Annotated in this window: 92 protein-coding genes and 2 pseudogenes; 51 read left to right on the forward strand and 43 right to left on the reverse strand. The window is 72.3% G+C overall.

The genetic code is table 11. From position 1 onward, the window contains the following. Positions 1–85 precede the first annotated feature (85 nt). Positions 86–1,729 carry an ABC-F family ATP-binding cassette domain-containing protein gene (locus ABZT12_RS23770; RefSeq protein ID WP_356388029.1) on the reverse strand — a complete coding sequence of 548 codons (1,644 nt, stop codon included), beginning with the start codon at positions 1,727–1,729 and terminating at the stop codon, positions 86–88. Between the two features lie 88 nt (positions 1,730–1,817). On the opposite strand from ABZT12_RS23770, the gene ABZT12_RS23775 reads away from it, so the two are divergent. Continuing rightward, the gene (locus ABZT12_RS23775) at positions 1,818–2,753 is read left to right on the forward strand and encodes an FAD-dependent oxidoreductase (protein WP_356388222.1); all 936 of its coding nucleotides are present in this window, start codon (positions 1,818–1,820) and stop codon (positions 2,751–2,753) included. 54 nt (positions 2,754–2,807) lie between these two features. Here the strand turns inward: ABZT12_RS23775 and ABZT12_RS23780 are convergent, their stop codons facing one another. Both ABZT12_RS23780 and ABZT12_RS23785 read right to left on the reverse strand, forming a co-directional pair. Next, a complete protein-coding gene (locus ABZT12_RS23780) occupies positions 2,808–4,898 on the reverse strand; it encodes a LamG-like jellyroll fold domain-containing protein (RefSeq protein ID WP_356388031.1) in 2,091 nt (696 codons plus the stop codon). Positions 4,899–5,090: 192 nt separating this feature from the next. Then, a complete protein-coding gene (locus ABZT12_RS23785; RefSeq protein ID WP_356388033.1) occupies positions 5,091–7,043 on the reverse strand; it encodes a Xaa-Pro dipeptidyl-peptidase in 1,953 nt (650 codons plus the stop codon). Between the two features lie 206 nt (positions 7,044–7,249). Between ABZT12_RS23785 and ABZT12_RS23790 the strand changes: the two genes are divergently transcribed. Continuing rightward, the gene (locus ABZT12_RS23790) at positions 7,250–8,752 is read left to right on the forward strand and encodes a M1 family metallopeptidase (protein WP_356388035.1); all 1,503 of its coding nucleotides are present in this window, start codon (positions 7,250–7,252) and stop codon (positions 8,750–8,752) included. Positions 8,753–8,792: 40 nt separating this feature from the next. On the opposite strand, the gene ABZT12_RS23795 is transcribed toward ABZT12_RS23790, so the two are convergent. Then, positions 8,793–9,722, reverse strand: a complete 930-nt coding sequence (locus ABZT12_RS23795) for an adenosine kinase (RefSeq protein ID WP_356388037.1) — start codon at positions 9,720–9,722, stop codon at positions 8,793–8,795. A gap of 203 nt (positions 9,723–9,925) precedes the next feature. Here ABZT12_RS23795 and ABZT12_RS23800 point away from each other — a divergent pair, with 203 nt between their 5' ends. Continuing rightward, the gene (locus ABZT12_RS23800) at positions 9,926–10,630 is read left to right on the forward strand and encodes a MerR family transcriptional regulator (protein WP_356388039.1); all 705 of its coding nucleotides are present in this window, start codon (positions 9,926–9,928) and stop codon (positions 10,628–10,630) included. Between the two features lie 99 nt (positions 10,631–10,729). Here the strand turns inward: ABZT12_RS23800 and ABZT12_RS23805 are convergent, their stop codons facing one another. The 3 genes from ABZT12_RS23805 to ABZT12_RS23815 form a co-directional block, all read right to left on the reverse strand. Continuing rightward, positions 10,730–12,904, reverse strand: a complete 2,175-nt coding sequence (locus ABZT12_RS23805) for a 3-hydroxyacyl-CoA dehydrogenase NAD-binding domain-containing protein (RefSeq protein ID WP_356388041.1) — start codon at positions 12,902–12,904, stop codon at positions 10,730–10,732. Positions 12,905–13,058: 154 nt separating this feature from the next. Beyond that, positions 13,059–14,273, reverse strand: a complete 1,215-nt coding sequence (locus ABZT12_RS23810) for an acetyl-CoA C-acetyltransferase (RefSeq protein ID WP_356388043.1) — start codon at positions 14,271–14,273, stop codon at positions 13,059–13,061. A gap of 11 nt (positions 14,274–14,284) precedes the next feature. After that, positions 14,285–15,430 carry a CaiB/BaiF CoA-transferase family protein gene (locus ABZT12_RS23815; RefSeq protein WP_356388045.1) on the reverse strand — a complete coding sequence of 382 codons (1,146 nt, stop codon included), beginning with the start codon at positions 15,428–15,430 and terminating at the stop codon, positions 14,285–14,287. A 266-nt stretch (positions 15,431–15,696) separates the two neighbouring features. On the opposite strand from ABZT12_RS23815, the gene ABZT12_RS23820 reads away from it, so the two are divergent. Then, positions 15,697–16,875 carry a saccharopine dehydrogenase NADP-binding domain-containing protein gene (locus ABZT12_RS23820; protein ID WP_356388047.1) on the forward strand — a complete coding sequence of 393 codons (1,179 nt, stop codon included), beginning with the start codon at positions 15,697–15,699 and terminating at the stop codon, positions 16,873–16,875. Positions 16,876–17,206: 331 nt separating this feature from the next. Here the strand turns inward: ABZT12_RS23820 and ABZT12_RS23825 are convergent, their stop codons facing one another. Next, positions 17,207–17,905 (reverse strand): endonuclease V, encoded by a 699-nt coding sequence (locus ABZT12_RS23825; RefSeq protein WP_356388049.1) that lies wholly within the window; start codon positions 17,903–17,905, stop codon positions 17,207–17,209. Between the two features lie 348 nt (positions 17,906–18,253). Between ABZT12_RS23825 and ABZT12_RS23830 the strand changes: the two genes are divergently transcribed. From ABZT12_RS23830 to ABZT12_RS23845, 4 genes are all read left to right on the forward strand, one after another. Beyond that, positions 18,254–18,670, forward strand: coding sequence for an SsgA family sporulation/cell division regulator (locus ABZT12_RS23830; RefSeq protein ID WP_356388051.1), 417 nt, complete (start codon positions 18,254–18,256; stop codon positions 18,668–18,670). Between the two features lie 256 nt (positions 18,671–18,926). After that, on the forward strand, positions 18,927–20,549 hold the full coding sequence (locus ABZT12_RS23835; protein WP_356388224.1) for an ABC-F family ATP-binding cassette domain-containing protein: 1,623 nt from the start codon (positions 18,927–18,929) through the stop codon (positions 20,547–20,549). Between the two features lie 138 nt (positions 20,550–20,687). Beyond that, positions 20,688–21,464, forward strand: coding sequence for a dimethylargininase (gene ddaH / locus ABZT12_RS23840; RefSeq protein WP_356388053.1), 777 nt, complete (start codon positions 20,688–20,690; stop codon positions 21,462–21,464). Positions 21,465–21,678: 214 nt separating this feature from the next. Next, a complete protein-coding gene (locus ABZT12_RS23845; RefSeq protein WP_356388055.1) occupies positions 21,679–22,653 on the forward strand; it encodes an acyl-ACP desaturase in 975 nt (324 codons plus the stop codon). Positions 22,654–22,735: 82 nt separating this feature from the next. Here the strand turns inward: ABZT12_RS23845 and ABZT12_RS23850 are convergent, their stop codons facing one another. Beyond that, a complete protein-coding gene (locus tag ABZT12_RS23850) occupies positions 22,736–22,984 on the reverse strand; it encodes a WhiB family transcriptional regulator (RefSeq protein ID WP_356388057.1) in 249 nt (82 codons plus the stop codon). Between the two features lie 290 nt (positions 22,985–23,274). Here ABZT12_RS23850 and ABZT12_RS23855 point away from each other — a divergent pair, with 290 nt between their 5' ends. Next, complete coding sequence (locus tag ABZT12_RS23855) at positions 23,275–24,069, forward strand: VOC family protein (RefSeq protein WP_356388059.1); 795 nt, start codon at positions 23,275–23,277, stop codon at positions 24,067–24,069. 71 nt (positions 24,070–24,140) lie between these two features. Here the strand turns inward: ABZT12_RS23855 and ABZT12_RS23860 are convergent, their stop codons facing one another. Further along, positions 24,141–25,217, reverse strand: coding sequence for a LacI family DNA-binding transcriptional regulator (locus ABZT12_RS23860; RefSeq protein WP_356388061.1), 1,077 nt, complete (start codon positions 25,215–25,217; stop codon positions 24,141–24,143). A gap of 135 nt (positions 25,218–25,352) precedes the next feature. Next, a complete protein-coding gene (gene ligD, locus ABZT12_RS23865) occupies positions 25,353–26,378 on the reverse strand; it encodes a non-homologous end-joining DNA ligase (protein WP_356388063.1) in 1,026 nt (341 codons plus the stop codon). A gap of 95 nt (positions 26,379–26,473) precedes the next feature. Between ligD and ABZT12_RS23870 the strand changes: the two genes are divergently transcribed. Both ABZT12_RS23870 and ABZT12_RS23875 read left to right on the forward strand, forming a co-directional pair. After that, positions 26,474–27,544, forward strand: coding sequence for an ATP-dependent DNA ligase (locus ABZT12_RS23870; RefSeq protein WP_356388065.1), 1,071 nt, complete (start codon positions 26,474–26,476; stop codon positions 27,542–27,544). 129 nt (positions 27,545–27,673) lie between these two features. Then, the gene (locus ABZT12_RS23875) at positions 27,674–28,654 is read left to right on the forward strand and encodes a DUF3048 domain-containing protein (protein ID WP_356388067.1); all 981 of its coding nucleotides are present in this window, start codon (positions 27,674–27,676) and stop codon (positions 28,652–28,654) included. Positions 28,655–28,660: 6 nt separating this feature from the next. On the opposite strand, the gene ABZT12_RS23880 is transcribed toward ABZT12_RS23875, so the two are convergent. Beyond that, positions 28,661–29,125 carry a MarR family transcriptional regulator gene (locus tag ABZT12_RS23880; protein ID WP_356388069.1) on the reverse strand — a complete coding sequence of 155 codons (465 nt, stop codon included), beginning with the start codon at positions 29,123–29,125 and terminating at the stop codon, positions 28,661–28,663. 220 nt (positions 29,126–29,345) lie between these two features. Here ABZT12_RS23880 and ABZT12_RS23885 point away from each other — a divergent pair, with 220 nt between their 5' ends. The 8 genes from ABZT12_RS23885 to ABZT12_RS23920 all read left to right on the forward strand — a co-directional run bounded on the left by ABZT12_RS23885 (position 29,346) and on the right by ABZT12_RS23920 (position 36,750). Further along, positions 29,346–30,101, forward strand: a complete 756-nt coding sequence (locus tag ABZT12_RS23885) for a CoA transferase subunit A (protein ID WP_356388071.1) — start codon at positions 29,346–29,348, stop codon at positions 30,099–30,101. After that, positions 30,101–30,805: a CoA transferase subunit B gene (locus tag ABZT12_RS23890; RefSeq protein WP_356388073.1), complete on the forward strand. Its 705-nt coding sequence runs from the start codon at positions 30,101–30,103 to the stop codon at positions 30,803–30,805. Before ABZT12_RS23885 ends, ABZT12_RS23890 begins: the two co-directional genes overlap by 1 nt. Then, positions 30,802–32,025: a thiolase family protein gene (locus ABZT12_RS23895; RefSeq protein ID WP_356388075.1), complete on the forward strand. Its 1,224-nt coding sequence runs from the start codon at positions 30,802–30,804 to the stop codon at positions 32,023–32,025. Before ABZT12_RS23890 ends, ABZT12_RS23895 begins: the two co-directional genes overlap by 4 nt. Before the next feature lie 11 nt (positions 32,026–32,036). Then, on the forward strand, positions 32,037–32,810 hold the full coding sequence (gene pcaH, locus ABZT12_RS23900; RefSeq protein WP_356388077.1) for a protocatechuate 3,4-dioxygenase subunit beta: 774 nt from the start codon (positions 32,037–32,039) through the stop codon (positions 32,808–32,810). Between the two features lie 6 nt (positions 32,811–32,816). Beyond that, a complete protein-coding gene (gene pcaG / locus ABZT12_RS23905) occupies positions 32,817–33,422 on the forward strand; it encodes a protocatechuate 3,4-dioxygenase subunit alpha (RefSeq protein ID WP_356388079.1) in 606 nt (201 codons plus the stop codon). Beyond that, positions 33,419–34,756, forward strand: coding sequence for a 3-carboxy-cis,cis-muconate cycloisomerase (gene pcaB / locus ABZT12_RS23910; RefSeq protein ID WP_356388081.1), 1,338 nt, complete (start codon positions 33,419–33,421; stop codon positions 34,754–34,756). Before pcaG ends, pcaB begins: the two co-directional genes overlap by 4 nt. Next, entirely contained in the window at positions 34,753–35,868 is a 1,116-nt protein-coding gene (gene pcaD / locus ABZT12_RS23915) for a 3-oxoadipate enol-lactonase (protein WP_356388083.1), read from the forward strand. Before pcaB ends, pcaD begins: the two co-directional genes overlap by 4 nt. Before the next feature lie 90 nt (positions 35,869–35,958). Further along, positions 35,959–36,750 (forward strand): SDR family NAD(P)-dependent oxidoreductase, encoded by a 792-nt coding sequence (locus ABZT12_RS23920; protein ID WP_356388085.1) that lies wholly within the window; start codon positions 35,959–35,961, stop codon positions 36,748–36,750. 73 nt (positions 36,751–36,823) lie between these two features. On the opposite strand, the gene ABZT12_RS23925 is transcribed toward ABZT12_RS23920, so the two are convergent. Continuing rightward, positions 36,824–39,502 carry an AAA family ATPase gene (locus ABZT12_RS23925; protein ID WP_356388087.1) on the reverse strand — a complete coding sequence of 893 codons (2,679 nt, stop codon included), beginning with the start codon at positions 39,500–39,502 and terminating at the stop codon, positions 36,824–36,826. A gap of 427 nt (positions 39,503–39,929) precedes the next feature. On the opposite strand from ABZT12_RS23925, the gene ABZT12_RS23930 reads away from it, so the two are divergent. Then, positions 39,930–40,958 carry a DUF2510 domain-containing protein gene (locus ABZT12_RS23930; RefSeq protein ID WP_356388089.1) on the forward strand — a complete coding sequence of 343 codons (1,029 nt, stop codon included), beginning with the start codon at positions 39,930–39,932 and terminating at the stop codon, positions 40,956–40,958. A gap of 292 nt (positions 40,959–41,250) precedes the next feature. On the opposite strand, the gene ABZT12_RS23935 is transcribed toward ABZT12_RS23930, so the two are convergent. Beyond that, complete coding sequence (locus tag ABZT12_RS23935; RefSeq protein WP_356388091.1) at positions 41,251–41,910, reverse strand: TetR/AcrR family transcriptional regulator C-terminal ligand-binding domain-containing protein; 660 nt, start codon at positions 41,908–41,910, stop codon at positions 41,251–41,253. Between the two features lie 213 nt (positions 41,911–42,123). On the opposite strand from ABZT12_RS23935, the gene ABZT12_RS23940 reads away from it, so the two are divergent. Together ABZT12_RS23940 and ABZT12_RS23945 are read left to right on the forward strand one after the other, a co-directional pair. After that, positions 42,124–42,924, forward strand: coding sequence for a phosphatase PAP2 family protein (locus ABZT12_RS23940; RefSeq protein ID WP_356388093.1), 801 nt, complete (start codon positions 42,124–42,126; stop codon positions 42,922–42,924). After that, entirely contained in the window at positions 42,921–43,880 is a 960-nt protein-coding gene (locus ABZT12_RS23945; RefSeq protein WP_356388096.1) for a hypothetical protein, read from the forward strand. Before ABZT12_RS23940 ends, ABZT12_RS23945 begins: the two co-directional genes overlap by 4 nt. Positions 43,881–43,897: 17 nt before the next feature. Here ABZT12_RS23945 and ABZT12_RS23950 read toward each other — a convergent pair whose 3' ends face one another. Together ABZT12_RS23950 and ABZT12_RS23955 are read right to left on the reverse strand one after the other, a co-directional pair. Beyond that, positions 43,898–44,734 (reverse strand): phospholipid scramblase-related protein, encoded by an 837-nt coding sequence (locus ABZT12_RS23950; protein ID WP_356388098.1) that lies wholly within the window; start codon positions 44,732–44,734, stop codon positions 43,898–43,900. A 52-nt stretch (positions 44,735–44,786) separates the two neighbouring features. After that, on the reverse strand, positions 44,787–46,841 hold the full coding sequence (locus tag ABZT12_RS23955; protein ID WP_356388100.1) for a phosphocholine-specific phospholipase C: 2,055 nt from the start codon (positions 46,839–46,841) through the stop codon (positions 44,787–44,789). Positions 46,842–47,294: 453 nt separating this feature from the next. On the opposite strand from ABZT12_RS23955, the gene ABZT12_RS23960 reads away from it, so the two are divergent. The 11 genes from ABZT12_RS23960 (at position 47,295) to ABZT12_RS24010 (ending at position 58,632) form a co-directional block, all read left to right on the forward strand. Beyond that, complete coding sequence (locus ABZT12_RS23960) at positions 47,295–47,894, forward strand: acyltransferase (protein WP_356388103.1); 600 nt, start codon at positions 47,295–47,297, stop codon at positions 47,892–47,894. Between the two features lie 259 nt (positions 47,895–48,153). Beyond that, entirely contained in the window at positions 48,154–49,326 is a 1,173-nt protein-coding gene (locus tag ABZT12_RS23965; RefSeq protein ID WP_356388105.1) for a hypothetical protein, read from the forward strand. Then, positions 49,323–50,093 (forward strand): WecB/TagA/CpsF family glycosyltransferase, encoded by a 771-nt coding sequence (locus tag ABZT12_RS23970; RefSeq protein WP_356388107.1) that lies wholly within the window; start codon positions 49,323–49,325, stop codon positions 50,091–50,093. The genes ABZT12_RS23965 and ABZT12_RS23970 overlap by 4 nt, the downstream gene beginning before the upstream one ends. Continuing rightward, a complete protein-coding gene (locus tag ABZT12_RS23975; RefSeq protein WP_356388109.1) occupies positions 50,093–51,352 on the forward strand; it encodes a nucleotide sugar dehydrogenase in 1,260 nt (419 codons plus the stop codon). Before ABZT12_RS23970 ends, ABZT12_RS23975 begins: the two co-directional genes overlap by 1 nt. A gap of 4 nt (positions 51,353–51,356) precedes the next feature. Then, positions 51,357–52,472: a UDP-N-acetylglucosamine 2-epimerase (non-hydrolyzing) gene (gene wecB, locus ABZT12_RS23980; RefSeq protein WP_356388111.1), complete on the forward strand. Its 1,116-nt coding sequence runs from the start codon at positions 51,357–51,359 to the stop codon at positions 52,470–52,472. Between the two features lie 51 nt (positions 52,473–52,523). Continuing rightward, the gene (locus ABZT12_RS23985; protein WP_356388113.1) at positions 52,524–53,408 is read left to right on the forward strand and encodes a chain length determinant protein; all 885 of its coding nucleotides are present in this window, start codon (positions 52,524–52,526) and stop codon (positions 53,406–53,408) included. Next, entirely contained in the window at positions 53,371–54,939 is a 1,569-nt protein-coding gene (locus ABZT12_RS23990; protein WP_356388115.1) for an oligosaccharide flippase family protein, read from the forward strand. The genes ABZT12_RS23985 and ABZT12_RS23990 overlap by 38 nt, the downstream gene beginning before the upstream one ends. 5 nt (positions 54,940–54,944) lie before the next feature. Continuing rightward, positions 54,945–56,048 (forward strand): hypothetical protein, encoded by a 1,104-nt coding sequence (locus tag ABZT12_RS23995; protein WP_356388117.1) that lies wholly within the window; start codon positions 54,945–54,947, stop codon positions 56,046–56,048. A gap of 28 nt (positions 56,049–56,076) precedes the next feature. Then, entirely contained in the window at positions 56,077–56,865 is a 789-nt protein-coding gene (locus ABZT12_RS24000) for a glycosyltransferase family A protein (RefSeq protein WP_356388119.1), read from the forward strand. 109 nt (positions 56,866–56,974) lie between these two features. Beyond that, positions 56,975–57,655 carry a class I SAM-dependent methyltransferase gene (locus ABZT12_RS24005; RefSeq protein WP_356388121.1) on the forward strand — a complete coding sequence of 227 codons (681 nt, stop codon included), beginning with the start codon at positions 56,975–56,977 and terminating at the stop codon, positions 57,653–57,655. Next, a complete protein-coding gene (locus tag ABZT12_RS24010; protein WP_356388123.1) occupies positions 57,649–58,632 on the forward strand; it encodes a class I SAM-dependent methyltransferase in 984 nt (327 codons plus the stop codon). Before ABZT12_RS24005 ends, ABZT12_RS24010 begins: the two co-directional genes overlap by 7 nt. 29 nt (positions 58,633–58,661) lie before the next feature. Here the strand turns inward: ABZT12_RS24010 and ABZT12_RS24015 are convergent, their stop codons facing one another. After that, positions 58,662–59,561 carry a glycosyltransferase family 2 protein gene (locus ABZT12_RS24015; protein WP_356388125.1) on the reverse strand — a complete coding sequence of 300 codons (900 nt, stop codon included), beginning with the start codon at positions 59,559–59,561 and terminating at the stop codon, positions 58,662–58,664. Then, a complete protein-coding gene (locus ABZT12_RS24020) occupies positions 59,558–61,621 on the reverse strand; it encodes an O-antigen ligase family protein (RefSeq protein ID WP_356388127.1) in 2,064 nt (687 codons plus the stop codon). Before ABZT12_RS24020 ends, ABZT12_RS24015 begins: the two co-directional genes overlap by 4 nt. Before the next feature lie 68 nt (positions 61,622–61,689). Here ABZT12_RS24020 and ABZT12_RS24025 point away from each other — a divergent pair, with 68 nt between their 5' ends. Beyond that, positions 61,690–62,361: a hypothetical protein gene (locus ABZT12_RS24025; RefSeq protein ID WP_356388129.1), complete on the forward strand. Its 672-nt coding sequence runs from the start codon at positions 61,690–61,692 to the stop codon at positions 62,359–62,361. Positions 62,362–62,378: 17 nt separating this feature from the next. On the opposite strand, the gene ABZT12_RS24030 is transcribed toward ABZT12_RS24025, so the two are convergent. The 8 genes from ABZT12_RS24030 to ABZT12_RS24065 all read right to left on the reverse strand — a co-directional run bounded on the left by ABZT12_RS24030 (position 62,379) and on the right by ABZT12_RS24065 (position 73,641). Beyond that, a complete protein-coding gene (locus ABZT12_RS24030) occupies positions 62,379–63,425 on the reverse strand; it encodes a glycosyltransferase (protein ID WP_356388131.1) in 1,047 nt (348 codons plus the stop codon). Positions 63,426–63,483: 58 nt separating this feature from the next. Then, complete coding sequence (locus ABZT12_RS24035) at positions 63,484–67,035, reverse strand: DUF4082 domain-containing protein (RefSeq protein WP_356388133.1); 3,552 nt, start codon at positions 67,033–67,035, stop codon at positions 63,484–63,486. A gap of 117 nt (positions 67,036–67,152) precedes the next feature. Then, positions 67,153–68,271, reverse strand: a complete 1,119-nt coding sequence (locus tag ABZT12_RS24040) for a DegT/DnrJ/EryC1/StrS family aminotransferase (RefSeq protein WP_356388135.1) — start codon at positions 68,269–68,271, stop codon at positions 67,153–67,155. Beyond that, positions 68,268–68,957, reverse strand: a complete 690-nt coding sequence (locus ABZT12_RS24045; protein WP_356388137.1) for an acetyltransferase — start codon at positions 68,955–68,957, stop codon at positions 68,268–68,270. The genes ABZT12_RS24040 and ABZT12_RS24045 overlap by 4 nt, the downstream gene beginning before the upstream one ends. Then, a complete protein-coding gene (locus ABZT12_RS24050) occupies positions 68,954–70,105 on the reverse strand; it encodes a DegT/DnrJ/EryC1/StrS family aminotransferase (protein WP_356388139.1) in 1,152 nt (383 codons plus the stop codon). The genes ABZT12_RS24045 and ABZT12_RS24050 overlap by 4 nt, the downstream gene beginning before the upstream one ends. Next, positions 70,102–71,088, reverse strand: coding sequence for an NAD-dependent epimerase/dehydratase family protein (locus ABZT12_RS24055; protein ID WP_356388141.1), 987 nt, complete (start codon positions 71,086–71,088; stop codon positions 70,102–70,104). The genes ABZT12_RS24050 and ABZT12_RS24055 overlap by 4 nt, the downstream gene beginning before the upstream one ends. A gap of 31 nt (positions 71,089–71,119) precedes the next feature. Continuing rightward, positions 71,120–72,175 carry a Gfo/Idh/MocA family oxidoreductase gene (locus ABZT12_RS24060; RefSeq protein ID WP_356388143.1) on the reverse strand — a complete coding sequence of 352 codons (1,056 nt, stop codon included), beginning with the start codon at positions 72,173–72,175 and terminating at the stop codon, positions 71,120–71,122. A gap of 23 nt (positions 72,176–72,198) precedes the next feature. Continuing rightward, positions 72,199–73,641, reverse strand: a complete 1,443-nt coding sequence (locus tag ABZT12_RS24065; RefSeq protein WP_356388145.1) for an exopolysaccharide biosynthesis polyprenyl glycosylphosphotransferase — start codon at positions 73,639–73,641, stop codon at positions 72,199–72,201. A 280-nt stretch (positions 73,642–73,921) separates the two neighbouring features. On the opposite strand from ABZT12_RS24065, the gene ABZT12_RS24070 reads away from it, so the two are divergent. The 6 genes from ABZT12_RS24070 (at position 73,922) to ABZT12_RS24095 (ending at position 79,644) form a co-directional block, all read left to right on the forward strand. Then, the gene (locus ABZT12_RS24070) at positions 73,922–74,824 is read left to right on the forward strand and encodes a glycosyltransferase (RefSeq protein WP_356388148.1); all 903 of its coding nucleotides are present in this window, start codon (positions 73,922–73,924) and stop codon (positions 74,822–74,824) included. A gap of 26 nt (positions 74,825–74,850) precedes the next feature. Continuing rightward, a complete protein-coding gene (locus ABZT12_RS24075; RefSeq protein WP_356388150.1) occupies positions 74,851–76,284 on the forward strand; it encodes an MFS transporter in 1,434 nt (477 codons plus the stop codon). Between the two features lie 41 nt (positions 76,285–76,325). Continuing rightward, positions 76,326–77,348, forward strand: a complete 1,023-nt coding sequence (locus tag ABZT12_RS24080; RefSeq protein WP_356388152.1) for a TolB-like translocation protein — start codon at positions 76,326–76,328, stop codon at positions 77,346–77,348. A gap of 123 nt (positions 77,349–77,471) precedes the next feature. Continuing rightward, on the forward strand, positions 77,472–78,536 hold the full coding sequence (locus ABZT12_RS24085; RefSeq protein ID WP_356388154.1) for an aromatic ring-hydroxylating dioxygenase subunit alpha: 1,065 nt from the start codon (positions 77,472–77,474) through the stop codon (positions 78,534–78,536). Further along, positions 78,533–78,712, forward strand: coding sequence for a hypothetical protein (locus ABZT12_RS24090; protein ID WP_356388156.1), 180 nt, complete (start codon positions 78,533–78,535; stop codon positions 78,710–78,712). Before ABZT12_RS24085 ends, ABZT12_RS24090 begins: the two co-directional genes overlap by 4 nt. Then, a complete protein-coding gene (locus ABZT12_RS24095; protein WP_356388158.1) occupies positions 78,709–79,644 on the forward strand; it encodes a PDR/VanB family oxidoreductase in 936 nt (311 codons plus the stop codon). The genes ABZT12_RS24090 and ABZT12_RS24095 overlap by 4 nt, the downstream gene beginning before the upstream one ends. A 162-nt stretch (positions 79,645–79,806) precedes the next feature. Here the strand turns inward: ABZT12_RS24095 and ABZT12_RS24100 are convergent, their stop codons facing one another. From ABZT12_RS24100 to ABZT12_RS24130, 7 genes are all read right to left on the reverse strand, one after another. Then, positions 79,807–81,990: a discoidin domain-containing protein gene (locus ABZT12_RS24100; protein WP_356388160.1), complete on the reverse strand. Its 2,184-nt coding sequence runs from the start codon at positions 81,988–81,990 to the stop codon at positions 79,807–79,809. A 53-nt stretch (positions 81,991–82,043) separates the two neighbouring features. Continuing rightward, positions 82,044–83,645, reverse strand: a complete 1,602-nt coding sequence (locus ABZT12_RS24105; protein WP_356388162.1) for a glycoside hydrolase family 13 protein — start codon at positions 83,643–83,645, stop codon at positions 82,044–82,046. 39 nt (positions 83,646–83,684) lie between these two features. Beyond that, positions 83,685–84,560, reverse strand: coding sequence for a carbohydrate ABC transporter permease (locus ABZT12_RS24110; protein WP_356388164.1), 876 nt, complete (start codon positions 84,558–84,560; stop codon positions 83,685–83,687). Next, a complete protein-coding gene (locus ABZT12_RS24115) occupies positions 84,557–85,513 on the reverse strand; it encodes a sugar ABC transporter permease (RefSeq protein WP_356388166.1) in 957 nt (318 codons plus the stop codon). Before ABZT12_RS24115 ends, ABZT12_RS24110 begins: the two co-directional genes overlap by 4 nt. A 5-nt stretch (positions 85,514–85,518) precedes the next feature. Then, positions 85,519–86,865, reverse strand: a complete 1,347-nt coding sequence (locus tag ABZT12_RS24120) for an extracellular solute-binding protein (RefSeq protein ID WP_356388168.1) — start codon at positions 86,863–86,865, stop codon at positions 85,519–85,521. Positions 86,866–86,985: 120 nt separating this feature from the next. After that, on the reverse strand, positions 86,986–87,984 hold the full coding sequence (locus ABZT12_RS24125; RefSeq protein WP_356388170.1) for a LacI family DNA-binding transcriptional regulator: 999 nt from the start codon (positions 87,982–87,984) through the stop codon (positions 86,986–86,988). A gap of 322 nt (positions 87,985–88,306) precedes the next feature. After that, complete coding sequence (locus ABZT12_RS24130) at positions 88,307–88,966, reverse strand: hypothetical protein (RefSeq protein ID WP_356388172.1); 660 nt, start codon at positions 88,964–88,966, stop codon at positions 88,307–88,309. 223 nt (positions 88,967–89,189) lie between these two features. Between ABZT12_RS24130 and ABZT12_RS24135 the strand changes: the two genes are divergently transcribed. Together ABZT12_RS24135 and ABZT12_RS24140 are read left to right on the forward strand one after the other, a co-directional pair. Continuing rightward, positions 89,190–89,846, forward strand: a complete 657-nt coding sequence (locus tag ABZT12_RS24135; RefSeq protein WP_356388174.1) for a helix-turn-helix transcriptional regulator — start codon at positions 89,190–89,192, stop codon at positions 89,844–89,846. A 296-nt stretch (positions 89,847–90,142) separates the two neighbouring features. Then, positions 90,143–90,367, forward strand: coding sequence for a hypothetical protein (locus ABZT12_RS24140; protein ID WP_356388176.1), 225 nt, complete (start codon positions 90,143–90,145; stop codon positions 90,365–90,367). A gap of 7 nt (positions 90,368–90,374) precedes the next feature. Here ABZT12_RS24140 and ABZT12_RS24145 read toward each other — a convergent pair whose 3' ends face one another. Next, positions 90,375–91,085, reverse strand: coding sequence for a 4'-phosphopantetheinyl transferase superfamily protein (locus ABZT12_RS24145; RefSeq protein WP_356388178.1), 711 nt, complete (start codon positions 91,083–91,085; stop codon positions 90,375–90,377). Then, positions 91,033–91,941: a metallophosphoesterase gene (locus ABZT12_RS24150; RefSeq protein ID WP_356388180.1), complete on the reverse strand. Its 909-nt coding sequence runs from the start codon at positions 91,939–91,941 to the stop codon at positions 91,033–91,035. Before ABZT12_RS24150 ends, ABZT12_RS24145 begins: the two co-directional genes overlap by 53 nt. A 298-nt stretch (positions 91,942–92,239) precedes the next feature. Here ABZT12_RS24150 and ABZT12_RS24155 point away from each other — a divergent pair, with 298 nt between their 5' ends. Further along, positions 92,240–93,412 carry an ATP-grasp domain-containing protein gene (locus ABZT12_RS24155; protein WP_356388182.1) on the forward strand — a complete coding sequence of 391 codons (1,173 nt, stop codon included), beginning with the start codon at positions 92,240–92,242 and terminating at the stop codon, positions 93,410–93,412. Between the two features lie 289 nt (positions 93,413–93,701). Further along, positions 93,702–95,381, forward strand: a complete 1,680-nt coding sequence (locus ABZT12_RS24160; protein WP_356388184.1) for a carbohydrate binding domain-containing protein — start codon at positions 93,702–93,704, stop codon at positions 95,379–95,381. Between the two features lie 139 nt (positions 95,382–95,520). Here ABZT12_RS24160 and ABZT12_RS24165 read toward each other — a convergent pair whose 3' ends face one another. From ABZT12_RS24165 to ABZT12_RS24175, 3 genes and pseudogenes are all read right to left on the reverse strand, one after another. Beyond that, positions 95,521–98,574, reverse strand: coding sequence for a glycoside hydrolase family 38 C-terminal domain-containing protein (locus ABZT12_RS24165; RefSeq protein WP_356388186.1), 3,054 nt, complete (start codon positions 98,572–98,574; stop codon positions 95,521–95,523). 44 nt (positions 98,575–98,618) lie between these two features. Then, positions 98,619–99,956, reverse strand: a complete 1,338-nt coding sequence (locus tag ABZT12_RS24170) for a 6-phospho-beta-glucosidase (RefSeq protein WP_356388189.1) — start codon at positions 99,954–99,956, stop codon at positions 98,619–98,621. Next, a pseudogene (locus ABZT12_RS24175) lies at positions 99,953–100,773 on the reverse strand (DeoR family transcriptional regulator). The gene ABZT12_RS24170 and the pseudogene ABZT12_RS24175 overlap by 4 nt, the downstream one beginning before the upstream one ends. Before the next feature lie 147 nt (positions 100,774–100,920). On the opposite strand from ABZT12_RS24175, the pseudogene ABZT12_RS24180 reads away from it, so the two are divergent. The 3 genes and pseudogenes from ABZT12_RS24180 to ABZT12_RS24190 form a co-directional block, all read left to right on the forward strand. Then, positions 100,921–101,626: pseudogene (locus tag ABZT12_RS24180) on the forward strand (hypothetical protein); the annotation flags it as partial. Positions 101,627–101,878: 252 nt separating this feature from the next. Beyond that, on the forward strand, positions 101,879–103,552 hold the full coding sequence (locus tag ABZT12_RS24185; protein ID WP_356388191.1) for a histidinol-phosphatase: 1,674 nt from the start codon (positions 101,879–101,881) through the stop codon (positions 103,550–103,552). Beyond that, positions 103,552–104,391 carry a hypothetical protein gene (locus ABZT12_RS24190; protein ID WP_356388193.1) on the forward strand — a complete coding sequence of 280 codons (840 nt, stop codon included), beginning with the start codon at positions 103,552–103,554 and terminating at the stop codon, positions 104,389–104,391. The genes ABZT12_RS24185 and ABZT12_RS24190 overlap by 1 nt, the downstream gene beginning before the upstream one ends. Positions 104,392–104,398: 7 nt before the next feature. On the opposite strand, the gene ABZT12_RS24195 is transcribed toward ABZT12_RS24190, so the two are convergent. The 4 genes from ABZT12_RS24195 to ABZT12_RS24210 are packed head-to-tail and all read right to left on the reverse strand — an operon-like array spanning position 104,399 to position 108,183. Continuing rightward, the gene (locus ABZT12_RS24195) at positions 104,399–104,854 is read right to left on the reverse strand and encodes a MaoC family dehydratase (RefSeq protein ID WP_356388195.1); all 456 of its coding nucleotides are present in this window, start codon (positions 104,852–104,854) and stop codon (positions 104,399–104,401) included. 14 nt (positions 104,855–104,868) lie between these two features. After that, on the reverse strand, positions 104,869–106,380 hold the full coding sequence (locus tag ABZT12_RS24200; RefSeq protein ID WP_356388197.1) for a long-chain fatty acid--CoA ligase: 1,512 nt from the start codon (positions 106,378–106,380) through the stop codon (positions 104,869–104,871). A gap of 10 nt (positions 106,381–106,390) precedes the next feature. After that, positions 106,391–107,266: an amidohydrolase family protein gene (locus ABZT12_RS24205; protein ID WP_356388199.1), complete on the reverse strand. Its 876-nt coding sequence runs from the start codon at positions 107,264–107,266 to the stop codon at positions 106,391–106,393. Next, complete coding sequence (locus ABZT12_RS24210) at positions 107,266–108,183, reverse strand: SDR family oxidoreductase (RefSeq protein WP_356388201.1); 918 nt, start codon at positions 108,181–108,183, stop codon at positions 107,266–107,268. The genes ABZT12_RS24205 and ABZT12_RS24210 overlap by 1 nt, the downstream gene beginning before the upstream one ends. Positions 108,184–108,434: 251 nt before the next feature. Between ABZT12_RS24210 and ABZT12_RS24215 the strand changes: the two genes are divergently transcribed. Together ABZT12_RS24215 and ABZT12_RS24220 are read left to right on the forward strand one after the other, a co-directional pair. Next, positions 108,435–108,860: a MarR family transcriptional regulator gene (locus ABZT12_RS24215; RefSeq protein ID WP_356388203.1), complete on the forward strand. Its 426-nt coding sequence runs from the start codon at positions 108,435–108,437 to the stop codon at positions 108,858–108,860. Positions 108,861–108,897: 37 nt separating this feature from the next. Next, positions 108,898–109,641, forward strand: coding sequence for an IclR family transcriptional regulator (locus ABZT12_RS24220; RefSeq protein ID WP_356388206.1), 744 nt, complete (start codon positions 108,898–108,900; stop codon positions 109,639–109,641). A 33-nt stretch (positions 109,642–109,674) separates the two neighbouring features. On the opposite strand, the gene ABZT12_RS24225 is transcribed toward ABZT12_RS24220, so the two are convergent. After that, positions 109,675–112,065: an excinuclease ABC subunit UvrA gene (locus ABZT12_RS24225; RefSeq protein WP_356388208.1), complete on the reverse strand. Its 2,391-nt coding sequence runs from the start codon at positions 112,063–112,065 to the stop codon at positions 109,675–109,677. Between the two features lie 328 nt (positions 112,066–112,393). Between ABZT12_RS24225 and ABZT12_RS24230 the strand changes: the two genes are divergently transcribed. Then, positions 112,394–113,647, forward strand: coding sequence for an Ig-like domain-containing protein (locus ABZT12_RS24230; protein ID WP_356388210.1), 1,254 nt, complete (start codon positions 112,394–112,396; stop codon positions 113,645–113,647). Between the two features lie 288 nt (positions 113,648–113,935). Then, positions 113,936–115,333 (forward strand): glycoside hydrolase family 16 protein, encoded by a 1,398-nt coding sequence (locus ABZT12_RS24235; protein ID WP_356388212.1) that lies wholly within the window; start codon positions 113,936–113,938, stop codon positions 115,331–115,333. The last annotated feature ends 10 nt before the right edge of the window (positions 115,334–115,343 follow it).

Consider the following 115,343-nt stretch of genomic DNA (forward strand, 5'->3'; position numbering starts at 1 on the left):
TGGCCGGCGGACCCCTCCCGCCCCGGAACCAGCCACGCCACGGCTCCGCCACCAACCCCACGGCGGCCGGGGTGGGCGGCGGCCCCTACCGGTGCTCGGTCACCTTGCCGCCCGCGACCTCCAGGCGGCGGGTCACCTGGACCGCGTCGAGCATGCGGCGGTCGTGGGTGACCAGGAGCAGCGTGCCCTCGTAGGCGTCGAGGGCGGACTCCAACTGCTCGATCGCGGGCAGGTCGAGATGGTTCGTCGGCTCGTCGAGGACGAGGAGGTTGACGCCCCGGCCCTGAAGGAGGGCGAGGGCGGCGCGGGTGCGTTCGCCCGGCGAGAGGGTCGCCGCCGGACGCAGGACATGCTCCGCCTTCAGTCCGAACTTGGCGAGCAGCGTGCGGACTTCGGCCGGTTCGGTGTCCGGGACGGCCGCGCCGAACGCGTCCAGCAGCGCCTCCGGACCGTGGAACAGCTCACGCGCCTGGTCGACCTCGCCGACCAGCACCCCCGAGCCGAGCGCCGCGTGCCCGGCGTCGAGCGGGACCCGGCCGAGCAGCGCGCCGAGGAGGGTCGACTTGCCGGCGCCGTTCGCGCCGGTCACGGCGACCCGGTCGGCCCAGTCGATCTGGAGGGAGACCGGGCCGAAGGCGAAGTCGCCGAGCCGCACCTCCGCGTCCCGCAGCGTCGCGACGACCGCGCCCGAGCGGGGCGCCGACGCGATCTCCATGCGCAGGTCCCACTCCTTGCGCGGCTCGTCGACGACATCGAGCCGCTCGATCATGCGCTGGGTCTGCCGGGCCTTCGCGGCCTGCTTCTCGCTGGCCTCGCTGCGGAACTTGCGGCCGATCTTGTCGTTGTCGTTGTTCGCCTTGCGACGGGCGTTCTTGACGCCCTTGTCCATCCAGGAGCGCTGGGTCTGGGCGCGGTCCTGGAGGGCCGTCCGCTTGTCGGCGTACTCCTCGAAGTCGTCGCGCGCGTGCCGGCGCGCCACGTCCCGCTCCTCGAGATAGGCCGCGTAACCGCCGCCGTAGAGGTTGATCTGCCCCTGGGCCAGGTCGAGTTCGAGGACCTTGGTGACGGTGCGGGTGAGGAACTCGCGGTCGTGGCTGACGACGACCGTGCCCGCGCGCAGGCCGGAGACGAAGCGTTCGAGGCGCTCCAGGCCGTCGAGGTCGAGGTCGTTGGTGGGCTCGTCGAGGAGGAAGACGTCGTAGCGGGAGAGGAGGAGCGAGGCGAGGCCGGCCCGTGCCGCCTGGCCGCCGGAGAGGGAGGTCATCGGCTGGTCGAGGTCGACGGCGAGGCCGAGCGAGTCGGCGACCTCCTCGGCCCGCTCGTCGAGGTCGGCGCCGCCGAGGTCGAGCCAGCGTTCGAGGCTGTTGGCGTACGCGTCGTCGGCGCCGGGCGCGCCGTCCACCAGGGCCTGGGTCGCCTCGTCCATCGTCCGCTGGGCCTCGGCGACGCCGGTGCGGCGGGCCAGGAACGCGCGCACGCTCTCGTCCGGGCGCCGCTCCGGCTCCTGCGGGAGGTGCCCGACGGTCGCCGACGGCGGGGAGACGCGCAGCTCGCCCTCCTCCGGGGCGAGGAGCCCGGCAAGCATTCTGAGGAGGGTGGACTTGCCCGCGCCGTTGGCACCGACCAGACCGATCACGTCTCCGGGCGCGACGACGAGGTCGAGTCCGGAGAAGAGCGAGCGGTCGCCGTGCCCGGCGGCGAGATTCTTGGCGACGAGGGTGGCAGTCATCAGGTTGCCGATCCTAATCGGTCCCGGTGGGCCCCCTGCCGGCCACGTCGGCTACTGTCCCCGCGTGAGCAGCGACGTGTACGACGAGATCGTCGTGGTCGGCGGCGGGGTCATCGGGCTGACGACGGCCGTGGTGCTGGCCGAGCGCGGACGCCGGGTGCGGGTGTGGACGCGGGACCCCGTCGAGCGGACCACCTCGGCGGTCGCGGGCGCGCTGTGGTGGCCGTACCGGATCGAGCCGGAGGCGCTGGCCGGCGCGTGGGCGCTGGAGTCCCTCGCGGTCTACGAGGAGTTGGCGGCGCGGCCCGCGGAGACCGGTGTGCGCCTGGTCGGGGGCGTGCACGGCGGCACCCGGCTGGAGGAGCTGGGGCCGTGGGCGGCCCGGGTGCCGGGGCTGCGGGCGGCCCGCGCCGACGAGTACGCGGGCGGGGGTCTGTGGGCCCGGCTGCCGTTGATCGACATGGCGGCGCATCTGCCGTGGCTGCGGGAGCGGTTGCTGCGGGCGGGCGGGACGGTCGAGGACCGGTCGGTGACGGATCTCGCGGAGGTGCAGGCCGCCGTCACGGTCAACTGCACCGGCCTGGCCGCCCGGGAGCTGGTGCCCGATCCGGCGGTACGGCCGGTCCGCGGTCAGCTGGTCGTGGTGGAGAACCCCGGCATCACCACCTGGCTGACGTCGGTGGACCACACGGCCGAGGTCTCCACCTACTTCTTCCCGCAGCCGGGCGGCCTCATCCTGGGCGGCACCGCCGAGGAGGACGTCTGGTCCCTGACGCCCGACCCCGCGGCGGCCGAGGCGATCGTCGCCCGCTGTGCGGCGATCCGCCCGGAGATCGCCGGGGCGCGCGTCCGGGAGCACCGCGTGGGGCTGCGGCCGACCCGTCCGGCCGTGCGCCTGGAGCGCGAAGTACGGCCGGACGGGCGGGTGTTGGTGCACAACTACGGCCAGGGCGGGGCTGGGGTCACGGTGGCGTGGGGGTGTGCGCGGGAGGCGGCCGGGCTGGCGGAAGCGGCCGCTTCCTGACCGACCCAGACCGGCCCAGACCGACTGCGTCCGGCGGTGCCCGACTGCGACCGGCTAGGCGTTCATGAACTGGTCGGGGCGCAGCGCCCTGCCGGTGATCCGGACATCGCCGATGGTGCCGTGGAAGACCTGGTCGACCGCGCCGGCCCACTGGTAACCGCCCAGCAGGAACGGCAGGTCGAGGGTGGTCAGGCCGACGGCCCTGCTGGTGGGATTGCGGCCCTCCTCGCAGCCGTTGACGTAGAGCTTGCTGATCCGGCCGTCGTTGACGACGGCCACGTGCCACCACTCCTCCTGCTGGAGCAGGTGGCTCCAGGCGGTCGTGGCGCCGTCCTGGTTGAGCGGGTAGGCGTTCCACTGGAGCTCGACGGAGCTGGAGAGGCTGAGGGTGAGGACGGGTTCCTCGGCGGTGGCGGAGGGCCCGTTCTTGCCCGCCTGGGCCGCGGTGCCCGCGCGGCTGAGCAGCGCCGACCAGCCGTTGCGGCCGCCGTCCCAGTCGGCCGGCACCTTGAAGAAGGTCTCGAAGGTGTAGCCGTGGGCGAACGTCTCGCGGTTGAGCGGCGCCTTGTCGACCGTCCGCAGGTAGGCGCCGCTGACCGGGTTGCCCTCCCCGGCGAAGACCAGGCCCGCGTGTCCGGGCTGGTCGGGGTGGTGGTCGCCGGTCCAGGTGAGCGCGTGCGCGGGGGTGCCGGGGACGCTCTGGAGGACGAGGTCGTTGCCGTGGCCCGTCTGGTCCTTGACGACCGTGCCGGCGGCGACGTCGGCGCCGGGCGCTCCGCCCTCGTCGAAGCGCCAGTAGGCCAGCGTGCCGGGCAGCAGCATCCGCCGGGCGGGGCGGGCCTTGCGCGGCTCCACCGGGGCGAAGCCGGCGAAGCGCTCGTCGAAGTCGATCGGTATCGAGAAGGAGTCGGCCTTCGACGTCAGTTCGAGTTCCTGGGCGGCGAGGGAGTTCAGCTCGTTGTTCGCCGCCAGTTCGCGGATCCACGGCGAGAAGGTGGCGATGTCGATCGTCCCGCGGTCGAGGTCGAACCGGTAGGAACGGATCATGCCCGCGCCGCCGTAGTAGCGGTCCTGGTAGTTGGTGATGTGCAGGTGGACATCGTGGCCCGCGCCGTTCTTCAGCACCGTGCTGCCGGGCGGCCAGTAGTGGCCGTTCAGGGTGAGGAAGATCTGGTCGTTGTCCTTGATCAGGCCGTCCCACAACTGCTGTCCGTAGCCGGAGAGTCCGGCCGTGCCGTCGTCGTAGGAACCGACGAGTTCGTGGGTGGTGACGATCACCGGCAGGGTCGGGTTCGCGGCGATGACGGCGTTGGCCCAGGCGAACCCCTTCGCCGACAGGCGCCAGTCCAGGGAGAGCAGCAGCCACTCGCGGCCGCCCGCCTCGAAGACGTGGGCCGTGTTGTAGCCGTCGGGGCTGGAGGAGTGGTAGCCGGGCGTCTTCCTGGCCCGCGCCGGTCCGAAGGTGTCCAGGTAGGGTGTCGCGCCGCGCTGGTCGTCGGAGGAGACGTCGTGGTTGCCGGCCAGCACACCGTACGAGGCGCCCGCGCGGTCCAGCATGTCGAAGACCTTGGTGGCCGCCGCGTACTCCTCGGCGAGACCGTTCTGGGTGACGTCCCCGAGGTGCGCCAGGAAGACGATGTTCTCGTCGTTGCCGCCCGCGCGGCCCGCCGGGTCGAGGACGTACCGGAACGACGCCTCCATCGGGACGGGGTGGATGCGGTCCTGGTCGAACATGTACTGCGTGTCGGGCATGACGACGACCGTGAACCGGGGAGAGGCCGGGTCCGGGTCCCACTTCCCGCGCGGCGCGGGCGACATCGTTGTCCGGCCGTAGGGGTCGTCGTCCCCGCCGTCGCCGGCCGTGCGGTCGGCCGCGGCCGCGGGGGCCGCGCCCAGCAGTCCCGCGGCGGCCGTGCCCGCGCCGAGCGCGCCGGCCCGGTGCAGGAAGGTACGGCGGCTCGACGCCGCGACGCCGTCACCGTCGAGGTCGGCGGTGCGCGGGCACTCGCACCCCGTCGCCGCGTGCCCGTCGTGCGGGGCGGGGTCGTCGGGGCCGGCCGCCGTCGCCGTCCGGTCCGCGCCGCGGGCCGTCACCGGCGCCGGTCGGGTGCCACCGGTTCTGCCGTCCTCGGGTGAGCTGTTCATGTCCGCTCCCTTGCCTGGTGTCCGAACGGACTCACGCTAGGGAGGGCCGTGCTACGGCAGACTTGCGCGCCGGGTACCGGACGCCGAACACTCCCCCAACACCACCTCCGTCCCGCCCGGAACAGGGACATGGGCGGGGACCGGGCGGGGGCGGCGGCCGGTCGAGCGACCGCCGCCCCCGCGCGGAGCCGTTCAGCCGGCGTCGGGCATCCGCTGGACACCTCCCGGTGCGGCAACGCCCGTGCGCGTCGCGGGAGTTGACGCCGTGGCCGCCGTGCCCGAGGTGGCGCGGGCGAACGCCCCCGCGCCGCCGACCAGCGGGACGCGGGCCACGGTGCGGGACAGGTCCACGGTGAGGGTCGGGGTGGTGGACGGCGGATCGATGAGGTCCTTGTCCGTGCCCGCGACGATCAGGGCCAGCCGGTGGCCGGCCGGGACGACGTGGTCGGTCGCGGCCAGGTCGAGGGTGATGGTGTAGTCGGTGCCCGGGGTGAGCGGTACGCCCTTGCGGCCGGAGGCGTAGGTGCCGAGGTCGGCCCAGCCGCGGCTGAAGACCGTGGCGTCAACCGCCTTCGTACGGGCCTGGGTTGACAGGAAGCAGCCGGTGTCGCCGGCCGTGCCGGCGCCCCAGCAGGTGCGGTCGGTGAGAGTGGTGATGCCTTCGGCCGGGTCGGCGTAGTCCCGGATGGTGGCGGGGCCGAGGTCCACCAGGACCGCCGTGAGATGGGCCGTGGAGGTGGTGGGCGTCGCCGTGACCGTCACCTTCGAGGAGCCCGACAGACGCAGGTCCCGGCTGAGCGGCCGGGTCACGAAGCCCGCCTTGTCGGGGGTCGTCGTGTCGATCGTGGCCGCCCAGTCGGTCTCGCTCCGCCGGGGGTCGTCGGTGAACGTCTCGGTGCCCCGGCCCGCGGTGCGGCCGAGGGTGCCGACGCCCGGGACGGCGCCGGTGGCGGGGCGCAGGGTCGCGGCCGTCGTGGACCGCGGCGGCCAGACGGCGTCGGTGGTCCAGTGGTCCGGGGCGCGTTCGATGTCGGCCATGGGCTGCCGGTCGATGCCGTTGTCGTAGCCGAGGAGGGTGTGGTCGAACCAGCGGTGCAGGGTGTCGACCCACTGCGTGCGGCGGTAGTCGAAGGGGTCGACGTGCCCGGTCTGGGAGAGCCAGATCTTGCGCTCGACGCCGTGCGCGGCGAGGGCGTCCCACCACTGGCCGAAGTTCTTGGTGCGGACGTTGAGGTCCTGCGTTCCGTGGACGAGGAAGACGCTGGCCCTGACCTTGCCCGCGTCCTTGACGTAGTCGCGCGCGCTCCACAGGCCGGTCCAGTCGCCGGTGCGCGGGGCGCCGTCGACGAGCCGGCGCTGGACGGCGGCGCACCGGGACCGGGCGTCCGGGCTCTCGACGGCGTCGGAGAGCCAGTCGGGGCCGGAGTCGTAGAGGGGGGCGCCCTGGGCGAAGTAGTAGTCGTACCAGGAGGAGATCGCGCTGATGGGGACGATCGTCCTCAGGCCCGCTACGCCGGTCGCGGCGACGCCGTTGGCGATGGTGCCGTCCCAGCTCTTGCCGATCATGCCGGTGGCGCCGTTGGTCCAGGTGGCCCTGACCGCGGTCCCGCCGGTGCGGGTCGAGTACGCCTCGGCGCGGCCGTTGAGCCAGTCCACGACGGCCTTGGCGGACTGGATGTCGGAGCGTCCGCCGACGTCGACACAGCCGTCGGAACGGTTGGTGCCGGCCAGGTCGACGCCGACGAAGGCGTAGCCGCGGGGCACGAAGTAGTTGTCGTAGAAGAGCGGCATCCGGACCACGTCGCCCTGGGCGTCGTAGGTCTTCACCTGGCTCTCGTTGCCGCGCCCGCAGCAGGAGTAGTAGGGGCTGGCGTCCATGATGACGGGCACCTTGCGGCCCTGGGCGGCGGGTTCGCGGGGGCGGACGATGTCGGCGGCGACCCGGTCGCTCTTCCCGTCGCCGTCGCCGTCGAGGCCGGTGTCGACCCAGACGGCCTCGCGGACGGCGTGGGCGTAGGAGTAGACGGGCCTGCTCTCCCGCGGGGCGCCGTGGGCCGCCGCCGGGGTGAGGAAGGCCGCCATGAGGGCGGTGATGACCGTCGTCGCGAGCGGTCTCCAGATCGCGAAGCGCGTGCGTTTCGGCATGCGCGGACGCTACATCGGTCAACTCCCGCGCAGAAGAGGGCGATCGGATGACCGAGGGGGGCCGGTGACCGGCCGGGCGGGTGCGGCCGGTGGCCCGTGACGGCCGAATGGCGATCGTGTGACAGGCGGGGCCGTGGACACGCCCGCACGCACAGCGGCTGAATAGGCTCCCAACAGACTTGTCGTCCCTACGACTTGGAGTTCACGTGCACCGCAGAATCATCGCGCCGGGCGCACTCGCGGCGGCCTCCCTGTTGCTGGCGATCCCGGCATCGGCGGCGAGCTGCTCCCCCGGCGCGCCGGGCATCGGTGACCCCTACTACCCGGCCTACGGCAACGGCGGATACGACGTCTCCCACTACGACCTCGGACTGCGATACCAACCCGCCACCGACGAGTTGGCCGGTACGGCGACGATCCTCGCCAGGACGACGCAGGACCTGTCGCGGTTCGACCTGGACTTCCTGCTCGACGTGAGCGAGGTGCGGGTCAATGGCGCGCGGGCCACGTTCACCACCTCCGGCGAGCACGAGCTGGAGGTCACGCCGAAGACCCCGCTGGCGAAGAACACCCCCATCACCGTCGTCGTCCGCTACAGCGGGGTACCGTCGACGAAGAGCGCATACGGCTTCACCACCTGGCACCGCACCCCGGACGGCGCGGTCGCGGCCGACGAACCCGAGTCGGCCTGGTGGTGGTTCCCGAGCAACGACCACCCCAGCGACAAGGCGACCTACGACGTGTCGGTCACGGTGCCGGACGGCACCCAGGCCGTCTCCAACGGCACGCTCCAGTCGACGAGTTCACAGCTCGGCCGGACCCGTTACAGCTGGCGGCAGAACAAGCCGCAGGCCACCTACCTGGCCACGCTCGCCATCGGGAAGCTCGACCTGACGACCAGCACCTCGGACGGTGGTGTCCCGGTCCTCAACGCGTACAGCCGGAACCTCGGCGACAACGACGGGGCCGCACGGGCGAGCGTCGAGCGGACCGGCGAGATCGTCGACTGGCTGAGCGGCTACTTCGGGCCCTACCCGTTCGCCTCGGCGGGCGGTTACGTCCCCGACACCACCACCGGGTACGCGCTGGAGACGCAGACTCGCGTCTACTACAGCCCGAGGCAGTTCGCGAACGGCGCCAACACCTCCGTCGTCGTCCACGAGTTGGCGCACCAGTGGTACGGCGACGACGTGTCGCTCAAGGGCCGGAAGGACATCTGGCTCAACGAGGGGTTCGCGCGCTACGCCCAGTGGCTGTGGTCGGAGCACGAGGGCGAGGGCACCACACGGCAGCTCGCGCAGTACGTGTACGCCGCGCATCCGGCGGACGACGCGTTCTGGACCGTCGCGCCGGGCGACCCGGGGCCGGCGGACCAGTTCGACCTCGCGGTCTACGACCGGGGCGCGCTGGCGATCCAGGCGCTGCGCGACGAGGTCGGCGACGACGCGTTCTTCGCGATCCTGAAGGGCTGGCCGAAGGAGCACGCCTACGGGAACGCCTCCGTCGCCGACTTCCGCGGCTACGCCGAGCAGGTCTCCGGGAAGTCGCTCTCCGCGCTCTTCGACACCTGGCTCTTCCAGCCGTCGAAGCCGGCCGCCCCGGCGGCACGCACGGCGTCGATCGCGAGCGGCGCCGGCGCGGGGGCGGTCCCGGCGCGGCCCAGGTCCTGGCAGAAGATCGCCGCGACGAACGACGTGCACACGGGGTGACGCGGGGGCCGGCCCGGGGCTGCCCGTCTCCCCGGGCCGCCTACCGGGTTCCGGCCACCGGGGACTCCGGCCCGGCCGTGCGGAGCAGGAGTCCGGGCACGTCGATCGCGTCGACGTCCGTCGACGGCACCGTGCAGGCGTACGCCCCGGCGACGGCGCCGTAGCGGGCGCAGCGCAGCGGGGGCTCGCCGTTCAGCCGGCCGTAGAGGAAGGCGGCGGCGAAGGCGTCGCCCGCGCCGTTGGAGTCGATCACCGGGGCCGGGGGCGTGACGGCCGGGACGTGCGTGAACTCGCCGTCGGCCAGCAGGTACGCGCCCTCGGCGCCGGCGGTGGCGACGACCGATCCGGCGCGGCCCCGGGCGGCGATGGAGCGCAGGGTGTGTTCGATGTCGCCGGTCAGCGCGGTCGTGGAGAGGAAGACGAGGTCCGCCGCGCGGGCGAACGGCTCGTGGTAGGGGTTCACGCCGTCCCAGTCGTGCAGGTCGGTGGAGATGGTCACGCCGCACTCCAGCAGGGCGGGCAGGGCGTGGGCGCACGGCTGGGTGAGGGAGACGTGCACGTGCCGGCTCGCGCCGGCCAGCGCCCGGACCGTGGCCTCCGGCAGGCGGTCGTCGGGGTGGGTGCGGCTGGTGTCGTAGAGCGAGAGCCGGCGGCCGTCGGGGCCGACGAGGTTGACCGCGCGTCTGGTGCCGGCCGGCTGGGTCACGGCGGTCAGCGGGATGTTCCGGTCGCGGTGGAGTGCGCGCACCAGGTCGCCCTCGGGGTCGTCGCCGAGCAGGTCGAGATGGTGGGTGCGCAGCCCCAGGGCCGCCAGTCCCAGGGCGACGAAGTCTCCGGTCTGGCCCGCGCGGGTGCGGATGCCGGAGTCGATGGGGTAGCTGTCGGCGTACGGGAGCGGCAGTTCGGGGACGTGGACGATGGTGTCGGCGCCCGCGCCGCCGAGGACGAGGACGTCGATGTCGCGGCTCATGGCGCTCCCCCGGCGATGTCTGCGGTCGGCTACGGGCAGCGAGTCAAGCAGCGGCCGGAGTTCGCCGCAAGGGCTTGCGCAATGTTCTGCAATTCCTTGCAGCGGCCCGTTGGTCGACCGACCGGTCCCGGCCGCCGCTTCCCGGCGTCCGGCGGGTACGCACGAGGTGTCACACCGTCGGTGGCACAGCGATACTGCTGCGCATGACGACCCACACCGAGGAGCCGGCGCTCACCATCGACGAACTGGCCGCGCGGGCGGGGGTCACGGTGCGCACGGTCCGCTTCTACGGCACCCGGGGACTGCTGCCGCCCCCGGTGATCGGTCCGCGCCGGGTGGGGCACTACGGGCAGGCGCATCTCTCCCGGCTCGCGCTGATCGAGGAGTTGCGGCACCAGGGGATGACGCTGGCCGCCATCGAACGCTATCTGGCGCGGCTCCCGCCCGGCCTCAGCGCGCAGGACCTCGCGATCCACCGCGCGGTCGTCGCCTCCTGGGCGCCGGACACGGTGGAGACCCTGGACCGCGCGGAGCTGGAGCGGCGGGCGGGCCGGTCCCTGACCGAGGAGGACGTCGGACGGCTGGCCGCGATGAGCGTGCTCGTCCCCGACGACGGCGCCTACCGCGTGGACTCCGGTCTGCTCCGGCTCGGGGTACGGCTGCTGGACGTGCCGCTGTCGCAGGAGGTGATCCTGGCCGCGCGGAACGTGCTGACCGAGCACTCCCGTACGGCGGCCCGCGAGCTGTCGGGGCTGCTGCGCGACGCGGTGTCCGAACGGGCCGCGCAGGACGTCAGGTCACTCTCCGCGGAGATGCAACCCCTCGTCGTACAGGCCCTCCTGACGACCTTTCAGCGCTCGCTCCGGGAGGAACTGCGCGCCTGGGTGCGGGAGTCGGCGCAGGACTGAGCGGGCCGGGAGGCGGCACCGCGCGGGACTCCGCCCGCGGACCCGGTCCCCCGGTGCGGTGGGGGACCGGGAGTCGCGGGGCCCGGCGGTCTCGTGGGGTCAGCGCGTGGCGCCGAACCGCTCCCCCTTCTCCGCCTTCTCGACGAGCAGCGCGGGCGGCGTGAACCGCTCCCCGTAGCGGTCGGCGAGTTCACGCGCGCGTGCCACGAAGCCGGGCGGTCCCCCGTCGTAGCCGTCGATGTACTGCAGGACGCCACCCGTCCAGCCGGGGAAGCCGATGCCGAGGATCGATCCGATGTTGGCCTCGGCGACGGAGGTCAGGACGCCCTCTTCGAGGAGTCTGACGGTGTCGAGCGCCTCGGAGAAGAGCATGCGTTCCCGCATGTCCTCGAAGGGGATCTCGTGGCCGGGCCCGGTGAAGTGCTCGCGCAGTCCCGGCCAGAGCCGGGTGCGCCGGCCGTCCTCGTAGTCGTAGAAGCCCCCTCCGCCGCTGCGGCCGGTGCGGCCGAACTCGTCGACCATGCGGTCGATGACGGCCTCCGCGGGGTGGCCGGGCCAGGTGCCGCCCGCCTCCTCGACCGCCCGCCTCGACTCGTCGCGGATCCTGCGCGGGAGGGTGAGCGTCAACTCGTCCATCAGGGCGAGGACCTTGGCCGGGTAGCCCGCCTGGGCGGCGGCCTGCTCGACCGAGGCGGGCGCGATGCCCTCGCCGACCATGGCCACGCCCTCGTTGAGGAAGTGGCCGATGACGCGTGAGGTGAAGAAGCCGCGCGAGTCGTTGACGACGATGGGCGTCTTCCTGATCTGCCGGACCAGGTCGAAGGCGCGGGCGAGTGCCTCGTCGCCGGTCCGCTCGCCCTTGATGATCTCGACGAGGGGCATCTTGTCGACCGGCGAGAAGAAGTGCAGTCCGATGAAGTCGGCCTGGCGCTCGACGCCTTCGGCGAGGGCCGTGATCGGCAGGGTGGAGGTGTTGGAGCACAGCAGGGCGTCGGGCTCGACGACGTGCTGGATCTCCTGGAACACCTTGTGCTTGAGGGCGGTGTCCTCGAAGACGGCCTCGATGACGGCGTCGCAGCCCTTGAGGTCGGCCGGGTCGGCCGTCGGCGTGATGCGGGCGAGCAGCGCGTCGGCCTGCTCCTGGGTGCTGCGGCCCCGGGAGACCGCCTTGGCGCAGAGCTGCTCGGAGTAGGCCTTGCCCTTCCGCGCCGCCTCCGGGGACACGTCCTTGAGGACGACGTCGATGCCGGCCCGGGCGCACGCGTAGGCGATGCCCGCGCCCATCATCCCGGCGCCGAGGACCGCGGCCCGGCGGACCGGGCGGGGCTCGACGCCCCGCGGCCTGCCGGCACCGGAGTTGACGGCCTGGAGGTCGAAGAAGAAGGCCTGGATCATGTTCTTGGAGGTCTGGCCGGCGGCCAGTTCCACGAAGTAGCGGGCCTCGATGACCTGGGCGGTCTCGAAGTCCACCTGGGAGCCCTCGACGGCGGCGGCGAGGACGGCGCGCGGCGCCGGGTAGGGCGCTCCGTTGGTCTGCTTGCGCAGGTTCGCCGGGAACGCGGGCAGGTTCGCCGCGAACCCGGGGCTGGCCGGGGTGCCGCCCGGAATGCGGTACCCGGGGGTGTCCCAGGGCTGGCGCGACTCGGGGTGGGCGTCGATGAAGGCGCGCGCCTTGGCGGTCAACTCCTCGGGTGTGGCGGCCACTTCGTGGACCAGGCCGTTCTCCTGGGCGCGCCGCGCGTTGTACTGCGTGCCCTGGAGGAGGACCTTCAGCAGGGCGTCGGTGATGCCCAGCAGGCGTACGGTACGGACGACTCCGCCGCCGCCCGGGAGCAGCCCGAGCGTGACCTCGGGGCAGCCGATCTTCGTGCCGGGGGTGTCCAGGGCGACGCGGTGGTGGCAGGCCAGGGCGAGTTCGAAACCGCCGCCGAGGGCCGCGCCGTTGATCGCCGCGACGACCGGCTTGCCGAGGGTCTCGATGCGGCGCAGGTTCCGCTTGATCGCGAGACCGCCGTCGAAGAGGTCCTGGGCGGTGTCGGGGGTGACCCGGATCAGGTCCCGCAGGTCGCCGCCGGCGAAGAAGGTCTTCTTGGCGGAGGTGATGACGATGCCGCGGACGGAGTCCCGTTCGGCCTCCAGGCGGTCGGTGACGGCCGCGAGGGAGGCGCGGAAAGCCGCGTTCATCGTGTTCGCGGACTGGTCGGGGTCGTCGAGGACGAGGGTGACGACACCGGTGTCGTCCTGTTCCCAGCGGATGGTGGTGCTCTCGGTCATGTCGGGGGTCTCCGTCGAGGTCTGAAGTCTTCGCCGCCACCGGAGGGTCGGGGCTCTCCGGTGGCCGGGCCGGAGCGGGCCGGCGGCCGCACGTCGGCGCGGGCGGGCGGGGCGGGAGGCGTCCGGCGGCGGGTGCCGGGTGGCGGGCTCCGTACTAGAGGCGTTCGACGACGGTCGCGATGCCCATGCCGCCGCCGACGCACAGGGTGGCGAGTCCGTAGCGCTTGTCCTGGCGCTCCAGTTCGTCGACGAGGGTGCCGAGGATCATCGCGCCGGTGGCGCCGAGCGGATGGCCGAGCGCGATGGCGCCCCCGTTGACGTTGACCTTGTCCAGGGAGAGGCCCATGTCGCGTACGAAGCGCAGGACGACCGCCGCGAACGCCTCGTTGATCTCGACGAGGTCGATGTCCCCGATGGTCAGCCCGGCCTTGGCGAGGGCCTTGCGGGTGGCGGGCGCCGGGCCGGTGAGCATGATGGTCGGCTCCGAGCCGGAGACGGCGGCGGAGACGATCCTGGCGCGCGGGGTGAGGCCGTACCGCTCACCGGCCTCGCGGGAGCCGACCGCGACGAGCGAGGCTCCGTCGACGATGCCGGAGGAGTTGCCCGCGTGGTGGACGTGGTCGATCTTCTCCACCCAGTGGTACTTCTGGAGGGCCACGGCGTCGAAGCCGCCCAGTTCGCCGATGTCCGCGAAGGACGGCTTCAGCCCGGCGAGCGAGTCGGCGGTGGTACCGGGGCGGGGGTGCTCGTCGTGGTCGAGGACGAGCAGTCCCGCGCGGTCCCTGACCGGCACGACGGACCGCTCGAAGCGGCCCTCCTTGGCGGCGTGGGCGGCCCGTTCCTGGGAGAGGGCCGCGTACTCGTCGACGTCCCGCCGGGAGAATCCCTCGATGGTGGCGATCAGGTCGGCGCCGATGCCCTGCGGCACGAAGTCGACGGCGAGGTTGGTCATCGGGTCGTTGAACCAGGCGCCGCCGTCCGAGCCCATCGGCACCCGGGACATCGACTCGACCCCGCCCGCGAGGACCAGGTCCTCCCACCCCGAACGCACCTTCATCGCGGCCAGGTTGACGGCCTCCAGGCCCGAGGCACAGAAGCGGTTCTCCTGGACACCGGCCACCGTGTCCGGCAGTCCGGCGGCGAGCGCGGCGATCCGCGCGATGTCGGAGCCCTGGTCGCCGACCGGGCCGACGACGCCGAGCACAATGTCGTCGATCGCGGCCGGGTCGAGCCCCGGCAGGCGGTCGCGGAGTTCGCGGATCAGGCCCACGACGAGGTCGACGGGTTTCGTACCGTGCAGGGCCCCGGTGGCCTTGCCGCGCCCGCGCGGGGTGCGGATCGCGTCGTACACGTACGCTTCGGTGCTCACTGAGAAGCCTTTCAACGAGGGTTTTCGGAGCCTTCGAGGAGTCGGGGCACATCCCAGTCCCGGGCCACGCCCGCGGTGTCGGTGCCGGGCAGGGCCGGGCCGCCGCGCACGGAGGTGGCGGTCGCGGAGAAGCGGGGGGCGGGCGCGGGCTGGGTGATGCCGGCGTGGTCGGTGAAGGTGCCGCGGGCGGCGAGGTGCGGATGGTGCGGGGCCTCGCGCAGCGACAGGACGGGCGCCACACACGCGTCGGAGCCGTCGAAGACGGCCGTCCACTCCGCGCGGGTACGGCTTCGGAAGCGGGCCGTGACCGCGGCGCGCAGCTCCTCCCAGCGGCTGATGTCGGTGCGGGCCGAGGCGTGTTCGGGGAGGCCGAGCAGGTCGAGGAACTCGGCGTAGAACCGCGGCTCCAGGGCGCCCACCGCCATGTGTGCGCCGTCCGCGGTCTCGTACGTGCCGTAGTAGGGGCAGCCGCCGTCCAGCAGGTTGGCGCCGCGCCGGTCCTGCCAGCCGCCGGCCGAGAGCATGCCGTGGATCATCGCGGAGAGGTGGGCGGTGCCGTCCACGATCGCGGCGTCGACGACCTGGCCGGTGCCGGTGGCCCGCGCGTGGTGCAGGGCGGCGAGGACGCCGACGACGAGGTAGAGCGAGCCGCCGGCGTAGTCGCCGAGCAGGTTGGCGGGGAAGGCCGGGGGCCCGTCCGGGGGGCCGATCATGCCGAGGGTGCCGGTGACGGCGATGTACCCGATGTCGTGGCCGGCGCGCTGCGCGAGGGGCCCGTCCTGGCCCCATCCGGTCATCCGGCCGTAGACGAGGGCGGGGTTGCGGGCGAGCGACTCGCTGGGGCCGACGCCGAGGCGCTCGGCGACGCCGGGACGGTACCCCTCGACGAGGATGTCGGCACGCTCGGCCAGGTCGAGGACGCGGGCCGGTCCGTCCGGGGACTTCAGGTCGACGAGCACCGAGCGTTTGTTGCGGTTGGTGATGTCGTGGGCCGGGTCGATGCCGAGCCCGGGACCGCCCGGCCGGTCCACCCGTACGACGTCGGCGCCCAGGTCGGCGAGGAGCATGGCCGCGAACGGGCCGGGGCCGATCCCGGCCAGTTCCACCACGCGCACGCCGGTGAGCGGGCCGTGCCCCGGCGTCCCTGCCGCTGTCATCCAGCCCCCAGAGCTGTGACATCACCGATGTGACACCAGTGATGTTAAGAACACGTTCCACCCGGCACAAGACCGGAAGAGCAAGCGCTTAGCCAACATACCCGCCGGTCGGCCGACCGGCCCCTTCCCGTACGGCCACGAGTGGGCGCGCGGGCGTTCCGGTACCTTCTCCCCCGGTGCTCCGAGGTCCCCGACCGTCTGGTTCCGCGCCGCCCACGCTAGCCTCGGCCACCGACAGCTGCGCGGGCTGCGGGACCGGGAGTGTCATGAGCAGGCTGAACAGAGCGGACCGTCCCTACGACATCGTGCTCTTCGGGGCGACCGGCTTCGTCGGAACGCTGACCGCGGAGTACCTCGCCGCGCACGCGCCCCCGGAGCTGCGCTGGGCCGTCGCGGGCCGCGGCGTCGCGAAGCTGGAGGCGCTGCGCGAACGGCTGCCCGGCGGCGCGGAGATCGGCCTGCTGCGGGCCGACGTCTCCGACCCGGCCTCCCTGCGCCGGCTCGCCGAGCAGGCGCGCGTGGTGGCCACCACCGTGGGCCCCTACGTCCGGTACGGCGAGGAGCTGGTCGCGGCCTGCGCGGAGACCGGCACCGACTGCCTCGACCTGTGCGGCGAGCCGGAGTTCGTGGACCTGACGTACGTCCGGCACGACGCACGCGCGCGGGAGACCGGCGCCCGCCTGGTGCACGCCTGCGGTTTCGACTCGGTGCCGCACGACCTGGGCGCGTACTTCACCGTCGGTCAGCTGCCCGAGGGGGTGCCGTTGACGGTGGACGCCTTCGTGAGCGTCGACGCGGCCTTCTCGGGCGGCACCCTCGCGTCGGCGCTCGGCCAGTTCGGGCGCGGGCGACAGGTGCTGGCCGCCGCCCGGGACCGCCACCGGCACGAACCCCGGCTGGTGGGCCGCCGGGCCGCCGCCCCGGCCGGAGCACCCCGCTTCGCCGCCGAGATCGGCGCCTGGGCACTGCCGCTGCCCACCCTCGACCCGCGCATCGTCCGGCGCTCCGCCGCCACCTTGGACCGGTACGGGCCCGACTTCCGCTACCGCCACTACGCGGCCGTACGGCGTCTGCCGGTGGCGCTCGGCGGCGTCGCGGCCGTCGGCGCCCTGGCCGTCGCCGCCCAACTCCCGCCCGCCCGGCGCTGGTTGTCGGACCGGCTCAAGCCCGGGGAGGGACCGAGCGCCGCGAAGCGGGCGAAGAGCTGGTTCTCGGTGCGGTTCGTGGGCGAGGGCGGCGGCCGGCGCGTCTTCACGGAGGCCGCGGGCGGCGACCCGGGCTACGACGAGACCGCGAAGATGCTCGCCGAGTCGGCCCTCTGTCTCGCCCTCGACCAACTCCCGCCCACGGCAGGGCAGGTGACGACCGCGGTCGCCATGGGGGACGCCCTCACCGGCCGGCTCCGCGACGCGGGCATCACCTTCCGGGTGGCGGCCAACCGGTGAGGCGGCCCGGCCTCCCCCGGCACCCGCACGCGGGAGCCGGGCGACAACGGGGCGTGCCGACGGGTGAGTTCGGCGGGACCCCGGGGATGCGATACCCTCGATCTTGAGCGGGTCGCCGGTAACGTCCGGTGCCTGGTCTCGCGTTGGTGGTCCAAGGAAAGACGCCCCGCTTCCTGCGGGGAGATGCAGGTGCAAGGCCTGCCCAGCGCTCGCAGTCCGAGCCCCACGCCGCGTCACGCGGAGTGGGGCTCGTGTGTTCTCCGCCCACCACGGCGACGGACCGAACCCGACCGGCGGTCCGCGGTGCGCTGCCGGTCCGTCCCGCGGCGGCTCAGGCGGTCGCCTCCCGCAGCGCCCGGCGGCACAGCGCGTCCGCCCTGCGAGTCGTCTCCGGCAGGCGGTAGGCGGGGGTCAGGGCGAGGGTGTGCGCGCAGGCGTTGTCCAGGCCGACGCGGTGGCCCACCGAGACGAAGACCGGCTTGACCGCGTCCCTGGTGCGCAGCGCGCGGCCCACCTCCTCGGTGCCCGCCAGCAGCGGGGCGGACGAGCCGCGCGCGGTGCCCGGCTCGTCGTGGACGAAGGTGAAGGGGTTCTTGGCGACGCCGATGGTGGGCAGCCGGGTGAGGACGCCGAGGTGGGCGGCGAGGCCGAAGCGGCGCGGGTGCGCCAGGCCGTACCCGTCGCAGACCACCAGCCCCGGCGGCACGGGCAGGGCGTCCAACACGGCCAGGACGGCGGGGAGTTCACGGAAGGCGAGCAGACCGGGAACGTAGGGGAAGGAGACCCGGCCCACGGCGGTGGCCTCGGCCACGACGCCGAGGGTGGCCGCGTCCAGGACGACGGCGGCAGCGGCCACCACGTCCCGCTCGTCGTCGTAGGCGACATCCACGCCGGTGACGTGCCCCGACCCGGGCGGCGGCCCCGGCTCGTCGAGCACCACCCGCTCCCGCAGCTCGTCCTGGACGGCTCGGGCCTGCTCCTCGGTCGCGGGCCAGCCCGCGGGCACGCTCACGGTCGTCACGGTTGTCATGGTGACGTCGAGCGTACGGTCCCGCGCGGGCGCCCGACGCGAGGGGTGGCCGGCCCCCTCGGTTCTCCGGTCGGGCCACCTGCCCCGCGCCCCCGCCGCCCAGCAGCCGCCGTCGGGGGCGCGGTCCACGAGCGCCCCATGGCGGGCGAAACCAGCCCACCGACACCGGCTCGTCCGGACGGCCCACGATCAACATCGCCTTCCTGGGGTAGCGGTGACAGAGGTCACTCGATATTCATGTGCACGGACCCGCCGGTTCCGGCGTCTTCTGAAGTGCCGGACGCATGAACTCGGGAGTCCGTCAGCCGACACACAGGTGCGGTCCCGCCGTCACGAGGGAGCAAGGCGTTGTCCATCGTCATCGAGCAGCCCGTAGAGGTCCGACTCGTCGCCGCCGCGCCGCGGATGGCGCACATTCCCGCCACCCTGCACTACGACCGGCGCGACCCGTTCGCCGTGCGCATGACCTTCCCGGCACCGGCCACCCTGGAGGGCGTGGAGGTCTGCTGGACCTTCGCCCGCGATCTGCTCGCGGCCGGCCTGCACACCGCCGAGGGCCACGGCGACGTCCGGGTGCGGCCCTACGGCTACGACCGGACCGTCCTGGAGTTCCACGCCCCCGAGGGCACCGCCGTGGTGCACATCCGCTCGGGCGAGGTGCGCCGCTTCCTGGACGCGACGGGCGACCTGGTCCCGGTCGGCCTGGAACACCTCCAGCTCGACCTCGACCACGACCTGGCGCAGCTGATGGGGGACGCCCTTTAACGCGTTGACAGCCGTCCCGGCCGTTCGTAACGTTTCTCCCGGTCCTGTTGCCGCCGAACGGAGAAGGACGTTGCTCGTCTGAGGTCCTGAGACACCGCCCCACACCCCGCTGGGTGTGTGCGCCGTGCGCGACCTCGGCCGTCGAGCCGTCCTCCGGAACAGGGCTTCTTCCTTGCCCGCCGCAGGACCCGTCCTCGCCCCGCGGTGTCTCGACACGCGTTTGCCCCTCACCACCCCGAGCAACCGCGAGGCACCCATGCATCCCTCCCTCACCTGCACCTCCCTCACCTTCGCCTGGCCCGACGGCACCCCCGTCCTCGACGGCCTCGACCTCGCCTTCGGCCCCGGCCGGACCGGCCTCGTCGGCGCCAACGGGGCAGGGAAGTCCACCCTGTTGAAGCTGGTCGCCGGTGAACTCACCCCGGCCGGCGGCACCGTCCGCGTCACCGGCGAGATCGGACACCTGCCGCAGAACGTCACCCTCGACACCGCCCTGCGGGTCGACGAGACACTGGGCATCGCCGCCCGGCGCGCCGCGCTGCACGCCATCGAGGCGGGCGACGCGTCCGAGGAGCACTTCGAGACGATCGGCGACGACTGGGACGTGGAGGAGCGCGCGCTCGCCACCCTCGGCGAACTCGGGCTCGCCCACATCGCGTTGGACCGCACCGTCGGCGAGGTCTCCGGCGGCGAGTCGGTCCTGCTGCGGCTGGCCGCGCTGTTGCTGCGCCGGCCCGACGTCCTGCTCCTGGACGAGCCGACCAACAACCTCGACCTGTACGCGCGCCGACGGCTGTATGCGGCCGTCGCCTCTTGGCCGGGGGTGCTCGTCGTGGTCAGCCACGACCGTGAACTGCTCGATCTGGTCGACCGGATCGCGGAGCTGCGGGCCGGCGGCGTCACCTGGTACGGCGGCAACTTCTCGGCGTACGAGGAGTCGCTCGCCGCCGAACAGGAGGCCGCCGAGCGGACGGTGCGGGTCGCCGAAGCCGACCTGCGCAAACAGAAACGCGAACTGAGTGACGCCCGGGCCACGTTGGCCCGACGCAAACGGTACGGGCAGAAGATGAACGACCAGAAGCGCGAACCGAAGATCGTCATGGGGGCGCGCAGACGCGCGGCGCAGGAGTCCGCGGGCAAGCACCGCATCCTGCACGAGGAGCGGCTCGCCGAGGCGAAGGAGCGCCTCGACGACGCGGCGGAGGCCGTCCGGGACGACGACGAGATCCGCGTCGACCTGCCGTACACGGCGGTGCCGCCGGGCCGCGGAGTCCTGGTCCTGCGCGACCTGGAGACCGCCCACGGCGCGCGGGTGGCCGGCGGACTGGAGCTGCGCGGTCCCGAGCGGGTGGCGCTCGTCGGGCGCAACGGCTCGGGCAAGACGACCCTGCTGCGCACCATCGCCGGGGAGCTGGCGCCGGTGTCGGGCGAGGCGCGGGCGCTGGTTCCGCTGCGGTTCCTGCCACAGCGCCTCGACGTGCTCGACGGCGGGCTGACGGTCGCCGAGAACGTCGCGCGGTTCGCGCCGGGCGCCACCGACAACCGGATCCGGGCGCGGTTGGCCCGCTTCCTGTTCCGGGGCGCCCGGGCCGACCAGAAGGCGGCGACCCTCTCCGGCGGCGAACGCTTCCGGGCCACCCTGGCCGCGCTGATGCTGGCCGAGCCCGCCCCGCAACTGCTGCTCCTGGACGAGCCGACCAACAACCTCGACCTGGCGAGCGTCCGGCAGCTGACGAGCGCCCTGGCGTCGTACGAGGGGGCGCTGATCGTGGCCGGCCACGACGTGCCGTTCCTGGAGTCGCTCGGCATCACCCGCTGGCTGCTGCTGGACGGGGAGGTGCGGGAGGTCACCGCGGAGGAGGCGGGGTTCCCCCTCTAAACTACGTCGCCGTCCGGGTGTCGGCTCATCTCAAGAGGGCCACAGCCCGGCGGCGGGGCTTTTGCCGGGCGAGACCCGCCCTGCATGATGAGCCGACACCCGCAGCCGACACCCGCAGCCGACCACGGAGACCCGCTCGTGCCCAGCCAGAAGGCCCTCGTCCGCCGCCCCAGCCCGCGCCTGGCCGAGGGGCTGGTCACGCACATCGAGCGGGAGAAGGTCGACGTCGAGCTCGCCGTCGAGCAGTGGGAGGCGTACACGGGGGCCCTGCGCGACCACGGCTGGGAGACGATCGAGGTGGAGGCGGCCGACGACTGCCCCGACTCGGTGTTCGTCGAGGACACCGTCGTCATGTACCGCAACGTCGCGCTGATCGCCCGTCCCGGAGCCGAGTCCCGGCGCGCGGAGACCGCCGGGGTCGAGGAGGCGGTGGCCCGGCTCGGCTGCTCCGTCAACTGGATCTGGGAGCCCGGTACCCTGGAAGGGGGCGACGTCCTCAAGATCGGTGACACCCTGTACGTCGGCCGGGGCGGCCGGACCAACGCGGCCGGTGTGCAGCAGCTGCGGGCCGCGTTCGAACCCCTCGGGGCGCGGGTGGTGGCGGTGCCGGTGAGCAAGGTGCTGCACCTGAAGTCGGCGGTCACCGCGCTGCCCGACGGCACGGTTCTCGGGCGCATCCCGCAGTTGGACGCGCCCTCCATGTTCCCGCGGTTCCTGCCGGTGCCGGAGGAGTCCGGGGCGCACGTGGTGCTGCTGGGCGCCGGCCGGCTGCTGATCGCGGCGAGCGCGCCGAAGACCGCCGATCTGCTCGCCGGTCTCGGGCACGAGCCGGTCGTCGTGGACATCGGTGAGTTCGAGAAGCTGGAAGGGTGTGTGACATGCCTCTCGGTCCGACTGCGGGATCTGTACGCGTGACCGGGTACCCGGACCGTCCGCCGGTCCGGTACCTGCGGCGCCGTGGCAGGGCCATCCAGCCCCCGAACCCTGCCTGATCAGCGATCCTTACAGGCTTTTTAACCTACGGTAGCGTAACCTACGGTTTCGTAGCCTACGATTCCGTAAGTTTGCCAGACCCCGGCACCGCTCGCCGGTTTTGTTCCGTTCTGTACCGCGTCCCCCTGGAGTACCCGTGACGATCACTTCCCCTCATCTCGGCAGCCCCGCAGTCTGGACCGACGCCAAGCTGCTGTACGCGCTGGAGGAAGTCGTCGAGCAGGAACTCAACCGGCACCTCAAGGCGACCAAGGACTGGATGCCCCACGAGTACGTCCCGTGGAGCGACGCCCGTAACTTCCCCGGCTTCTTCGAGGACGGCGAAGCGTGGGACAAGGAGCAGTCCAAGGTCACCGAGATCGGCCGGATCGCCCTGGTGGTGAACCTGCTCACCGAGGACAACCTGCCCAGCTACCACCACGAGATCGCCAGCCTCTTCGGCCGGGACGGCGCCTGGGGCACCTGGGTGCACCGCTGGACGGCGGAGGAGGGGCGGCATGGCATCGTGATGCGTGACTACCTGCTCGCCTCCCGCGCCGTCGACCCGGACAAGCTGGAGCAGTTCCGGATGGCCCATATGAGCGAGGGCTTCGAGTCGGACAACCGCCACTCGATGCTCCACTCGGTCGCCTACGTGGCCTTCCAGGAGCTGGCGACCCGGATCTCGCACCGCAACACCGGTCACCAGTCGGGCGACCCGGTCTGCGACCGCATGCTCGCCCGGATCGCCACCGACGAGAACCTCCACATGGTCTTCTACCGCAACCTGGTGAAGGCCGCGTTCGAACTCGCCCCCGACCTCACCATGCAGGCCGTCCGGGACGTCGTGGTGAACTTCCGGATGCCCGGTCACGGCATGCCCGGCTTCGAGCGGGCCGCCGCGCAGATGGCGATCGGCGAGGTCTACAACATGCGCATCCACCACGACGACGTGATCCAGCCGGTGCTGCGCTACCTGAGGGTCCTGGAGATGGACGGCCTCGGTCCCGAGGGGCTGCGGGCCCAGGAGGAGCTCGGCCTGTACATGGGCGGCCTGGACGCCGAGGCCTCGAAGTTCGACGCGAAGCTCGCGGCCCGCAAGGCCCGCATGGCGGCCCGCGCCAACGCCTGACGCAACACCCCGCCACGCGCGCGTGCGGCCTTCGAGCCGCACGCACGCGTGGCGGTCGTGTGCCGGCACCCGTCCGCCCGGTTCAGTGCGTGGCCGTACGCCGGAGCTCCAGGCGCTCCTTCTCCGACAGTCCGCCCCAGACACCGAAGCGTTCGTCGTTGTCCAGCGCGTAGTCGAGGCAGGCGGAGCGGATCGGGCACATGCCGCAGATCCGCTTCGCGTCCCGTACGGAGCTGCCGGGCTCGGGGAAGAAGAAGTCGGCCCCGGTCTGTGCGCACAACGCCTCCTGCTGCCAGTCCAGGTCGGGCGAGGTGATCGTGTCGATGTGCATGGTCAGGATCGTGCCGCGCGGCGAAAAACGTTCGATCAACGTGCGATCAACGCGGCCACGACCGGGGCCCGCGGGCCGCCCCGATAGTGGCCCGCCGGCCCGCACCGGCGCACGGCGGCGCGCGGAGCCCGCGGAAACAAGGAGAGCCCGGCCGGTCACCGAGGGCGACCACGCCCCGCGCCGGACGGCCCGTCGGCACTCCGGCAGCGATTGTCAGTGGGCAGTGCCAGACTCGGCAGTGCAGAGAACGGGACCCGGCACCGCGGGCCCCTTCGCCAAGGAGGGCACTGATGCTCACCACCCGTTTCGTCAACGGCGCTCCGAACTGGCTCGACGTCGGTTCGTCCGACCTCGACGGCGCCATCTCCTTCTACAGCGGCCTCTTCGGCTGGCAGTTCCAGTCGGCGGGACCGGACGCCGGCGGTTACGGCTTCTTCCAACTGGACGGCCGGACGGTCGCCGGCGGGATGCAGGTCGGCGCGGACCAGGCGCCGCCGGCCTGGACCGTCTACTTCCAGAGCGCGGACGCGGAGGCCACCGCCAAGGCGGTCGAGCAGGCCCGCGGCACCGTCCTCTTCCAGCCCATGGACGTGATGGGCAAAGGTCATATGGCGGTCTTCGCCGATGCCGCGGGCTGTGTGTTCGGCGTCTGGCAGCCGGGCGAGACCAAGGGCGTGGACGTGGCCGGCGAGACCGGCTCACTGACCTGGGTCGAGCTGTACACCCCGGACGTCGCCGCGGCGGCGGCCTTCTACCACGCCGCGCTCGGCCTGGAGACCTCGGCCGCCCCCATGCCGGGCGGCGACTACACCTGCGTCAATCCGGGCGGCGCCGGAGACGACGCCATGTTCGGCGGTGTCGTCCCGCTCGACGCCCACCCGGCCACGACGCCGCCCCCACACGCCTTCTGGCTGCCCTACTTCGAGGTCGCGGACACGGACGCCACGGTGGCCAGGGCCCAGGAGCTGGGCGGCGCGGTCACCGTTCCCGCCACGAGCGTGCAGGGCGTCGGCACGATGGCCCACCTCACCGATCCCTACGGGGCACGCTTCGCGGTCATCAGGAGCGAGTCGCCGCAGGGCTGAGCGCGAGGGCGTTCGGCAGTGCCGGGGCGCCTGGGTGCTTGGGTGCCTGGGCATGGAAAGGACCGCCCGGTCTAGGCGGAGGCGCGGCGTACCAGCGTGGTCGGGAGGATCACGCCGGCCGGTGCGCCTCCGACCCCGTCGCCGAAGGGCCCGTCCGTGGGGGCGCCCTCGCCGGCTCCCCGCCGGTCCAGCTCGCGCAGCAGCAGCCGGGCCATCAACCGCCCCATCTCCTCGATGTCCTGCCGGACCGTCGTCAGGGGCGGGTCGGTCTGTTCGGCCACCGGCAGCATGTCGTCGAAGCCGATCACGGCGACGTCCTCAGGGACGCGTCGCCCGAGTTCGCGCAGGACGCGCAGCACGCCCGAGGCGGTGAGGTCGTTGGCGGCGAAGACGGCGTCCAACTCCGGGCACCGGTCGAGGAGTTCACGCGTCGCGTGTTCGCCGCCGCCCGCGGTGAAGTCGCTCTCCACGATCAGCCGCGGGTCGGCGTCGGCCATGACGTCCCGGAAGCCGTCGAGCCGGTCCACGGCGGACGTCTGGTCGAGGGCGCCGGTGATGTGCGCGATCCGGGTCCGGCCGAGGCCGACCAGATGCCGTACGGCCTCGCGGGCGCCGCCCCGGTTGTCGCAGTCGACGTACACCGTGGGCGCGGAGCCGGGGTTCTTGTCGCTCCACCCCGGGCGGCCACCGAAGACGGTCGCCACCCCGGCGCCCTGGATCAGTTGGGGCAGCGGGTCGTCGAGGTGCAGCGAGAAGACGAGCGCGCCGTCGACATGGCCGCCGGCGAGGTAGCGGCCGACGCGGGCATGGTCGTCGCGTCCTTCCGTGAGGAGCAGCACGAGTTGGGAGTCGTGGGCCGTCAACTCCTTGCTGATTCCTCTTAGTTGGCGGGCGAAGAAGGGGTCGGCGAAGACCCGGGTCTCCGGTTCGGCGATCACCACGGCGATCGCGTCGTGCCGCTTGGTCACCAGGCTGCGGGCCGCCTGGTTGGGGACGTAGCCGAGTTCGTCGACCGCCTGCCGTACCCGTTCGACGAGCGGTTCCCGTACGCCGTCGCCGCCGTTGACGACCCGCGACACGGTGGCCCGTGACACCCCCGCCCGCGCGGCCACGGCCTCCAGCGTGGGACGGGGCGCTGTCTCGGTCACGTCGCGGCTCCTCAACGGTGGGTGCGGATCAGGATAGCCATCCGCGTCGGCACCCGGGCGGGAGCGCCCTCGCGCAGGCGCCCGCCCCGCTCCCCCGGCGGGCGTTCCCGATCGGTGCGGCGGCCGGGGCTCCGCTCAGGGGGACGGCGGCTTCTCCTTCTTCGCCCGGCTCGGCTGGACCCGCCTCGGCTCGCCCGGCATCTTCGGGTACTCGGGCGGATAGGGCAGGTCGCCGAGTCCGTGGTCGTGTTCGTCGCGGCGGGCGAGTTCGAGGAGGGGGTCGAGGGAGAAACGGTGGTCGTCCATGCCGGCGTGCACGTCGCCGAGTTCGGCGAAGCGGACGGGCATGGTGGCGAGGTCGAAGTCGCGGGGGTGGGCGACACCGACCTCGTCCCAGCGCAGCGGCGCGGAGACGGGGGCGTGCGGGCGGGGCCGTACGGAGTAGGCGGAGGCGATGGTGCGGTCGCGGGCCGTCTGGTTGTAGTCGACGAAGATGCGCTCGCCGCGCTCCTCCTTCCACCACTTGATCGTCACCTGGTCCGGCATCCGGCGGGACAGCTCCCGGCCCACCGCGATGGCCGCGCGTCTGACCTGGGTGAAGGTCCAGCGCGGTGCGATGGGTACGAAGACGTGCAGGCCGCGCCCGCCGGAGGTCTTGGGCCAGCCGCGCAGTCCGCCGAACTCGTCGAGAACGGCGCGCAGTTCATGGGCGGCGCGGACCGCGTCGTCGTAGTCGGTGCCGGGCTGCGGATCGAGGTCGATGCGGAGTTCGTCGGGGCTGTCGACGTCGTCGCGCCGCACCGGCCAGGGGTGGAAGGTGAGCGTGCCGTACTGGGCGGCCCACAGCACGGCGGCCTCCTCGGTGGGGCACATCTCGTCGGCGCTGCGGCCGCTGGGGAAGGTGATGTGGGCGGTGGGGATCCAGTCGGGCATGTTCTTGGGCGCCCGCTTCTGGAAGAAGTTCTCGCCGGTGACGCCGTCGGGGTAGCGCTCCAGGGTGGTGGGGCGGTCGCGCAGGGCGCGCAGGATGCCGGGGCCGACCGCGATGTAGTAGCGGGCCAGGTCCAGCTTGGTGAAGCCGCGCTCCGGGAAGAAGATCTTGTCGGGACTGGACAGCCGTACCGTCCGGCCGCCCGCCTCCAGCTCCACCGCATCGCCCATACCGGCCACGCTAGGCCCGCGGCCCGGAGCCCGCACACCGGGCGGCGGGGCTCGCACACCGGGCGGCGGGCGGCGTACGGGGGCAGAATCGAGCCATGGATCTGCCGGTGATGCCGCCCGTGAAACCGATGCTCGCCAAGTCGGTGGCGCAGATCCCGCTGGGCATGCAGTACGAGGCGAAGTGGGACGGCTTCCGGGCGATCGCCTTCCGCGACGGCGCCGAGGTGGAGCTGGGCAGCCGGAACGGCAAGCCGTTGACCAGGTACTTCCCCGAGCTGGTGGTGGCGTTGCGGGAGCGGCTGCCGGAGCGCTGTGTGGTGGACGGCGAGATCGTCATCGCCCGCGAGGGACGGCTCGACTTCGACGCGCTGAGCGAGCGCATCCACCCGGCGGACTCCCGGGTGCGGACGCTGGCCGAGCGGACCCCGGCGTCGTTCGTCGCCTTCGACCTGCTGGCGCTGGCCGACGAGTCGCTGCTCGACGTCCCGCTCTCCGACCGGCGGGCGCTGCTGGCCCGGGCGCTGTCGGGTGTGACGCCGCCCGTCCATCTGGCCCCGGCGACGACCGACGCGGAGGTGGCGCGGCGGTGGTTCGAGCAGTACGAGGGGGCGGGCCTCGACGGGGTGGTCGCCAAACCGCTCGGGCTCTCCTACCGCCAGGACGAGCGCGCCATGTTCAAGATCAAGCACGAGCGTACGGCGGACGTCGTCGTGGCCGGCTACCGGCTGCACAAGAGCGGCCCGGTCGTCGGCTCCCTGCTGCTCGGTCTCTACGACGACCGGGGCACCCTCCAGCACGTGGGTGTCTCCGCCGCCTTCCCGATGAAGCGGCGGGCCGAACTCGTCGCCGAACTGGAGCCGTTGCGCCTGGCGGACGCCGCCGGGCACCCGTGGGCGGCCTGGTCGGAAGAGGCCGCCCACGAGTCGGCGAGGCTTCCCGGGGCGCCGAGCCGCTGGTCGGGCAAGAAGGACCTGTCCTGGGTGCCGCTGCGGCCGGACCGGGTGGCGGAGGTGGCGTACGACCACATGGAGAACGGCGCGCGCTTCCGGCACACGGCCCGCTTCCGCCGCTGGCGCCCGGACCGTACGCCCGGGAGCTGCACCTACGCGCAGTTGGAACAGCCGGTCCGCTACGACCTTTCGGAGATCCTCGGCACCGGCGGCTGAGCACCGCCCGCCCGGGCCGCTACGCCGATCGGCCGCGCCGGCGCACACCGGCGCGACCCAGCGGGTAGGGCCACCGGTGAACGGACAAGAGCACGATCGCCAACACGAGACGCGGTGGCAACGGTGGGCATGGGACGAAGGACGCGGACAAGACGGGCCGTGACGACGGCGGCGCTGCTGGCCGCCACGGTGACGACCGCTCTGGCGGCGGGCTGCACCGCCCAGCACGGCGACCGGACGGACGACGGGCGCGGCCGGAGTCCGGCCTCGACCCCGAGCACCGAGCGGAGCCCCGCCGGTCCGGTGCTCGCCGTGAAGATCGACAACGTCGGCGCGGCCCGCCCGCAGACCGGCCTGGACGCGGCCGATGTCATCTACGCCGAGCAGGTCGAGGGCGGCCTGAGCCGGCTGATGGCCGTCTTCGCGACCAGGCTGCCGAAGGCCGTCGGGCCGGTGCGCAGTGCCCGTGAGTCCGATCTGGAGCTGCTGCGCCAGTTCGACCGTCCGACGCTGGCCTTCTCCGGAGCGCAGGGCAAGCTGCTCCCGCTGATCGGCCGGGCGCCGCTGACGGCGCGCTCCCCCGACCAGGCGTCCGCGGCCTACTACCGGGGAACCTCCCACGCGGCGCCGCACAACCTCTATGTGCGCCCCGGCCGGCTGCTCGGCGCGGCCCCGGGCGCGGCGGCGCTGACGACCGGTTTCCGCTACGGCGCCGCACCGGCCGGCGGCACCGCGCTGACCCACCGCGCCGTGCGCTACCCGGCGGCGGCCTTCACCTTCGACTGGTCGGCGGAGAAGGGCCGTTGGCTGGTCGGTGAGGACGGCGGACCGGCGCTGACGAGCGACGGGAAACCGCTGGCGCCGGCGACGGTCGTCGTGCAGTACGTGAGGATCCGCTCCTCGCGCTACCACGACGTCCTCGGCAACAACACGCCGTACACCGAGTCGGTCGGCTCCGGAACGGCCCAGGTGCTGCGCGGCGGCCGGGCCTACGACGTCCGCTGGAAGCGGCCGACGGCGGCGGGCGGTACGCGGTTCACGACGGCGGACGGTACCCCGGTGAACTTCGCGAAGGGCCAGGTCTGGGTGGTGTTCGCCAAGGCCTCCTGACGGGCTTCAGGGGCGGGCGGCGTGGGGCTCCGCGGGACGGCGCAGCCCCTCGGCCGCGTCCGCGACCCGTTGGATGAGGTCGAAGAAGACGCTCTGTTCGGCGGCGGAGAGCGGCGCGAGGAACACCTGGTTCATCCGGGCGGTGCGCACGGTCAGCTTGCGGTGGGTGCGCACTCCGTCGTCGGTCAGGCGCAGCAGGAAGCGGCGGCCGTCCCGCGGATCGCGCGCCTTGTCCAGGAGTCCGCGACGGTCGAGCCGGCTGATCACCTCGGCGATCGTCGACCGGTCGAGGCCCACCCGCTCCCCCACCGTGCGCTGATCGAGCCCGGGTTCGGCGACGAGCGCGTTCATGACCGCGAACTGCGGCGAGGTGATCTCCTCCGAGACCATCGTGTTCCACAGCAGGTAGTGGGCCTGCTGAAGGCGCCGGGCGAGGTGCCCGGGATGGGTGGTGAGGTCCGCCGCGGCCATCCGCGCTCCCCCTGAGTGAGATCCGTCAGTTCGTCTGTGCACTGAACGATAGCGTGTGTCACCGCGCCACGCGTCCGCCCCTTCCGAGCGCTACGAAGCGGTTGTACTGGGGTCTTGACGGCCTGGCCCGCCGATGGCAGCGTGAGGGAGCCCTCGCGGAAATAGTCAGTGCGCTGAGCATTCGGGGGTCAGGACGCCGGAAAGAGATGGGGCTGCACGGATGGACAAGGTGGTCGCCACGGCCCAGGAGGCGGTGGCCGATGTACCGGACGGCGCGACCCTCGCGGTCGGCGGTTTCGGGCTGAGCGGGGTGCCGAACGTACTGATCCGGGCGCTGTACGAGCGCGGGGTCGGCGGCCTCGGCGTGGTCTCCAACAACTGCGGGGCGATGGAGTCCGGGCTCGCGGTGCTGCTCGCGGCGGGGCGGGTCGCGCGGGTGACCGGTTCCTACATCGGCGGGAACAAGGAGTTCGCCCGCCAGTACCTGGCCGGCGAACTGGAGGTGGAGATGATCCCGCAGGGCACCCTCGCCGAACGCCTGCGGGCCGGCGGCGCCGGCATCCCCGCCTTCTACACCCCGGCCGGCGTCGGCACCCAGGTCGCCGACGGCGGACTGCCCTGGCGCTACGACGGCTCCGGCGGCGTCGCGCTCGCCTCGCCGCCGAAGGAGGTGCGCGAGTTCGACGGCACCGAGTACGTGCTGGAGCGGGCCATCCGCACCGACTTCGCGCTGGTCCGGGCCGCCCGGGGCGACCGGCACGGGAACCTGGTCTTCAACAAGTCCACCCGCAACTTCAACCCCCTCGCGGCGATGGCGGGGCGGGTGACCATCGCCGAGGTGGAGGAGCTGGTCGAACCGGGCGCGATCGACCCGGACGCGGTGCACCTGCCGGGGATCTTCGTGCGGCGGGTGGTGCCCCTCACCCCGGAACAGGCCGCCGACAAGCGGATCGAGCGACGGACGGTGACCGGCTGATGGCATGGACACGGGAGGAGATGGCGGGCCGCGCGGCCCGCGAACTCCGGGACGGCCAGTACGTCAATCTCGGCATCGGCCTGCCGACCCTGATCCCCAACCACCTTCCCGCCGGGGTCGAGGTGATCCTCGAATCCGAGAACGGCATCCTCGGCACCGGCCCCTATCCGGCCGACGACCAGGTCGACCCGGATCTGATCAACGCCGGCAAGGAGACCGTGACGGTCCTGCCGGGCGCGTCCTTCTTCGACTCCGCGCTCTCCTTCTCGATGATCCGCGGCGGCCACATCGACGTCGCCGTACTGGGCGCCATGCAGGTGTCCGCCGGTGGCGACCTGGCGAACTGGGCGGTGCCGGGGAAGCTGATCACCGGTATCGGCGGGGCGATGGACCTGGTGCACGGCGCCCGCACGGTGATCGTCGTGATGACCCACACCGCCAAGGACGGCTCCCCGAAGATTCTTCAGGAGTGCTCGCTGCCGCTCACCGGCCGGGCGTGTGTGAACCGGATCATCACCGACCTCGGCGTGCTCGACGTCACCGCCGACGGCCTCGTACTGATCGAGACGGCGCCGGGTGTCGCCGCCGACGAGATCACCGCGAAGACCGCCGCGAAGGTCCTCGTACCGGCAGCGCTGACAGCACCCGCAGTCCCCGCCGCACCCGCCGCACCCGCCGCACCCGCCGAGGAGGTCCCGTCGTGAGCACCGCGCAGGGCACACTCAAGGACGTCTACGTCGTCGACGCCGTCCGCACCCCGTTCGGCAGGTACGGCGGCGGACTCGCCACCGTCCGCCCCGACGACCTGGCCGCCCACGTCATCCGTGAACTCCTCGCCCGTACGCCGGGGTTGGACCCCGCCCGGATCGGCGACGTCTACTTCGGGAACGCCAACGGCGCCGGCGAGGAGAACCGCGACGTCGCCCGGATGGCCGCCCTGCTCGCCGGGGTGCCCACCTCCGTGCCCGGCGTCACCGTCAACCGGCTCTGCGCCTCCGGGCTCGAAGCGGTCGTCCAGGCGGCCCGCGCCATCGCCGTCGGGGACGCCTCGATCGCCCTGGCCGGCGGGGTGGAGTCGATGACCCGCGCACCCTACGTACTGCCCAAGTCCGACCGGCCCTTCCCCGCCGGACACACCGAGCTGTACTCGACCACCCTCGGCTGGCGCATGGTCAACCCGAGGATGGAACCCCGCTGGACCGCCCCCCTCGGCGAGTCCGCCGAACTCATCGCCGACAAGCACGGGATCTGCCGGGAGCAGCAGGACGAGTTCGCCCTCGCCAGCCACCGGAAGGCGGCGGCGGCCTGGCGCGAGGGCCTCTTCGACGACGAGATCGTCCCGGTCCCGGTCCCGCGGCGCAAGGGCGACCCGGTCCCGTTCGCAGCCGACGAGTGCGTACGCGCCGACGCGTCCCTGTCCGCGATGGGCCGCCTGAAGCCGTCGTTCCGCACCGAGGACGGCACGGTGACCGCGGGCAACGCCTCGCCCTTGAACGACGGCGCCGCCGCCCTCCTCCTCACCGACGAGGCGGGCCTCGCCGCCACCGGCCGCGAACCGCTGGCCCGGATCTCCGCGACCGGCGTCTGCGGCATCGACCCGGACTACTTCGGCCTCGCCCCCGTCGAAGCCGTCCACCGCGCACTCGCCAAGACAGGCAGGGGATTTGACGACCTGTCAGTCCTGGAGCTGAACGAGGCGTTCGCCGCCCAGGTCCTGGGATGCGTCGCCGAGTGGCCCGAGTTCGACCCGGCGATCCTCAACCCGCGGGGCGGAGCGATCGCCCTCGGTCACCCGCTCGGCGCCTCCGGCGCCCGCCTGGCCGGCACCGTCGCCCACCAACTGGCCCGCCGCGGCACGGGAGTCGGTGTCGCCACCCTCTGCATCGGCGTGGGCCAGGGCCTCGCCCTCGTCCTCGAACGGTAGGAACCCCCGCCATGGCTCTCACCCAGCACGACATCGACCAGGAGATCGCGGCCGAGCACGCCGCCTACGAGAAGCGGCTCGCCGACGGCGCCCCCGTCGAACACCACCCGCGCCGCGACTACGCCCCCTACCGCTCCTCGCTGCTGCGCCACCCGAAACAGCCCCCGGTCACCATCGACGTGTCGAAGGACCCGGAGCTGGTGGAGCTGGCCTCCCCCGCCTTCGGCGAGCGGGACATCACCGAGATCGACAACGACCTGACCCGGCAGCACCACGGAGACCCGCTCGGCGAGCGCATCACCGTCTCCGGCCGGCTGCTGGACCGGTCCGGGCGGCCGGTGCGCGGTCAGCTCGTGGAGATCTGGCAGGCCAACTCGGCCGGCCGGTACGCCCACCAGCGCGAGCAGCACGACGCCCCGCTGGACCCCAACTTCACCGGTGTGGGGCGGACGTTGACGGACGGGGCGGGCCGTTACCGCTTCACCACCGTCCAGCCCGGCCCCTACCCCTGGCGCAACCACGTCAACGCCTGGCGCCCGGCGCACATCCACTTCTCGCTCTTCGGCTCGGCGTTCACCCAGCGCCTGGTGACGCAGATGTACTTCCCGAACGACCCGCTCTTCCCCTACGACCCGATCCTGCAGTCGGTGACCGACGACGCCGCCCGGCAGCGGCTGGTCGCGACCTACGACCACGGCCTGTCCGTGCCCGAGTTCTCCCTCGGCTACCACTGGGACATCGTGCTGGACGGACCGGCCGCCACCTGGATCGAAGAAGGACGCTGACCCGCCATGACGAAGATCGACACGAGCAGCCCGGAGTCCGTCCTGCCCACCCCGTCGCACACGGTCGGCCCTTTCTACGGATACGCGCTGCCCTTCCCCGGCGGCGGCGACATCGCCCCCGTGGGCCACCCCGACACGATCACCCTCCAGGGCTACGTGTACGACGGTGACGGCAGCCCGCTGCCCGACGCCTTCGTGGAGCTGTGGGGGCCCGGTCCGGACGGGAGGCTCTCCACCGTCGACGGTTCGCTGCGGCGCGACCCCGCCACCGGCGGCCATCTCGGGCGCAACGGCGTGGAGTTCACCGGCTGGGGACGGATCCAGACCGACGCCAACGGCCACTGGTACGCCCGTACGCTGCGGCCCGGCCCGCGCGGGAACAGCGCCCCCTGCCTGAGCGTCTGCCTCTTCGCGCGCGGTCTGCTGACCCACCTCTTCACCCGGATCTACCTGCCGGGCGACGAGCCGGCGCTCGCCGCCGACCCACTGCTCTCCGGGCTGCCGGAGGAGCGACGCGCCACGCTGGTCGCCGCCGATCAGGGCCGGGACACGTACCGTTTCGACATCCGCCTTCAGGGCGAGGGCGAGACGGTCTTCCTGGAGTTCCGGTGACAGCTGAGGTCGACCCCGCCGAGTCCGGCCTGCTCGCCCCCGGGTGGGCCGGTTCCCCGGCCGCGTCCGCCACGAGCGACACCGCCTATCTGCGGGCGCTGCTCGACGCGGAGGCCGCCCTGACCCGCGCGCAGGCCGCGCTGGGGCTGGCCCCGGCCGCGGCGGCGGCGGCGGTGACGGCCGCGGCCGACCCGGACCGCTACGACGTGGCCGCGCTCGCCGGACGGGCCCGGGCCGGCGGCAATCCGGTGATCCCGCTGGTCGCCGAGGTGACGAAGGCGGTCGGCGAGGAGCACGGCCCGTACGTGCACCGGGGAGCGACCAGCCAGGACATCATGGACACCGCGACGATGCTGGTCGCCTCGCGCGCCCTCGGCCCCCTCCTCGCCGATCTCGCCCGCACGGAACGGGCGTTGGCTCGCCTGGCCGCCGCCCACCGGGACACCCCGATGCCGGGCCGCACCCTCACCCAGCACGCCGTACCCACCACCTTCGGGCTGAAGGCGGCCGGCTGGCGGTCCCTGGTGCTCGACGCCCGCGACCGGGTGACGGCCGTACGGGACGGGCTGCCCGCGCAACTCGGCGGCGCGGCGGGGACGTTGGCGGCCTTCGGGGCGTACGGCGCCACCGACCCGCTCGCCCTGGCCGCCGCCTACGCGCGTGAACTGGGCCTGCGTGAACCGCTGTTGCCGTGGCACACCCTGCGGACGCCGGTCGCCGATCTCGCCGGGTGCCTGGCGTTCACGGCGGGGGCGCTCGGCAAGACGGCCGCCGATGTGCTCACCCTCTGCCGTACCGAGACCGCCGAACTGTCGGAAGGCAGCGGCGGCGGCTCCTCGGCCATGCCGCACAAGGCGAACCCCGTACGGTCCACGCTGATCGCGGCCGCCGCCCGGCGCGCCCCGCTCCTCGCGGCCACGCTGTACGGGTCGCTGGTGGCCGAGGACGAACGGCCGGCCGGGGCCTGGCACGCCGAGTGGGAACCGCTGCGGGACCTGCTGCGGCTGGTCGGCGGCGCCGCCCGGGACGCGGCCGAACTCACCGAGGGGCTGCGGGTGCACCCGGAGGTGATGCGCGAACACCTCGCCCTGACCCACGGGTTGATCGCCTCCGAGCGGCTCTCCGCCGAGCTGACGCCCGTCCTGGGCCGGGCCCGGGCCCGGGAGCTGCTCACCGAGGCCGCCGGGCGCGCCTACGCCGAGAACCGTCCTCTGGCCGAACTGCTCGCCGGATACCCGGAGTTGCGGGGTGTCGCATGGGACGAGCACGCCGACCCCGCCCGCTACACCGGCTCCGCCGGAGCCCTCACCGACCGTGCCCTGGAGCGACGTTGACCGAGACCCTGCTCAACCACCGTGCGGAAGGGGCGACTTCCGCTCCCCCGCTGCTGCTCGGACCCTCGCTGGGCACCTCGTACGCCCTCTGGGACAAGGTGGCGCCCGAACTGTCCGTCACCCATCGGGTGATCCGCTGGGACCTGCCCGGGCACGGCGGCTCGGCACCCGGTCTGATCGGCCCCGGCGCGACCGTCGGCGACCTGGCCGGCCTGGTGCTGGCGCTGGCCGACTCCCTCGGCATCGAGCGCTTCGGGTACGCGGGGGTCTCCCTGGGCGGTGCCGTCGGGCTGCATCTCGCCGTGCACCACCCCGAGCGGCTCGCCTCACTGGCGGTCATCTGTTCCTCGGCGCACTTCGGCGGCGCGCGGCCGTGGGCCGAACGGGCCGCGCTGGTACGGCGCGAGGGGCTGGCCTCGCTGGTGGCGAGCGCCGGCGCGCGCTGGTTCACCGAGGGCTTCACCGTGCCGGAGCTGGTCGCCGACCAGGGTGCGGCGGATCCGGCCGCGTACGCCGCGTGCTGTGACGCGCTGGCCGCGTTCGACCTGCGCGACCGGCTGCCCGAAATCTCCGCGCGCACCCTGCTCGTCGCCGGCCGCGAGGACGCGGCGACCCCGCCCGCGCAGCTGCGGGAGATCGCCGACGCCGTGCCGGGCGCGGCGCTGGTCGAGATCCCGGGCGCCGCGCACCTGGCGCCCGCCGAACGCCCCGAGGCGGTCCTCACCGCGCTGCGGGCGCACCTCGGCGGGGACGCGGGCCGTGGGACGGAGGTGCGGCGCGAGGTGCTCGGCGACGCGCACGTGGACCGGGCGCAGGCGCGGCAGACGCCCTTCACCGCGCGCTTCCAGGACTTCATCTCGCGTTACGCCTGGGGTGAGATCTGGACCGACCCCACGCTGACGCGCCGCGAGCGCAGCATGATCACCATGACGGCGCTGGTCGCGCACGGGCACTACGACGAGCTGGCCATGCACGTCCGGGCGGCCCGCCACAACGGGCTCACGCCGGAGGAGATCGGCGCCGTACTGCTGCAGAGCGCCGTGTACTGCGGGGTGCCGGCGGCCAACTCGGCGTTCGCGACGGCCCAGCGGGTGCTCGCGGAGGAGGACTAGCGGAGAGCGGCGGCGGCCCAGGGTGACCCTGCCGGTCGTACGTCCGCCGGCATCAGGTGCGGGCCGGGGTCGCGTGCCTAGGCTGAGTGCATGACCACTGTCCTGATCACCGGCGCCACCTCCGGGCTCGGCCGGTACGTCGCCTTCGCACTCGTCCGCTCCGGGCACCACGTCCTCGCGCACGGACGCGACCCGGACCGTACCCGGCGGCTCGTCGAGGAGCTGCGCGCCGAGGGCACCGCCGAGGGGTTCGTCGCCGACCTGGCCTCGCTGGCCCGGGTACGGGAGCTGGGCGAGCGGGTGGCCGCCGCGCATCCCCGGCTCGACGTGCTGGTCAACAACGCGGGTGTCGGCACCGGTTCGCCCGGAGCGGGGCGGGAGTCGAGCGCCGACGGGCACGAACTGCGGCTGGCGGTCAACTACTTGGCGCCGGTCGTGCTGACCCGGACGCTGTTGCCGGCGCTGCGTGCGGGCGCCCCGTCGCGGATCGTCAACGTCGGCTCCGCCGGGCAGGAGCCGCTCGACTTCGACGATCCCGAATTCACCCGCGGCTACGACGCGTTCGGCGCGTACCGCCGCAGCAAGTTCGCGCTCGCGGCCCATACGTTTGCCCTGGCGCGGGAGTTGGACGGCACCGGCGTCTCGGTCAACGTGCTGCATCCGGCGACCTTCATGGACACCGCGATGGTCCGCGAGGGCGGTGTCACGCCCCTGCACACGGTCGCCGACGGCGCCCCCGGCGTCCTCGCCCTCGCCACCCGGGAGTCGGGCACCGGCGGCTACTTCGACGGCACCCGTCCGGCCCGCGCCCACGAAGGCACCTACGACCCCGAGATCCTCAAACGCCTCGCGGCGGTCACCGAGCAACTGCTCGCGCTGTGACGGATGTTGGGGCCCGTCCGACAGCACGCGCGAAACGGCGCGGGGCGAAGCCCCCGGTGCGGTGCGGTGCGGCTCAGCGCAGGCCGCGCCCCGTGGCCAGCACCTCCCGTGCCTGAGCGGCCAGACCGTCCGCACCACACGAACGGGCCAGCGTCAGACCCCGGTTGAGCTCGGCCACGGACCGCGCGGCGATGCCGTACTCGACCCGGGCGGCGGCGTGTTCGTACTGGCAGGGCGACGCCTCCAGGTAGGCGACCGCCTGCGCGGCCAGGCGTACCGCGCGCTGGCCGGTCTCCAGGGCGGCGCCGCAGCGCAGGGCCTCGCCGATCGCGGTGTCGGTGCCGAAGCGCTCGGCCAGCCGGCGGGCGTCGGAGGCGAGCCGGGCGGCGCGGGCCGGGTCCTCCGAGGCGACGGCCCGCGCGAGGTCGACCGCCCACGGCCCCATCACCGGGTTGTGGTGGCCGCGCGCGGTCGCCGCCTTCTCGGCCTGCTCCAGTTCCTCGATGCCTTCCTCGGTGCGGCCGACGGCGAGCAGCAGCCGGCCGCGGACGCAGCGCGGGTCGGGCAGCACGATGGGAGACGGGTACGGCGGGGCGAAGCCGTACTGTTCGGCGATCGCCCAGGCCTCCTCCACGTGGCCGCGGGCGAGGAGGGTGTCGACGAGGTTGCACGTCGCCGACCAGTACAGGGGCAGCCCGCGGCCCACCCGTTCGGCCAGCCGCAGCGACTCCCGCAGGGAGCTCTCGGCCTCGCGGAGCCGGCCGCGCCTGCGGTGGCCGAGACCGACGTAGGCGTGGGCCAGGGCGAGGTGGCCGCCGCTCCAGCCGGCGGTCTCGTAGGTGCGCAGCCCCTCCGAGTAGAGGCTCTCCGCCCGGTCGAGCCGGTCGGTGTAGGCGTACGCGGTGGCCAGCATCAGCAGGAGTTCGAGGCCCCACTCGGTGTCGGTCCAGCCGAGCCCGGGCGCGAGCCGGCGGTTGACGAGCGCGCGGTCGCACAGCGCCACGACCTCCTCGGCGCTCTCGCCGTGGGTCATCGCGTCGAAGCCGCGCAGCATCAGCAGCGCCCGCTCGGAGTTGTCCCGGCCGGTGCAGGTGCGGGCGAGTTCGGCGAGCCGCTCGGAGCGGCCGGGCGAGCTGGACTCACCGGCGTAGATGCCCTCCCACATGTACTGCACGGCTTGGAGCCGCATCCGGGCGGGCCCCGGTTCGTGCCGGGCGGCCTCCGCCTCGACGGTGCGGACGGCCTCCTCCAACTGGTCGTTGTGGAGCAGCGCCTGGGAGAGACGGAAGACGGCGTCCACGCGCGCGTCGCCGTCGAGACCGGGCATGCCGAGCGCGGTCTGGAGATGGCCGATGGTGGTGGCGGGCGCGGTCAGCAGGGTGGCGCAGCCCAGTTCGTAGAGCACGCGCGCGTGGACCTCCGGCAGCGGCGGTTCCAGCAGGGCGCGTTCCAGGCAGCGGCGGGCCGCGTCGGGCGCGCCGACCGCGAGGTGTTCCCGGGCTGCCTCGCGCAGCTGCTCGACGAGTTCCTCGTCGTCGTCCGGGTGGACCTGGAGGAGGTGCCGGGAGGCCGCCGCGGCGCCGAGCCCGGAGTCGGTGACGACCTGGGCGGCGATGCCGTGCATGGCGGTGCAGAGCGCCTCGGGGATGGAGTTGTAGATGGCGGTGGCGATCAGCGGGTGGACGAACTCCAGCTCGGTGCCGGCCTCGGCGGAGCCCGCGGGCGCGGTGAGGATGCGGGCGGCGCACAGCAGTTCCGCGCAGCGGCCCGCTTCGTCGATGCCCATGGTGGCGAGCTTGGCGACCAGACCGACGTTGATGCCGGTGCCGAGGATGGCGGCCGCCCAGGCGAACCGGGTGGCCTCGATGCCGAGCCCCTCCAGCCGGGCGACGAGTCCGCCGCCGCGCGCGGAGCGGTTCAGTGCGCGCAGTTCGGCGGCGGAGGCCTCGACCGGGTCGAGTTCGCTGTCCTGGACCTTGGCGAGGAGTTCGACGGTCTCGTACGGGTTGCCGCCGGTGACCGCCCACACCTCGCGGCAGAACGGGGCGTCGGCGTGCGGGCCGACGGTGGCGCGGGTGAGTCCGGCGGTGGCGTCGGGGGTGAGGGCGCTGAGGTTGGTGATCGGGCGGCCCGCGGCGGCGGCGACCGCGTCGAGGTGGCGGGCGCCGTCGCCGCTGATCTCGCCGGGCCTGCGGGCGACCACCAGCAGTACGGACAGGTCGTCGAGGCGCTCGGCGAAGGCGGCGAGCCAGCGCAGGGTCTCCTGGTCGGCCCAGTGCGCGTCGTCGATCAGCAGGACGAGCGGCCATTCGCGCTTGGCGAGCCGGCGGACCGCGGCGACCAGTCCGTCGCAGACGCCCTGCGGGTCGGCCTGGCGCTCGCCGGGCTCGGTCACCCCGAGGGCGGGGCCCGCGATGTCGTACCAGTCGCCGAGGTACTCGCGCGCCTCCTCCGGCATCAGGGAGACGAGGGCCGGCTGGAGCAGCTGCCGTACGACGTTGAACGGGACGGAGCGGAGGGTCTCGCCGCCGCGGGCCGACCAGACCGCGCAGCCGCGGCGTTCGGCGATCCGGCGGGTCTCGGCCAGCAGCGCGGTCTTGCCGAGTCCGGCCTCGCCGCGGAAGACCAGCAGGCTGCCCGAGGACGACCGGTCGGCGCGGAGGGTGTCGATCGCCTCGGCCACCGCGGCGATCTCCGCGTCGCGCTCCCACAGAGAGGCCGAGGTGGCCTCCCCGGGCTCAGCCTCCGTCATCCCGTTACCTCCCCGAGTAGCCCGAACGACGTACGGAAGTCGAGCGTAGCCGTCCTGCCGCCGCAGTGGTGGACGGTCCGCGCACCTCTTGCCGGGACGGGTGACACCGGTTCCGGCAGGTCGACGCGCGCGGAGCGCCGGCGGCCTCCATGGCGCCGGAAACGGTCAACTGGCTCTGGATCGCGGATATTTCCGTACGGTCTCGATCCGCTTCGGTCATGCCGCAGGGAATGCGGGCCGTCGGGGAGGTTGGGGCGGGCGGCCCCGTCCAGCGGACCGGGCGGGCGCTGTCCGGACGGCGGACACGGGCGCGTCCGCCGGACCCGAGGGGTGCCGGAGGGTGCGGGGGCCGGCCGCCGGACCGGTGCGGCGGACCCGGGCCGGATCCTCTCATCCCGCTTTCACCGTCGCCTCATACGGTAGGGGCATGACGCAGGTGACTCCCCCCGGGTGGTACCCCGATCCCGGACAGACGAATGACGGTCCCGCCGCCGAGCGCTGGTGGGACGGCAAGGCATGGACGGACCAGACCCGCCCCACCGGGTCGGCCGGCGCATGGGGTCCCCCGACACAGCCCCCGGCCGCCGGGGCCTACCCCGCGTATCCCGCCGGACCCCCGGCCGCGCCCCGGCGCGGTCTGCGTACCGCAGCAGCCGTCGCGATCGCCGTCGTGGTGCTCGTGAGCATCGGTGTCGGCGTGTACGCGCTGGCGGGCCACGGCAGCAGCGGCAACAGCGCCGGCGGACAGGCCGGTTCGCAGCAGGGCCAGAACGCCCCCGGCGGACAGGGCGCCCCCGAGGGCCAGAACGGCACGGGCGGACAGGGCGGCCCCTTCGGTGGAAGCGGCGGAAGCGGTGGGACCGGCGGCTCCGGAGGCGGCGACGGCGCGACGCCCGCGCCGAGCGAGTCCTCGGGGCCGAAGATCAAGGCGGGCGGCACCGTCTCCGACTCGCTCGACGGCATCAGCCTGCCGGTGCCGGCCGACTGGTACGGGCAGGTGGTCGACGGCGTCACCCAGGTCACGTCGAACGACTCCTACAAGTGCCCCGGCGACACCTCCCAGTCGTGCACCAAGGGCGGCGCCTACTCGGCCCCCGCGGCCCTGCTGGGCGTCACGGGCACGACCGCCGAGGAGGTCGCGAAGGCGGACATCGCCGGCAACGCCAAGAGCTCCTACGGCGGCAAGACCTACGGCAGCCTCACCTCGCACCAGGTGCTCGCCTCCGAGGCCGTGACGGTGGCCGGACAGAAGGGCTACCTGGTCCGCTGGAAGGCGGTCACCAGCAAGGGCGCGGACGGCTATGTCGAGTCGCTCGCCTTCCCGGCGCCCGGCAGCGCGCAGCAGATCGTCGTCGTCCGCTTCGGCGTCGACGTCGGCCAGCGGCAGTCCGTCATCGACGAGATAACGAAGGGCATCGCGGTGTCCTCGGGCGACGGCAGCGGCCAGAAGATCTGACCCACCGCCCGAAAGAGCCGGCCGGGTGGGACTCCTCTCCGCTCAAGAGGAGTCCCACCCGGCCGGCGGGTCCGCGCCGCCCCCGTCCCCACGGTGCGGCGCGAGCAGGTCACCGTCCAGTCATCCCATGGACGGCGGCCTGGTTCTCAGCCGAGGGCCGCGCGGGCCCGGCGGACCGGACCCGGGACGCGTGCCCCGGCAAGCTTCTCGGTGCGTGCGGCTCCGGGGCGGCGCGGACGGCCGCCCGGGGCACGGGCCGCTCCGCCTCCCGGCGGCACGCGCGTGATCCCGGTCACGCCGGCCCGCCGGCCGGCGTCGCCCCGCCGCGGCCCGCCGAGCCGGACAGGCCCAGTGCCGGAAGGACGGCCGCCTCGACGAAGTCGACGAGGTAGTCGGGGTCCGCGTAGCACCCCTCCAGGACCGGCCGGGCGCGCAGGACGCCGAACATCTGGGCCGGTACGTACTCCAGGGCCGGGTGGTCGGCCGCCACCTCGCCGCGCTCGACACCGCGGCGCAGAATCTGCTCCAGGGCGGCGATCTCGGGGTGGACGAGCGCCTCGCGCAGCGCCTGGGAGAGCTCGCTGTCCTGGGTGACGGCGTGGCCGAGGGCCGCGACCAGCTTGGTGTCCTTCGCCGACCAGGCGCCCGCCGCCCGCGCGGCCTGCCGCAGGTCCTCGGCGAGCGAGCCGGTGTCGATCCCGCTGAAGTGCACGCGGCGGTTGGCGCGCAGGGCGGCCGCCACGAACTGGGGCTTGGTCCGCCACTGCCGGTAGAGCGTGGACTTGCTGCACCGCGTGGTGCTGGCGACGCCCTCCATGGTGACGGCCTCGTACCCGCACTCCCGGATCTGTTCGAGCACGGCGTCGAAGAACTCCTGCTCACGCTCGGGCGTGATCTTGGAGCGGCGCGAGCCGGCGACCGTCTCGGGTCCGTCCGCGGCCTGCGACGTCATCGTCTCGTCTCCTCGCTCGTCTCCGGCGGCCCGGCGGGGGCCCGCTTCCCAGTGTGTCGTATGTCAATCGATACGCCAGTGTACCGGTACCCGACCGTATCGGTACACTGGCGTATCGGAACGCATTCGTATCGATGAATTCCGGCCGCCTGACGGGTCAACCACCCGGCCGGCAGCACCCACACGCACCACCGTCAGTGAAGGGGCCGGGGGATGAATGCCCGCACCGAGCCTGCAGAAGGGGAGACCGGCGCTGTAGCGCGGCCTCCGCTCGTCCGTGAGCTCCTGCTCGTCGCAGGGCTCTTCCTCGTCTACAAGTTCGGCCGGCAGCTGGCCACGGGCCACACCGCCGAGGCCCTCCACAACGCACAGCGCGTGTGGGACCTGGAACGAGCCGTGCGTCTCCCCGGCGAGGGCGGCGTGCAGTCCCTGCTGCTGCACGGCGACACCCTCGCGCACCTCGCCAACACCTATTACGCGACCGTGCACTTCCCGGCCACCGTCGCCTTCCTGAGCTGGCTCTACCTGCGGCGCCCCGCCCACTACGTCTGGGCCCGCCGGGTCCTGGCGACGGTCACCGCCGCCGCCCTGGTGCTGCCCTTCACGTTCCCTCTCGCGCCCCCGCGCATGCTGGCCTCGACCGGCCTGGTGGACACCGCGCGGGTCTACGGCCCCTCCGTGTACGGGCCGCCGTCGAGCGACCATCTGTCCAACCAGTTCGCGGCGATGCCGTCACTGCACTTCGGCTGGGCCCTGATGGTGGCGATCGGTCTGATCGTCGCGACCCGGTCCCGGTGGCGCCCGCTGTGGCTGCTGCATCCGCTGGTCACCCTCGTGGTGATCGTCGGTACGGCGAACCACTACTGGCTCGACGCGATAGCGGCGGCCGCCCTGCTCGGTGTCACGCTCGCGGTGATCCGTCCCCCGCGCCGGACTTCGACCACCGCCCGGCATGACGGCCCCGTGATCGCCGCCGCCGAGCCCGAGCCCGTGCTCGTGGGAGCGGCCCGATGAACGCCACTCTCGTCGCCGTGGTCCTCTCCCTCTTCTCGGCCGTCGCCTACGCCGCCGCCGCCGTCGCCCAGGAACGGCTCGCCTCGGGCGACTCCGAGGCCGGCATGGCACGGCTGCTCGCCACCGGCGCCTGGTGGTGGACGGTCGTCCTCAACGCGGGCGCCGCCCTGCTGCACGTCGTGGCGCTCAAGTACGGGCCGCTGACGGTGGTGCAGCCGCTGGGCGCGCTGACCCTGGTCGCGGCGGTGCCCCTGGGGGCGCGGGTGGCCGGCCGGCGGGTCGACGGGGCGGAGTGGCGGGGCACCGCGCTCACCCTGCTGGGCCTCGCCGCGGTGCTCGTCGCGGCCTCCGGGCCCGCGCCCGACAAGGTGCTGAGCGTGCCGGAGGCGCTGGCGGTCGCGGGCACCACGGCGGTGGTGATCGGGGTGCTCGCACGGCGGGGTGCTCGGCCGGGGCTGCGGCACGCGAGCGCGTCCGGCTTCGCCTCGGGTGTGGCCTCCGCGCTCACGCAGACGGTGACGGTCGCGGCGACGGACCGCTCGGGACCGCTGCTGAGCGCGCAGGTGATCGGGGTGGCGCTGCTGGTGGCCGTGTTCGCGGCCGGCGGACTGCTGCTGTCGCAGACGGCCTACCGGGGCGGTCTCGGCGCGCCGCTCGCGGTGGTGACGCTGTCCAACCCGGTGGCCGCCGCGGCGATCGGCCTCGCGCTGCTCGGTGAACGTCTGCGGGGCGGCGCGGGCGGGATACTCCTCGCGCTGGCCGGCGCGGGCCTGGCGTCCTGGGGTGTGGTGCTGCTGACCCGGGTCCGCCCGGCCGTCGCCCTCGCCGCGCCGGACGACGACCATCCGGTGGCGGCGGTACTGGCCCTGGAGGCCCGATCCGCCTCCTCCGAACCGGCGTTGATGCCCCGGCAGCCGGGCCGGCGGTCCGAGCCGGGGCATCTCACGCCGCTGTGACCTGGGGTGGGGCTCGGTCAGCCGAAACCGCGTGAGTCCTGCTTGAGCGCGGTGTCGACGGTGAGGGCCGTCGCCACCACCAGGCTCAGCAGCGGCTCCGGCAGCTGGTAGTGGATCTGCAGGACGTAGTTGTCCGCGGTGGTGAACATCGTCTTGGCGAGGCCTTCCCAGGTCTTCGTGATCCGGGCGACCTCGTTGTCGGCGTGGTCGACGATCGCGAAGTTCCAGGCCCGCCAGTTCTCCGCCCTGATCGCGCCGACCTGCCGGCCGTCGGCGGTCATCGCGAAGTTGATCTTCCCGATCATGTTCTGCTGGACGATCTCGCCCACCGGCGAACCGTCCGGGCGGGTGACGAGCACCTTGGACTTGATGATCTTCGCCGGCCGGGTCAGCACCAGCTGCGGCTGCCCGTGCGCGTCCCGGATCTCCAGCCGGTGGGTCATGTACTGGTCGAGGCTGGAGACGAAACGCAGCGCCTTCTTCAGCGCGCTCTGGCCGATCTCGGTGACCGAGCCGATCGGATTGCCGTGCTGGTCCATGACCGTGTACTCGTTGGTCAGCTCGATCAGCTTGGCCTTCTGGTTGACCACCAGCACCGGCTCGCTGAACAGACCGCCGCCGCTGGGGCCGCCCGCGGCGACCCCGGCCTGCGCCTGGACCTGGCGCTGCACGCGCGGGTCCGGGCCGGCCGGCTGCTGGGGGACGGGCCGCGGTGCCTGCTGGGCGGCGGCCTGGCCCCCCTGGTCTGCGTTGGTGTGCTCGGTCCACCGGGAGCCGTCCCAGTAGCGAAGGGTCTGCGGCGCTCCGTGCGGGTCCGGGTACCAGCCCGCGGGAGTGTTCGATTGCGTGGTCACCGGGGCACACTACCGTGAGCCGAACGGATGACAACCGCTCGCGGTACGGCCCTCACGCGGCCCCGATCGCCGGGTCGCTGACGCCGGGACGGCCGTTCTCGACGTGTCCGGCGAACCGCCGCAGGAAGGTCTTGTCGGCGGCGGAGGTGACCGTCAGGTCGTACCACCGCCGGCTCGCGCCCAGGTCGAAGGTGTGCCGTACGGTGGCGCCGGCCCGCACCCGGACCGTGGTGGCCCGGCCGCCGTAGCCGCCGCTCACCTTCAACTGCGCTGTTCCGGAGCCCTTGTTGGTGAAGGTCAGCTCGATGTCGTCGCCGTGGTGGCGCGCGGTGACCTCGGGTCCGGCGCTCTTCCCCGGGCCCTTGAAGACGCGCAGGAAGCCGTTCGGGCCGTGCACGGTCAGGTCGTAGGAGCCGTTGGAGTACGCCGAGTTCCAGGTGTCCGAGACCGTCCTGCCGGCTTCGGTGGTGTAACTCCAGGGCCCGTCCGCGCGGTTGCCGGAGGTGACGAGGAAGGCGGCGCCGGCGTGCGCGCCGGAGGCGAAGGCGAGGGTGAACCTCCCGGCCCCCGGATCCGCCGAACCGTCCACGGCGGGCGCGTACTTGAGGGGCCGGGCCGGGCGCACTCCGCGTTCCTGCCTGGGCAGGACGGGGTGCGCGGGCGGGGTCGGCACGTAGTCGGGGTGGCGGCTGGTGTCCGGCGGCCGGTAGCCGTCGGTGTCCGGCAGGGCGACCCGCCCGGTGTCCCGCCGCGAGAAGTCGAACGCGGTGGTCAGGTCGCCGCAGACGGCACGCCGCCAGGGCGAGATGTTGGGCTCGTGGACGCCGAACCGGGTCTCCATGAACCGGATGACGGAGGTGTGGTCGAAGGTCTCCGAGCAGACGTAACCGCCCTTGCTCCAGGGCGAGACGACGAGCATCGGCACCCGCTGGCCCAGCCCGTAGGGGCCGGCGACGTGGCCGCTGTCGCCGGGGAGGACGTCCAGTCCGACGTCGACGGTGGAGCTGCCCTGCGCGGCCGAGCCGGGCGGGAACGGCGGGACGACGTGGTCGAAGAAGCCGTCGTTCTCGTCGTAGGTGATGAACAGCGCCGTCTTCGCCCACACCGCCGGGTCCGCGGTGAGCGCGTCGAGCACCTGGGACACGTACCAAGCGCCGTAGTTCGCGGGCCAGTTGGGGTGTTCGGTGAACGCCTCGGGGGCGACCACCCAGGAGATCTCGGGCAGCTTGCCGCCCTTGACCTCCGCCTTCAGCTGATCGAAGAAGCCCTCGCCCTTGCGCGCGTCGGTGCCGGTGCGGGCCTTGTCGTAGAGCGGGTCGCCGGGCTTGGCGTCACGGTACTGGTCGAAGTAGAGCAGCGAGTTGTCGCCGTAGTTGCCGCGGTAGGCGTCGGGGATCCAGCCCCAGCTGCCGTTCGCGTCCAGGCCGTCGCCGACGTCCTGGTAGACCTTCCAGGAGACACCGGCCGCTTCGAGGCGCTCGGGGTAGGTGGTCCAGCTGTAGCCGGCCTCGTCGTTGCCGAGGACGGGGCCGCCGCCCTTGCCGTCGTTGCCGGTGTGCCCCGTCCACAGGTAGTAGCGGTTGGGGTCGGTCGAGCCGATGAACGAGCAGTGGTAGGCGTCGCAGATGGTGAAGGCGTCGGCGAGCGCGTAGTGGAACGGGATGTCCTCGCGGTTCAGGTACGCCATGGTCGTGGTGCTCTTGGACGGCACCCACTTGTCGTACTTGCCGCCGTCGAAGGCGGCGTGTCCGTCGTTCCAGCCGTGCGGGAGGTCCTGGATGAACTGCATGCCCAGGTCGTCGGCGTCGGGGCGGAACGGCAGGATGTCCTTGGCGCCGTCCGACTGGTACCAGACCGGCTTGCCGTCCTGCCGGGTGACCACCGGGTGCGGGTCGCCGAAGCCGCGGACGCCCCGGAGCGAGCCGAAGTAGTGGTCGAAGGACCGGTTCTCCTGCATCAGGACGACGATGTGCTCGACGTCCTCGATCGAGCCCGTGCGGTGGCTGGCCGGGAGCGCGGCGGCGCGCTCGATGCTGTTCGACAGCGCGGTGAAGGCGGTGGTGGCGCCCGCGAGTTGGAGGAATCTGCGCCGGTTGACGTCGGGCATGGGTGGGGACCTCTCATCCTGGTACGGATGGCCGGATCATGCGGTACGTGTGCGCAGCGAGTGTTCCAAGAGCAGCGAACGTCCGGGAAGGGTGCGGTGGCGCCCACGTGAAAGTCGCGGGTACACGTGGGGCGAGTGCGCACAGCGGGAACGGCGCCGCGCCCTCGCGTCCCAGCTCACCGGGGTGAACTCGGTTCGCCGGCACGGAACTTGTCCGGAGAGGTCGCCCGCGGCCCCGCCCGGTGCGGGCGGCCCGGTGAACAGTGCCCGTCCGGTTACGGGATTCCCCCCACCGGCGAATGCGGCGAAAGTAGGGTGCCGGAGGCGATCACCGAGGCGGTGGTCACCGGCCGGACGCGGACCACGGCCGACCGCCGGGCACCGGGCACCGGGAACGGGATTCGGTCACGCCCCGCCTCCGCCCGGCATGACGACAACGAGAGGGTCCTCCACGTGAGTTCCAGAATCCAGCCGACCGCCCAGGTCGACGAGACGGCCGTGATCGGTGACGGGACGACGGTCTGGGATCTCGCCCAGGTCCGGGAGGACGCCCGGCTGGGCAGCGGCTGCATCCTCGGCCGCGGAGCCTATGTCGGCCCCGGAGTGCGGATCGGCGACAACGTGAAGCTCCAGAACTACGCGTTGGTCTACGAACCCGCGGTGCTCGGTGACGGCGTCTTCGTCGGCCCGGCGGCGGTGCTCACCAACGACTGCTTTCCCCGTTCGGTGGACCCGCGGGGGCGGTTGAAGCGCGGGGACGACTGGGAGCCGGTCGCGGTGGTGGTGGCCGAGGGGGCGTCCCTGGGGGCCCGTTCGGTGTGCGTGGCGCCGGTGCGGGTGGGCCGGTGGGCGCTGGTCGCGGCGGGCGCCGTGGTGACCCGGGACGTGCCCGACTTCGCGCTCGTGGCCGGTGTTCCCGCACGTCGGATCGGCTGGGTCGGCCGGGCCGGCGTCCGGCTGGCCGAGCGGGCGGACGAGCCCGGTGTGTGGGAGTGCCCCGAGACGGGCGGGCTGCACGACGAGAAGGACGGCGAACTCACCGAGCGCGCATGACGCCTGTATCGCGCAAAACGTGAATCCTCGAACATCTGGCGGCATAACATGTGTGCGATGTGTGCAGACCAGGCACAATGAGCACACAGACCAGTCGTGCCCAGGGGGGGTTACGGGGTGGGGGACACCTGTGCCTGAAACGAGGAGCGGTGACCGCTCCAGCGTCTGACATCTGCCGTGCTCCGCGCGGCCGTTGATGCCGTCGCTTCATCAGTCTGTCCGCAACACAGGACCACAGGGGGGTTGGTGTGTCCCAACGATGACCATCACACGTCTGGCGGCGCTCGGTCATGAGGAACCGCCGCTGCTCGCGCTGGCCCAACGGCTGCTCACCGTCGCGGAGTCGGGGCTCGCGTCCATGCTCCTGCCCGGTGGCGAGGCCTTCGTCTTCACCATGGCCGGACGCGGGAGACCCGACGGCTCCTGGACTCTGGAGCGGCGCGGGACCAGCACCCGGTACGCGGCCATCACCGCGCTGGGGGCGCGCTTCCTCCCCGAGGACCGCCAGCGCGCGGTGCTCGGCGGACGCACCGCCCAGGAGTTCACGGGTCTGCTCATCGAGTCGCTGCCGGCGGTGACCAACCTCGGTGACGCGGCGCTCATCGCCTGGGCCGCAGCGGAAACCGGCCATCCCAAACTGTCCGACGCCTTCGGCCGGGTCGACGCCCTCGACGAGGAGGGCCGCCCGCAGTACACCGTCGAGGCGGCGTGGGTCCTCTCCGCCCTCGCGGCGGCGCGACAGACGGTCGATGTGGAGAGACGTTTCGCCTCCGCCCGTGACCGGCTGCTACGGGCCCGGATCGGGGACAGTCCGCTCTTTCCGCACGCCACGGGTCCCGGCCTGGTCCCCTGGTACCGGTCGCACGTGAGCTGCTTCGCCGACCAGACCTACCCCCTCCAGGCACTGGCCCGCGCCCACGCCAGCGACGAGGGCGGCGGCGATCCGCAGGCGCTGGCCGCCTCCGAGGCGTGCGCGGCGCGCATCTGTGAGCTCCAGGGCGACGGCGGTCAGTGGTGGTGGCACTACGACGCGCGCACCGGTGGAGTCGTGGAGGGCTACCCGGTCTACAGCGTCCATCAGCACGCGATGGCGCCGACCGCCCTCTTCGATCTCGCCGACGCGGGCGGCGCCGACTTCGGCGCCTCGGTCCGCCGGGGCCTGCGCTGGATGACGGACGTACCGGAACTCGCCGCCCACCCGGAGCGACGTGAGCCGATGATCCTCGACGAGCTCGGCGCCACCTGGCGCAAGGTCTACCGGGGGGACCCGAGGAAGGCCGTACGGGCCGCCCGGGGCCTGGGCACCCGGGTCGTTCCCGGCCTGCGGCTGAAGGCTCTGGACCGGGTCTACCGGCCCGTCGCCGTGGACCGCGAATGCCGGCCGTACGAATTCGGCTGGATGCTCTACGCCTGGCAGGGGGGCCGGATATGACGGATCGTCAGAGATTGTTCGGGGTCGAGGTGGACCCGCTCACCATGGACCAGACCGTGCGGCGCTGCCTGGACGCGGTCCGGGACGGCGAACAGCTGGAGATCGGCGTGGTCAACGCCGCCAAGCTGGTGAACATGCGCCGGGACGAGCGGCTCGCCTCCGCCGTGGCGGGCTGCGATCTGGTGCTGGCCGACGGACAGGCCGTGGTCTGGGCCGGCCGGCTGCTGCGCGCCCCGCTGCCCGAACGGGTGGCGGGCATCGACCTGTTCCTGCGGCTGCTGGCCGAGGCGGAGTCGGCGGGCGTGCCGGTGTACTTCCTCGGCGCCAAGGAGGAGGTGCTGGAGCGGATGCTGCTCCGGGTGGCCGACCGCTTCCCCGGCCTGAAGGTGGCCGGCGGCCGCAACGGCTACTTCGCCGACGCGGAGCAGGAGTCGATCGCGGACGCCATCGCCCGGAGCGGCGCCGGGATGCTCTTCCTTGGCATGACCTCACCAAAAAAGGAGATCTTCACCGCCGCCCACGGCGCCCGCACCGGCGCCAACGTGGTGCACGGCGTCGGCGGCTCCTTCGACATCCTGGCCGGAGTCACCAGACGGGCCCCGCGACTGTGGCAGCGCTGGGGGGTCGAGTGGCTCTACCGCGCCCTTCAGGAACCCCGCCGCCTCGGCCGGCGCTACGTCACCACCAACGCCGCCTTCCTCCTCATGACGGCACGCGAGCTGGTCCGGCTCACCCCGTCGGCCACTCCCGCGAACAGGAGCCGTTGATGCGCGTCGTCGTGGTGGGACAGGGATACGTGGGACTGCCGCTGGCCATCCGGGCCGCCGAGGTCGGACACGAGGTGATCGGCTACGACGTCGACGTACGGCGGATCAAGAGCCTGGCCGCCGGCGAGTCCTTCGTGGAGGACGTCTCCTCCGAACGGATCCGCGCCGCGCTGGACCGGGGGGCCTACCGCCCGAGCGCGTCGGCCCGTGACTGCGGTGGCTTCGACATCGCCGTGGTGACCGTCCCGACCCCGCTCCACGAGGGCACCCCCGACCTGCGCTACATCAGGGAGTCGGCGGTCACCCTCGCCCGCTATCTGCGCCCCGGGGCCACCGTCGTCCTGGAGTCGACGACCTACCCGGGCACCACGCAGGAGCTGTTCGCCCCGCTCCTGGAGGAGGGTTCGGGCCTCACCGCGGGCGCGGACTTCCACCTCGGCTACAGCCCGGAGCGGATCGACCCCGGCAACGCCGTCTGGGGTTTCAAGGAGACCCCGAAGGTCGTCTCCGGCGTGAACGCCGCCTCGCTCAAGGCAGTCGAGGACTTCTACGGCCAACTCGTCGACACCACCGTGCCGGTGAACTCGCCCAAGGAGGCCGAACTCGCCAAGCTCCTGGAGAACACCTTCCGGCATGTGAACATCGCCCTGGTCAACGAGATCGCGATGTTCGCCCACCACCTGGACATCGACGTCTGGCAGGCCATCGACGCCGCCTCCTCCAAGCCGTTCGGCTTCATGAAGTTCACCCCCGGTCCGGGTGTCGGCGGCCACTGCCTGCCGATCGACCCCTCGTACCTGTCCTGGCGGGTCCAGCGCGAACTGGGCCAGAGCTTCCGCTTCGTGGAGCTGGCCAACGACATCAACAACCACATGCCCGAGTACGTGACGCGCCGCATCACGGACCTGTTCAACGAGCGCCGCCGGTCCGTGAACGGTTCGCGGGTCCTGCTGCTGGGGCTGGCGTACAAGAAGAACACCGGCGACGCCCGCGAGTCGCCCGCCCTGCGCATCTCCCAACTCCTCCTCGACATGGGGGCGCAGGTCAGGGCGGCCGACCCGCACGTCGTCGAAAGCCTGCCCGTGGACGCCCGGTTGGTGCGGGTCGAACCGGTACCGGAGGAGCTGGCCGCCGCCGACGTGGTGGTCCTGCTCACCGACCACGACAGCTTCGACTACGAACTCGTCGTCGAACACGCCCCCTTCGTCCTCGACTGCCGCCGGCGGCTGGCGTCCGGACCCACGATCGAGGTGCTCTGAAACCATGCCGCGCATCGTCTGCGTCGCCGGGGCGCGCCCCAACTACATGAAGATCAAACCGGTGATGGACGCCTTGGAGAGCCGGGGCGCCGAGGTGGTCCTCGTCCACACCGGCCAGCACTACGACCCGGCCATGAACGACGTGTTCTTCGCCGACCTCGGCATCCGCCCGCCCGACCGTTTCCTCGGCGTCGGCTCGGGCAGCCACGCCGAGCAGACGGGACGCGTGATGGCCGCGTTCGAGCCGCTCCTCGGCGAGCTCTCCCCGGACCTCGTCGTCGTGGTCGGCGACATCAACTCCACCCTGGCCTGTGCCCTGGTGACCGCCAAGGCGGGTCCGCTGCTGGCGCACGTCGAGGCCGGTCTGCGCAGCCGCGACTGGACCATGCCGGAGGAGGTCAACCGGGTCGCCACCGACCGGGTCAGCGACTACCTGCTGGCCCCCTCCCCCGACGCCGTCGAGAACCTGCGCGCGGAGGGGTACCGGGAGGACCAGATCCACCTCGTCGGCAACGTCATGATCGACACCCTCCTCGCCAACCTGGAACGGGCCCGGGACTCGGACGTCCTCACCCGGTACGGCCTGACGCGGGGCGAGTACGGGCTCGTCACCCTGCACCGCCCCGCGAACGTGGACGATCCCGAGATCCTCAACGGGCTGCTGAAGGCGCTGGGCGAGATCGCCGGCCGCTGCCCGCTCGTGCTCCCCGTGCACCCGCGCGCGGCCGGGAAGCTGGCCGATCTCGGAGTCCCCGGCGGCGTCCGGCTCGTACCGCCCGCCGGCTATCTGGACTTCATCGCCCTCCAGGACTCCGCCCGGCTGGTGCTGACCGACTCCGGCGGAGTGCAGGAGGAGACCACCGCGCTGGGCGTGCCGTGTGTGACCCTGCGGGACAACACCGAGCGGCCCGTCACCGTCGAGCAGGGCACCAACGTGCTGGCCGGACGGGATCCGGCGCGCATCGTGTCCACCGCGCACCGGGTGCTGGACGCTCCGCCCGCCCCGCGCCGGCCGGAGCTGTGGGACGGCCGCGCGAGCGACCGCATCGCCGAGGTGCTCCTGGCGGGGGGCACCGCGCGCACCCGCCCGAGGCCCACCGACCGGACCTTCCCCCTATGATCCGCTTGCCACATATGCTCGTCGAACTTGGTGCCGCTAGGGGGAACCACCATGGATCTCGCTGAGATCTTCCGGGTCATGCGCAGGCGCTGGTACGTCCTGCTGCCCGGACTGCTCGTGGCCGTCGGCCTGATGGCCGCGGTGCGGCTGATGGTGCCGGTCACCTACCAGTCGCAGAGCACGGTGGTGCTGCTCAACTCGCAGAAGGCCACCCGCGCCTATGACGGCAACCCGTTCCTGAGCACCCAGACCTCGCTCACCGGCATGGCCGACAGCCTGGCCCGCAACCTCAACTCCGACGACTCCCTCCGGGAACTCAAGTCCCTCGGCGCCACCGGCACGTTCGGGGCGAAGCTCGCCGACAACGCGCAGGGGCCGCTCCTCTGGCTGACCGTCACCGGCACGGACAAGGCCACCGTCCTCTCCTCCGACCGCGTCCTGACCGCGTACGCCAAGGAGCGGCTGGACCAGTTCCAGAAGGAGCAGGCGGTCGACGAGAAGGCCATGATCCGGATGACGACGATCGTGCCCCCGCAGGTCCCGGTGGCGCAGACCAAGACCCGGCTCGAATACCTCGTCATGGCGGGCGCGCTGGGCCTGGTCCTCAGCATGGTCGCCACCTTCTACGCCGAGGCGCGCCTGCGGTCGCCCCGGCCCGCACCCGGGGCCGTACCCGAGTCCGCGCCCGCGGCCCCCGGCGGCGAGCCGGAGAAGGAGGCGGAGACGGCCGCTCCCCTCCCGGCCGGGGAGCCGGCCGTGGACGAGACGCTCGCCATCCGCCGGCCGCCCCGCTGGTCACGGTCGGTCAAGGACGGCCCGACCGCCGCAGAGCCCAAGGCACCACAGCCCGCGATGGCGGTGGCCTCCGCCGCCGAGCCGCTCGACGAGGAGTCGACCCATGGACACCGCCCGCGCACCGGACAGCGAGACCGGTGAGCCGAGCGAGACCCCCGCTCCTCCCGCGCCCGCGCTGCCCGCTCCCGTCTCCTTCGGCCGGAAGGTCCGCTCGGCGGCCCGTTGGAGTCTGATCAACACCGTCGTCATGCGGCTGGGCAACTTCGCGACCGGCATCGTGCTGGCCCGCTTCGCCCTGGGCCCCGCCGAGTGGGGCGTGTACGGCATCGCCCAGACCGTGCTGCTGGTCCTGCTGTCGGCGAACGAGCTCGGCGTCGGCCTGGCCATCGTGCGCTGGGAGGGGGACGCGCGGCGGTTCGCGCCGACCGTGCTGACCCTCAGCACCCTCTCCAGCGGGCTGCTGTACGTGGCGCTGTTCGCGGCGGCACCGACCGTGGCAGACCTGCTCGGCTCGCCGGACGCCGCCGGTGTCCTGCGGGTGATGTGCCTGTGCGTGGTGATCGACGGGGTGGCCCAGGTGCCCGGCGGCTTCCTCACCCGTGAGTTCGCCCAGGGCAGGCGCATGGTCATCGACGGGCTCAACTTCCTGCTCAGCACCTCGGTGACGCTGCTGCTCGCCTTCGAGGGCTGGGGCGCGATGAGCTTCGCCTGGGGCGCCGTGGCGGGGAACGTCGTCACCCTGATCGGCTGCGGACTGGCGGCGCCGGGCACCCTGAGGTTCGGCTGGGACCCCGCGCAGGCGCGGGCGCTGCTCCGGTTCGGACTGCCGCTCGCGGGGGCGAGCATGCTCGCGCTCGCGGTGGTCAACGTCGACACCATGGTGGTGGGCGCGACGCTGGGCAACGTGTCGCTGGGCTTCTACGTGCTCGCCTTCAACATCTCCGGCTGGCCCGTGCGGATCATCTCCGAGGCGGCCCGCCGGGTCTCCTTCGCCGGCTTCTCCCGGCTGGCCGGCTCGCCGCGGGCGCTCGCCCAGGGCTTCAGCCGCGCCCTGGGCGTCCTGATCACCGCCACCGTCCCGCTCTGCGTCCTGCTCGCGGGCCTCGCGGGACCGGCCATCCAGCTGATCTACGGCGGCAGTTGGCTTCCCGCCGCGGCGGCCCTGCCCTGGCTGATGGCGCTCGGCCTGATCCGCATCGGCAGCGAACTCGCCTACGACTGCCTGGTCGCCGTCGGGCAGCGCCGCTCCCTCTTCCTGGTGCAGGGACTGTGGCTGGCGGCCCTGGTACCCGCGCTCCTCGTGGGCGCCCACGCGAACGGCATCGTCGGCGTCTCCCAGGCCCATGTCCTCGTCGCCGGCGGCCTGGTGGTGCCCGTCTTCCTGTTCGCCCTCGGCCGCGGCGGCATCGGCGCCGGCCTGATCGCCCGGGCCTGCGCGTGGCCCTTCGCCGGCGGGGCCGTGATGGCCGCGGTCGTTCTCGCCCTGCACCACCGGTTCGGTGACGGCCGGCTCGCGCTCCTCGCCGTCGCCGCGACCGCCCTGGCCGCCTACGCGGTGTGCGTACTGCCCAGCCGCCACTTCCTGCGCGGCACCGCCCGCGGCGAGCGGCCCGCGGACGGCCGGCACCGGCCGTCCGCGCCGGTACCGCCCGCCCCACCGGACATGAGGTGAGCACGATGTCACGGCACATCAGCCGGAGCCCGCTCGCGGTTCTGCTGCTCGCTACCCTGCTCGCGGCCCTGGGCGCCTGTTCGGGGGCCGACCGGTCCGCGTCGCCCGCCTGCGCCGGCGCCCCGGCGACCTGCTCCGCGCGCGGCGCCTCGGCGTCACCGGAGACCGCTGCGCCGGCCGGCGCCACCGCCGCGACGGACCGCCCGTCCCCCGCGCCGTCCCCGACAGCCGAGCCCACCGTCACGGCGGGCGCCCGCACCGCGTCCGGCACCCCCGCCGCCACGACCCACTGCTCCTCCCCGGGTGCCTGCGGCTTCCCGGACGCCACCACCACCGGGCCGCGCATCCCCTTGAAACCGCACCACACCGGGTATCTGGCCGTGCGCACCAACGGGCTCGTGATCCGGGGGTGGGACATCACCGGCGCGCTCGACATCTACGCCGACGACGTCACCGTCATCGACAGCAGGATCACCTCCGACAGCTGGTGGGGCGTCAACCTGCGCCCCGGCTTCAGCGGTCTGCGCGTCCTGCACTCCACCGTCACGGCCGTGCCCGGCAAGGGGCCCGACAACGGCGGCGTGGACTACGCGGTGTCGAACATGGGCGGCAGCTCCGTCGAGGTCGGCTGGTGCGACGTCTCGGTGTTCGGCGACGCCCTCTCCATGGGGCAGGGCGACCTGCACGACAACTACGTCCACGACATCGTCCCGTTCGTCAACCTGGGCGGCGAGTGGCAGCACACCAACACGGTGATCAGCGGCGGCGGCAACACCGGACAGCTGATCATCCGCCACAACACCCTGCTCAACCCGACCGGCCTCAAGCAGGGCGCCTCGGGCAGCATCGGCCTCTTCGCGGACACCGGGGTGGTCCGCAACGTCACCGTGGACCACAACTGGGTGGCCGGCGGCGCCTACGCCCTGTACGGCGGCGACAAGGGCGCCACCGGGATCAAGGTCACCGACAACGTCTTCTCCACGCAGTACCACCCTGCCTCTGGCGGATACGGCGTGGTCGCCCACTGGAACGCGGGCGGCGCCGGAAACGTGTGGCGGAACAACCGGATGTCCGACGGCCGCACGGTCCGCCCCGGGCCGGTCACGTGAACGGCGTACCCGCCGGGGAGGCGAGACCATGATGCGCCGGATCGCACAGGCCCCGTGGACGCTGCTCAAGGCGGTCTTCGGCTGGCTGGTGCTCTTCGAGGCCAGGAACAAGATCCTGCTCGCCCCCTCGGCGGTCGGGCTGCGCCGGGTGGAGAACGCCGAGACCCGCCGGCTCGCGGCCGGCTTCCCGAGCGTGCCCTCGGCGCTCGTCGCCACGGTGATCGCCACCCACCGCCGCCCCGAGGCACTGCGCGCCGCCGTGCGCTCGGCGCTGGCGCAGAGCGTGCGCGACCAGGTCGTCATGGTCGTCGACGACGGCGCCGGACTGCCCGAACTGCCCGACGACCCCAGGCTGTTCGCGGTCTCACTGACGGCCAACACCGGGACCGCCGGCGTCGTCCGCAACGTGGGCATCAGGCTGACCCGGTCCCGCTATGTGGCGTTCCTGGACGACGACAACCTCTGGGAGCCGGACCATCTCGCCCGGGCGCTGGAAGTGCTCCGGTCGCCCGGCGGCCCCGACGGTGTGTACACGGCGCTGCGCCGCGTCCTGCCCGACGGCAGCGAGCGGGACATCCTGTCGGTGCCCTACGACCGGCGCCGCGCCGCCCGTGAGTCCTTCCTCGACACCAACGCCTTCGTCGCCCGCCGCAACCGCTGCCTGCGCTTCAGCCGTCTGCGCCGGACACCGGAGGTGATGCCCCGGGAGGACTGGGAGCTGATCCACCGGTACGCCCGCCGGCACCGGGTGGCGCACGTGCCGCACCCCACCGTCCGCTATCTGGTGAACCCGGCCAGCTTCTACACCCAGTGGTGACAGCCGGCCCGGAGCCGACCGGCTCCCCCCGGCTGCCACCCCCTGCTCCCGCCCGTTCCCTTCTCCGTCTCCTTCTCCAACTCCGTTACGACCTCAGGTGGTTGATCCCGTGCCCCGATCCCGCGCCCTCAGAAACAGATTCGTCGACGCGCCAGGCTCGCTGGGCGAGCGGCTGCGCATCGCCCGCTGGGAACGGTTCCGGCGCTGCTTCCCCGGCATCGAGAACATGCGCGTCGTCGACCTGGGCGGGACGGCCGAGATGTGGCTGCGGGCACCCGTACGCGCCAAGCACGTCCACCTGATCAACCTGGAGGAACACCCCGCCGAACTGCCCGACTGGATCACCGCCGAGGTCGGCGACGTCACCGACCCGGTGGTCGCCGCCGAACTCAGCGGCCACAACGGCGGTTACGACCTGGTCTTCTCCAACTCCACCATCGAGCACGTGGGCGGCCACAGCCAGCGCCGGCGGTTCGTCGACGCCGTCGGGTCGCTGGCCCCGCTGCACTGGATCCAGACGCCGTACCGCTACTTCCCCGTCGAGCCGCACTTCGTGGCGCCCGGCTTCCAGTTCCTGCCGCTCGCCGCCAGGGCCCGGCTGGTACGGCACTGGCCGCTCGTGCACAGCCGCCCCGACAGCCCGGAGTCGGCGATGAACGCGGTGATCAACATCGAGTTGCTGACCCGCACCGAGATGCGCTACCTGTTCCCGGACTCGGTGCTCCTCAGCGAGCGGGTGCTCGGTGTGACGAAGTCGCTGACAGCCGTACGAACGGAGCCCGCGTGCTGAACAACCTCGTCAACAGACATGACGCCGACCGGCTGCTGCGCAAGGTACGGCGGCTCGAACTCGACCCGGTGCTCGCCAAGTTGCGGGTGCGCGGCGGCGCGCGCGTGGTCCAGCACTGGTCGCGGGTCGACCCGTCGCTCACCGAGTGGTGGGCGATACCCGCGGTCGTCGAGCGGTGGAACCTGCTGATGACCGGCGACCCCCGCACCTCCTTCCCCGAGTACGTGGCCGCCGAGCACTTCGCGCCGCGCACCGATCTGCGCGGCCTCTCGCTCGGCTGCGGCACCGGCGGCAACGAGCTGCTCTGGGCGAAGACCGGCGCGTTCGGTCTGCTGGAGGGCGTGGACGTGGCGCAGCAGCGCATCGACTTCGCCACCCGCGCCGCCGAGGAGCACGGTCTCGCCGACGTCCTGCGCTTCCGGGTCAGTGACGTCAACCGGATGAGCAGCGACGGGGAACGCTTCGACGTGCTGCTGGGTCTTCAGTCGCTGCACCACTTCGACGAGCTCGACGAGACGCTGCCGCGGCTGTCCCGGCTGATCGAGCCGGGCGGGACGTTCGTGGTCGACGAGTTCGTCGGCCCGACCCGGTTCCAGTGGACCGACGCCCAACTGGACGCGGCGAACGCCCTGTTGGCCGAGCTCCCGGAGGAGCGGCGGCGGCTGGCCGACGGCCGGACCAAACACCGCGTCGTACGGCCCAGCCGGCTGTCGATGGTGCTGGACGACCCCTCGGAGGCGGTCGACGCGGCGGCGCTGCTGCCGGGCCTGCGGCGCCATTTCGACATCGTCGAGGAACGGCCGTACGGCGGCACGGTGTTGCACATCGCGTTCTCCGGGATCGCGCACAACTTCCGCGACGGGGAACCCGAGACGCGGGCCCTGCTGGAGCGGTGCTTCGCCGCGGAGGACGCGGCGCTGCCGGAGGTGGGGCACGACTTCGTCGCCCTGGTCTGCCGGCCGAGGAGCACGGACTGAGAAGCGGGCCCGCGCACCCCGCCGGGACGCTACGGGCCCGGCGGGGTGCGCAGGGCGCCCGGCCGGGCGAGCGCGGCGGCGGCCGACCGGGCCGCCGGGCGGCCGAGTGCGGCGCGTGAGGTCTCCCGGAGCAGGACGGCGGCGCGGAAGGCCGCGGTGGCGAGGGCGCCGTGCCGGCGCCGGTAGAGCCGGACGCGGTTGAGGGTGAGGAGGGTCCACAGCCTGGGCGAGACCTGGGAGTCGCCTCCCAGGTGGACGGCCTCGGCCGTCGGCTCCAGCTGGGTGGCGTAGCCGCGGTCCCGCGCCCGCAGGCAGTACTCGGTCTCCTCCGAGTAGAGGAAGAAGGACTCGTCCCACGGACCGCAGGCGGCCAGGCACTCCCCCGAGATCGCCATGAGGGCGCCGGTCGCCCAGTCCGCGCGGGTCGGCCGCCGGTACGCGGCGGGGTCGGTGACCAGCTCGCTCAGGGCCGGGAAGCGCCCGGCCCGGGTGTTGCCGATGACGGCCTCGCCGAGGGCCCGCAGCACGCTCGACTCGCGGCGCAGCGAGTGATGGGGCGCCTTCGCGCCGTCTTCGTACAGCAGGGGTACGACGATCCCGACACCGTCGCCGAGCTGGTCGACGAGGCGTTTCGCGCAGCCCTGCCGCATCCGGATGTCGGGGTTGCAGACCAGCGCGGTCCCGTACGAACCGGCCGCGCCCAGCGCCGCGTTGACGCCGGCCGCGTATCCGGCGTTGCGGCCGGTGCGGACGACCGTGGCGTCGGGGGCGAGGGTGCGGAGCACCTCGACGGTGTCGTCGGCGGAGTCGTTGTCGGCGACGACCAGCCGCCAGTCGAGGCCGGCCATGCCGTCGGGCAGCGCGGCGAGGAAGCCGGGGAGCACCGCGGCGCTGTTCCAGGTGACGACGATGACGGCGACGGTACTCATCGGGACTCCGCGAGTTGGGGGTGCCGGGCTTCGGAGGCCGGAGGCGGGGCGAGGAGGTCGCGGGCGGCGTCCGTGGCCCGTACGGCGTGGGCGGCGTGGGCGGCGGCGGCCTCGCGGCGGACGAAGCCGAGATGGCTGCCGCCCGCGCCCAGGGTCAGGAAGAACATGCCCGCGTACATGGGGAAGCTGAGCGCGTCGAAGGTGGCGCTGATGACGAGGGCGACCAGCGCCGAGGCGAGGTAGGCCTGGCCGAGTTCGCGGTCGGTCTCGGTGCGGGCGAGCCGCCGAACGGCACCGCCCTGGTGGATGCCGGTGACGAACAGGGCGAGCAGCGCGACCAGTCCCACGGCGCCCGTCTCGGCCAGGGTCAGCATGTACTGGTTGTCCGTGAAGAAGTACAGGTCGGGCGTGAAGGTGCCGAACCCCCGCCCGGACCACGGGCGTTCGCTGAGGTAGGGGACGATCGCGCTGTACTTCACGGTGCGGGCCTGGGTGCTGCTGTCGGAGTTGGAGAGGAAGGTGGCGAAGAGGTTGGTGATGGTCCCGATCAGCCCCGGGATGATCACCTTGAAGCCGGCCACCGAACCCAGGATCAGCCCGATCGCGGCCCAGCGCCGCTGCGGCTTCCAGCGGGGCACCATCACCACGATCACGATGAACGCGCCGATGATGGAGGTCCGGGACACCGTCAGCGGGAGGGCGCCCGCCATGATCGCCACCGGGGCCCAGCGGCGCAGCGCGCCGGCGTGCCGGCGTACCGGGTCGAACGCCTGGTGGACGGCGAAGGGGACCAGGATGGCCAGCATCCCCCCGAACTCCAGCGGATGGGCGGTGGTGGAGCGCGGCCGGGTGAACGAGCCGCGGTCCATGGCGCTGATCCCGGCGGTGCTCGAATTGAGGCCGGGGATGTGGATGGAGTCGGCGATGTTGGTGGCGGCGAAGAAGTCGTAGTAGCCGATCAGGGCGACCACCGTGCCCAGCACGACGAGCCGGCGCATCAGGGTCTCCAGCCGGGCGCGGTCCTGGATGCCGGCCGAGGAGAGCACGACGAGCGCCACCCACACCCCGAGCCCGATGAGCCCCCGGTCGGCGCCGAGGACCTCCTGGTGCGAGCTGGCGCGGGTCGCGTCGGCGAGGTAGGAGAGCAGCACCGCCACGGCGAGGCCGCACATCACCACCCGCGGCAGCCTGGTGCCCGGCGCGGGCAGGACCCGGCCGCCGAGCCAGGTCGCGAGGTACCAGAGGAGTCCCAGCAGGGCGAAGACGTTGGCCGGGGTGCCGATGCCGCCGAGCGCGGGCAGCGTCAGGTTCGAGGGGACGAAGAAGGCCAGCACCAGATAGCCGGTGAGGATCGTCGTGGCGTCCAGCCGGCGCACCAGCACTCCCCTGGGCCGCTCGGGGGGCCTGGCGCGGTGGCGCCGGGGCACGTATCCGGCCAGCGCGCGTCCGCGGCGGCGCACCACCGCGACCCCCTCGGCCAGGATGGAGAGCAGGAACGCGCCGACGAACCCGACGATGACGACGGCGGCGATGCCCTGGTACCGGCTCTTCGACTGCGAGACCGGGGTCTGCGGCAGGACGACCTGCGCGGTCTGCACCGCGTACCCCGCGGGCACCTTGGAAGCGGCTTGCAGGGCCTTCAGCTGCTCCCCGGTGAACTTGGTGAGGGTGGTGGTCTCCCGCAGCACCTTCGCCCGGTCGGTGCCGGTGACGCTCAGGGTGAGCAGCGGGCTGTCGGCCTGCGGCGCGAACCCGACCGTGTAGGGGTCGGTGACGCCGCGGGTGCGCAGTTCCTTCGCCGAGTCGCTCGACTGGAGCGTCCTGATCAGCACGTCGGCCGTGACGACGAGCGAACCCCCCGCGTTCGAGAGGGGGTTGCCGAAGGTCGGTGCCAGATCGGCGATCGCCGTGGAGTCGAGGAGCGTGACCGAGCTCTGCGACTCGTAGGAGACCGGGATGGTCCGGTACAGGTATCCGCCGGCGAGCAGACTGAGCAGGGTGAGGGGCACCATGAAGTACCAGCGCCTGCGCATGATCGCCAGAAGGTCGGCGAGGCTCATGAGAACTCCCTTTCGGTGGCGGCCCGCCGCCGCGCCTGCGAGGATCGGTGGCGACGGAAGGATTCTCTGTGTCGCCTCGTGACGTCGCCGAAGCGCTGCTCCGCCGCTGGTACGTGCTGCTGCTCGCGCTCGCGCTGACGGCCGCCGGAGCCTACAAGGTGGTGCATCCCGCTCCGCTGTACCTGAGTTCGGCGGTGGTCGTCCTCAAACCGCCCGTGACGGGCAACCAGCCGAACCAGCTGACCAACCTCCAGCCGCCGCTCGCCGCCCTCTCCTACGGGGTCATTCAGCAACTCCAGTCGCCCGCCGGGCACAAGGAGCTGAACTCCGCCGGGGTGCACGGGAGTTACCAGCTGGTCCCGCGCAACAGCGGCACCAGCGCGACCCCGCGCTATCTGATCCCCTCGGTGCAGATCCAGGCGCAGCGCGGCGGCGCCGTGCAGGCCGACGCGGCGGTCGACCGGGTCATCGAGGTCTACGCCCGGCACGTGCGGCAGCTCCAGGACGCGCAGGGCATCGCGCCCGCGTCGCGGATCAGCGCCTCGGTGCTGGTCTCCGCGAGCGCCGCCCCGGTGCAGGGCACGAAGACGCGCGCCCTGGCGGGTACGGCGCTGCTGGGCGGACTCGGCGGAATCCTGGGCGCGTTGTGGTTCGACCGGTACGCGCTGCGGCGCGGGCGGAAGGGGAAGGACTTCCCGGGAGCGGTGCGCCGGGCCGGCGGGGTGCCGGTCGCGGGCTGAGTAGAGCTGACGGTCCATCAGATGCCGCGGCGCTTCCAGGACTCCCACCACAGCCACTCCCGTCCGCGCTCCGCCATCGCCGACCACACCAGCGGCTGGAGGTACGGCATCGCCTTCGCTCCGATCCGCCGCCGCAGTCGCAGCGCGCGGTACTCGGGCAGCGCCGCGTAGCCGGGCAGGCACTCCGCGGCGAAGCCCACGAGCTCGTCCACGGGGACGACGTCGGTGCGCCCGCGGTCGTAGGCGCGGTAGGCGCGGCGCAGCGCGAACCGGGCGAGGCGGGTGTGGACCGCGCCGGCCAGCCGGTCGGCCTGCGGCAGCAGGTCGGCGCACTTGGTGAGCACGGAGTCGTAGGCGACCAGGCGTTGGCGGAGGTCGTCGAGCTGGCCGCCGAAGTCGGTGGTGGACATGTTGTCGCCGTGGACGCGGTAGTAGGCCTGGTCGGCGCCGCGTACGTAGCCGACGTCGGCGCGGGCGGCGAGCCGCATCCACATCTCGATGTCGCCGGCGTGCGGCAGCGCGGGGTCGTAGCCGCCCACCTCGCGCTGGAGCGAGGTGCGGACGACGACCTCGGGCGAGGTGATGCAGCCGGTGGCCTCGCGGAACCGGCGCTCCAGCCACCAGTGCCCGGGGTAGACCACGGAACCGGCGGAGCCGGTCCGGGCGTCGGGCAGCGGGCCGCCGTGCTGGAAACGCAGGGGACGCCCGTAGGCGAAGCCGGCTTCCGGGTGGGCGTCCAGGAGCGTGGCGGCCCGCACCAGCGCGCCCGGGACGAGCCGGTCGTCGGCGGAGAGCAGGGCCACGTAGTCGCCGTCGGCCCAGTCCAGCAGGCCCTCGTTGTAGGTGGCGATGTGGCCCTTGTTGGTGGCGTGGACGCGGACCTCGATCCGCGGGTCGGCGGCGGCCAGCTTGCGCGCGGTCTCCGCCGAGTCGTCGGGCGAGGCGTCGTCGATGATGAGTACGCGGACGTCAACGCCGTCCTGCTCGTTCAGGACGCTGCTCACGCAGTCGGCCAGGAAGTGGCCGTACTTGTAGCAGGGGATCACGACACTGACGGTGCTCATGGAGGGGAAGCCAATCCCCGGTGGCGGCCTCCGCTGGAGAGGCCGCCACCGGTGGGCGCTAGTTCTTCTTGTGGACGCTTCTGCTGGTCAGGACCCAGGTGCGGGTCCGCACGGTGTGGTGGTGCCGGTCCTTGGCGGTGAGGGTGATCCGGAACCGCGTGCCGTCCGGCAGCGGCGCGGAGAGGTGGACGGACACCTTGTGGGTGGCCCGGTCGTAGGAGAGGACGGTGGTGACGTGTGCCTTTCTGGCGGCCGCGGCGGTGGCGCCGGGCAGGACGGTCACGGACGCCTTCACCGACGACAGCCCGACGGTGCCCGGCACGGTGGTGACGAGGGCGCTCGTCGCGTCGGCGGTGTGCGTCACCGAGGACGCGGTCACCTCCGAGGCGGCGGCCGTCGACAGTTGGGTGCTGGGATCGTCGGCGGTGAAGACCGGACCGACCCAGTAATTGGCCGATCCGTAGGAGCCGTTGGGGAAGGCCGCGTCACTGCCGTAGTGGTAGAGCCCGTTGTGGGCCGTGGCGATGTCGGCGGTGGCGGTCAGCGGATACGACTTGTGGGCGGCCGTGAAGTAGCCGCCGTCCACCGCGTAGTTGCCGTTCGGCGCGTGATAGGAGACGACGTAGGCGGTGTCGGCGCTGATCGCCACCGGGGTGGCGAAGGTCAGCGTCTGCCAGCCGGAGGCCGACTCGCCGGTGAAGGTGCCGGAGGCGAGGAGCGTGCCGTCGGCGGACCAGAGGCTGCCGGTGTGGGTACCGGTGTTGCCGGTGCCCTTGTAGAAGGTGACGCCGGTGACCCAGCCGCTCGCCGAGGAATGGAACCGGGTGCCCAGTTCGAGGGAGTTGGGGTCGTCGGTGACGTCGGCCTTGGCCGGCACGGTGCCCGGACCCCACAGCGTGCAGGGGCAGGTGACGGCCGGCGGGGTCGAACTGGTGGTGAAGCTCCAGCCGACCGGGGCGCCCATCGCGTTGCCCCACAGGTCGGAGGCCTGGACGGAGGCGGTGTACGTGGTGTGCAGCTCCAGCTCCGTCGACGGGGTGAAGGTCGCCTGGTTCGACGCGGGGAGCGTCACGGCACCCGGCACGGTGTTGCCGTCCGGGTCCTTCACGGTGAACGTCAGGCCCTCGGCGTCGACGGCGTGGTCGAAGACGGCCGACACCGGCGCGGTGATCGAGGTGCCGGTCGCCCCCGAGGTCGGGGAGGTCGAGGTGACGGCGGGCGGGGTGGTGCTGGCCGTCGAGGTGTCCAGCACCACGTCGACCCAGTAGTTGCTGCCCGCGGCGGCCGAGGACGGGAAGGCGCTCGTGGAGCCGTAGTGGTAGAGCCCGTTGCCGCCGTCGGTGCCGGTCTTGAGGGCCGTGAGCGGGGCCAGGCCGGCGTCACTGCCGGAGAAGTAGCCGCCGTCGTAGGAGTAGCCGCCGTTCGGCGCGAAGTACGAGGCGACATAGGTGGTGTTGGCCTTGACCGTCACCGGGGTGGCGAAGTTCAGCTGCTGCCAGCCCGACGCCGTCTCGTTGGTGAAGGTCCCGGTGGCCAGGCGGGTGCCGGAGGCGCTCCACAGGCTGCCGGTGTGGGTGCCGGTGTTGGCGGGCGACTTGTAGAAGCGCACCCCGGTGATCGAACCGGCCACCGTGGTACGGATCTTGACGCCGAGCTCCAGCGAACCGCCGTCGCCGGCGTTGACGGTGCCGGGTACGGCCGAGGCCGGCCAGATGGTGCAGGGGCAGGCCTGCGGGCCGACGGTCACCGGGACGGTGGTGACGGCGCCGATGTTGACGCTGTCGTCCACCGCGCGGACCTTGACGGACGCGGAGCCCGGGGCGGTCGGCGTCCAGCTGTAGCTCCAGGAGCCCAGGCCGGTCGCGGCGTGCCAGGTCGCCCCGCCGTCCGTGGACACCTCCACGCGGGCCACCACGCCGCCGGAGTCGGCGGCGGTGCCCTTGACGGTGACCGGCTTCAGCGCCGGGACGGTGATCCCGGTGGCGGGGCTCGTCACGGTGACGGAGGGCCCGGTGGTGTCGGTGGAGGCGGTGGCGGCGACGAGGCCGCTCTGCAGGGTGTGCGGCTGGACGCCCAGGTCTGCCAGGACGTTCACGGTCGCCTGCTGCATCCGGGCGTCCTCGGTGACCACCGTGTCATCGGGGTTGTACGTCGGCAGGTTGGTCAGCCCCCACGACCACTGCACGGTGCCCGCGCCGAAGACCAGGGCCCCGGAGTCCTGATCGCGGAACTCGACCAGGTTGTGGGTGGCGGTGCCGTTGCCGTAGGTGTTGCCCCAGTCGGTACGGAGCTTGGCGTCCTGGATGTCCACCGTCGTGGACGACAGGTCGATCTCGCCGGCGGGTCTGGTGGCGTTCTCCAGGTCGCTGTCCCACTCGTAGCCGAGCGTTCCGGTCGGGAAGGTGGCGGTCTGGCCCGAGGTCAGGCTGGCGATCGAGGTGTTGCGCCACAACCGGTTCCGGCCGTACGAGCCGGGGACCGTGATCGCGTCGTCGCGGTAGCCGTTCACCGTGAACATGGAGCCGGTGAGGATGTTCGGCGGCTGGTAGCTCTGCCCGTAGTTCGTGCTGGCCGGGTCCATCCAGGTGCCGGTCCAGGAGCCGCTGGGGTCGGCGATGCCGTTGTTCTGCGCCATCTTGGTCATCTTGTAGCAGACCAGGGTGCGGTCGGCGGTGTTCGCGCCGTCGATGCTCGGGGCGAGCTGGGTCTTCCAGAAGACCTCGTTGCCGCTGAAGAAGGCCTGTCGCACACCGGCCTTCCGGGCCGCCAGGACGTTGGAGTACTGGCTCTGCGTCCAGTACTCGTCGTGGCCCGAGGACATGTACACCTTGTGGTTGCGCAGCAGCGTGGCGCCGTTGGTCGACACGTCCACGCCGGAGAGGTAGCTGACGTCGTAGCCGTTGCGCTCCAGCCAGGACAGCATCATGTACTCGGAGCCGTAGATGCCGTTGTCGCCGCCGATGTCCAACGGCCGGTTGTAGCTGACCTCGTAGGCGCGGCCGTCCGGCGCCGGGCCCAGGCCGCCGTAGAGGTCCTGGCCGCCGTAGTCGTTGTACGCCTGCCAGGTCTCGTCGCTGGTCTGCACGACGACGTCGGAGGTGCTGGAGTCCTTGCGGACGACGAACGGGTACGGCATCAGGCCGTCGCCGTCGGTCTGCGCCAGGTTGGCGATGTAGAGCCCGGACACGGCGTCGGAGGGCACCGTCCAGCTCGCGGTCACCGGCCACTTGCCGCAGTCGACGAGGCCGGTGTTCTTGGTGGTGCAACTGGCCGGGGAGTTGGTGTAGTTGGCGGGGTAGGTGACCGCCGCCTGCGCGGTGGTCGACATCTCGCGCGCGCCGTCGCCGCCGTACCAGCCCAGGCGGTAGATCTCGACGGTGTAGGAGACCTTCGACTGGACCTTGAACTGCACGGTGTCGCCGGCCTGGACGCTCTCCTTGGTGGAGAAGCCCTGGATGTCACCGTAGGCGTTGGGCGAGTACCAGTCGGACATGGGGCTGCCCGGCTTGGAGTTCTCACAGACGACCGGGTTGCTGCCCGATCCGCACGGGTCGGTCGCCGCCTGGGCGGCCACGGCCTGCGGGAAGACCGCCCATATCAGTGCTGCCACGACGACGAGGCGACTGCCCCGGAACCGTCTGCTCCATCTGTTCATGCGTACCTCTCAGCGGTGCTGTGCCGAGCCCGGCCCCTGAAAAGCCGGGATGATGCGTGATGCCAGGACCGGTCAGCCGCGGAGCGCGTCGACGAGCGTGTCCACCACTCGCTGCTGCTGGTCAGGGGTGATCTGCGGGAAGAGCGGGAGCGACAGGATCCGCTCCGCCGCCCGCTCGGCGTTCGGGAAGTCCCCCCGGACATGGCCGAGATGGCGGTACGCCTCGGTGAGATGGACCGGGGCGGGATAGTGCACGCCCGCGCCGATGCCCTCGGCGTTGAGCTTGCCGACCACGTCGTCGCGGTCCGCGCCGGCCACCTGGACGACGTAGAGGTGCCACACGTGGAGGTTGCCGGGGGCCGTCGTCGGCAGCACGACCCGTCCGGCGGCGGCGAGTTCGGCGAGCAGGGTGTCGTAGCGGGCCGCGGCCGTCCGCCGGGCCGCGTTGCCGGCCGCGAGCCGTGCCAGCTTCGCCCGCAGGACGACGGCCTGGAGTCCGTCCAGGCGGCTGTTGAAGCCCGGCACGTCGTGGCGGTACTTGGCGACTCCGCCGTGGTTCGCGATCGCCCTTACCAGGGCGGCCCGTTCGGCGTCGTCGGTGAGCACGGCGCCGGCGTCGCCGTAGGCGCCCAGGTTCTTGCCCGGGTAGAAGCTGGTGGCCGCGATCCCCCCGCTGCCCGGCGCCCGGCCGTCCCGGGTCGCGCCCTGGCACTGCGCGGCGTCCTCGACGACCGCCACCCGGTCGGGGAGGTGGGCCGTCAGCGGGGCGACGTCCGCCAGCTGTCCGTACAGGTGCACCGGCACCACCGCGCGGGTGGCCGGCCCGACCGCGGCCGACGCGGCCTCCGGGTCGAGCAGGTACGTGCCGGGCAGGCAGTCCGCCAGGACGGGCCGCGCGCCGATCCTGGCCACCGCGCCCGCGGTGGCGATGAACGTGTTGGCGGGTACGACGACCTCGTCGCCGGCCCCCACCCCGCTTGCCCGCAGGGCGAGTTCGACGGCGTCGGTGCCGTTGCCGACGCCCACGCAGTGCGCGACACCGCCGAACTCCGCGTACTCGCGCTCGAAGGCCCCCACCTCGTCGCCGCCGATGAACGCGGTGCCGGCCAGTACCCGGTCGAATCCCGCCCGGACCTCGTCGGCGACCTCGGCGTGTGCCGCCTTCAGGTCCACCAGTGGTATGTGGTTCATGCGACCGGTCCCCCCAGTTGCTTCGTCAACAGTTCGTCGAGCGCGGGCGCGGGCGCCGCACGCAGCCGCCGCGCCGGGCTCCCCGCCCACACCTCGCCCGGCGGCACATCGCCGAGCACGGTGCTCCCCATGCCGATCAGCGACCAGGCGCCGACCGCCGTGCCCTCCCTGACGAGGGCCCCGGAGCCCACGTAGGCGCCCCGCTCCAGCCGTGCGCCGCCCCCCAGGCGGACACCGGACGCGAGCGTGACGTACTCCTCCACCACGTCGTCGTGGGTGAGGACGACCTGCGGCATCACCGCGACGTGCGCGCCCACCCGCACGGCGGCGGTCAGCACGCAGTGCGCGAGCAGCACCGAGCCGGGGCCCACCCGTGAGGTCGACGACACCACCGCCGTCGGGTGGATCACCGTGGCGTAGCGGTCCTCGGGCAGGCCGAGCCGGCGCACCAGACGGGCGCGGGCGGCGTAGTCGCCGGGGTTGCCGACACAGACCACCACCCGCGCCCCGGGCAGGGCGTGGACCAGGTCGCAGCCGCCGAGGACGGGCACGCCGTCCACCTCGGTGCCGTGCAGGGCGGCGTTGTCGTCGAGGTGTCCGAGCAGCTCGGCGTCGCCCGCCGCGCGGACCGCCTGCGCGGCCTCCCGGGCGAAGCCGCCGGCCCCGACGATCACCACCTCGTTCATCTTCGGGCCTGTTCGGCCCGCGCCGCCGCGAGTGCCGCCACCACACGGTCCTGCTGGGCCTCGGTCATCGTGTGGAAGAGCGGCAGGATCAGGGAGTCGTTGCTGATCCGTTCGGTGACCGGCAGCGGCGCGCTCGGGTGGCCGGCGTAGGCGGGTTCGAGGTGCGAGGCCATGATCCCGCGCCGGGCGGAGACGCCGGCCCCGGCGAGCGCGGCGAGCAGCTCGTCCCGGCCGACGGGGAACTCCTCGTCGAGCAGCACCCAGTAGGACTGGAAGTTGCTCTGCCCGTGCGCGGGGTCGCGGACCGGGGTGAGGCCGGGGACGTCCCGCAGGAGCGTGTCGTAACGGGCGGCCAGCTCGCGGCGGCGCGCGATCATCGCGTCGAGCTTGCCGAGCTGGACCAGGCCGATGGCGGCCTGGACGTCCGTCATCCGGTAGTTGTAGCCGACCTCCAAGTACTGCTCCAGCACCGGTTTTTCGCTGGTGTGGCGCTCCGCCGCCGAGGCGTTCATCCCGTGTTCGCGCAGCCGGCGCAGCCGGGCCGCCCACGTGGCGTCGTCGGTGGTGATCATGCCGCCCTCGCCGGTGGTGACCACCTTGCGGGGGTGGAAGGACCAGGCGGCGAGCAGCGCGCCGTGCCCCACCGGCTTGCCGCCGACGGTCGAGCCGATGGCGCAGGCCGCGTCCTCCACGAGGGGCAGGTCCCAGTCGGCGCAGGCGGCGCGCAGGGCGTGCACGTCGGCCGGTACCCCGCCCTGGTGGACGGCGAGGACCGCCTTGGTGCGGGCGGTGTGGACGGCGTCCACGGTGAGCGTGGTCAGGTTGCCGGTGGCGGGGTCGACGTCGGCGAAGACCGGCTCGGCACCGACGTAGCGCACGGCGTTGGCGGTGGCGATGAACGACAGTGAGGGGACCACCACCTCGTCGCCGGGCCCGATCCCGAGCGCGACCAGGGAGAGGTGGAGGGCGGTGGTGCACGAACTGACGGCGATGCCGTGCTCGGCGCCCACCCGCTCGGCGAAGGCCCGCTCGAAGGCGGCGACCCGCGGGCCCTGGGCGACCCACCCGGAGAGCACCGCGTCGGAGGCGGCCCGTGCCTCCTCCTCGCCGAGCCACGGGATCATCACCGGGACGCGGCCGGCGCTCACTTGTCCGCCTCCGCGTCCGCGGCCCGCTCGGCACGCCACCACTCCACCAGGTCGCGCAGCCCGGTGCGCAGGTCGGTACGGGCCGTGAAGCCGAGCCGTTCGGCCGCGGACGAGGTGTCCGCGAGCCGCCGCACCACCCCGTTGACCGCGCGGGCCGGGCCGTGTTCGGGCTTCAGGTCCGGGGCGCCCATCGCCTCCAGCAGTCCCTGGGCGAGGTCGCTCAGCGACGTCTCGGTACCGCTGGCGATGTTGAACACCTCGTCGGTGAGGTCCGACTCGGCGGCGAGCACGTTGGCCCTGGCGATGTCCCGGACGTCGACGAAGTCCATGGTCTGGCTGCCGTCACCGAGGATCAGCGGGGGCTCGCCCGCCTCGATGCGCTCCATCCAGCGGATGAGAACCTCGGTGTAGAGGCCGTGGATGTCCATCCGGGGGCCGTACACGTTGAAGTAGCGCAGCGCCACGTAGTCCAGTCCGTACATGGCGTGGAAGCTGCGCAGCATGCCCTCGTTGAAGGCCTTCGCCGCGCCGTAGAACGTGTCGTTGTTGTACGGGTGGTGGCGCTCGGTCGTCGGGAACGTCTCGGCCATGCCGTAGACGGACGCCGATGAGGAGGCGATCACCTTGCCGACGCCGGCCTCGGCCGCCGCCTCCAGCACGTTGAACGTACCGTCCACCATCACCTCGTTGGCCAGCCGGGGCTCCTGCGCGCACTGGGTGATGCGGATCGCGGCGAGGTGGAACACCAGGTCGGCGCCCTCGGTGGCCTTCCGTACGGTGACGGCGTCCCGGATGTCGCCCTCGACGACCTCCACGACCCCGCTGGGCAGGGCCCGCGCGAGGTTGGCCGGCCGGCCGCGCACGAAGTTGTCGAGCACCACGATCTCGCGGGCTCCCCCCTCGGCGAGGAGGTCGACCAGGTGGGAGCCGATGGTGCCCGCTCCCCCGGTGACCAGGATCTTCTTGCCTCGTACGCTGCTCAACTGCGCTTCCCTCTCAGTGAATTCGGAACCGTCAGCGCCCGGCCCGCAGACCGACCACCGCGCCCCGGAACTCCAGGCTCCGGGACGCCGCCTCAAGAATGTCCAGCACCCGTAGGCCCGCCCGGCCGTCGGTCAGCGGCGCCCGGCCCTCGGCGATCGCGTCGGCGAACTCGTCGACCATGGAGCGCAGCGCCTCCTTCTCGCCGAGGGCGGGCGCGACCATGTCGCCGGTGCGGTAGGAGATGAGGGCGTCACGGCGTTCGTCCGCGCCGATCTCCTGGGGCGCGGCCAGGTCCACCCCCCGGTCGTACACCGCCACGCGCTGGAGGGGGTTGAGGTCGTCCCAGACCAGGGTGCGTTTGGCGCCGCCCACCATGGTGGTGCGCACCTTGGTCGGCGAGAGCCAGTTGACGTGGACGTGGGCGATGGCCCCGGTGTTGAGCTGAAGTGTCAGGTAGGCAACGCAGGCCTGTCCGGCGCCGATCGGGTCGGCTCCGTGCGCGGCGACGGCGACCGGTTCCACGGTGTCGGGAAGGATGAAGTCCAGGATCGACAGGTCGTGCGGGGCCAGGTCCCACATCACGTCGATGTCCTTCTGGACGAGCCCGAGGTTGATCCGGACGGAGTCGACGAAGTGGATGTCGCCGAGTTCGCCGGAGCGGACCAGCTCCCGGATCCGGTCCACGGCAGGCGTGTAGCAGTAGGTGTGGTCGCACATCAGGGTGAGCCCGCGCTCCTCCGCCTCGGTCACCAGGCGCAGCCCGTCGGCGTAGGTGGCCGCGAGCGGCTTCTCCACGAGGACGTGCTTGCCGGCGCGGAGCGCGGCGAGGGCGATGTCGAGGTGGGTCCCGGCCGGGGTGGCGACGGCGACGGCGGCCACCTCGGGGTCGGCGAGGACGGCCGCGTAGTCCGCGGTGGCCTCGACCGTCGAGTAGCGGCCCAGGACCTGCCGGGCCCGGTTCACGTCGAGGTCGCACAGGTAGCGGAGGCGGAACCTCTCGCCCGCCTGGAAGTTGCGTACGAGGTTGGGTCCCCAGTAGCCGGCCCCGACGACCGCGACCCCCAGCGGCCCAGCGGTGTGCGTCATGTCGTTCCTCTCCCCTTGGTCCATCAGTAGGCCCCCGTCCCGCGCACCACGGCCGTGGCGGTGCGCGCCAGGATGGACAGGTCGAGGGTGGTCGACCAGTTGTCCACGTATGCCAGATCGAGCCGGACCGCTTCCTCCCACGGCAGGTCGGAACGGCCGCTGACCTGCCAGAGTCCGGTGAGTCCCGGCTTCACCAGCAGTCGGCGCTTCACCTCGGGCGGGTACCCCTCCACCTCTTCGGGCAGCGGCGGCCGGGGGCCGACGAGCGACATGTGGCCGCCGACCACGTTGATCAGCTGGGGCAGTTCGTCGAGCGAATAGCGGCGCAGCACGGAACCGGTCCGGGTGATCCGCGGGTCCTCCTTCACCTTGAACAGCAGGCCGTCGCTGTTCTCGTTGAGGTGGGCCAGTTCGGCCCGCAGCGCCTCGGCGTCCGTCCGCATGGTGCGGAACTTCAGCATGGTGAAGTGGTCGCCGTACCGGCCCACCCGGCGCTGCCGGAAGAGCGCGGGCCCCGAGCTGTCCAGCCGGACGACGAGGGCGATCAGCAGCAGGGGCGGCGCGAGCAGCACCAGCAGCAGGGCCGCGAGGCCGCGGTCCAGGAACTCCTTGGGCAGCCGGGAGAGCCGGGAGAGGTTCGGTGCCCGCACCCGCACCAGCGGCACGCCGTTGGTGGGCCGTACCGCCAGCCGGGAGGCGGACACGTCGGTGAGCACGGGGGCCACCAGGAAGTCGACGCCCTGCACGGCCGCGGTCCAGGACATCCGGCGCAGGACGGAGGCGTCGAACTCGGGCGCGGGGAGCGCCACCAGGGTGCTGATGCCCATCGCCTGGATGACGTCGTTCATGGAGTCGCCGACGCCGCCGAGGACGGGTACGCCCAACTTGCGTATGACGGCAGCGTTCTGAGGATCGGTCAGACAGGCTCCGGCGACGTCCAGTTCCTGTGCGCCGCCGCGCCGCAGTACGGCGACGAGCTCCACGACGTCCCGGGACGGCCCGGCCAGGAGCGTGGCGCTCCGGTCCCGGCCGCGTGCCCAGCGTCTGTGCAGCCGGCGGCGCAGGGCGTACCGGACCGGCAGGGCGATGGCGGCAGCGGGTATCGCAGCCATGCTCATGTCATGAAGGAGGCCCGAATCGTGGGTGAACAACCAGTACGCGGCGACAGCCGGCGCCGGCAGGGCCAGTGCGCCGCGGAGCACCCGTCGGTACTCCTCGGCCCCCAGACCCAGGGCGCTGCGGTCGTAGGAGCGGTGGGCGAGCATGGCCGCGATCCACGTCGGGGGCAGCACCAGCGCCACCGCCCAGCGGCCGTACGCCGCGTGGATCACGAAGGCCGCGGCGACGGCCGTCAGGCCGTCCGCGACCAGCAGGACGATCCGGTACCTCTGTTCCCAGCGTCTTCGGCGGACCTCCGGACTCCTGTGTTCCACAACGAGCAGCTCATGCGCGACCTCAATGGTCATGGCCCCCCACCACATGCGCGGTCACCACCGTGCTCAACCACGGCGGCACTAAGAAAAACGAGGCAGTCGCGGTGGTTCCCCAACCCCCGCACAGAGACTGCCTGTTGGTCACTGCCCGTGCAGAGTCCGTGACACAGACCCGGAAGCTGACGTTCAGTCAAGAAAAGTTCCCCGCCCAAACCGGTGCGGCGGCCCTCAATCTAGACCACCGACCGCAGTCGCGGGAACACTTGGACGAAACACACATCGCAATAGTGACGCCAAGGGCATACTGCACCCCGTGACGAGCATTGTGATACCGGCCCACAACGAGGCACGCGTCATCGGCCGGCTCCTCGATTCGCTGCTGGACGGTTCCGGGGGAACCGGGGCCGCCGCGACGGACGCGACCGACGACAAGTCCGCGGCGACCGATGGGACCGACGCGACCGACATCGTGGTGGTGTGCAACGGCTGCACCGACGACACCGCCCGGATCGCGGCCGAACGCGGCCCGCGCGTCCGGGTCGTCGAGATCCCCGTCCCCTCCAAGCACGCCGCCCTGCGGACCGGCGACGACCACGCGCGCGGTTTCCCCCGCGTCTACGTGGACGCCGACGTCGTACTCGCGGGCGCCGACGTGCGCGCGCTCACCGAGCCCCTGGACGACGCCGGCTCGGGCATCCTCGCCACCGCCCCGGAGCGCAGGATCCCGCTGGCCGGCTGCGCCTGGCGGGTGCGCGCCTACTACCGGGTGTGGCAGCGGCTGCCCGCCGTCCGCGAAGGGCTCTTCGGCCGGGGTGTCATCGCGGTCTCCGAGGCGGGGCACGCGCGGATCGCCGCCCTGCCACCGCTGATGGCGGACGATCTGGCCGCCTCCCTGGCGTTCGCCCCCGGGGAGCGGCGGGTCGTCGGAGCGGCCGGGGTCGTGGTCCATCCGCCGCGCACCTGGCGGGACTTGATGAAACGCCGGATCCGGGCCGCGGTCTCCACCGCCCAGGTCGAACAGGAACAGCCGCGGGGAGCCTCGGCACGCACGAGCAAGGCGGACCTGATCGCCCTGCTGCGCCGGGAACCGGGGCTGCTGCCCGGTGTCGTAGTCTTCGTCGCGGCTGCGGTCGCGGCCCGGCGGGGGGCCGCGAAGGCGATCGGGGCACAGGACTTCGGCACCTGGCTACGGGACGAGAGCAGTCGGCAGAACTGATCGCACCGCACCAGGAGTCACTGATCATGTATCTCACCGACCGCTCCACGCCGCCGAGTTCGCGGACCGGGCCGGACCGGAGACGCGGCCTGGGGTCCAGGGCCGCCCCGGTCGTGTTCGCGCTGGGCACGGTCAGCCTGATCACCGACGTCTCCTCGGAGATGGTCACCGCCGTCCTGCCGCTCTACCTGGTCACCACCCTCGGTTTCAGCCCGCTGGGCTTCGGCACCCTCGACGGTGTCTACAACGGCGTCAGCGCACTCGTCCAGCTCACCGGCGGCCATCTCGCCGACCGGGTGCGCGACCACAAGCTGATAGCCGGCCTCGGCTACGGCCTCTCCGCGCTGTGCAAGCCGCTCCTGCTCTTCGCGGGCGGCATCGGCACGATCGGCGCGGTCCTCGCCCTGGAACGCACCGGCAAGGGCCTGCGCACCGCCCCGCGCGACGCGATGATCTCCCTGTCCACACCGCCCGAGAGCCAGGGCCGGGCCTTCGGCGTGCACCGGGCGATGGACACCACCGGCGCGATGCTCGGCCCACTGGCGGCCTTCCTCATCCTGCGGGTCGCCGTCGACGGCTACGACGCCGTGTTCGGGGTCAGCGCGTGCGTCGCCGTGCTCGGCGTCCTCGTCCTGATCCTCTTCGTCCCCGGCAAGGAACGCGGCGCACCGCCCGGCACGGCGACACCGATGGCCGGCCCCCACAACACGGCGGACACAGCCGACACATCCGCCACATCCGACGCAGCCGACGCAGCCGACCCGACAGGCGCAGCGAGCCTGACGGACACGACGCGCCCCGCGGGCTCGCCGCGGACCGCGGACGGCGGACGGCCCGCCGGAACGGCCGCCGTCGACGGCAGGCCGCCGGTCCGCGTGCGCGAGGCACTGGCGCTGCTGCGGCTGCCCCGGCTGCGGGCGCTCGCCGGCTGCGCCGCGCTGCTCGGCCTGACCACCGTCAGCGACGCCTTCGTCTACCTCCTGCTCCAGCGGCGCGCCGGCATCGGCGAACAGTGGTTCACGCTGCTGCCGCTGGGCACCGCCGTCGTCTTCCTCCTGCTGGCGATGCCCGTCGGCGCGCTGGCCGACCGGATCGGGCGGCGCACCGTCTTCCTCGCCGGACACGCGGCCCTGCTCACCGGCTACGCGCTCCTGCTGTGGGCCCCGGCCACACCGGTCCTGCCACCGCTCGTGCTCGCCCTGCACGGCACGTTCTACGCGGCCACCGACGGGGTGCTGCCGGCCGCCCTCGCCGACATCGTGCCCGAGCAGCTGCGCGCCAGCGGCCTCGCCATCGTCGGTACCAGCCAGGCGCTGGCCCGCTTCTGCTGCTCGCTGGCGTTCGGCGCCGCCTGGACGGTGTGGGGGGACGGCCCGGCGCTCGCCGGTGCCGCGGCCGGCCTGCTGTGCTGCGCGGCCGTCGCGGGCGCGGTGCTGCGCCCGGCCGGCGCCGCCCGATGACCACCACCGCGAGAAGGACCACCACGGCCAGAGGGACCACCATGACACCGTTCCGCCGCCGCCTGCTCGTCCTCGTCACGGCGGTGCTGCTCCTCGCCGGCCTGGGCACCGGCGTCGTCCTGCACGCCGCCGACCGCGCGGACCGGGCGAACCGGTCACAGCCGGGTGATCCGGCCGTCGACAGCGGACAGTTGACGCTCCGCCAGAAGCACCGGCTCGCCTTCGTCAACGCCGCGGCCGGCCCGCACCGCACCGCCCTCGCCTCGGTCCCGTCCACCGACCCCGGCGGCGGCCGGACCGCCTCGGACCTGAAGTGCGCGCGGTTCTACGCGGCGGCCGGCACCGGCGTCTGCCTTCAGTCCGTCCCCGGTGTGCTGCGGCAGAGCAACCGGGCCCTGCTGCTCGACTCCGACCTGCGTACGGTGCGCACCTTCCCGCTGGCGGGCACGCCCAGCCGGGCCCGGGTCTCGCCCAGTGGCCGCTTCGTCGCCTGGACCGTCTTCGTCTCCGGCGAGTCGTACTCGTCCGCCTTCTTCTCCACCCGGACCTCGGTCCTGGACACCCGCACCATGCGGCTGACCCCCAGCGTGGAGACCTTCTCCATCAACCTCGCCGGCGAGCCGTACCACGCCTCGGACGTCAACTTCTGGGGCGTCACCTTCGCCGCCGACGACGACACCTTCTACGCCACCCTCAACACCGCCGACCGCACCTACCTGGTGCGGGGTTCGCTCTCCCGCCGCTCGGTCACGACCCTGGTGCAGAACGTGGAGTGCCCCTCGCTCTCCCCCGACGGCACCCGGATCGCGTTCAAGAAGCGGATCCTGTCCCGGACCGACCTCTGGCACGAGTACGTCCTCGACCTGAGCACCCTGCGCGAGACCCCGCTCGCCGAACGTCGCAGCGTCGACGACCAGGCCACCTGGCTCGACAACCGCACCGTCGCCTACGCCCTTCCCACCAACGGCAAGGTCGGCGGCAGCGACCTGTGGAGCGTCCCCGCCGACGGCACCGGCACCCCCCGCCTGCTGATCGCGGACGCCTCCTCACCGGCCCCGCTGTAGGCCGAACCACCCCGGCCGCCCCGGCGGTTCACCGTTTCCCTTCCGCGAGACGGAAGGGCTGTTGCGCCGCTGTGAGCCCCGTCACGACGATGACGCCACCATCCGACGACGGGAGCCGCACCCATGCCACACACCACCGCCTTCGCCAGGAACCAGTGGTACGTCGCCGCCTACCGCCACGAGGTGGGGCGCGAGCTGCTCGGGCGGACGATCCTCGGCGAGCCGCTCGTTCTCTACCGCACCGAGGACGGCGGAGCCGCGATCGCTCTCCACGACCGCTGTGTGCACCGGCGCTTCCCGCTCTCCGAGAGCAGGCTCGACGGCGACCGGATCGTCTGCGGCTACCACGGCTTCACCTATGACTCGACGGGCGGCTGCGTGTACGTGCCGGGGCAGAAACGCGTGCCCCGGACCGCCCGCGTCGCCGCCTACCCGGTGGTCGAGCGGGACGCGCTGGTCTGGGTGTGGATCGGGGACCCGGCACTCGCGGACCCGGACGCGGTCCCCCGGGCCCGGCATCTGGACTCCCCGGAGTGGACGACCGTATGCGGTATGGAGCCGATCGACGCCGACTACGGGCTGCTCGTCGACAATCTCCTGGACCTCTCCCACGAGACCTATCTGCACAGCGGCTACATCGGCACCCCCGAGGTCGCCGAGACCCCGATCACCACCGAGGTCGACGAGGGCGCGGGCGTGGTACGGGTGAGCCGGCACATGGACGACGCCGAGTGTCCGCCGTTCTACGCCCGCTCGACCGGCATCGAGGGCCGGATCACGCGGTGGCAGGACATCGAGTACCACGCGCCCTGCCTCTACCTGCTGCACAGCCGGATCGCCCCGGTCGGGGTACTGCCCGAGCCGGACGGCGGCGACCCGAACGGCTTCCACACCGAGATCACGTACGCCATCACGCCCTCGTCCGACGGCCGGGTGTACGACTTCTGGGCGGTCTCCCGGGACTTCGCCCGGGACGACGACGAAGTCACCGCGTTCCTGCGGGACTTCAACCACACGGTGGTCATGCAGGACGTCGACGCGCTCAACCTCCTCCAACGGGCGCTGGGTTCGGAGCGCGACGGCTACCAGGAGCTGAGCATCAACATCGACACCGGCGGACTGGCCGCCCGCCGGATCCTCGCGCGGCTGGCCGCGGAGGGCGCCGAGCCGGTGGAGAAGGTCCGGTGACGGCGCGGACCGGCGAGGTCTACCGCATCGAGTGGGTGCCCGGCACCGACCTCCTGCACGGCACCTGTCACTGCGGGCGCGAACACACCGCCGAGGACCCGACCGAGATGTGGGAGTGGATGCTGGCCCACTCTCGGGGACACGCGCCGGACGAACGCCGAGGAGCCGGATCATGACCCTGTACGAGTCCGAACTCGTCGTGCACAGCCGTGAGGTCGTGGCGGACGGTGTCCTCGCCCTCACCCTGCGGCACCCCTCGGGCGAGCCGCTGCCCGACTGGGAGCCGGGCGCCCACATCGACGTCGTCCTCGGCCCGGGACTGGAACGGCAGTACTCGCTCTGCGGCGACCCCGCCGACCGTGCCTCCTGGCGGATCGCGGTGCTGCGGGAGCCGGCCGGGCGCGGCGGGTCCGCCCATGTGCACGAGCGGTTGGCGCCCGGTGACAGCGTGCTCGTCCGCGGGCCGCGCAACCACTTCCGGCTGGAGCCCGCCCCGCGCTACCGCTTCGTCGCGGGCGGTATCGGCATCACCCCCGTCCTGCCGATGCTCGCCGCGGCCGAGGCCGCCGGCGCCGACTGGACCCTGCTCTACGGCGGCCGCACCCGCAACTCCCTCGCTTTCATCGGAGAGTTGGCCCGTTACGGCGACCGGGTCACCCTCGCCCCGCAGGACGAGACGGGGCTGCTGGACCTGGCGTCGGTGGCGGTCGACGCCGGAGACGGCACCCTCGTCTACTGCTGCGGTCCCGGGCCGCTGCTCGACGCCGTCGAGGCGCGCTGTCCGGCCTCGGTCCTGCGCGTCGAGCGGTTCCGGCCCACGGTCCAGGCGACGGGCGGGGACGGCGAGTTCGAGGTCGAGCTGGCGCTCAGCGGCAGGACGCTGACGGTCCCGGCCGGCGTCTCCGTCCTGGACACCGTGCGCGCGGCCGGTGTCGAGGTGCTGTTCTCCTGCGCGGAGGGCACCTGCGGCACCTGTGAGACCGACGTCCTGGAGGGCACCCCGGACCACCGCGACTCGGTCCTCACCGACGCGGAACGGGAGGCCGGCGAGACGATGCTCATCTGTGTCTCCCGCTGCCGGGGGAAGCGGCTCGTGCTCGGCCTCTGACCAGGAGGGCGCGGGCGGCCCCGCAGTGCTCAGCGGAGTACGGCACCCGCCCGCGTCGCCCCGGAGGTCCTCTCCGGCGGCCCGGCCCCGCGCTTCGCCGACCGCGGACCCCTGTGCGCCAGCGGGTCGAGGCGGCGGAACGCGGAGCCCCCGAGCGGTCGGTCACGGAGCCGAATACGCCTCCACCTCACTGAACTGACCCGCCGGCCAGCCGGTGTTGGCGGTCACGTTCAACCGCAGGTAGCGCAGGTTCGTACCGCTCGGCAGGGCCACGGTGACCGTGTTCCCGCTCGCCGGGTCGAAGCGGTAGCCGGTGGAACCCACCACCGTCGCGTAGCCGGAACCGTCGGTGCTGCCCAGCACCGACAGCGTCTGCGTCCGCGCTCCCCACGCCCAGGAGGGCGGCAGCTTCAGCACCAGCCGGCGCACGGTCTGGGCCGAGCCGAGATCGACCGTGAGCGCCTGCGGGAAGGCGTTGTTGGTGGACTCCCAGTACGAGTTGGCGTCCCCGTCGACCGCCTTGCCGGGGGTGTAGACGTCCTGGGAACCGGTGGCGGTGGCCGGGCGGCCCTTGGCGAGGTTGGCGTTCGGGTCCGCGGGCGGGTTGCCCTGGCCGGGCTGCGGCCAGGTCGAGCAGTCGGACCAGGTGCTGCTCCAGCCGGAGTTGCCGCCGCCGTCGGTGACGGCGAAGGTGCCGGAGCCGGACGGGTAGGGGCAGTTGTAGACACCGGCCGAACCGACGCCCGCGGCCTGGACGTTGCTGAACTTCGCGGCGCCCTGGGCCTCGGCCTGGACGACGACCGTGCCGGTGTTCTGCACACTCGCGCCGGTCACGGTGACGTTCCCGGTCGAGTAGCCGTGCCCGCCGCCGGAGACGAACTCGAAGGCGCTGTAGGGGCTGTTGGTGATGGTCGTGTTGGTGATGTTCACGGTGGCGTTGATAGCGCTGTCGTAGGAGTCGACGCGCAGCGCTCCCATCGGATGGTTCCAGTTGGGGTTCATCGCGCCGGTGCGGACGAGCGTGTTGCCGTCGACCGTGATGGTGCCGGCGAGGGGGGAGAACGGGTCGAGGAACTTCTGGTTGGAGATGGCGATACCGCTGCCGAGGGCGTTGGTGTCGGAGACGAGGTTGTTCTTGACGGTGATGTCGGTGCCGCCGTAGATGGCGATGCCGTTGGCGAGGTTGGGCTGCGAGACGGTGTTGTTCTCGAAGCTGCTGTTGGTGTCCGGGGAGTACAGCGACCACATGGCGAGGGCGTCGTCGCCCTGGTTGCGCAGGAAGTTGTTGCGGACGCGGACGCCCTTGGCGGTGCCGTTGAGGTTGATGCCGTCGGCGGTGGTGTCGAGGATGCGGTTGTTCTCGATGACGAGGTTGTCGTTGCTGCCGGTCAGCCAGAGACCGACCTTCAGGTGCTGGATCCACATGCCGGAGACCGAACTGTTCGGGCCCAGCGCGCCGTTGACGAAGTTGTCGGGGTTGGAGTCGACGCGTTCGGTGACCTCGCCGATGACCGCGAAGTCCTTGATGTGGACGCCCCCGGCGGAGCTGGACTGGTCGACGAAGCGCGAGGTGTGCACGACCGAGTACCAGTTGCCGGCGCCCTGGAGCGTCACGTTCTGTACCCCGCTCAGGGAGGAGGTGAGCCGGTAGTCGCCCGGCGGGATCCACACCACTCCCCCCTGGGCGGCGGAGATGGCGTCCCGGAAGGCCTGGGTGGAGTCGCCCGCGCCGCTGGGGTCGGCGCCCTTCGAGGTGACGGAGACCGATCCGGCGGGCTGCGTGGCGGCTGCCGCGACCTGCTCGAAGTCGGCCACGTCGACCGTGACCTGGGTGCCGGTCGACTGGAAGGCGACCTTGTCGCCCGGCTGGACGCTCTGGCCGAGCAGCAGCCGGGCGTTGTCGAAGAAGTGGTGCGTCTTGGCGCCCGCGATCCAACTGGTGTCGATGTAGGAGTACTTGGAGGTGACGGGGAGGGTCTTCGCCAGCTTGGTGCCGTTGACGTACACGTCGAGCGTGCCGGTCTGCCCGTCGGGGACGTTGTAGGCGAGGTTCACGGCGTTGGCCGCGCTCGGCACCGTGAACTCGACCCGCTGCCCGGAGGTCAGCCGGACGGCCTGGCGCCCGGACGCCTCGGAGGCGAGGGTGCCCTGCGTGTAGTCGGGGCCGACCTTGGTGCCGGTCGTGGTGGCGGACTCGGCCTCGACGGCGGTGAAGGGGAGGCCGGCGCCCACCGCCGCGTGGGCGGCGGTGGGGGCCAGGGTGACGAGCATGCCGGCGGCCAGCGCCACGGCGGCTCCCACGGCTGGCATGCGCCTGACAGATCTGGCGGTGAGGGTGGTGTGCATGTGCTGATCCCTTCGGGGTGGGGGTGCGGGGATAGCGGATGCAGGGAGGGCGGCTATCCGGCGCGGAGCCAGGCGGCCGTGTCCTGCGGGAGGCGGCCCCGGTCGTCCAGGGGGCCGCTGGTGAGCAGGGGGCGGGCGCCGCCCGGGAGTTCGACGGGCGCGTCGGAGAGGTTGACCACGCAGGTCGCGCCCCCGACGCGGGTGAAGGCGAGCACGCCGTCGGATGCGGGCAGCCAGGCGAGGGGGGCGTCGCCGAAGACCGGCCGCAGACGGATCGCCGCACGGTACAGACGCAGCATGGAGTCGGCATCCTCCTGCTGACGGTCGACCGCGTACGATGTCCAGTCGGCCGGCTGCGGCAGCCACAGCTCGTCGCGCGCACCGAAACCCGCGTTCGGCGCGTCGGCGGCCCAGGGCAGCGGCACCCGGCAGCCGTCCCGTCCCGGGTCGGTGCCGCCCGAGCGGAAGTACATCGGATCCTGTATCCGGTCGACCGGCAACTCGACTTCGGGCAGACCGAGTTCCTCGCCCTGGTAGAGGTAGACCACCCCGGGCAGCGCCAGCGACAGCAGCGCGGCGGCCCGGGCCCGGCGGGTGCCGAGGTCGAGGTCGGTCGGGGTGCCGAAGGCCTTGGCCGCGAAGTCGAAGCCGGTCTCCGTGCGGCCGTAGCGCGTCACCGTGCGGGTCACGTCGTGGTTGCACAGCACCCAGGTGGCGGGCGCGCCCACCGGCGCGTGTTCGGCGAGCGTCTCGTCGATCGCCGTACGCAGCCGTTCCGGGTCCCAGGGGCAGGAGAGGAAGCTGAAGTTGAACGCGGTGTGCAGTTCGTCGGGACGGAGGTAGCGGGCGAAGCGTTCGGTGTCGGGGAGCCAGACCTCGCCGACGAAGACGGCGCCGTACGCGTCGGCCACCGCCCGCCAGGAGCGGTAGATGTCGTGGAGTTCGTCGCGGTCGACGAAGGGGTGCGGGTCGCGGCCCTCGACGAAGTCGGGGAGTCCGGGGTCCTTGGCGAGCAGCGCGGCGGAGTCGATGCGGACGCCCGCCACGCCCCGTTCGAACCAGAAGCGCAGGATGTCCTCGTGTTCCTGACGCACCGCGGGGTGGGCCCAGTTGAGGTCGGGCTGCTCTGGGGTGAAGAGGTGGAGGTACCAGTCGCCGTCGGGGAGCCGGGTCCAGACGGGCTCGGTGGAGCCGACGAACTGGGACGGCCAGTCGTTGGGCGGGAGTTCACCGTGTTCGCCGCGGCCGGGCCGGATGTGGAACAGGTCGCGTTCGGGGCCGCCGGCGCGGGCCGCGCGGAACCACGGGTGCTGGTCGGAGACATGGTTGGGCACGATGTCGACGATGGTGCGGATGCCCAGCTCGGCCGCCTCGGCGATGAGTTTCTCCGCCTCGGCGAGGGTGCCGAAGGCGGGGTCGATGGTCCGGTAGTCGGCGACGTCGTAGCCGCCGTCCTTCAGCGGTGACAGGTACCACGGGGTGAACCACAGGGCGTGCACGCCGAGTTCGGCCAGGTAGGGCAGTCGGGCGCGGACGCCCGCGAGGTCGCCGGTGCCGTCCCCGTCGCCGTCCGCGAAGCTGCGGACGTACACCTGGTAGATGACGGCGGAGCGCCACCAGTCGTCATGGCTGAGGGCAGGGGTGGGCTGTCCCACGGTGCTGGCCTTTCTGTCGGGGGCGTCGAGGGGGCGGCGTCAGCCCTTCGTGCTGCCCGCGCTGATCCCGGCGATGATGTGCCGCTGGAAGACCAGGAACATCGCGACCATGGGGATGCTCGCGATCACCATCGCGGCGAGGAGCACGGTCAGTTGGATGTTCTGGGAGAGCTGGACGAGTGCCACGCTGATGGGCTGTTCGTCGGTGTCGGAGAAGACCATCAGCGGCCAGAGGAAGTCCTGCCAGACGGCGACCAGGGCGAAGATCGACACGACGCCGAGCACCGGGCGGGAGAGCGGCAGCACGATGGACCACAGGGTGCGCAGCTGTCCGGCGCCATCGATCTCCGCGGCTTCCAGTACGTCGCGCGGGAGTTGGTCGAAGAACCGCTTGAGCAGATAGAGGTTGAAGGCGTTGGCGACGGCCGGCAGCCAGATGCCGAGCGGGTCGTTGAGGAGACTGGTGTGGATGAGGGGGAGGTCGGCGACGGTGAGGTACTTGGGTACGACGAGCGCCTGGGCCGGGACCATCAGCGTGGCGAGGATGCCGCCGAGGACGACCTTGCCGAACGCCGGTCGCAGTCGGGACAGGGCGTAGGCGGCGGCCGTGCAGAGGACGAGTTGCAGCAGCCAGGCGCCGGCGGCCTGGACGACGGTGTTCCACAGGTGCTGCGGGAGCTGCATCAGGTCCCAGGCGTCGGTGTAGCCGCTCGTGTGCCAGTGCTCGGGGATGAGTGTGGGCGGGGTCCGCGCCACCTCGTCCGGTGACTTCATCGCGCCGGTGACCATCCAGAGGACGGGGAAGAGGAAGGCGAGCGCGAAAAGCAGGACGACCGCGGTGAACACGGTCCAGTAGACGGCCTTGCCGCGGGGTCGGGCGAGCGTCGCCGGGGAGACGAGCGTCCTGGTGGTCACAGCTCCTCCTCTCCGGACCGGGTCAGTCGCAGATAGCCGGCGGAGAAGATCCCGAGGAGCACGAGGAGCATGACGCTCAGCGCGCAGGCGCCGCCGAAGTCGTTGTAGAGGAAGGCGTACTTGTAGATCAGGTACAGGACGGTGACCGTGGCGTTCTCCGGGCCGCCGCCCGTGATCACGAACGGTTCGGTGAACACCTGCATGGTCGCGATGATCTGGAGGAGCATCAGCATCAGGATGACGAAGCGGGTTTGCGGGACCGTCACGTGCCGCACGCGTTGGAGCAGGTTGGCGCCGTCCAGTTCGGCCGCCTCGTACAGCTCGCCCGGTATGGACTGGAGGGCGGCCAGGTAGATCAGCACCGTGCCGCCCATGTTGGCCCAAGTCGCCACGATCACCAGGGAGATGAGGGCGGTGTCGGTGCCGTTGGTCCAGTTCGAGGTGGGCAGGTGCAGCGCGCGCAGCGTCTCGTTGGCGAGGCCCGCTCCCGGGTCGTAGAACCACTTCCACAGCAGGGCGGTGACCACCGGCGGGATCATCACCGGGAGGTAGACGACGACCCTGAAGAAGGCTCTGGCGTGGCGGAGTTCGTTGAGCACGAGGGCGAGGACGAACGGGACGGCGAAGCCGACGAGCAGGGCCAGCAGGGTGAAGGTGAGGGTGTTGCGCCAGGCGGCCGCGAACTCCGGGTCGTGCAGGACGCGGGTGAAGTTGGCGGTGCCGACCCACTGGGGCGGGGAGCCGGGTGTGTACTTCTGGAAGGAGATGACGACCGCGCGGACCGCCGGGTACCAGGAGAACAGCGCGAAGCAGAGCAGTCCGCCGATGAGGAACGCGTACGCCCGTGCCTGGTCCAGGAGTTGGCGCCGCCACCGCCCCCCGGCGGGGGGCGGCGCCTGGACCGGCCGTACGGCGAGCGGCTCGACGGGCCGCCGGGCGGCCGTCTTCGTCATCGGTGTCAGCCCCGCGCCAGGATGCCGTCGATCTTGCCGGAGGCGTCCTTGAGGAGCTGGTCGATGTCGGCGTCCTTCTTGGTGAGGACGGCGGAGACCGCGCCGTCGAGGACGGAGTAGATCTGCTGGGCGTCCGGCGGCTCGATCTTCATCCGGAGGGTGTGGTTGCCGTCCAGGAAGGCCTGGTAGTTCTCCACCGGGACGTTGGCGTTGGCCTTCTTGACCTGCTGGTCCTTGGCGTCGGCGGCGCCGGTGAAGAGTCGCGGTTCGGGGAGTCCGACGGGCGCGTCCGCCTTCTTGGCGCGCGCGTAGTCGCCGAGGAAGCCGTCTCCGGGCGTCAGGAACATGTGGTCGAGCCACTTGAGGCCGGCCCGGATCTGGGCGGGCGTGTCGTGCTTGTTGAACATGTAGCCGTCGCCGCCGATGAGGGTGCCCTGGCCGCCGGGCATGGGGGCGAGGGCGAGGTCTTTGTAGTTGCCGCCCTTCTCCTTGACCAGGATCGGGATGTTGTCCGGGGCGGAGAGGTACATGCCGAGCTTGCCCGAACCCATCAGCTGCTGCACGTCGTTGATGACGAGGAGCTGCTTGCTGCCCATGGAGTTGTCGGTCCAGCGCATGTCGTGCAGGTTCTGCAGGACGGCGTGCCCCTGGGGGGTGTCGATGGCGGCCTTCTTGCCGTCCGCGGCGACGACGTCGCCGCCCTGCGCGTACATCTCGGCGGTGAAGTGCCAACCCCCTTGGTTCTGGGCGCTGTAGTCGGCGTAGCCGATGGTGCCGTTGCCGAGCGCGGCGATCTTCTTGGCGTCGGCCCGGACCTCCGCCCAGGTGGCCGGCGGCCGGTCGGGGTCGAGGCCGGCCCGCTGGAAGAGCTCGCGGTTGTAGATCAGTCCCATCGAGTAGCCGGTGCGCGGGACGCCGTAGACCTTGCCGTCCACGGTGTAGATGTCGCGCAGCTGCCGCTGGAGAGTGGCGTAGCTCTTCAACTCCTTGACGTACGGCGTGAGATCGGCCGCCTGGCGGATGTCCACGACGTGCTTGGCGTCGGTGAAGTACGTGTAGAAGACGTCCTCCATCTGGCCGCCGGCGAGCTTGGCGTCGAAGGTCTTGGGGTCCTGGCACGGGAACGCGTCGTGGGCGACGACGTCGATGTCCGGGTTCTGCTTCTCGAAGGAGGCGATGTCCTGCTCGAAGAACGCGCGGTCGACCTTGGCGCTCTTGGGCGGTTCGCAGTTGACCGTGATGCGGGTCTTGCCGCTCGCCGGGTCGTCGCCCGACCCGCAGGCGGACGCGGACAGGGCGAGGGAACAGACGCCGATCGCGGCGAAGGTACGGCGGAACCCGGTACGTCTCATCGGTGGGACCCCTCTGGGCAGGAGCGGTGGGCGACGCACACTCAAGCACCGGCAGCAGGGCTCCGCAAGATGTCACGCGGGATCTGTAATTATTCGACAGCGGGGAGAATCCGCCGGATCTCAGTCGCGCGGCGCTTGCGCGGTCGAACCGCGGACCACCAACTCCGGTTCGAACAGCAGCTCTTCGGCCGGTACGGCGGTCCCGCCGATCTGCGCATTCAGCAACTCCACCGCCGCCCGGCCCATGGCCTCGATGGGTTGGCGCACGGTCGTCAGCGGGGGTTCGGTGCAGTTCATGAACGCGGAGTCGTCGTAGCCGACGACGGAGATACGTGACGGTACGTCAAGTGCCTTGCGCCGGGCGGCTCTCACCGCGCCGAGGGCGAGCGGGTCACTGGCGCAGATGATGCCGGTGACGCCCTGGTCGATCAGCCGGGACGCCGCAGCGTGACCGCCCTCGATGGAGAAGATGGCGCGCGCCACGTACGTGTCGGGCAGCTCCCCCGCGATCGCCCGCGCGGCGGCCAGCTTGCGGGCGGAGGGCACGTGGTCGGCGGGCCCGAGCAGCAGTCCGATCCGTTGGTGGCCGAGCGAGGCGAGATGGCGCCAGGCCTGCTCGACGGCGACGGCGTCGTCGCAGGAGACGCTCGGGAAGCCGAGGTGTTCGATGGCCGCGTTGACGAGGACCACGGGGATGTTGCGGTCGGCGAGCAGCCGGTAGTGACCGTGTTCGGCGTCGGCCTGCGCGTACAGGCCGCCGGCGAACACCACGCCGGAGACCTGCTGTTGGAGCAGGAGTTCCACGTAGTCGGCCTCCGAGACCCCGCCCTTGGTCTGGGTGCACAGCACGGGGGTGAGTCCGCGCTGGGCGAGGGCGCCGCCGATCACCTCGGCGAAGGCCGGGAAGATGGGGTTCTGCAGCTCGGGCAGGACGAGACCGACGAGCCGGGCCCGTTCGCCGCGCAGTTGGGTGGGCCGCTCGTAGCCGAGGACGTCCAGGGCCGACAGCACGGCCTGCCGGGTGGCCTGGGAGACACCGGGTTTGCCGTTGAGCACCCGGCTGACCGTGGCCTCGCTGACCCCGACCTTCTTCGCCACCTCAGCAAGTCGTCGCGTCATACGCGCAAGAATAGCGCAAGAAACGCAAGTAGCTTGCGTAAAGCTGGCACGTCATCGCCACCGACGACGGGGTGCCCCCAGCGACCTTCGGGCGAGGGGGCGGCGGGCGGGTTCGGTCCCCGGAAACCGGTGGAGGGCCGTTCGGAGACCGTTCGGATCAAGAGGGGGGCCACCAGGTGAGGAACGTCGGCCCACGGCTGTCCATCCGCCGTCCGAACCGACCTTTCAGGGAGCGGCAGTTGCCGGTGTCGCGGCGAGATCCGGGTGTCGGCCGACGACCGTCTGCCGACACCTCGACGGGGGTGGCCCGCCGTACGGGCCCTCACCCGCGCTCGGGCACGACCCTCAGATGCGCGGCACCGCGGCGTGCGAGGCGGGGTCTGGCCGGAGCGCGACGGGCCTCGCGCAGGACCAGGGTGAAGCGCGTGTAGCCCATCTCCTGAAGGGTCTTGGGGGTCTCGCCGACGACCCGACAGTCGGTGGCTCCCCACCGCGGGTCGGGATGGAGCACCGGGCGGATCGCCCCGTCGTGCTCGACGGCGCACTCGCCGACCGCGCGGACCCAGTGCGGGAGGCCCTGCCGGTAGGCGGCCTCCATGATCGGGTCCTGGGCGATGTCCCGGCGGATGGCCTGGAGTCCGTGGTCGTGCCCGTGCCGCTCCACGGCCGCTGCGAAGTGCGCCAGCATCGGCAGGCACCAGCTCGACTCGTGCTCCCCGAGGACCGTGGCCGCGTCCGGGTGGAAGAGGACGAAGCGCAGGAAGTTCTCGCCAGGCAGCGCCGTCGGATGCGAACCGACGCCCCCGAAGAGTGACTTGAACGCGCTGTTGGCCAGCACCACGTCCCAGCGGTGGTCCACCACGAAGGAGGGAAAGGCGACAGCCTCCAACAGCGCGGCGTAGTCCTGGAGATACGCCTGGGCTTCCGGACTCTCGGGGACGGGCCGCGGCGCGGACCGCTGCCCACCTGCCTGATACGCCATCGGGAGGTCACCCCTCTTGCCTATGCGGCCTTCACGCGGCGCCTTGATCCTCCTGCCCCGACGCAAGCCATGTCAACTATCGTGGCATTTCATGCTGGTTGACGGCTGAAATTGGCCACAGTTGTGGCGAGACCTGGATGCGGGTTCGAACGAACCGATACTCTCCGGGATGTTCACGGCCACCATTTGTGAGAAGCCTGTGAGAGACGTAGGAGATCTGTCGGTGTCGGATGGCTTCGAGGTTCCGGGCGCCGCGGCGACCGCTCTGCTGCCCGCCGTCGTCGCCCGCGTCACCGCGCTGACCGAACGGCTCGGCGTACCGCAGGCCGAGGTCTTTCACGTCGGCGCGCTCTCCGACGCCTGCGGGGTCCCGCACTCCGTGATCAGGGCGTTGCTGAGCGGCCGTCCGGCGGGCGAACCCGATGTGCAGGCTCGCTTCCTGCAACGGCTCGACCTGTTGCGCCGCACCCGGCTGAAGCCCAACGGGCGCAAGTACACCCAGCAGGAGATCGCCGACGGCGCGGGCATGTCCCGCCAGCAGGCCGGCGCGCTCATCAACGGCGACCGGCGGCCGACCATGGAGCACTGCGACGCGCTCCAGCGCTTCTTCCGCGTGCACGCCGGCTTCCTCACCGCCGAGGACCCCGAGGCGCTGGCCGGCGCCCTCCAGCGCGCCGAGCAGGAGCTGCTGCAGCAGCTCGCCGACCGTGAGCGGGCCGCCGCGGAGTCCGCGGGCGACCCGCTGGAGCGGCTGCTCCAGGACCACGGGGTACGGGGCATCGCCTGGCGCGCGGCCCAACTCCCCACCGACCAGCACCGGGACAAGGTCGCGGAGTGGCTGGACATGCTCCTGGAAAGCGTCAAGCGGCCCGAGTCCTGATCCGGGAGCCGGCACCAACTGGCGTCGGGCGACGGGAGGTCGTCGAGTTCGCCGGCCGCCTCGCCGCACGGACCGCGCAGTCCCCTGCCGACGCCCGCGGTTCCCCGTGGTTCCCCGCCGCTCAACTCGGCTCAACTCGGCTCGCGAGGCCACTCCCGCCGACGGGGCTCTCCGCCGAGCGGGCGAAGCGGCGCGCGGTCCACGGTCATTGTCAGTGGCGGACGGCAAGCTGGAGACGTGCCACCGCCGTACGGAGGCGCGCGTGACCGTCCGATGCCGAACAGGGGAGCCGACCGATGCGGACCGCCGTACCGACCGACCGTGAACGCACCGCCGTCCAGGCCTATCTGCGGCTGCTGCACACCGTGCGCGCCGCCTTCGACGGACCGCCCGGCGGCCGACCACCCGTGGTGCCGCCCTCGGTGTTCGCCGAGGCGGAGCAGGCGCTGGCCGACGCCGGACTGCGGGGCAACGAGGAGGAGTTCTTCCGCCTGCTGGAGACCTGGTGTCCCGAGCCGTGAGCAGGTGTCAGGGGTGCGGGATCGTGACGGCCGTCGCGATCAGCCCGTGCGCCACCATCCACCGGCCCTCGAAGACGTCGAGGCGCCGGCCCCCCACCTCCGGTCCCGGCACGAGGAGTTGGGCCCGCAGACCGCCTCCGGTGCTGATGCCGGGGTGGGTGCCGGAGTCGGGGTCGGGGTCGGGGTCGGCGGAGAGCTCGATGTCGGCCTCGGAGAAGTCCAGCCACTCGCCGGTGAGGGGGAACCACGCCTTGTAGACGGACTCCTTGGCGCTGAACAGGAGCCGCTCCCAGTGGACTTCGGGCCGCTCCTCGGAGAGCCGGCGCAGCCGCTCCCGCTCGGCGGGCAGGAAGACGACGGGGACCACCTCCTGCGGGAGCGGGCCGTGCGGTTCGGCGTCGATGCCGAGGGAGACCAGGTCGGTGGCGCGGGCCAGCGCGGCGGCGTAGTAGTCGTCGCAGTGGGTCATGCTGCCGACCAGGCCGGTCGGCCAGCGGGGGGCGCCCTGGTCGCCGGGCAGGACCGGCTGCGGGGGCACGCCGAGCTTCTCCATGGCGCGCCGCGCACAGGCCCGTACGCCGGCGAACTCGCGGCGCCGCCTGGCCACCGCGCGCGTCAGACGGGCCTCTTCCTCGGGATACAGCGGGGCTTGCGGACTCCCCTCGTCACCGTGTGCTTCCACGGCCACCACCGAGTCCGGGAGCAGCGCCTCGATCACCGGATCCGACCTCCATCGGCAGTATGCGGCGCAGTCGGCCCGGCGGTTCCGGTCGCTTGCGCCATTCGCGGGGGTATCCCACGGACACCTCCTCGAAGCGGACACCCTCGTGGTAGGTGGTGCGCGGGATGTGGAGGTGGCCGTAGACCATGGTGTCCACGCGGAAGCGGCGGTGCCAGTCGGCGGTCAGGGTGGTGCCGCACCACATGGCGAACTCCGGGTACCACAGGACGTCGGTCGGGTGCCGGTCGAGCGGGTAGTGGTTGATCAGGACCGTGGGCAGCGACTCGGGCAGGGCGGCGAGCCGGCGTTCGGTCTCGGCGACGCGGGCCCGGCACCAGGCCTCGCGGCTGGGGTAGGGGTCGGGGTGCAGCAGGTACTCGTCGTTGCAGACGATGCCGGTGCCGTGCGCGTAGGTGACTCCCTCGTCCTTGGTGGCGCAGCCGTCCGGCAGGAAGGAGTAGTCGTAGAGGAGGAAGAGCGGGGCCACCACGACCGGGCCGCCGGGCCCGTACCAGACGGGGTAGGGGTCCTCGGGAGTGGTCACGCCGAGCTCCCGGCACAGGGCGACGAGGTGTTCGTAGCGGGCGACACCGCGCAGGGTGAGGGTGTCGCGGGGGTGGGTCCACAGTTCGTGGTTGCCGGGCACCCAGAGGACTCTGCGGAAGCGGTCGGCGAGCTGCTGGAGCGCCCAGCGGACGTCGGCCACCGTCTCGGCGACGTCACCGGCGACGATCAGCCAGTCGTCGTCCGTCTCGGGGCGCAGGCTCTCGACCAGGGCACGGTTCTCGGGATACCCGATGTGCAGGTCGCTGATGGCCAGCAGCTGTCCGGCACCGCCGGCCGTCGACTCCACCTCTCGCCTCCTCCGCGCACACGAATGGGTCAACGAGAACACACTCGGGGACCGGGGACAAGGCGGCGGATCAGCCAGTGGGGCGCGAACGCGGCGGTCGTGGCCGCCGGGGCGGGTGGACAGGCAGGGGAAATCCGTAACACGCGCGTTGCACGCGGCACCTCGCGCACCCCGTATGATCGCCCCAACACCACCGCCACGAACTTCCCTTCGCAAGGGCGGTTTGGTGTACCTCCCAACACCTTGGCCGGGCACGGCCCGCTTCGTCGTGCCCGTGACCCCGAAAGGACGGCCCTGCATGGTCTCTCGCGTACGCGTTTGGCTCAACCGCACGTACGCGGAGAACGTGTTCTTCATGGATCAGCTGCGGAGGAATCCCAGCGACCGGGCCGTCGACATCCATGCCACGCACGGCGACGCGGACTCCCCCGTGCTGGCCGCCGCCGACACCGCCGACGTGGAGCCGGAGGGTCTCTCCCCGGCCGCGTACGTCGAGTACGCCCTCGACCAGTGCGTGCGCCGCGGTATCGACGTGTTCGTGCCCCGGCTGCACCAGTCGGCGATCGTCGCGCACCGCGCGGAGTTCGCGGCGGTCGGCACGGCTCTGCTCGCGCCGACCCCCGAGGCGGTGGCGGTCTTCGAGGACAAGGTGATCGCCTACGAGGCGGTGCAGGCGATCGGGGTGCCGGTCCCGCCGTGGTACCGGGCCCGGACTGCCGACCAACTCGTCGCGGCTGTGGAGGAGTTGGAGGCGGACGGTCACAAGGCGTGCTTCAAGCCGGCGTCCGGCGCGGGCGGGGTGGGCTTCCGGGTGATCACGCGCGCGCCCTTCTCCCTCATGCATCTGGACGGATTCCCCAGCCCCTACGTCCAGTTGGACCTGGTGGCCGAGGCGCTGCGGCAGGCCGAGGAGCCCGTCGACCTGCTGGTGATGCCACGCCTGGCGGAGCCGGAGGTGTCGGTCGACTGTCTGACCGGGCCCGACAACCGGATCCGGCTGGCCGTGGGCCGCACGAAGAACGGCCGCCGTCGCGGCTTCACCCTGCACGAGCGGTGGCTGGAACCGGCCCGCCGGATCGCCGAGGGCTTCGGGCTGCACTATCTGTCCAACATCCAGTTCCGTATGTACGGCGGCCTGCCGGTGCTGCTCGACGTGAACACCCGTCCGGCGGGCGGCCTGCACCAGCTGGCGCTGTGTGGTGTCAACGCCCCCTGGGCGGCCGTGCAGTTGGCCCTCGGTGAGGACCCCGGCACGATCGAACCGCCGTTCCTGGGCCAGGACTACACGGTGGTGTCGGGTCCGCGTCCGCTGCGGCCGGTGTCGGTGCCTCCGCAGCGTGCGGAGGAGCCGGAGCCGCTGCTGCCGGCCGCGTCCGCCGCCGTGGCCGCCAGCGCGACGACGCAGCCCACGGAGGCGGCGGAGCCCACGGCCACGGCGGGGACGAACCGCCGCGCCGCCGCTCCGGCCTAGATCCCGCCCGGCTCCGCACCTATGTCACGACGGCTCAGCACCGGGCCGGGCCCGCACCCGCCCTGGGCCCGGCCGGTACTCCGCCCGCACTCCGCCTGCATCCGTCCTGGACCGGGCTTCGACCCGGTCCGTGGACCGCGGCGTTCCCGCTCCACGGTTCCTACGACACAACTCCATACCGGTCTGGACCAATCATGGCGGGACGCCTTGACGCCGCGATTGGTCCATACCAAATTGGTCGCGCACCTTCCTGCACTCCCGAACACCCCCATTCCTTCAGGGAGATCGCGTGCGCGACACCTTCAGACGTTCAAGACGGCGGGTCCTCGCCCTGCTCGGTTCCGCCGCCCTGGCCCTGGCCGGGGCCATCGCGCTGCCCGGCACGGCACAGGCGGCCAACATCCTGACCAACCCCGGCTTCGAGTCGGGCTCGGTCTCCCCCTGGTCCTGCACCGGCAACCTCGGCTCGGTCGTCACGACGCCGGTGCACGGGGGAACCAAAGCCCTTGCGGGAGCGCCGAGTTCGAGTGACACCGCACAGTGCTCCCAGACGGTCGCCGTGCAGCCGAACACGGCGTACTCGCTCAGCGGCTGGGTGCGCGGCAGCTATGTCTACCTCGGCGTGAACGGCGGCGCCTCCACCTGGACGACCTCCCCGTCGGCGTACAGCCAGTTGACGGTGGGCTTCACCACCGGAGCCACGCAGACCAGCGCCACCATCTACACCCACGGCTGGTACGCGCAGGGCACCTACTACGCGGACGACATCAGCCTGGACGGTCCCGGTGGCGGCGGCTCCGACACCCAGGCGCCCACCGCGCCGACCGGCCTGACCTCCACCGGCAAGACGTCGTCGAGCGTCTCGCTGTCGTGGGGCGCCTCCAGTGACAACGTGGGCGTGAGCGCGTACGACGTCTACAGCGGCACCACCAGGCTGCTCACCGTCTCCGGTACCACCGGCACGGTCTCCGGGCTGTCCGCCAGTACCGCCTACACGTTCACCGTGAAGGCACGCGACGCGGCCGGGAACACCTCCGCGGCCTCCAACTCCGTGAGCGTCACCACGGACGCGGGCAGCGGCTCCACCGGATTCAAGCAGGCCGCCCCCTACCTGTACGAAGGGTGGGGCGACCCGCCCAACCCGGCGACGGTGATGGCGGCGACCGGCGCCAAGTGGTTCACGATGGCCTTCGTGCTGGACTCCGGCGGCTGCACACCCGCCTGGGACGGCAGCCGTGCGCTGACCGGCGGCGTCGACCAGACGGCCATCAACCAGATCCGAGCCGCGGGCGGCGACATCGTCCCCTCCTTCGGCGGCTGGCAGGGCAGCAAGCTCGGCGCCAACTGCTCCTCCGCGAGCGCACTCGCCGGGGCGCTTCAGAAGGTGATCAGCGCCTACGGCCTCAGGGCGATCGACATGGACATCGAGAACACGGACGAGTTCGAGAACGAGGCCGTCCAGGCGAAGATCCTCACCGCGCTGAAGACCGTCAAGGCCGACAACCCCGGTCTGCGGACGATCGTCACCTTCGGCACCTCGACCACCGGCCCGACGTACTACGGCAACCGGCTGATCGAGCAGGCACAGTCGCTCAACGCCGGCATCGACGTCTTCACCATCATGCCGTTCGACTTCGGCGGCGGCTCCGACATGTACGGCAACACGGTCGCCGCCGCCGAGGGGCTGAAGACCAAGCTGAAGTCGACCTTCGGCTGGGACGACGCCACGGCGTACGCGCACATCGGCATCTCCGGCATGAACGGTCTCAGCGACCAGCAGGAGAACACCACCCCGGCGATCTGGACCTCGATCCGGGACTGGGCCAACTCCCACCACATCGCCCGGCTCGCGTACTGGGCCGTCAACCGCGACCGGCCGTGCGCCGGCGGCGGCGTTGTCAGCAACTGCTCCGGCATCGGCCAGGGCACCTGGCAGTTCACGTCCATCACGGCCGGCTTCACCGGCTGAGCGCCGGCGTGGGGGTGCCCGCCCGAGGGTGCCCCCACGCCGAGCACGGTTGCCCGGGCAGGGCCGAACTCCCCCTACGTACGGGCCGGTTGAGGGTCGGGGACGGCCCCGGCACAAGGCCGGAACCGTCCCCCGGGCACTACACGCGTGCGTCGGCCCGCCGCAGCCGCAGCGTCAGGATCTGGAACGGCCGCAGCTCCACGGCGACTTGGTCGCCGTCGGTTCCGGCCGCCTCCAGGGGACGCTCCAGCAGGTCGGTGACCTGGGCGTCCGCGAGCGGGAAGCCGGTGCGCAGCACGCCCCGGGCCCGGCCGCCGCGCGACTCGTAGAGCCGTACCACGACATCGCCGGAGGCGTCGTCGGCGAGCTTGACCGCCTCCACGGTCACGCCCTCGCCGTCGACGGAGACGACCGGGCGGCGGGCGCCCGCCGAATCGGCCACCCGCAGCGGGAGGTTGAGCGCGTAGCCCGCCGCGACCGCGTCCTCGACGCGCGCGCCGGGCAGCAGCGCGTAGGTGAAGCGGTGCCTGCCCTGGTCGGCCCCCGGGTCCGGGATGCGCGGGGCGCGCACCAGGCTGAGCCGGACGGTGGTCGTGGTGCCGCCGTCCTCGCGGACCGTGCGCGACACGTCGTGGCCGTAGGTGGAGTCGTTGATGACGGCGACCCCGTAGCCGGGCTCGGCGACATGCACCCAGCGGTGGCCGGAGACCTCGAACCGGGCCGCCTCCCAGGTGGTGTTGGTGTGCGTGGGCCGCTGTACATGGCCGAACTGGATCTCCGCCGAGGAGTGCGGGGCTCTGATGTCCACCGGGAAGGCCGCCTTGAGGAACTTCTCCGCCTCGTGCCAGTCGAGGTCGGTCTCCACGTCGATCCGGGAGCTGCCCGCGCGGACGGTGACGGTCTGGACGATCCTCGAACCGTTGCCGAACGACCGCTCCACGCGGAGCGCGCCGAGCAGCGGGTCCTGGTCGACGACGGTGATGGAGTCGGCGTCCAGCAGGTCGGTGTAGCGGTTCTTGTAGTGCTTGTCGACGTCCCAGGCGTCCCAGCAGTTGGGCAGGTCGGTGTGGAGGCGCAGCAGGTTGCCCCGGCCGGCGAGGACTTCGCGGCCGGCCCGCAGGTCGCGCACGGAGGCGAACGTGCCGTCGTCGGCGAGTTCGACCCGCACCAGGCCGTTGTCGAGGACGCGGTCGGTGACCGTCACCGGCCGCGGGACGGTGTCGGTGGCGAGCGGGGCGCTGCCGTTGGCGGGGACCCGCGCGAACATCGGCACACCGGTCGCCGTCCGGATGACCTCGGCGCGGTCGTAGGGGCTGGTGTTGAAGACGGTGGTCTCCCCGCCGCCCAGCGCGGCCACGGCCTCGGCGGTCAGCTCCTCCAATTCGGCTGCCACGCGGGCGTATTCGGCCTCGGCCTCACGGTGCACCCAGGCGATCGACGAGCCCGGCAGGATGTCGTGGAACTGGTGCAGCAGGACCGTCTTCCACAGCCGGTCGAGCTTCTCGTACGGGTAGGCGTAGTCCGGCGTGTGCAGCGCGGCCGTGGTCGCCCACAACTCGGCCTCGCGCAGCTTGTGTTCGCTGCGCCGGTTGCCCTGCTTGGTGCGGGCCTGGGAGGTGTAGGTGGCGCGGTGCAGCTCCAGGTACAGCTCGCCGACCCAGACCGGGGCGTCGGGGTACTCCTCCCGGGCTTTCGCGAAGAAGGCGTCCGGATGCTCGACGACGACCTTCGGCGAGCCCTCCAGGTCGGCGAGGCGGCGGGCCCGTTCCATGATCTCGCGGGTCGGGCCGCCGCCGCCGTCGCCCCAGCCGAAGGGTGCCAGCGAGCGTGTCGCGCCGCCCTTCTCCCGGTAGTTGCGGACCGCGCGGGACATCTCCTCGCCGCTGAACCGGGCGTTGTAGGTGTCGACCGGCGGGAAGTGGGTGAAGATCCGGGTGCCGTCGATGCCCTCCCACCAGAAGGTGTGGTGGGGGAACTTGTTCGTCTGGTTCCAGGAGATCTTCTGGGTGAGGAACCACTCGTTGCCGGCCAGCTTCGCGAGCTGCGGGTAGGCCGCGTTGTAGCCGAAGGAGTCGGGCAGCCAGACGCCTTTGGTCTCGACGCCGAAGTGCTCGATGAAGAACCGCTTGCCGTGGACGAACTGGCGGGCCACCGCCTCGCCGCCGGGCAGATTGCCGTCGGCCTCCACCCACATGCCGCCGACCGGCGCCCACTGGCCGCGCTTGACCGACTCCTGGATGCGGGCCCACACCTGCGGGTGGTTGTCGCGCACCCACTCGTACTGCTGGGCCTGCGAGCAGGCGAAGACGAACTCCTCGTACTCGTCGGCGAGGGAGGTCACGTTGGAGAAGGTGCGGGCGGTCTTGCGCTTGGTCTCGCGGATCGGCCACAGCCAGGCCGAGTCGATGTGCGCGTGGCCGACACCGGAGATGAGGTGGGCGCTGGCGTTGGCGGGCCGGGACAGCACCGGCTTGAGCGCGGCCCGTACGTCGGCCGCCGTGCCGGAGACGTCGTCGAGGTCGAGCAGGTCCATGGCCCGGTCCAGCGCGTGCGTGATCTCGTGCCGGCGCGGGTCGTGCTCGCCCAGCTCCACCATGAGTTCGCGCAGCACCTGGAGGTCCAGATCGAGGTGGAAGACCTCCTCGTCGAGGACGGCGAGGTCGGCGCGGCGGAATGTGTACAGCGGACGGTCGCCCGCCGTCAGTATGTCGCCCATCGGCGTCGGCGCGACGAAGCCGTTCGCCAGGATGTCGGGGTTGGAGGCCGCCTCCACCAGGTAGTCGATCACCTCGCCGCCCGCCACCGGGTTGCCGACCGGCACGTACTGGTTGAGCGGGTTGACGGCCTTCAGCGGCGTTCCGTCCGTCAGGTGCACCAGCGCCTCGGCCTGGTTGCCCGGCCAGTCGTCGGTGAACCCGAGGTCGATGACCGCCTCCACCCGCTTGCCGGCCCACTCCGCGGGCACCTCGGCGCGCATCCGGAACCAGGTGGTGCCCCAGGGCGGACCCCAGGGGGTGTCCATCGCGAACGGCGCGTACGGCGCGGCGGCGGCCTCCGCGAAGGGCACGGGTTCGCCCGGGGCCTGCCAGGCCTCGACCACGAGGGGTGCGGTGGCCGCGTAGATCGCGGGCTTGACGCGCTGGTGATGGACGCGCTGGACGCGCTCCTCGATCCGGCTGCGTTCGTCGTGCATGGGAAGTCTCCAGGGAACCAGGGAGCCACTAAGGGAGAAAGCGCTTACTCAAGGTACGCCAACCCGGGATGGACCTCGGCATAGCCCTCGACCAGCCTGCGGGCCACGTTCACGGAGTCGACCAGCGGATGGAGCGCGAACGCCTTCACCGCCGTCGTCCGCGAGCGAGTCTCCGCCGCGGTGAGCACCTCGCGCTCGACCGCCTTGACCGCGCAGACCAGCCCGGTGGCGTGGCCGGGCAGCGGGTCGACGGCGACCGGGTGGGCGCCGTTGGCGTCGACCAGGCACGGCACCTCGATGACGGCGTCCGTGTCGAGGACGGACAGGGTGCCCCGGTTGCGCACGTTGAGGATGAGGGTGGTGCGCTCGTCCCGGGCGATGGCCCGCATCAGGGCGAGGGCCACCTTCTCGTAACCGCCGGAGAGGTCGTCGGCGGCGCGTTCGCCGGCCCCGGCGCTCTCCCGGTTCTCGGACATGTAGGTGGCCTCCCGCTCGGCCCGGGTGCGCTCCCAGGCGGCCAGCGCCGCCGTCTCCGGACGCTCCATCTCCGCGTAGAAACCGGCCTGTTGGTCGCGGAGGAAGGCCCCGCGGGTCTTCTCGGCGGCGCTGTAGGCGCGTACGGTCTCGCGGTTGAAGTAGTAGTAGTGCAGGTACTCGTTGGGGACGGCGCCCAGGGACCGCAGCCAGTCGGGGCCGAAGAGCTTGCCCTCCTCGAAGGAGCCGAGCAGCTCCGGGTCGGCGAGCAGGCGCGGCAGTTCGTCGCGGCCGGCGACCCGCAGCCCGCGCACCCAGCCGAGGTGGTTGAGTCCGACGTAGTCGACGAACGCCTCCCCCGGGTCGGCGCCGAGCACCCGCGCGATCCGGCGGCCGAGGCCGACCGGCGAGTCGCAGATGCCGATGACCCGGTCACCGAGGTGGCGGGACATGGCCTCGGTGACCAGACCGGCCGGGTTGGTGAAGTTGATGACCCAGGCGTCGGGTGCCAGCCGTGCCACCCGCCGGGCGATGTCGACGGCCACCGGGACCGTCCGCAGACCGTAGGCGATACCGCCCGCGCCGACCGTCTCCTGGCCCAGCACGCCCTGGGCCAGCGCCACCCGTTCGTCGTCGGCACGGCCGGCCAGGCCGCCGACGCGGATCGCGGAGAAGACGAAGTCGGCGCCGCGCAGCGCCTGGTCGAGGTCGGTCGTGGCGGTCACCACGGGGGCGTCGGGGACCGTCGACGCCTGTTCGGCCAGTACCCGGGCGACCGCGTGCAGCCGGCCGGCGTCGAGATCGTGCAGCACCACCTCCGTGACCCGGCCCTCGCCGCGGTCCGTCAGGAGCGCCCCGTGGACAAGCGGCACCCGGAACCCGCCGCCGCCCAGAATCGTCAGCTTCACGCCTGCACCTTTCCTGCCACGACCACCTCGGCGCCCGTCTCCTCCAGCGGGGAGCGGGTCACCGGGCCGACCGGGGCGTTCGTCACCACCACGTCCAGCTTCTCCGGACCGCAGACCTTCGCCAGCCCCGTGCCCGGGAACTTCTGCGCGCCGGCGCGCAGGACGACCTTCTCACCGACCTCGGTCATGGCCCGTTCGACGGGCACCCCGACCACCGTCGTGTCCGTCACCTGTCCGCCGGGCCGCGCCCCGTCGGCGCCGAGGAAGACCCGGTCGGCGTGCAGTCGGCGCGGGCTGTCCTCGGTGAGGAAGCCGACCAGGGAGCGGTACTCGCGCCGGACCATGGCCACCGGCAGCCCGGTGGTCCACGAGGAACGCGCCGACGACGAGGGCAGCGAACCGGTGCCGCTCGACGGTCGCAGCGAGCCGGCGGCCGTGCGGTGGCCGGATCGGCCGGGACGCCGTGGTCCCGATGCCGAGGAGGACCGACCGGCCGTCGGCCATCAGGGCGGCGGCCCGCGCGGCTATGGCGTCCGTCTCGACCACCCGCACCTCGGTGACCTCGGCGACCTCCGTGACCTCAGGGACCTCGGTGTCCTCGGGGGACCTCTGCGACCTCGGCGTGAGGCTGATCCTTCAGGCCGTCCACGGCGTTGCCGTGCACCCGGGTGAGCAGCCCGGCCTGCTCCAGCCTGAGCAGGGCGCGCCTGGCCGGGGCGGGGCTCACGACCTGCGGTGCGGAGAGGCCGGTCACGGCAGCGGGGCCGCCCCAGCGCAGGGCCGGCAGGATGAGGTGGTGTCGTCGTTCCGCCGGCACGCCGCGAACAGTACGCGTCATCTCCCCTCAGCCCTGTGCTCAGTTCCGTTCAGATATTGATCAACCGGGCGGAGCGGCGCGCGAATTCCGGGCACCACGACGCGGAGTCCCGACGAGCCTTCGAGTGGTGACACGGGCCGGTCCGAGCCGCGCCTCGAGCGCGAGTGCTCCCGCGCGGCGGGGAACAGCGACGGCACGCCGGCCGGACCACCGGGCCGCCATCGAGTCCACCCCGGGTCTTCAGGGCGGCTTCATCCGGGAGTTCCGGGACCACGGAATCCTGCGGCGTGTGAGCGACGGAAGACCGACCGGCCGCGCGGGCGCCGGACTGTACGGGGACGGGGCCACCGCGCCCGGCTCTCAAGTACGGTCAGGCGCGGCGGAGTCGGCTGCCTGGCCGACGACCGGCCCGGTCGTGGCGGTCGTAATGGTCGTGGCGATCAACGGCGGCGGTGCGGGGTTTCTCGCGCACCCGTTACTGACGGCCGCTCCCGCGCTGTCGCCCTGGCGGGCGCCCACCGACAGCGACGAGCTGGGCGGCGCAGTCTTCGAGCGGTACCGGGATGGATCCACCGGAGTGGTGCGGACGGGGTTCCTGGGAGTCGCACCCCGACCGGAGCACCGGCGCACCCGTTGCTCAACACGCCCACCCGGTCTACGGGTTGCTCACTCCCTGCCGCCGGTCGCAGGTGGGCGCCGGTCGGTACGGCGTACGGCGCCGCACGCTGTCGGCGCCGGACGTCACCGGCCTCGCGGTCACCCTCGACGGACCCCGCCAGGTCACCGTCACCGTTACCGCGCCGACGACCTCACCGCCGCGAGCCACCACGAGGAAGCGGTGCCGCGACCGGGCCGTGCGGCCCAACCCGCTTTACTAAAAACGGAGTTGGCCACAGCCGCCGGTGCCGGCCGCCGTGGGCGGCCGCCGTGGGCGGGCGCCGTGGGCGGCCGCCGTGGGCGGGCGCCGTGGGCGGGCGCCGTGGGCGGGCGCCGGGCGCGACGCGGTTTCCCGCGGGCGACCGCGCTGCCCGGATCGTCGAACGGGCGCTGCCCTGCCCGTCCTTCATGAACCACTGACCGCTCCGAAGAGGACTCCCACACCATCATGACCGACCAGCAGCTGCCCGCCTGGGCCGACCCGTCCGTCTCCCCCGCCGACCTCGACGCCCAGGGTGTCTCCCGGCGTCAACTGCTGCGCCGGGCGGGTCTGTTCGGCGCCGCTTTCGCCGTCGCCGGCGGTCCGCTCGCCCCCTCCGCGGCTGCGGCCGGCCGGGGCCCGGGCGGCGACGACCCGCAGCTGGCGTATCTCGTCGGCGACCACCATGTGCACTCCGTCTACAGCCATGACGCGAAGTACACCTTCTCCCAGCAGGCCCGCGCGGCCGCGCGGTACGGCCTGGACTGGATGGTCTTCAACGAGCACGCCAACTTCGGGCACGTCTCCCACGGCGCGAAGCTGGAGCACGCCGAGATCCTCGAAGCGCGCTCCGCGAACCCGCGCCTGCTGATCTTCCAGGGCCTGGAGTGGTACATCCCGGCCGCGGAGCACTGCACGGTGTTCGCCGCCCCGGGACCGCACGAGGTCGATCTCCTCACCCGCTTCGAACTCGCTTACGACGGGAAGCTGTTGGGGTACGACAAGGGCGGCGCCGCCGACGCGGACACGGCCCGCAACGAGGCTCACGCCGTGCACGGCCTGAAGTGGCTGGCCGAGCAGCGCCGTACCGGCTACGTCGACGACGTCCTGGTGTTCGCCAACCACCCCCTGCGGCTCGGCATCGACTCCCCGCACGAGATGCGCGCCTGGCGGGACGCGGCGCCCGAGATCATGATCGGCATGGAGGGCGCGCCGGGCGCCCAGGGTGCGGCCGTCCCCGGCCTGCGCGGTGCGGCGTCGGTGCGCGGCGAGTACGAGAACAGGCCGTCGGCGCAGTCATGGCCGGGGTATCCGGCGGACGCGTATGTGACGTACGGCGGTTTCGACTGGGCGACGGCGACCGTCGGCGGGCTGTGGGACTCGATGCTGGCCGAGGGCCGGCTCTTCTCGATCACCAGCAACTCCGACAACCACCGCACCGTCTTCGACACCTGGGCCAACGGCGCCTGGCCGGCCGGGCAGAACTTCGACAACACCGGCAGGCTGCCCGACCCGGTGGAGACGGGGACCCCGCAGCCCGGCAGCGACTTCTGGCCGGGCGAGTTCAGCCGCACCCATGTCGGGGTCACCCGCTACGGCTACGGCGCGGTGATGGCGGGTCTGCGGGCGGGCCGGATCTGGCTCGACCACGGCCATCTGCTGGACGGGCTGGAGGTACGGCTGGGGCGCGACCACGACCACGGGCGGGGTGTCACGCTGGGCGGCCGGCTGCGGGTGCGGGCGGGCGAGAAGCTCACCCTGAACGTGACGGTGACCAGCGCTTCCCGGCCCAACCCCCGCGGGATCCTGCCGGAGTTGGCCCACGTGGACGTGATCCGGGGCGCGGTGCGCGGTCCGGTGGGCGACCGGGACGCGTGGCGGGCGCCGGACACGAAGGTCGTCCGTACGGCGGACGTGAGCGGCCGCAAGGGGACGTACACCCTGCGCGTCCCGGTGACCGCCGGGGCCGAGTCCTTCTATCTGCGGCTGCGCGGCAGCGACGGCAACCGGCACGGCGCGGGCTACCTGGGCGCCTCCGTCGACCCGCACGGGCCGATCCCGCACACGCCGGGCGACGGCGACCCCTGGGCCGACACGTGGTTCTATGCCAACCCCATCTTCGTCGACGTGGTAGGAGCCTGATGAAGCGTCAACTGACCATTACCGTCTGCTTGTTGACCGCCCTGGCGCTCGGTGTGAGCGCCGCCTCGGCCGACGGCCCGCAGTGGACGGAGACCGGCACGGCCTACACCGACAGCCTCGGCGGTGGCGAGGGCGTCGCCAGTCGCGCGGACGGCTCGCTGCTGTACCGCGGGCTCGCGTCCATCCCGCTGGACCTGCGGATCCAGGGCTGGAACCACATCGGTGACCCGGACATCGCCGACGGCTACGTCTTCGACGCCTACCAGGGCGCGGACACCGCCACGTCGAAGATGTACGCGGTCACCACACCGTCCGGGCAGCGCTACACGTACGTCCATCGGCTGGACGCCGGCGAGAAGATCAACAACTCGTTCGCGGCCGTCTCGCCCGACAGCCAGTGGCTGGTGTCGGGCGAGTGGGGCGACCAGACCAGGCTCCAGGTCTTCCCGGCGCCCCTGCTCAACGCGTCCACGCCGGCGACGGGCGGGGCGCTGCCGCAGGCCGGGCAGATCACCCTGGACAGGACGGTGAACGACATCCAGGGCTGCGACTTCGTGACGGACACCCGCCTGGTGTGCGTCTCGGACGACGCGTCGGCGAGCAGGTTCCCGGAGGTCCGGCCGCTCCTCCAGGTCGACCTGCCCCACCGGTTGGACGGACAGCCGGTCACCGGCACGGTGACGAGCCTGCTCGCGCTGCCCCAACGCAGCATCTGCACGGGCACGTTCGAGGCCGAGGGGATCGACTACGACGTGCGCGGCGGCACCCTGCGCGCCGAAGTCGTCCAGCCGGGCGTGTGCCAGGTGTCCACGACCGTGTACGCCTACCGGCAGCAGTAGCGGCCGGTCAGAGGTAGAAGCGGGACAGGCTCCGCAGGACGACGGCGGGCTTCGGCCCGCCGTCGATCTCCACCGTCCCCTCGACGGCGATCTGCACCCCGCCGGGCACGTCCTCGACCGAGGCGAGCCTCGCGGCGAGGCGGATGCGGGAACCGGCCCTCACCGGCGCGGGGAAACGGACCTTGTCCAGGCCGTAGTTGACCTTCGTCGTGACGCCCTGGACGTCCAGCAGTCCGGTGAAGAGCGGGATGAAGAGGGAGAGGGTGAGGTAGCCGTGTGCGATGGGGGCGCCGAAGGGGCCGGTGGCCGCCCTCTCGGGGTCTACGTGGATCCACTGGTGGTCACCCGTCGCGTCGGCGAAGGTGTTGATGCGCTCCTGGGTGACCTCGATCCACTCACTGGTGCCGAGGTCACCGCCGGCGAGCTTCTTGAGTTCGTCGAGGCCGTTCACAGTGATGCCCATAAGTGCCTTTTCCTTCAGGGGAGTTGCCGGGTGCCGAAGCGCTCGCGCACCCGGGACTTGAGGAGTTTCCCGGAGGCGGTGCGCGGGAGTTCGTCCGCGACCACCACCGACTTGGGGATCTTGTACTTGGCGAGGCGCCCGGACAGCGACGCCAGCACCTCGCCGGGGTCGAGGGCGGTGCCCTCGCGGGGGACGACGACCGCGCGCGGCACCTCGCCCCACCTGTCGTCCGCCACGCCGATGACCGCGCACTCGACGATGTCCGGGTGGGCGAGCAGCAGATCCTCGATCTCGGCCGGGTAGATGTTCTCCCCACCGGAGATGATCATGTCTTTCATACGGTCGACGATGTACACGTAACCGTCGTCGTCCACCCGGGCCGCGTCCCCGCTGCGGAACCAGCCGTCGGCGAGGACGGCGGCGCTCTCCTCGGGCAGACCCCAGTAGCCGGGCATGACGTGCGGGCCGCGCACCACGACCTCGCCCGTCTCGCCCGCCTCGACCGGGGTCAGGTCGGGCCGCACGACCCGTACGTCGCTGAAGAAGTGCGGCACCCCTGCGGAACCGGCCTTGCCGACGGCGTGTTCGGCGTCCAGGAACAGCGTGCCGGGGGACGCCTCCGTCATGCCGTACCCCTGGAGGAAGGTCAGTCCGCGCTCCTGGTAGGCGGTGATCAGCGGGGTGGGGACCGGGGAGCCGCCGCAGGTCAGGAGGTGCAGCGAGGAGAGGTCGGCGTCCCGCCAGCGGGGGTGGCGGGCCAGTTGGTCGAACATCGCGGGCACGCCGAACATGAAGGTGATCCGGTGGCGTTCGATCAGGTCGAAGGTGGCCGCCGGGTCGAAGGCCCCGGCCAGGACGCAGGTGCCGCCCTTGAGCAGCACCGGCAGGGTGAGCATGTTGAGGCCCGCGGTGTGGAACAACGGGGCGGAAACCAGGGCGCGTTCGTCGGTGGTGAGGTCGGTGTCGACGAGCACGTTGACCGCGTTCCAGACCAGGTTGCCGTGGGTGAGCATGGCGCCCTTGGGGCGGCCTGTCGTGCCCGAGGTGTACATGATGAGGCAGGTGTCGTCGGCGGTCACGGTTTCGTCGATCGGCTCGGCGCCGGCCGCCGCGAGCAACTCCTCGTAGTCGTGGCCGACTTCGACGTACGTACGCACATCGGTGCTGCCCGGCAGGCCGGCCACGAGTGCGGTGTGCGTCGGGTCGTGAATGAGCGCTCTGGCACCGGAGTCGGCGAGCTGGTAGGCGATCTCGGGTGCGGCGAGGCGGGTGTTGAGGGGGACGAAGACCGCGCCGAGCGTGCCGGCCGCGAAGAGGGTCTCCAGGTAGGCGGGGTGGTTGGGGCCGAGGTAGGCGACGCGGTCGCCGCGCCGTACGCCCCGGGCGCGCAGGGCGTGAGCGAGGCGGCTGGTGCGGGTGTACAGGGTGCGGTAGTCGGTCGACACCTCACCGTGGACCAGGGCCGTGCGGTGCGGGGTCTTCCGGGCCCGGCGTGCGGGCCAGGACCCCAGTCCCTCGTTGCGCATCCGGTGCCCCTTACGGTGTGGTCAGCCCGAGCAGGCGGGCGGCGTTCTCCTTGAGGATCTTCGGCCTGACCTCGTCCTTGACGGACAGCTCGGCGAAGTCGGACAGCCAGCGGTCCGGGGTGAGGACGGGGTAGTCGGAGCCGAAGAGCACCTTGTCCTTCAGCAGGGTGTTGGCGTACCGCACCAACTGCGGCGGGAAGTACTTCGGCGACCAGCCGGAGAGGTCGATGTGCACCCCCGGCTTGTGCGTGGCGACCGCGAGGGCCTCGTCCTGCCAGGGGAACGACGGGTGCGCCAGAATGATCTTGAGGTGCGGGAAGTCGGCGGCGACGTCGTCCACGTGCAGCGGATTCGAGTACTTCAGCCGGATCCCGCCCCCGCCGGGCACGCCCGCGCCGATGCCCGTCTGGCCGGTGTGGAACAGGGCGATCGTGCCGGTCTCCTCGATCACCTCGTACAGGCCGTAGGCGAGGGCCCGGTCGTTGGGGAAGAAGCCCTGGATGCTCGGGTGGAACTTGAAGCCCTTCACCCCGTACTCCTCGACCAGCCGCCGCGCCTGCCGCACGCCGGCCCGGCCCCGGAAGGGGTCGATGGAGGCGAAGGGGATCAGCACGTCCGGGTGGGCGGCGGCGGCCTCGGCGACCTCCTCGTTGGGAACGGGCTCGGTTCCGGTCGCGGACTCGGCGTCGACCGTGAAGATGACGGCGGCCATCCGCCGCTCGCGGTAGTACGCGGCGGTCTCCTCCAGCGTCGGCTTCCGCTTGCCCTCGACCCCGAAGTAGGCGGAGGAGGCGGCGTGCAGTTCGTCGGGGAGGGATGAGTGGCCCTTGGAGGAGACCTCCGCATGGGTGTGGACGTCGATCGCGACGAGTTCGGCGAGGTCCATCACGCCTCCGGCAGCTTCGGCGCGGGGATGCCCACGGTCTGGGGTTCGGCGCCGACCGAGGTGTGCCAGGCGTCGGCCAGGGCGTCGGCGGTCCAGCCGCCGTCGGCGTACGCCGTCGAGATCTCCCGCGGATGCGACCAGAGTGCCACCCTGTCGCCGCCGATGCCGATGGCCTGGCCCGTGATCCCGCGCGCGGCCTCGGAGGCGAGGAAGGGGACGAGGGCGGCGCAGTCCTCGGGGGTGCCGAACCCCTCGCCCCTGCGCAGGAAGTCCGGCAGCGGCGCGCCGTTCCTCATGGCCTCCACGTAGGGCGCGAAGGCGGGGATCGTCTCGGTCATCGCGGTGGCGGCGACCGGCACGATCGCGTTGACGGTGATGCCGGCCCGGCCCAGCTCCATCGACCAGGTGCGGGCCATCGCGGCGATGCCCGCCTTGGCGGCGGCGTAGTTGGTCTGGCCGAAGTTGCCGCGCTGGCCGGCCGGCGAACCGACCAGGATCAGGCTGCCGCCCTCGCCCTGCTCGCGCATCCGGACGGCGGCGGCGCGGGCGCAGGTGAAAGTGCCCTTCAGGTGGGTGGTGATCACCGCGTCGAAGTCCTCGTCGGTCATCTTCCACAGCACCCGGTCGCGCAGGATGCCCGCGTTGGTGACCAGGACGTCGAGCCGCCCGAACTCCTCGACCGCGCGGTTCACCAGCCGCTCCGCGGCCTCGGCGGTCCCGACCGCGACCACCTCGGCGACGGCGGTGCCGCCCGCCTCGGCGATGGACTTCACGGCCTGCTCGGCCACCGCCTCGTCGATGTCGTTGACGACCACGGACGCGCCGTGGGCGGCCAGGGCGTGGGCGTAGGCGAGGCCGAGGCCCCGGCCGCTGCCGGTGACGACGGCGACCTTGCCGGTCAGATCGATGCTGGGCACGAGCGGGTCCCTTCACAAGGCGGGGCGACGGCGGGACGTCCCGGGTGCGTGCGGCGGACCGGGGAACGGCTCCGAGATCGAAGCTAAGAGCAATAATTGTTGACGTCAATAGTTGAGGCCGACTGGGCAGGTGCGCCAGACTGGGTCCCGTACGCAGCGCGCCCCACCCGGGGCCTCGACCAGGGGAGCCCGCCATCGCCCGCCAGCACGACGCCACGGATTCCGCCCCGATCGACGCGCACGAGCCGTGGATGCGCGGGCTGCACGCGGACACGGGCTACCTCCTGTACCGGCTGGGACTCCGCTCGGGCCAGCTCTTCAACGCGTTCCTCCAGGAGTCGGGCCTGCGCCTGCGCCACTACGCCCTGCTCCGCTTCCTCGCCACCGGCGACGGCTCCCTTCAGCGGGAACTCAGCACCCGGCTCGGCTACGACCCCAGCGCGATCGTCGGCCTCGTCGACGACCTGGAGAGGCTGGGCTTCGCCGAGCGCCGCCCCTCCCCCGACGACCGGCGCAGCCGCATCGTCGTCCTGACCCGGGACGGCCGGGCCTTCCTGCGCGACACCGACGAGGCGGGCCTGCGCGTCACCAACGACCTGCTCGGCCCGCTCGGACCCGCCGAACGGGAGGCGCTGCACGCGCTGTTGCTGCGGATCGCCGAGGACGGGCTGGCCTGACGGAACGGCCGCGAGCCCGGCGGAAGGAGGCGTGGCGATGACGAGCCGTTCGGCTCCGGACCGGCTGCTGGCGGTGCTGGCCGCCTTCGACCACGAGCACCCGGCACTCTGCCTGAGCGACATCAGCCGCCGGGCCGGGCTCAGCCTCACCACCGCCCACCGCCTCGCCGGCGCCCTCACCGGATGGGGCGCGCTGGAACGGGACGCGTCAGGCGTCTACCACGTGGGGCTGCGCCTGTGGGAGATCGGCGCCCTCGCCCCGCGCGCACTCGCCCTGCGGCAGCTGGCGCTGCCGTATCTGGAGGACCTCTACGAGGCGACCCACGAGAACGTCCAGCTCGCCGTGCGGGACGGCGGTGAGGTCGTCTACACCGAGTGGATCAACGGCCGCTCGGCGGTCGGCGTGCACATCCGGGTCGGCGCGCGCTGGCCGCTGCACGCCACCGGGGTGGGTCTCGCACTGCTGGCGCACGGCGACCCGGACTTCCAAGAGGCTTACTGCGCCGCCCCGTTGGCGTCCTACACGCCGTACACGATCACTGATCCGGTACGACTGCGCCGGGTGCTGTCCGAAGTACGGCGCGGCGGAGTCGCGGTGAGTGACCGTCAGGTCACCGACGACGCCCTGTCGGTGGCCGCCCCGGTGCGTGAGCGGGGCGGTGCGGTGGTCGCGGCGGTGTCGGTCGTGGTGTCTCAAGTCGACGCGCGCGTACCGGTGTTGGTACCGGCGGTCCGGCTCGCCGCGCGGGGTATCTCACGGGCGTTGGGATGGCGGCCGTAGCGAGGGACCGGAAGGTGGCGGGCGGAGGGTCGCTCACGCACCCACGTACGCCGCGAGGTGCTTCCCGGTGAGGGTCGACCGGTCCGCGACGAGGTCGGCGGGGGTGCCTTCGAAGACGACGCGACCGCCGTCGTGGCCGGCGCCCGGGCCGAGGTCGATGATCCAGTCGGCGTGGGCCATGACCGCCTGGTGGTGCTCGACGACGATCACCGACTTCCCGGAGTCCACGAGGCGGTCGAGGAGGCCGAGGAGTTGTTCGACGTCGGCGAGGTGGAGGCCGGCGGTCGGTTCGTCGAGCACGTAGACACCGCCCTTGCCGGCCATGTGCGCGGCCAGCTTGAGGCGTTGGCGTTCGCCGCCGGAGAGGGTGGTGAGCGGCTGGCCGAGGCTGAGGTAGCCGAGTCCGACGTCGGAGAGGCGGCCGAGGACGGCGTGCGCCGCCGGGGTCCGCGCCTCACCCGCACCGAAGAACTCCAGCGCCTCGGTCACCGACATCGCGAGCACCTCGCTGATGTCACGACCGCCGAGGTGGTGGTCGAGGACCGCCGCCTGGAACCGTTTCCCCTCGCACTCCTCGCACGTCGTGGCGACCCCGGCCATCATCGCGAGGTCGGTGTAGACGACGCCCGCGCCGTTGCAGTGGGGGCAGGCACCCTCCGAATTGGCGCTGAACAGGGCCGGCTTGACGCCGTTGGCCTTGGCGAACGCCTTGCGGATCGGCTCCAGGAGCCCGGTGTACGTCGCCGGATTGCTCCGGCGCGAGCCCTTGATCGCGCCCTGGCCGACCGAGACGACGCCCTCGCCGGCCGGGATCGACCCGTGCACCAGCGAGCTCTTGCCGGAACCGGCGACACCGGTGACGACGACGAGGACCCCCAGCGGCACGTCCACATCGACGTCGCGCAGGTTGTGCTCCGTGGCGCCGCGGATCTCCAGGGTGCCGGTGGGCTCACGCACCGTCTCCTTGAGGACCGCCCGGTCGTCGAAGTGGCGGCCGGTGACGGTACCGGCGGCGCGCAGGCCGTCCACGGTGCCCTCGAAACAGACGGTGCCGCCGGCCGTACCCGCGCCGGGGCCGAGGTCGACGACGTGGTCGGCGATCACGATCGTCTCCGGCTTGTGCTCCACGACGAGCACGGTGTTGCCCTTGTCGCGGAGCTGGAGCAGCAGGCCGTTCATGCGCTGGATGTCGTGCGGGTGCAGGCCGATGGTGGGCTCGTCGAAGACGTAGGTGACGTCGGTGAGCGAGGAGCCGAGGTGGCGGATCATCCTGGTGCGCTGCGCCTCGCCGCCGGACAGGGTGCCCGCGGGCCGGTCGAGCGAGAGGTAGCCGAGGCCGATCCCGACGAACGAGTCGAGGGTGTGCCGAAGCGTCGCGAGCAGCGGCGCCACCGTCGGTTCGGCCAACTTCCCGACCCAGTCGGCGAGATCGCTGATCTGCATCGCGCAGGCGTCGGCGATGCCGATCCCCTCGATCTTCGACGACCGGGCGCCCTCGTTCAGCCGGGTGCCGTCGCACTCGGGACAGGTGGTGAAGGTGACGGCGCGGTCCACGAACGCCCGGATGTGCGGCTGCATGCCCTCCCGGTCCTTGGCGAGCATCGACTTCTGGATGCGGACCAGGAGACCCTCGTACGTCATGTTGATGCCCGCGATCTTCATGCGGGTGGGCTCGTGGTGCAGGAAGTCCCGCAACTCCCGCTCCGTGTACGCCCGGATCGGCTTGTCGGGGTCGACGAGGCCCGACTCGCTGTAGAGGCGGTGGTTCCAGCCGCCCGGCTGGTAACCGGGGACGGTGAGCGCTCCCTCGCCGAGCGACTTGGAGTCGTCGTAGAGCTGGGTGAGGTCGAGGTCGGAGACGGTGCCGCGGCCCTCGCAGCGCGGGCACATGCCGCCGGTGACGCTGAAGCTGCGCTGTTCCCGCACGGTCTGCCCGGCGCGTCGCAGGGTGACCGCGCCGGCTCCGCTGATCGAGGCGACGTTGAAGGAGAACGCCTTGGGCGACCCTATGCGGGGCGTGCCGAGCCGGCTGAAGAGGATGCGCAGCAGGGCGTTGGCGTCGGTGGCGGTGCCGACGGTGGAGCGGGGGTCGGCGCCCATCCGCTGCTGGTCGACGATGATCGCGGTGGTCAGTCCGTCGAGTACGTCGACCTCCGGCCGGGCCAGCGTGGGCATGAAGCCCTGGACGAAGGTGCTGTACGTCTCGTTGATCAGCCGTTGCGACTCGGCGGCGATGGTGTCGAAGACCAGTGAGCTCTTGCCCGAGCCGGAGACGCCGGTGAACACCGTCAGCCGGCGCTTGGGGATCTCGATGCTGACGTCCTTGAGGTTGTTCTCGCGGGCGCCGTGCACGCGGATCAGATCGTGGCTGTCGGCCGCGTGCGGCGCGGACGCCCGGGGATCCGTCCTCGTGACCTTGCTCATCGTCTCTCCCTCTGTCGGGCGGGCCGCCCGCACGGTCTCCGTCGGCGGTCCCCGGCACGGTCCGGCCGGGCACCGCCCTGACCGCCACGCTAGCGGCAGCCCGGTGCCGCCCGCTTCTCCGATCCTGACCGCCCGGTTCTTCTTCCGGTTCTTCTCGCGACTCTTCTCGCGGTTCTCTTCTTCTTTCAGTTCTTCCTCACCGGAATCTCAGGCACGGGCCGTGGGATTCAAAGATTCAGCCCAGGCGGGTGACGCAGGATGCGGAGGCACTGGTGATCTCGTCGCGCACGGCCAGCGGCGTGCGCGACCTGGCGGAGGAAGGCCTGCCGTGAGCGTCGAGCACATACCCAACCGGTCCGAGCGCATATCGGAGAGGTGGTCCCGGCGCGGGGTCCTCACCGTGCTCGGCGTGGCACCGGCCGCGATCCTGACCGGGTGCGGCGGCTCGGCGGGCGCGACGGAGAGTTCCGCGAGCGCCGGTGGCGGCGGTGCCACGGCGGGGAAGACAGCGAAGACGGCGCAGACGGCGACCGTCACCGTGACGCCCGCCGACGGCACGAAGAAGGCCGACTTCGGCGCCCCGGTCGAGGTCGGCGTCAGCGACGGCACGCTCGCCTCCGTCAAGGTCACCGGGAACGACGGCTCCTCCCTGACCGGTTCCCTCAACGACGCCGGGACCAAGTGGACGTCGGCCGCGCACCCGTACTCGGGCACCAAGTACACGGTCGTGGCCCAGGTGCGGGGTGCGGCCACGACGACCACGACCTTCACCACCAGGTCGCCGGGCGAGACCTTCGTCGGCTACTTCACGCCCGAGGCGGGCTCCACCTCCGGTGTCGGCATGCCGGTGTCGATCAACTTCACGCACGCGGTCAAGGACCGGGCCGCCGTCCAGAAGGCGATCACGGTCACCGCGGAGCCCGCCGTCGAGGTGGTCGGCCACTGGTTCAGCGACACCCGGCTCGACTTCCGGCCGGAGACGTACTGGGCGGCCGGCACGAAGATCACGCTGAGCCTGCGGCTGAAGGACGTCGAGGGCACGGACGGTGTCTACGGTGTCCAGTCGAAGGACGTCACCTTCCACATCGGCCGCGCGCAGATCTCCACGGTCGACCTCTCCAGCAAGGAGATGGTGGTCGAGCGGGACGGCCGGACCCTCGCCACCTACCCGGTCAGCGGCGGCAACGCCCAGCACACCACCTGGTCCGGGATCATGGTGATCTCCGAGCGGTTCAAGCAGACCCGCATGGAGTCCTCCACGGTCGGGCTGGGCGACGAGTACGACATCTCGGACGTCCCGCACGCCCAGCGGCTGACCACCTCCGGCACCTTCGTGCACGGCAACTACTGGGCGTCCACAGCGGTGTTCGGACACCAGAACACCAGCCACGGCTGCGTCGGCCTGCACGACGCCAAGGGCGCCGACGACACCTCCGTGGCGGGCTACAAGTTCTACGACAGCTCGATGCTCGGCGACGTGGTCGTGGTGAAGAACTCGGGCGAGAAGACCGTGGAGGCGTCCAACGGCCTCAATGGCTGGAACCTGTCCTGGGCGACCTGGAAGGCGGGCAGCGCCGTCTAGTGCGGTGACCGGGAAGGTTCACCGGCTCGCGAGGCCCGCAAACCCTCCCGGCCACAGCACCAGCGCGGTGACCGCCACGGGCAGCGGCCGGGCCTGCGGGAACCTCGCGGGAAATTCCCGTTTCCTCTCTTTCATCACCTGAACTCGCTTGTAGCGAAAGGGGTTTGACGGCTTCACCTCTTGACGCCCGGAGTGGCTGAGAGCACATTGACCGCGCAGCCCCTGCGTGAGAGCGCTCTCAAGCAGGTATCTCCCCGCACCCCCACTCCGTACCCGAGAGGCACCCCCATGAGTGTTACCTCCGGCACGTCGCGCAGACCACGCCCGCTGCGGCGGGTCCTGATCGCCCTCGTCAGCACGCTCGGTCTGGCAGCGGCGGCCACCACGGCCGCCACCCTGCCGGCCGACGCCTCCGCCCCCACTCCGCCGGCCGGCTGGTCGCAGGTCTTCGCGGACGACTTCAACGGCGCCGCGGGCTCCGGCGTCTCCACCACCAACTGGCAGTACGACAGCGGGACTTCGTATCCCGGCGGGGCCGCCAACTGGGGCACGGGCGAGGTCGAGTCGATGACCTCGTCGACCAGTAACGTGGCGCTCGACGGCAACGGCAACCTGCTGATCACCCCGCGCCGGGACGCCGCCGGCAACTGGACCTCGGGCCGGATCGAGACCAACCGCACCGACTTCCAGCCGCCGGCCGGCGGGAAGCTGCGCGTCGAGGCCCGGATCCAGCTGCCCAACGTCACGGGAGCGGCGGCCAAGGGCTACTGGCCCGCGTTCTGGATGCTGGGCGCGCCGTACCGGGGCAACTACCAGAACTGGCCGGGCGTCGGCGAGTTGGACATCATGGAGAACGTCCAGGGCCTGAACAACGACTGGTCCACCGTGCACTGCGGCACCAGCCCGGGCGGGCCGTGCAACGAGACGACCGGCATCGGTGGCAGCACCGCGTGCACCGGCACCACGTGCCAGGCGGGCTTCCACACCTACGCCATGGAGTGGGACCGCTCGACGAGCCCCCAGGAGATCCGCTACTACCTCGACGGCGTCAACTTCGAGACGGTGAAGGCCAGTCAGGTCGACGCGACGACCTGGGCCAACGCCACCAACCACGGCTTCTTCATCATCCTGAACGTGGCGATGGGCGGCGGCTTCCCGGCGGCGTTCGGCGGCGGCCCCGACAGCGGCACCGACCCCGGCCACCCGATGACGGTCGACTACGTCCAGGTCCTCCAGTCCACGGGGGGCACCACCACGCCTCCGCCGACCGGCAACCGGGACGCCTACAGCGCCGTCCAGGCGGAGTCGTACGACAGCCAGTCCGGCACCATCGCGGAGACCACCACGGACACCGGCGGCGGCCAGGACATCGGCTCGCTGGCCAACGGCGACTGGGCGCTCTACAAGGGCGTCAACTTCGGCTCCACGGCGGCCACCCAGTTCTACGGCCGGGTCGCCAGCGGGGCGGCGAGCGGGGTGAGCGGTCTGGTCCAGGTGCGGCTCGACAGTCCCACCGCCACGCCGGTCGGCAGCTTCTCGGTGGGCAACACCGGGGGCTGGCAGTCGTGGAAGACGGTCCCGGCCAACATCAGTTCCGTCACCGGTACCCACGACGTCTACCTCACCTTCGACAGCGGGCAGTCGGCGGACTTCGTGAACGTCAACTGGTTCGACTTCGGCCACTGACGACCGCGCT

This window comes from Streptomyces sp. NPDC005423, from assembly GCF_040606415.1.
Classification (GTDB): domain Bacteria; phylum Actinomycetota; class Actinomycetes; order Streptomycetales; family Streptomycetaceae; genus Streptomyces.

Excerpts from the sequence above, each read along its gene's own strand:
- ABZT12_RS24120 (WP_356388168.1), bottom strand. The coding sequence starts at position 86,865 with ATGAGACGTACCGGGTTCCGCCGTACCTTCGCCGCGATCGGCGTCTGT.
- ABZT12_RS23955 (WP_356388100.1), bottom strand. The coding sequence starts at position 46,841 with ATGCCCGACGTCAACCGGCGCAGATTCCTCCAACTCGCGGGCGCCACC.
- ABZT12_RS24140 (WP_356388176.1), top strand. The coding sequence starts at position 90,143 with ATGCGGACCGCCGTACCGACCGACCGTGAACGCACCGCCGTCCAGGCC.
- ABZT12_RS23920 (WP_356388085.1), top strand. The coding sequence starts at position 35,959 with ATGACCACTGTCCTGATCACCGGCGCCACCTCCGGGCTCGGCCGGTAC.
- ABZT12_RS24000 (WP_356388119.1), top strand. The coding sequence starts at position 56,077 with ATGATGCGCCGGATCGCACAGGCCCCGTGGACGCTGCTCAAGGCGGTC.
- ABZT12_RS24185 (WP_356388191.1), top strand. The coding sequence starts at position 101,879 with ATGACCGACCAGCAGCTGCCCGCCTGGGCCGACCCGTCCGTCTCCCCC.
- ABZT12_RS24195 (WP_356388195.1), bottom strand. The coding sequence starts at position 104,854 with ATGGGCATCACTGTGAACGGCCTCGACGAACTCAAGAAGCTCGCCGGC.
- ABZT12_RS23930 (WP_356388089.1), top strand. The coding sequence starts at position 39,930 with ATGACGCAGGTGACTCCCCCCGGGTGGTACCCCGATCCCGGACAGACG.
- ABZT12_RS24225 (WP_356388208.1), bottom strand. The coding sequence starts at position 112,065 with ATGAGCAAGGTCACGAGGACGGATCCCCGGGCGTCCGCGCCGCACGCG.
- ABZT12_RS24155 (WP_356388182.1), top strand. The coding sequence starts at position 92,240 with ATGGTCTCTCGCGTACGCGTTTGGCTCAACCGCACGTACGCGGAGAAC.
- ABZT12_RS24215 (WP_356388203.1), top strand. The coding sequence starts at position 108,435 with ATGCGCGGGCTGCACGCGGACACGGGCTACCTCCTGTACCGGCTGGGA.
- ABZT12_RS24030 (WP_356388131.1), bottom strand. The coding sequence starts at position 63,425 with ATGAGCACCGTCAGTGTCGTGATCCCCTGCTACAAGTACGGCCACTTC.
- ABZT12_RS24130 (WP_356388172.1), bottom strand. The coding sequence starts at position 88,966 with ATGGCGTATCAGGCAGGTGGGCAGCGGTCCGCGCCGCGGCCCGTCCCC.
- ABZT12_RS23975 (WP_356388109.1), top strand. The coding sequence starts at position 50,093 with ATGCGCGTCGTCGTGGTGGGACAGGGATACGTGGGACTGCCGCTGGCC.
- ABZT12_RS23880 (WP_356388069.1), bottom strand. The coding sequence starts at position 29,125 with ATGGCCGCGGCGGACCTCACCACCCATCCCGGGCACCTCGCCCGGCGC.
- ABZT12_RS24190 (WP_356388193.1), top strand. The coding sequence starts at position 103,552 with ATGAAGCGTCAACTGACCATTACCGTCTGCTTGTTGACCGCCCTGGCG.
- ABZT12_RS23855 (WP_356388059.1), top strand. The coding sequence starts at position 23,275 with ATGCTCACCACCCGTTTCGTCAACGGCGCTCCGAACTGGCTCGACGTC.
- ABZT12_RS23770 (WP_356388029.1), bottom strand. The coding sequence starts at position 1,729 with ATGACTGCCACCCTCGTCGCCAAGAATCTCGCCGCCGGGCACGGCGAC.
- ABZT12_RS23805 (WP_356388041.1), bottom strand. The coding sequence starts at position 12,904 with ATGACCGAGAGCACCACCATCCGCTGGGAACAGGACGACACCGGTGTC.
- ABZT12_RS23780 (WP_356388031.1), bottom strand. The coding sequence starts at position 4,898 with ATGAACAGCTCACCCGAGGACGGCAGAACCGGTGGCACCCGACCGGCG.
- ABZT12_RS24100 (WP_356388160.1), bottom strand. The coding sequence starts at position 81,990 with ATGCACACCACCCTCACCGCCAGATCTGTCAGGCGCATGCCAGCCGTG.
- ABZT12_RS23925 (WP_356388087.1), bottom strand. The coding sequence starts at position 39,502 with ATGACGGAGGCTGAGCCCGGGGAGGCCACCTCGGCCTCTCTGTGGGAG.
- ABZT12_RS23970 (WP_356388107.1), top strand. The coding sequence starts at position 49,323 with ATGACGGATCGTCAGAGATTGTTCGGGGTCGAGGTGGACCCGCTCACC.
- ABZT12_RS24040 (WP_356388135.1), bottom strand. The coding sequence starts at position 68,271 with ATGAACCACATACCACTGGTGGACCTGAAGGCGGCACACGCCGAGGTC.
- ABZT12_RS23890 (WP_356388073.1), top strand. The coding sequence starts at position 30,101 with ATGGCATGGACACGGGAGGAGATGGCGGGCCGCGCGGCCCGCGAACTC.
- ABZT12_RS24165 (WP_356388186.1), bottom strand. The coding sequence starts at position 98,574 with ATGCACGACGAACGCAGCCGGATCGAGGAGCGCGTCCAGCGCGTCCAT.
- ABZT12_RS24115 (WP_356388166.1), bottom strand. The coding sequence starts at position 85,513 with ATGACGAAGACGGCCGCCCGGCGGCCCGTCGAGCCGCTCGCCGTACGG.
- ligD (WP_356388063.1), bottom strand. The coding sequence starts at position 26,378 with ATGGGCGATGCGGTGGAGCTGGAGGCGGGCGGCCGGACGGTACGGCTG.
- ABZT12_RS23795 (WP_356388037.1), bottom strand. The coding sequence starts at position 9,722 with ATGAGCCGCGACATCGACGTCCTCGTCCTCGGCGGCGCGGGCGCCGAC.
- ABZT12_RS23870 (WP_356388065.1), top strand. The coding sequence starts at position 26,474 with ATGGATCTGCCGGTGATGCCGCCCGTGAAACCGATGCTCGCCAAGTCG.
- ABZT12_RS24085 (WP_356388154.1), top strand. The coding sequence starts at position 77,472 with ATGCCACACACCACCGCCTTCGCCAGGAACCAGTGGTACGTCGCCGCC.
- ABZT12_RS24205 (WP_356388199.1), bottom strand. The coding sequence starts at position 107,266 with ATGGACCTCGCCGAACTCGTCGCGATCGACGTCCACACCCATGCGGAG.
- ABZT12_RS24220 (WP_356388206.1), top strand. The coding sequence starts at position 108,898 with ATGACGAGCCGTTCGGCTCCGGACCGGCTGCTGGCGGTGCTGGCCGCC.
- ABZT12_RS23825 (WP_356388049.1), bottom strand. The coding sequence starts at position 17,905 with ATGACAACCGTGACGACCGTGAGCGTGCCCGCGGGCTGGCCCGCGACC.
- ABZT12_RS23885 (WP_356388071.1), top strand. The coding sequence starts at position 29,346 with ATGGACAAGGTGGTCGCCACGGCCCAGGAGGCGGTGGCCGATGTACCG.
- ABZT12_RS24020 (WP_356388127.1), bottom strand. The coding sequence starts at position 61,621 with ATGAGCCTCGCCGACCTTCTGGCGATCATGCGCAGGCGCTGGTACTTC.
- ABZT12_RS24200 (WP_356388197.1), bottom strand. The coding sequence starts at position 106,380 with ATGCGCAACGAGGGACTGGGGTCCTGGCCCGCACGCCGGGCCCGGAAG.
- ABZT12_RS23990 (WP_356388115.1), top strand. The coding sequence starts at position 53,371 with ATGGACACCGCCCGCGCACCGGACAGCGAGACCGGTGAGCCGAGCGAG.
- ABZT12_RS23835 (WP_356388224.1), top strand. The coding sequence starts at position 18,927 with ATGCATCCCTCCCTCACCTGCACCTCCCTCACCTTCGCCTGGCCCGAC.
- ABZT12_RS24065 (WP_356388145.1), bottom strand. The coding sequence starts at position 73,641 with ATGACCATTGAGGTCGCGCATGAGCTGCTCGTTGTGGAACACAGGAGT.
- ABZT12_RS23935 (WP_356388091.1), bottom strand. The coding sequence starts at position 41,910 with ATGACGTCGCAGGCCGCGGACGGACCCGAGACGGTCGCCGGCTCGCGC.
- ABZT12_RS23820 (WP_356388047.1), top strand. The coding sequence starts at position 15,697 with ATGAGCAGGCTGAACAGAGCGGACCGTCCCTACGACATCGTGCTCTTC.
- ABZT12_RS24095 (WP_356388158.1), top strand. The coding sequence starts at position 78,709 with ATGACCCTGTACGAGTCCGAACTCGTCGTGCACAGCCGTGAGGTCGTG.
- pcaH (WP_356388077.1), top strand. The coding sequence starts at position 32,037 with ATGGCTCTCACCCAGCACGACATCGACCAGGAGATCGCGGCCGAGCAC.
- ABZT12_RS24060 (WP_356388143.1), bottom strand. The coding sequence starts at position 72,175 with ATGACGCACACCGCTGGGCCGCTGGGGGTCGCGGTCGTCGGGGCCGGC.
- ABZT12_RS23875 (WP_356388067.1), top strand. The coding sequence starts at position 27,674 with ATGGGACGAAGGACGCGGACAAGACGGGCCGTGACGACGGCGGCGCTG.
- ABZT12_RS23965 (WP_356388105.1), top strand. The coding sequence starts at position 48,154 with ATGACCATCACACGTCTGGCGGCGCTCGGTCATGAGGAACCGCCGCTG.
- ABZT12_RS23995 (WP_356388117.1), top strand. The coding sequence starts at position 54,945 with ATGTCACGGCACATCAGCCGGAGCCCGCTCGCGGTTCTGCTGCTCGCT.
- ABZT12_RS24080 (WP_356388152.1), top strand. The coding sequence starts at position 76,326 with ATGACACCGTTCCGCCGCCGCCTGCTCGTCCTCGTCACGGCGGTGCTG.
- ABZT12_RS23940 (WP_356388093.1), top strand. The coding sequence starts at position 42,124 with ATGAATGCCCGCACCGAGCCTGCAGAAGGGGAGACCGGCGCTGTAGCG.
- ABZT12_RS24075 (WP_356388150.1), top strand. The coding sequence starts at position 74,851 with ATGTATCTCACCGACCGCTCCACGCCGCCGAGTTCGCGGACCGGGCCG.
- ABZT12_RS24015 (WP_356388125.1), bottom strand. The coding sequence starts at position 59,561 with ATGAGTACCGTCGCCGTCATCGTCGTCACCTGGAACAGCGCCGCGGTG.
- pcaG (WP_356388079.1), top strand. The coding sequence starts at position 32,817 with ATGACGAAGATCGACACGAGCAGCCCGGAGTCCGTCCTGCCCACCCCG.
- ABZT12_RS23850 (WP_356388057.1), bottom strand. The coding sequence starts at position 22,984 with ATGCACATCGACACGATCACCTCGCCCGACCTGGACTGGCAGCAGGAG.
- ABZT12_RS24235 (WP_356388212.1), top strand. The coding sequence starts at position 113,936 with ATGAGTGTTACCTCCGGCACGTCGCGCAGACCACGCCCGCTGCGGCGG.
- ABZT12_RS24045 (WP_356388137.1), bottom strand. The coding sequence starts at position 68,957 with ATGAACGAGGTGGTGATCGTCGGGGCCGGCGGCTTCGCCCGGGAGGCC.
- ABZT12_RS23785 (WP_356388033.1), bottom strand. The coding sequence starts at position 7,043 with ATGCCGAAACGCACGCGCTTCGCGATCTGGAGACCGCTCGCGACGACG.
- ABZT12_RS23800 (WP_356388039.1), top strand. The coding sequence starts at position 9,926 with ATGACGACCCACACCGAGGAGCCGGCGCTCACCATCGACGAACTGGCC.
- ABZT12_RS23945 (WP_356388096.1), top strand. The coding sequence starts at position 42,921 with ATGAACGCCACTCTCGTCGCCGTGGTCCTCTCCCTCTTCTCGGCCGTC.
- ABZT12_RS23815 (WP_356388045.1), bottom strand. The coding sequence starts at position 15,430 with ATGACAGCGGCAGGGACGCCGGGGCACGGCCCGCTCACCGGCGTGCGC.
- ABZT12_RS23985 (WP_356388113.1), top strand. The coding sequence starts at position 52,524 with ATGGATCTCGCTGAGATCTTCCGGGTCATGCGCAGGCGCTGGTACGTC.
- ABZT12_RS24125 (WP_356388170.1), bottom strand. The coding sequence starts at position 87,984 with ATGACGCGACGACTTGCTGAGGTGGCGAAGAAGGTCGGGGTCAGCGAG.
- wecB (WP_356388111.1), top strand. The coding sequence starts at position 51,357 with ATGCCGCGCATCGTCTGCGTCGCCGGGGCGCGCCCCAACTACATGAAG.